The organism is Pedobacter sp. N36a (assembly GCF_014472395.1).
Classification (GTDB): domain Bacteria; phylum Bacteroidota; class Bacteroidia; order Sphingobacteriales; family Sphingobacteriaceae; genus Pedobacter.
Genome location: NZ_JACSZW010000003.1, coordinates 57,672 through 173,014, shown reverse-complemented (window position 1 = coordinate 173,014; position 115,343 = coordinate 57,672). Strand labels below are relative to the sequence as shown.

Below are 115,343 nucleotides of genomic sequence, written 5' to 3'. Positions count from 1 at the left end.
AAAAAGCCAATAGCGATGTAGATCCTGATACAGGAAACGGCTCTGCCATCGGTGAAGTTTCCGGTACCTGGAAAAGAGGAAGCACGCAGGTCATTAAAGGAGACATCATCATTCCAGAAGGACAATCACTTACCATTGAAGAGGGCGTAACCGTTATTATGGATACAACGGCTAAACCAGAAATCATTGTTAAAGGGAATCTATATGCAGAAGGTACTGCAGCATTCCCGATTAAGTTCACCATCCCTGAAGATTCCAGGACTACAAAAAATAAATTCGGCCGGTTATGGGGAGGAATTTTAGCCGCACCAAGCTGTGCAGAATTACTGTTGAACCATACGATTATTGAATACGCAGGAGCAACAACTACCGCAGCTTCTACTTCTGTAAAAATGAGCCTTTACAAGGCGAAAAGCGGGGAGAATTTACCAGCCCTATGGTACTCGAATGTAAATGGAAAACTGGTAGTCACCAATAGTATTTTCAGAAATTTACAGGAAGACTGTACGTATATTGAAGGTGGAAAGATCATTTTTTCCAACAATGTATTTTATACTACAGGAGTGACCGGTGGAGAAGCCATCAACCTAAAATCGGGATGTCTGGCGGATGTTGCCTTTAACCTGATGTACAGCACCAATACGAATGCGCTGAAACTTTCAAACAGCGGCGACAGAAGCCCACAAACCTTTGTAGTTGCCTATAACAATACTTTCGTGAATACCGGCTGGCGCAGACCTAGTGCCAAAGGAGGTTCGATCTGGGTAGAAGCTACTGTAAGGGTTAACCTGTTTAACAACCTTTTCGCGAATACTCGTTTTGGGATTAAAAGAGACACTAGAAACCCAGAAGACGCCAGATCACTAATTGGCAACAACCTGTATTATGGCCAGAGTCAGACGACTACAAACCAGTTTCAACCTTCAGCAGACATTATTGCTGGCAGTAATGATGTGATTGGAAAAACTGCAGGATCTAATGATCCATTGTTCCTGAATTATCCGGTAACCAATCCAGTAGACAATCCTGATTTTAATACGGCTTGGAATTTCCACATCGCTGCGGGTTCTCCTGCAATTGGCAAAGGAAAAACTGACTTCTTCCGTCATCATGCGGCAGGATTAACCCTGAATGGCATCCTGTATACCTCTCCTGCGCCTACCAGCTATATTGGCGCTTACGGCATCAACTAACCTGATTTATAAGTATAAAACATCAATAAAAATGAACAAACCTCATCTTATCCTTTCTGTTTCCGCGCTGCTGCTGACGCTTCATGTATCCTGTTCCTCTGTACAGAAAGATCCCGCAGCCATAAAACCACTGTACACCTCAGATCCGGTACAATTTGATTCCGATGATCCTGCCATTTGGGTAAATCCGGCAGATTCCTCAAAATCCTTAGTTATTGGTACTGATAAAGACGAAAATGGCGGTCTGTATGTATACGATTTACAAGGTAAAGTGATCAAAGATAAAGTGGTGAGTGGTTTGAAAAGACCGAACAATGTGGATGTCGCTTATGGATTGAACCTGGGTGGCAAAAAGACCGACATCGCTGTGACCACGGAAAGAATGACACATAAACTTCGTATATTCTCCTTGCCAGACCTGAAACCGATCGACAATGGCGGTTTGGAGATGTTTGAGGGGGAGACTAAAGAAATGTACCGCGACCTGATGGGTATCGCCATGTATACTAATCCTAAAGGTCAGATTTATGCGATTGTTGGCCGTAAAAATGGCCCGAAGGATGGTTATTTATGGCAATACCTATTGGAAGATGACGGCACAGGGAAATTAAAAGCCAGCTTGAAGAGAAAATTTGGTAAATATAGCGGCAAGAAAGAAATCGAGTCTATTGCGGTAGACAATGAGCTGGGCTACATCTACTACTCTGATGAGCAGTTTGGCGTTAGAAAATACCATGCAGATCCTGCGAAAGGAAATGAAGAACTGGCGCTATTTGCCAAGACCGGATTTAAAGAAGATAATGAAGGCATCAGCATTTATAAAACATCAGATTCTACAGGATATATTCTGGTATCTGATCAGGCGGCAAACCATTTCCAGGTCTTCAACAGGGAAGGTAAATCGGGCCCGCACGACCATGTATTGATCACCAGCATTCCAGTATCGACGAATAATAGCGATGGCTCTGAGACCTACTCGAAGCCATTAAATAAAGACTTCCAGCATGGTTTATTTGTAGCCATGAGTGATGACAAGACTTTCCAATATTACCGTTGGGAAGACCTTGCCGGAAAACTATTAAAAGTTAACAAATAAGGTGGAATCAAATTTGGCGGCAGGCAATTCCCGGTCTGTCGTCAATTTTTGTGTTTTTTCGCTCTTTCTCTTTGTAATCTTCGCTTTTCCCTTCTGACCTGTCTGGCCTCGCGATCATGCTTGATCTGCTCAAATGTGGCAATCTGAGTTTTAATCTTTTGCTCCTTGGCTTCTGTAATGCCCACACTATGCTTGATGCCCTGCAATAAGGACTTCCAGATAAAGTGGAAAAAAGAGCCATTCTTTGCGCGTTCTTCATGGATTTTTGCAGTGACCAATATGCCTTCTTTACTCGGGTTATTAGGATTTAAAATGATCGCATTGGCTAGAAAAGACATCCAACCCTGTCTCACCAAACGATTCTCGCCTTCTTCTCTTTTCAGTAAATTGACGGAAAGGTTGTTGTATTCGAATTTCATAAATCCATTTGCAATACGGTCGTTGGCGTCCACCTGAAACTCCATTCTTTTCACATCCCCGCTTTTAATGGCAATCATTCCCAATGGTCTGGTGATCCGGTTTAAGGAACGACCATCCATATTTCCCAGTAAACCAGCATAAGAAAAGGCACCGTCTTTGGCCTCCAGGTTAAATTTAAAGCCTACGTCCAGTTTCCCCCGCCCCATGAGGTAAGTTGTCAGATTGGCCGTCATCCATGGATCCTTCGCTTTATATTTTGGCATATTGGTCACATTACTGAAACTCCCGGAAGTGTTTTCAAAAGTAATGGTTCCTTTCTGCTGACTGTCTTCATCATATTCCGAATAGCTGATGTCTACATTACTCAGGTTCAACTTTTCGATCGTCAATTTACCTTGTACCTTTTGCAGCAGCTGATGCGGATAGCGTCCGATCTTCTCTGTGATCAGCTTAGGCAGTGCTTTATTGTTGAATACCCTCACCGAACCATTGGCAACCGTCATTTCTTTAGCTAGCAATTCCTGTTTAAGGATATATAACGGAAGATTAATTCCCTCCAGGCTCAGGTCGCTCATCTGGATGGCATAGCGGTCTTTGGAGTAGCCCAATGATTTCGCAAATTCCATCTCGTTATATCTTGGCACCACCCCCAGACTTTGAATATTCAATTTTCCAGAAGCTGCAGAGAAATCCAGCTGATCTAAACGGATGTGGTACAGGCTATCCGGGGTCGCATAGGTATAATTGTTCAATTTAATAACCACATCTTTCAGCAGGTATAACCTTTTTTTATCCGTAGCAGAATGGGGATCTATTAAATAATCTTTCAGCGTGATGTTTAGATGTCTTACGGAATCCACCCTTGGTTTTTCCCCGTTATTATTGACATATTTAAAGCTGATGTTGTTCAGATCGATCGTGTGGATGGCCAACTCTTTGAGGTATTCGGAAATGTAATCAAAAGGGGAAATATTTGGTCTGCTGAGCTTATCCTCATTAAAATCAAACTGCTGGTTCACCATCACCACATCTGGACGGTCTAAGCGCAGCTGGGTAATGTCTAGCTTCCGGTGCCTGAGAAAAGTATAGAGGTGGAAATTCCGGATTTCCAATTTCTCCAGTTCCAGGTGATAAACGTTATTCGGGGCTTTTTTTAAGGCGATCAGCTTCTTGAAAACCCGCAGATCAGGGATCACCTTTACCCCTGTCAGGGAAGCATTTGCCGTGAGCAGATTCATCCGGATGCCAGAAAACTCGATATGGTATAGGCTATCAGTAGAGCGCAGCACCAATTCTTTGATGTGTGCTTTAACTAAGGGCTTAAACTTATGGGCAAGATATCTGGAAGTCAGGGCCATGATCAGCACAAGTGCCAGTACACCAAGGCCAATTCGGATCAATATTTTCTTCTGCTTGCGGATTTTTTCGATCATAGGCGATACACGGGATATTCTAATATACTTTTTTTATGTCTTGTTTTTCTTTCGTTCTGCTCTTTTCTGCTGGCGCTCCGCTCTTTTCTCTTTCCGCTCCTCTTTCTTATCCTTAATCGCTTCCATTGCTTTTTCAGGAGTTTTAACAGGCACGATACCCAGACCTGCGCTTTCTCTCATTCCAATAAACACCCCTTTCCAGAGTAGATTAAAGAACGAGGCTGCCGGAGAGCGCTCAAAGGTGACGTGTGCCGTTCTCGGGGCTTCTCCTTTTGTTGGATTCGCATCGATGATCAGCAGCTTATTGGCCAGAAAGGAAAGCAATCCTCTTTTCTCTGGTGCAGCACCATCCTCTCCTTCTTTGAGCAGCTTTACTTTCAGATCGGTATAATAAAAATGAACTTTTCCTTTTGAGCCCGTTCTATTCGCCTGAATATCAAAATCTACTTTTTGCATTTCGCCGGATTCAATTTCGATCAGGCCTAATGGTTTTGATACTACATTCAAATCTGGCAAATGCATAGGTGCCACTGCACCTGAATAATGAAAAGCACCATTTGGATCCGTCAAACTAAAATCAATCTTAATGTTGATCTTCGATTTCTTCATGACCAAGGCCGTTAAATTGGCAATGGCATGGTTGTTTTTTACCACACTAAGTGAATCATTGGTTACATTGAGGACATTCCCTGTTAAATTTTGAAAGTATATCGTTCCTCTTTTCTGGCTGATTGGATTGTATTCTGTATAGGCCACATCGATATTGTCGATCTTCAGCGTATCCACCAGTGTTGGAATGGCCAATCTTCTTAAGGCCAGGTGCGGGAAATTTTTCCCTTTATCCAGATTCGGTGGAGCAGGCAATTCACGATTTAAAAAGATCCCTGCTTTTGCCGGACCTAAAGTAATTTTGCCGGCATGAAAGGTCCTTTCGTCGTTCAATAAAAGGAAATCGACTCCAGTAAAGCTAATTTTGTCAAAATCCAGGTCGTAGCGATCTTTACCATATTTATGCATCCGGCTGAATGCCAGATCAGGATATAATGGCGTCATTTTAAAGCCCTTAATGAGGATATTTCTCTTCGCTGCAGACCCAGAAATCGTATCTATTTTCCTGAGGTACATTTTATCTTTAGACTGATAGCCGGTGATTTCAAAAGAGATGTCTTTTGTATAGTAAAATCTGGTGCTATCGAATTGCGAAAGCGAGTCGATCAATAGGTCCTTGACATTCAGGTTGAGTTTTTTAATGCGGTGCAAAGGTTTATTGCTGAGCCCATCGACATAATCAAAATCAGCATTTACAACCCTGATGGCATCAATATCAAGAGACTTTAAGCTTTTGGACAACAACTGATAAATGGTCTTGCTGCTGGTATCTTTTTTCTTTTTTTTCAGCTGGTAATGCAGCATATTGATGGAAGGCTGATCCAGGACGATGCTATTGATATGAATCTTTTTCTTAAAGTAAGCATTCATCAAGCCCAGATGGTTAACCTGAACCTTTTTTACTTTCAATTGGAAGATATGGATTGGTGCAGCGCCTTGTGCTTTTAACCGGTTAAATACTGCGGTATCAGGAACAAGGCTGACCTCATCTAAGGAAGCAGTACCCGTCAGCAAGTTGAGGTGAATGTCTTTAAAATCAAGGTGGTAAAGTCCTGCTGAGCCTTGCGCTATCCCTGTTTTAATTTTCTCAGAGAGGAGTGGTTTCCATCTGGCACTGAAGTATATTGCCAGTCCGCCAATGAGCAGTAAGATCAACCCTAAACTGCCCAACAGCCATTTCCACCACATTTTTTTTACTGATTTTTCCTTTTCCATATTACGTTGCTTACAGCATTACTGCAATATCAAGGCCATAATTAAAGTTCAGATGCTTTATACCTTCCAGCATCCACATCTATTGCATAGAAATACCCCTGTGCATTTCCAGTCAGATTTCCAGTGGCATTAACCGGTACCGCAGAAAACAATCCATTCCAATCCGTCTCCATGAACACATCATACAGGTATTTGGCATAACGCTCGGAAAGGGAGATTTTATAGATGTATAGGTAATCGTCTTTACCCAATACAAAATCTCTTTTGAGATTATTGAGTGGATACAGTGAGTTTGGGGAGCCCAGAAAATGGGTATAACTGTAATATTTAGACTGGTCGAATTTCCCGGGATTCCATTGTGGGATATCCTTATAGGAAATCAGCCATTTATTAGGATTAAGATAGCCGAAAGTATGTTTTGGTATCGTGCCTGCATACATTCCGTCTGGAAGTAACTGGGTAGAAAGCGGCAGGAAGTCATCCACGATATTGACTACTTGCCTTAAAGTATCCACTGCAGTATAGGTTTGTCCGTTATAGACCACCTTTAGTTTATAAGCTCCGTTATAATTCGGTTCATTTTTGTTGACTGCGGTATAAACTCCGGCCGTACTGGATTCTTTAAAGGTCATTTCCGATTTACCGTCATTAACGCTGACAACCGCTTTTGAAACAGGCGTAGGCTGTCCATCTACGGTTAAAGCAGGTTTAGTTAAACGGATAGATTGGGTAGAGACACGGGTATTGAAGCCCCCTTCTACCGCAAGATCGTATTGGCGCTTGGGAGATAGAAACCGCTCGTCCAGTGCCTTCTTACAACTGGAAAGGCCCACTAAGAGCAATAGCACTAAAGTTAATCGATGTCTTTTCATCCTAAATTTTAAAACTGTAGGCTATCCATGGATAAATCCCTAAACCATACTCAATATTACTCTTTTTTGCTTCAACTACAGAAGGATTCAAGTGGTAATACAATGGGTTTTTGCGGTTGTAAAGATTGTAAACACCAACAGACAGCACGCTCGACAAGAATCGTTCGCCAGCTATTCTGCTCTTAAACTGGTACTGTGCGGAAAGGTCCAGTCTGCTGAACACTGGAAATCTCGCCGTATTTCTTTCTTCAAAGATAGGCACATTCAAGCCATCATGCTGGTAATAGCCAACGGGAAGGGTCAATGGCCTGCCTGTTGAGCAGATAAAGAAGCTTTGTAACGACAGTTTTTTAGTCATATCGTATTTGGCCGTGATCTTCAACTCATGAGGGATGTCATAATTGGCTACAAACTCCTTTCCGAAGTTGAGTGACTCTATTTTTCGAAATACTCTGGAATAACTGTAGGCAAGGGTACCGGAAAACTGCCCTTCCGATTTGGTCAGCTCCAATTCCATCCCATAAGCCCTTGCCATTCCTGATTTCAATTGCTGCCTAACCTCAGGATTTTTGATGATCTGTGCATGGTCTGTCAGTTCCAGTTGATTTTCCATCCGCTTGTAATAGGCATTTGCCGACCAGACATATCGGCTAGGCCTATATTGGTATCCCAGAGAAAAATAGTCTGAGCGCTGTGGCTTGATACTTTTTGACGCTGGGATCCAGGGCTCCAGAGAAGAAAATGCTAGTGTACTGTTTTGAATCAGCTGCAGGTATTGAAAATTCCGGTTATACGTAAAGAAATAACGCTGGTCTTTAGTTGGCAGATAACTCAGATTGAGACGAGGTTCTGGCTTTACAAATAGTTTAACCTCATGCGTTTCTATCCGATTCCCCTGGTCGTCAAACACGTTATTACGCATTTCATTGTTTTTAAATAAACTCAGACGAAGGCCGTAATCCAATTCAAAATGCGAACTTAAAGTGAGGCGCTGAGCATAGTACAGCGCTGCTTCCAGACTCTGATCTCCAGGAATATTGAACTCATCATTTGGAGATTGTTTCGCCTCACCAGGATTAAACTGATGATAGATGGCCGAGCCGCCAAACTTAATCTGATTCAGAGGATTCAGGTAATAGGTATAATCAGCTTTCAGGGTGACATCCCTTACCCGGGTTTGCCATTGTATTTTTTGAGACAGTGTATCTGCGTTTAAATCCAGCAGGTTATTGTAATTACTATAGATCAGGGATACGTTTTGAAAAATCGTGGAATTAAAAATATGGTTCCAGCGGAAGGTGGAAGTCAGGTTTCCCCAGTTGTTGGTGTATGCGTCTTCAGAAAGTAGTTTATCTTTTCCGGCATAGACAGAATAGAAAATGGTGTTGTTCTGGTTGAGCTTATAATTCGCCTTTGCATTGATGTCGTAATACACAGAAAAAGGATTGAACAGCTTAAACTTACTTTGGAAAACATCCAATAAACTCCTTCTAAAAGCGACGATAAAAGAACCCTTATCTTTTACAATCGGTCCTTCTGCGGCAATGCGCGCCGAAAGGAAATTGAGTCCTCCGCTCAGCTGAAACTGTTTATTATTCCCTTCGGTCATGCGGTTAATAACTACAGCGGAGAGGCGGCCACCAAAATTAGCAGGGATATAATCCCGAAACACCTGGATATTATTGACCACATCCGGATTAAAAACAGAAACCAGTCCATATAAATGAGAAGGATTATACACGATGGCCTCATCGAGTAGGATCAGGTTCTGATCGGAGTTCCCTCCTCTTACAAACAAGCCGGAACTACCTTCCGACAATGATTTTATGCCGTTCTGCATCTGCAGTCTTTTCACTACATCTACTTCACCCGCATAATAAGCAGCATTATTCAACTGGGCAGGCCCTAAATTCTGCTCATTTAAAAGAATGGGGTTTGGCCTAAGGTTACTGGATTTTATCTCTACCTCTGCTAAGCGGCTGGTCTTTAAGGCTAGTTCGATATTGAGCTGTACATCCTGATCTAAACGAATCGGTTCTTCCCTCGTTTGAAAACCGGTATTGGAGATCATTAACTGATGAACGCCTTCAGGAATAAACAAAGAAAAGAAACCGTATGGATTGGTGTTGATCCCGAGACCAAGCTTGGGCAGGTAAACAGTGGCTCCAATCAGGACTTCTCCACTCGCCTGGTCACGCACATGACCGCTAATGATCCAGTTCTTCTCTTTGAGGGGGCTAATGACAATGTCATTTCCTACCCGCTTAAATCCTAAATTCGAGCCAAATAACAGCTGACTTAAAATCTCTGACAATGGTCTTTGAACAGCATTCAGCGCTGCTGATTTTTTATTTCGCAATAAGTCTGGATCAAAGGCAAAATTACATTTTGCTTTTTCTTCCAGCAGCTGCAACACGCGGATGAGACCATCTGCAGGCACCTGAATACTGACCGGCTGATCAAGTACACTTTCATGCTGGGCACAGACAACCGTTGTTCCCGCAGCAAGTAATAGTAAAAGGCATATCAGCGTCCGAAAATAGAAAGTCATTATTTACCAGCTAAAACAAACGTACCATTGCGCTGGATCAATTTACAATCTAAAGAGGCCGCAATTACTGCTAAGGCACTATCCAGCTGCTGATATTTTAATTTGGCAGTCAGCTTTCTATCTTTCAGCACCTGCCCTTCCATCTCTATCTTAATCTGATAAACGGAGCCTAGTTTTTCCAGTACTTCCTGCAGTGGAGCAGCATTAAAGACGAAACTCTTATCCAGCCATGCCTTAAAGTTAGGGTCAGGATTATCGATGGCCATCAATGTTTTATTCCTGACATCGTAAATACCCAGTTTACCTGCGGTCAGATTTACTTTTCTTTCGGTTCCATATTCCCATAATTCTACTTGCCCTTCTTCGACGGTTACTGTAGATTGATTTTCATTTCTACTGATGTTAAAGCGGGTACCAATATCTTTCGCTTGTACATCTCCCAGCTCCACTCTGAAACGCGATGCCGTATTGGCGGCCACCTGAACAAAGGCCTCACCTTTGATCAGCACCAGTTTACGGTCCGCCAGAAAGTTGTTTTTACTGTAGCTAATGCTCGTTCCGGCATTAAGTTTCAAGTCTGTACCATCAGGAAGCACCACATTGGTGAGTACTGCCGTTCCGGTATTGATCACCACATCCTTATTTTTCCAAAAGAAGTAACCGTAGCCCAGCGTTGATAAAATCAAAAACATGGCTGCTATTTTGATCCAGAAATAAGGCAGTGTCTTATTTTTCAAGGGTGGTACAGGCTCGTTATGCTGCGAAAAGAATGATGCAGACTGGTTGAGTTTCTCCTCCAGCACTGTCCAGGAATGATGCGCATCCAGCTCATGCCGTTCCATCAATTTATCCAGATTGATCTGTACCCCTAAAAATTCCTGATACAGTTTTTCATTTTCCGGGTCTGCATTCCTCCATTGGAGGAGAATTATTTTATTTTCCGCGCTAATCTTTTCTTCGAGATCTTCAATGATCAGGGAAAAAATAAACGATTCATTTGTTTCAAAATTTTTCATAACAGGCGGTTTAACGTAACAGCGTTTTTAGGAACATAACTATCGCCAGCAAGAGCGCTGCAGACTTTCCGAGGTGTTCCCTTAACTTCTGAAAGCCATATGTCAAATGGTTTTTAACTGTTTTTAACGAGATATTCATCTGGTCGGCAATTTCCTGTTGTTTCAATTTACCAAAGCGACTCAGGTACATCACCTCTTTACATTTCGGCGGTAAAAGAGCCAGCGCTTCTTCCAGGTTTTTCAACAACAATTCTTCTTTGTTTAGGTTTTCTTCCTCTGGATTTTCAGGCAGCTGATCGGCCAGGTATGTCAGTTGTTTTGCGGCATCCTGCTTTTCTTTTTTCAGGAAGTTCAGGGATGCATTAACAATTGACCGAAACAAATAGCTTTTCATGGCATACTGAATATTTAACTGACCGGCTTTATTCCATATATTAATGAACAAATCATGTACAATTTCTTCTGCGGCTTCCGTTCTCCCTACGTATCTAAACGCGAGGATAAACAGTTGTCGGTAATACTTTTTATAAAAGGCTTCAAACACCTTTCTATCTTTATGCCTGATGGCATCCATCAGCAATAAATCATCATCAGGCCCAGTATTCATCTCTGCTTTACCCATGCGACGCTTAACTTTGTTTCAAGGTAAGTACTCCTGAAATTTCGGGAGCGCGCTGTAAAGTATTGATCGCTACAAACCAGTATCCTTTCAGCAGGTTTCGTTCCTGCAGGGGTGTCAATACAATGGAACCTGACAATTGAGCTCCTAGTAGGGTACTTCCCGGCTTATACAATTCCCGGATTAAAGTTCCTTTTGAGCCCTTTACTCCATTTCGCAAACTGATTTGTTCGGGCACTATTTTTTCATATTCCAGTGTATACCTCAATAATTTTGTTCCCTGATCATAATCTCCCTTGAATACTGCAGTACCTTCCGAGTCTGTATTTGTTCCTTTTTTATCTATCCTTGCAGTGACTACATAAGACCTGACCGGGGGTTTAATCTTCTGACTTTGCGCCGCTTCTTTTTTACAGCCACCTAGTACAATCATCATCCACAACACCCCTATCTTGAACAATGTAAATCCCTGACCTTTAACATCCCACATATTAGTATTTTAGTCGGCGACTAAAATACTAATTTATTGAAGATCCTTACCGTTACATTTTATTAATATATAAAGCCATACTGAAAAGATCTTTTGGTGTATAAGTTTTTATAATATCCCAGGAGCGTAAAAATCAGGAAACGCCCTAAAACCCTGGTGATCAACTCCATTTCATTATTAATCTCATGTGGAATCAGATTGCGGTCTGCGCTTTTGATACTTCGCTCGGCGATAGAAAGTGCCGATACATAAGGTCTGTAAATCTGTTTGATTTGATTTCTGCTAAGCTGGTACGCTGCATGTGTCAGCATATAGCTGTTTTTCACAGAATAGCTGAAGCCATGGTAGTGGTAAAACACCAGGTCAAACTCCCGACCGCTGGCTATTTCCACACCGCGTGGTTTTCCTGATTTTGTCTTAAAAGTATACTGCTGAATATTCCAGGGCGCAACGCCTGCACCGAGATGCTGGCATACCTGTACACAGGAAAACTTCTCCGTCCAGTTGTCCAGGTATTTCTGGTCTCCAAACCTCCCCTCTTCTAACCTATTGAAACACCATTCTAAACAAGAATCTACCCAGTAATTCAGCACCTCCAAGCCCTCTGGTGTATTCTTAAAGGTCATGTACTGTACGCAATAAATGCCGCTGTTAGCAGACTGGTCGTAACAAGGTGTGTAGCGATGTTCAGTGATGAGCACAGATTTTTCACCCATCCCCTCCATTAAAACCTGTGGATTGCTGAAAAACAACAGATCAGCATCTACATAAGTGCAATGGTCCAGGTTAAAACTTTCTATACAATACTTAATTGTAGAGGAAGCGGAAGTCCAGCAGTATTCCTGTGCAGTCCGCCCTGGTTTTACTGCCAGCAGTGCTTCATTTTCAAATTCTTGCAGGGAGATCACGCTGATCTTTGGGAGCGCCATGCTCGACAGCAGCTCATAGCAATGCGCATCAAATGCAAAAACATACAAATGAAAGTCCGGGCAATTCTGCTCCAGAGAATGGTACATGGCTAAGCCACGGGAAAGATAGGTGGTATTAAAAAGCGTACAGAATTTAAGCATAACCTGATGAATGAATAAAGTAAAAACCTTTGTCGTAACCCAGTTCTTTTCCATTGATCAGCATGGCTTCTTCTCCTTTTACATAAGAAGGAAATTCTGCGATCTGCTGGTAATGATTCTGGAAGTGGCTCAAAAATCCCTGCTGGTTAAAGAACCAGGATGGATAAGAAGCTGAATATATTTGTGGTGATACAATTTGTAGGCAGAGTAGATCCTGATCTCCATGATGGAAAGCGGTGCGGTCGAACAATAAAAACGGGAACTGATAGGCCACCAGTTCTTTCAAAAACTCATGCGGTTTTTCCAGGTATTGTACCACTGATGAAAGGATCACCAGGTCGATTTCTTTGGCTTTTAATGTTTCAGCAATGCTGGGATAAAATTTCAGCTGATCATCTTCAAAATGTGCTTTACCGCAGGCCACATAATGCTCCTGCTCTACTACATTCCAGCTGGCACAAACACCCTCCGTTAAAAATTCCCTAATCTGGAAATAAGTACTGCCCAATGAGCCACCAAAATCAAGTACATTCAGCGGTTTCCTTTTTGAGGCTGCACTATGCATTAAAAAGGAGATTAGGGGGAATGGATATTCCTTTTTGGGCAGATTTACGGAATCTCTTTCATAGACTGCTTCGCCATTTTTCACTTTCAGGATCGCATTTTTTGTTTTTTCAAGGATCACTTCTGCGCCATATCCACTGCTTTCTGCGGCCAGTTCCGTCCAGGAAGAATAATCTCCAAACCAGCCATACAGGTCCTTAGGGGTTTTCGCGAACAGGCATTTGAACATATTTAGATGGATTTTAGCTGTTATTTTAGCTTAAAGACAATAGATCATGAAAAAGGTCCTATATGTTTTTAGATATCTTCCATAAAAATTTCTTTCCGTTTAAGATTCTGCCACTTTGTCATTTCTAAATTTAATTGTGTATTTTTGAAACCCAGAAAAATGTTAACCATTTATGATTGATTTACAGCTTACAGATAAGACACACGATGAAGAGCGCCAGGGCGAGGCTTTAGTTATTGATGCACCAGAGGTACGTAATGGCCGAAAGTTATACATTGAAAGCTATGGTTGTCAGATGAATTTCGCAGATAGTGAGATCGTTGCCTCGATTTTAAAAGATCAGGGTTTTGAAACCACAGGTGATTATCATGAAGCAGATGTAGTCTTCATCAATACCTGCTCTATCCGCGAAAATGCGGAGCAAAGAGTCCGCAACCGACTGTCGCAGTTTGGTGCAGAGAAACGTAGAAACCCCAAATTGGTGGTTGGCGTTTTAGGATGTATGGCAGAGCGTTTAAAATCAAAATTCCTGGAAGAAGAGAAATTAGTGGACATGGTGGTTGGCCCGGATGCTTACCGTGACCTTCCTCAATTGATCAGTCAGGTAGAAGATGGTCATAAAGCCATAAATGTGTTGTTATCCCGCGAGGAGACTTATGCAGACATTAGCCCGGTTCGTCTGAATGGAAATGGCATCACCGCATTCATTTCGATCATGCGCGGCTGTGATAACATGTGTTCTTTCTGTGTAGTTCCATTTACCAGAGGACGTGAACGCAGCAGAGACCCTTATTCTATCCTTGCAGAAGCACAGGATTTGTTCGATAAAGGCTACAAAGAAGTCACTTTGCTAGGACAGAATGTAGATTCTTACAAATGGAAAGGCGCTGATGCGGAAGAGCATGCAGAAATTGAAGTAAACTTTGCACAATTACTGGAAAAAGTAGCTTTAATCAGTCCTGACTTGAGGATCAGATTTTCTACTTCACACCCTAAAGACATTACTGACGAGGTATTATATGCCATCGCCAAATACGATAACATCTGTAATTACATCCACCTGCCGGTTCAATCTGGAAGCAGCAGGGTATTGGAACTGATGAACAGAACGTATACCAGAGAATGGTATATCAATAGAATTGATGCCATCAGACGCATCATTCCAGGATGTGCAATTTCTTCGGACATCATCGCTGGTTTCTGTACAGAAACAGAAGAAGAACACCAGGAAACTTTAAGCATCATGGATTATGTAGGTTATGATTTCGCATTCACCTTCAGTTATTCTGAAAGACCAGGTACGCTGGCGGCCAGAAAACTGGCAGATGATATTCCTGAACCAGTGAAAAAACGTAGGCTAGCAGAAATATTACTCAAAGCACAGGAAACTTCATTAATGCGCCTACAACAATTTGTTGGAAAAACTGTTAGAATTTTAGTGGAGGGTACTTCCAAAAAATCTGACCTTGACCTTTGTGGAAGAAATGATCAGAATGCGATGGTGGTTTTCCCTGCAGCGCCTGGTGTTAAAGCCGGAACTTATGTAAATGTTTACATTGACCGCTGTACATCTGCTACCTTATTAGGAACTATTGCCGTTGAAGTACCTGAAATTGTTTAATCAATAAAGACAAATTACTTTGGACATACAAGACATTAAAAACCGCTTCGGTATCATTGGTGGCTCTCCGCTATTGAACCGGGCAATAGATATTGCCAGACAAGTTGCGCCAACGGACATGTCTGTATTAATTACCGGAGAAAGTGGAAGTGGTAAAGAGGTTTTCTCTCACATCATTCACCAGATGAGTACCCGGAAACACGGTGCATTTATTGCCGTCAACTGCGGTGCCATTCCTGAAGGAACGATAGATTCAGAACTTTTCGGACATGAGAAGGGATCTTTTACCGGAGCTCATGAAGCCCGTAAAGGTTATTTTGAAGTAGCCAATGGCGGAACGATATTCTTAGATGAGGTGGCCGAATTACCATTGGGTACACAAGCACGCTTACTTAGAATTCTGGAAAGTGGAGAATACCTGCGTGTAGGCTCTTCTAAGGTACAGAAAACGGATGTCAGGATCATCGCAGCGACTAACGTAGACGTGTATAACCGCGTTAAATCGGGTAAATTCCGTGAGGATTTATACTACAGGCTGAACACCGTGCCCTTGCGCATTCCAGCTTTGCATGAGCGTAAAGAAGACATCTACCTTTTATTCAGAAAATTCTCTGCTGATTTCAGCGATAAATATAGAAGCCCAGGAATTCAGCTGGAACCGGATGCCATACAAATGCTGAGCAATTACAGTTGGCCAGGTAACGTCAGACAGCTGAAAAACATTGCGGAGCAGATCTGTGTATTGGAAAAAGACCGTAATGTGACGGCTGCCGCCTTGCTGAATTATATTCCAAATGAAAGTGCGACCAATTTGCCCATGGCGATCAATGGCAGCTCTAAGGAAGACTATACTGAACGCGACATCCTTTACAAAGTGCTTTTTGACATGAAAAAAGACATGATGGAGTTAAAGAAACTGGTTGCAGAGATCATTCAAAGCGGCGGAAACACTTCTCACATCATTGCCGACAATACGCATTACATCAATCAGCTGTACCAGGAAGTAGACCAAACGGTGAATGAGCCTACTTTTACCATTAAAAAGCCTGCTCAGAATGCACCTTTAGACTATAATTATACTCAAGAAGCCGAAGAAGTGGAAGAATCATTGTCGCTCATCGATAAAGAATCCGACCTGATCAAAAAAGCCTTGAAGAAACATAAGGGAAAACGCAAGTTTGCTGCACAGGAGCTTGGGATTTCGGAGCGTACGCTTTATAGAAAAATTAAAGAACTCAACCTAAACTAGTCTGGGCTCCATTGTCAAAGAATTAAAAATATACGAATGAAGAAGTTATTATTGCTCCTGGTTGTAGTCCTTTTCAGCTCTTGTTCCATTAAATTTAGCGGGGCATCTATCCCAGCGGAGATGAAAACAGCAAATGTGCTCTTTTTTGAAAACAATGCAACTTTAGTCGTCCCAAACATGTCGACCAACTTCACGGAAACATTAAAAAACATGATTCGTAATCAGACCCGTCTGAACATTACGACAAATGATCCGGATGCAGTTTTTTCTGGCAGTATCACCAATTTCGACATTCGTCCGGCAACGATTGTAGATGCGAATAACTCTGGCGTTGGAAACACCTCTCCGCTAAACAGACTAACCATTCGCGTCACTGTAAAATACACCAACAACCTGAATCCTAAAATGAGCTTTGAAGAGCCTATTGAACGTTATGTTGATTATGCAACCGCGGGTGGCAATGCCACTCAACTGGAAGCGGATAATATTAAAAAAGTAATGGATTTAATTACAACAGATATTTTTAACCGTGCATTTGCAAATTGGTAGAAATTGAAAATTCAATTGTTAACTTAGCAACGTGGAGCAGGAATTAGACATGAGACAAGAACTGGAAGTATTATTAGCGGAACCTGAAACGGTAAGACCCGATCATGCGCCTATGCTCAAAGATCTGGTGTCGAAGTATCCGTTTTTTCAACCACTGCACCTGCTACTGGCGAAAGCCAATCTGGAATCGGTTGAAAAGAACAGCTTCCTTGCTACTGCTGCGTTACATACAAATGGGCAATTGCTCCATAACTTCATTTACGAACCGGAATATTTAGTAAATACTAAGTTCAATGTTGTTTTATCTCCTGCTTTTGACCTGCTGACTAATCAGCCAGAAACATTAGATGAGATTGTCCTAGATGAAGTTCCTGCGGAATCGGAAGAAACAAATCCAGTGATGGAAGAGATGATACCGGAAACCGATGATTTCGTTTTGGAAAACATTGTATCTACCGACTTTTTTGCCTTCCAGGATAACTTTAGTCCGGAACCTGTTCCTGAATCCGTTTTACGCGAAGAAGAACGCCTGGCTGCCTTAGAAAAGGAAATCGCAAAACAGGAAGACCCGGTGATCGTCAGTAAATATGATGACGACCAGCTGCCTTTCACCTTTTTGTGGTGGTTACATAAAACCAGGAAAGAATACCAGCAGATTTTTCAGCCTTATACCAGGCCAAAGGCAGCGCCTGAAGCACAGGAGGCTAAATCTAATGCGCCGGGCAAGGCTAATGAACTGCAGCAGCAATATGTGGAACACATCTTCCATTTACAAAGTCCATTAACCGACGAACCTGCAGCAGAATATATTCCAGGAAACCTGAATCCTAAAGGGACTGCTATCATTGACAGCTTCCTCAAAAATGATCCGCAGATCAGTCCGCCGAAAGCCGAACACATCAATACCGAAAACAAGGCCAAAAAGAGCGCAGAGGACCATAATGACCTTGTATCAGAAACGCTGGCAAAGATCTATATCGAACAAATGCTTTACGACAAGGCCATAGAGACTTATGAAAAATTAAGTTTGAAGTTTCCAGAAAAAAGCCGTTACTTTGCCGACCTTATTCAATCCATAGAAAAGAAAATTTAACCATATAACCGATTATGCTATTTTTAATTATTTTACTAATCATTGTCTGCATTGCCTTAGCGCTATTTGTTTTGATACAAAATCCTAAAGGTGGTGGCCTTGCAACAGGTGGATCAGGCAGCAATATGTTTGGCGTTCAACGTACAGGTGATGTTCTTGAAAAAGGTACCTGGGTATTATTAGCATTAATCGTAGTGCTTACATTATCTATTACGACCATTGCAAAAACAGGTGGAACAGCTGCCGCTGTAGACTCTAAAATCCAGGAACATTTGGACAAAATGCCTACCCCATCTCCAATTGGATCATCAGCTCCAGCGACAACCGCTCCAGCAACTGCTCCTGCAGATACTGCAAAGAAATAAGAGATTTTAAAAAAATATCTAAAGTCCGGTATGCTTATGCCGGACTTTTTTTATGCCTTTATTTTTTCTTTCCTTGGCTCACAATTCTGCCACTCTGACACGAAAATAGTTTCGTCTAATCTATTAGCTGACAATGCCGTGTAAATTTGGCAAGCAAAACCTGCTTGGCATAGAAACTGATATATAGCGGACACGTAATCCTTACATTAATTTTAAAATTAAAAACAAGAATAAGTTATGGCTTTAAACATTAAACCCATTGCAGATAGAGTAGTAATTGAAGCTGCTCCTGCCGAAGAAAAAACAGCTTCGGGTCTATATATCCCTGATACAGCTAAAGAAAAACCTCAGCAAGGAACAGTAGTTGCAGTAGGCCCAGGCAAATACGCCGAAGCTACAGGTAGCCTAATTCCATTGAGCGTTAAAGCTGGAGACGTGGTATTATATGGTAAATACGGTGGTACTGAAATTACTTTTGAAGGTAAAGAGTATCTTATTATGCGTGAGTCTGATCTTTACGCAATTCTTTAGTTGTTGAATTAACCTATTCAACCTTATTACAATCAATCATTAATAACAATATTTTAAAATGGCAAAGCAAGTAAGATATAATGTAGAAGCCCGTGACGCCCTGAAAAGAGGAGTTGACATTTTGGCTAATGCGGTAAAAGTAACTCTAGGTCCAAAAGGACGTAACGTAATTATTGACAAGAAATTCGGTTCACCAGCGATTACTAAAGATGGTGTGACTGTAGCGAAAGAGATCGAATTAAAAGATCCTATCGAAAATATGGGTGCTCAAATGGTAAAAGAAGTTGCTTCTAAAACTGCAGATATCGCAGGTGATGGAACAACAACTGCAACTGTATTGGCACAGGCAATCGTAACTGCTGGTATTAAAAACGTTGCTGCTGGTGCAAATCCAATGGATTTGAAACGTGGTATCGACAAAGCGGTTACTGCAATCGTTGCTAACTTAAAAGCACAATCTCAAACAGTAGGTGAAGACAATAACAAAATCAAACAAGTTGCTTCTATTTCAGCAAACAATGATGAAGTGATTGGTTCACTAATTGCTGAGGCAATGGGCAAAGTAGGTAAAGATGGTGTAATTACTGTAGAAGAAGCAAAAGGTACTGAAACTGAAGTAAAAACAGTAGAAGGTATGCAATTCGACCGTGGTTATTTGTCTCCATACTTCGTCACTAACGCAGATAAAATGGAAGCGGAATTAGAAAACCCTTACATCTTGATCTACGACAAAAAAATCAGCAACATGAAAGAATTGTTGCCAATTTTAGAGAAACAAGTACAAACAGGTAAACCATTATTGATCATTGCTGAAGACTTAGATGGCGAAGCTTTGGCTACATTGGTCGTAAACAAGATCCGTGGATCTCTGAAAGTTGTGGCTGTTAAAGCTCCAGGTTTCGGTGACCGTAGAAAAGCAATGTTAGAAGACATCGCGATCTTAACTGGTGGTACTGTAATCTCTGAAGAAAGAGGTTATAAATTAGAAAATGCTGACCTTACTTACCTAGGTACTGCTGAGAAAGTTCTTGTTGATAAAGACAATACTACGATTATCAATGGTGCTGGTAGTTCTGACGATATCAAAGCTCGCGTTAACCAGATCAAATCTCAAATCGAGACCACTACATCTGATTATGACAAAGAGAAATTACAAGAGCGTTTGGCTAAATTAGCTGGCGGTGTTGCAGTTCTTTATGTTGGTGCAGCTTCTGAAGTTGAAATGAAAGAGAAAAAAGACCGTGTTGATGATGCTTTACATGCAACTCGTGCAGCTGTAGAAGAAGGTATCGTTGCAGGTGGTGGTGTAGCTTTCATCCGCGCTATCGAAGCCTTAGAAGGCATGAAAGGTGTAAATGATGACGAGACTACTGGTATCGCAATCGTTAAACGCGCAATCGAAGAGCCATTACGTCAAATCTGTCAGAATGCAGGTATTGAAGGTTCTATCGTAGTACAAAAAGTGAAAGAAGGTAAAGCTGACTTCGGTTACAATGCCCGTACTGATGTATATGAAAACTTAATCGCTGCCGGTGTAATCGATCCAACTAAAGTAGGTCGTGTAGCACTAGAAAACGCAGCTTCTATCGCAGCAATGTTGTTAACAACAGAATGCGTATTAGCTGACGATCCAGAAGATGCTCCTGCTGGTGCAGGTATGCCTCCAATGGGTGGTGGTGGTATGGGTGGAATGATGTAATTCATCAACCCAATACAATTACAAAAGCCTCAGAATTTCGATTCTGGGGCTTTTTTTTTTGTGAAACGTTAGTTATTAATTTAAATTGTTAACATTAGAATAAAAAAGTTTAAATTTATATAAACTTTGTTTAGATGACAAAACGCTGTCTAGTAATGACGATCTTAATATTATTTGCTACGTTCTTGAATTCTTATTCCCAAATAACAATTGGAACGGTAGATCCAGGCCCATATACGCCGGGATCAAGCATCGCTGTAACTTTTAAAATAGCTGATGGAACCTGCCTTAAGCCAGGAAATGTTTTCGAATTATATTTATCCGATGGTGCGGGTAGTTTTAGCGGAAATAATCGAATTGGAACTTATACGGGATTTTATTCTACGTTTGTGAATGGCACAATACCGCCGACTGGGATTCTTCCCGGGCTAGGCTATCGGTTACAAATACGGTCCTCCCAACCGGCCTTTACAACTACCTCCGATCCTTTTGAAATTAAGGCTGGTACACCTGTTAAAGCTGCAGTCACCTCATCTCCTATCCGAGGAACAACTGATGAAGTCTTTGGCTACTGTCCTGGAAGAGCAAATGTATCATTTGATTTCAGCAATGCCTCAAGTCCTAACACAAGTACGGTATCCGGCACTATTAAAAATGAAATCTCGGGGACGAGTGAGCCCAATTTAGTCTTCAATACTGCTTCCCCAGATCCAAGTTTAACAGCAGGCTTAGCGCATTACACAGTCCTGATAAAAGCGGTAGCCAATGGAACAATTGGAACAAGAGCCTATATGATTGTGAATAATACGATCAATAATAGCTTTGGTACAACCGGGGACAATACAGTATGTCTACCTGGAGGATACCTTGAATTTCCAGTAGATTTAAGCGATCGGGGTATCAAAAACAACTATCCCGGAACCATTTATCAAATAAACTGGGGAGATTCAAATGGAATTCCTGTTAATTACACCATTTGTGACCTTAGCTCCGGTTATGTCAGACACGAATACACCACCTCTTCCTGTGGCGCCCCTATTTATAATCCAGGAACTGGCCCAAAATATAATGTTTTCGCTATAAACATCGCAGCTATCGGTCCTTTTTGCACCGTAACAGGCGGAGAATTATCTACCTATGTCAGGGTCCTCACCAAACCCATAAATAGTTTCGACGGCCCCCCGGTTGGTTGTGTAGGAAAAACCGTGACCTTTATAAACACATCAACGCCAGGACAAAATGAAGCCAATACCCCTTCTTGTACTGATAACTCAGTTACTTATAACTGGTATATAGATGGTGTAAAAATAAAGACGAATTATACTAAGGAAATGCCTTTCAGTCATATTTTTCCTACTGCAAAAAATTACATCATAAAATTAGAATCAGTTTCTGACGGACGATGCGTCGCAGAAGTCGCAACACAGGAAATTTGTATCCAAAACCCTCCTAAACCAGATTTTGATTTCAATGGTGTATTAGTTCCACATTGTGCTCCTTATGTCATTCAGGCAAATGATAAATCTATTCTTGATCCTAGTTGCAATACCAATCATGTATACAATTGGATCGTAAAAAAACAAGGCCGTAATGCGCTCAACACAGAGGTCACCTATATGAATGGGCTTACTGAGCCAGTTTTTACCTTCTTAAAAAAAGGCGAATATGAAATTACGCTTGAGATAAGTACCCCAGCATGTGGAGCCGTCAGCAGCCCAGCACCACAAACCGTTGTGATCATAGATAGTACGCCAAAGATTACTTTGGCCCAAACAGTTGACGTATGCGCTATACGGTCTTTTAAATATAATGATGTAATTGCTGGCCCAACAAACGTTAAATTTGAGGGCACAGAAAGAGATGAAGCCGACACCTATACCTGGACAGTAACTGGTTTAAATGATGAACCGCTTACCAGCGACGACTATGTATTCGTAAATGGAACAGGGATCACAAAATACCCTGAAATTGACTTTAAAAAATATAGAGGATACAAAGTATCCGTTGCTCATAAAAATAGTTGCGGAACAGTAACCAGTGTTCAAAATATTACATTTCATCCTTCTCCGGTTATACAATTAACTGCCAATAAAAATTCAATTTGTGCTATTGAATCGGTAGACTTAACTGCTGAAATCACTGGCGGAACACATACTACAACCACATGGACAGGAGCTGGAAATATCTCCAGCCCTACCAACAGCTTAACGACCAACTATATTCCTACACCACAGGAAAGAACCTTAGGTAAGGCTACAATAACATTTTTAGTAAATACAGGTCTTGATGGTCTATGTGCCCAGGTTAAAGAAGACATCATCATAGATATTTTTAAGCAAAACTCAGGGACAAATGCAACGCAAACCATCTGTTCAGGAAACAATGCAAATTATGATCCTGGAACAGGAACCAGTCTTCCGGGAAGTACGTTCAAATGGACAGCCATTAATCCAGATGGCAATGCCGTTAATTACACCGTTTCAGGTTCAGGCCCCATCAATGACCAATTGTCCAATAACCATGCGACAGCTAATGCAACTGTCATTTATGAAATTACGCCTGTAAGAGATGGTTGTGATGGCTTTCCTTTTACCTACACCGTAACCATCTACCCAAAACCTGCCGGGAGTGCTAATGCAGTTGCAACAACCATCTGTAGTGCTCAAGAAACTCAAATCACCCTCCTCCCAACCATCCCCAATACACAATACACCTGGAGCAGCACCGCTACGAATGGCGTAACAGGGAAGAGTGAACAGGTGACTGCAACCGGTAACACTTTCATCAACGATATACTTATCAATGATGGAACTTCGCAGGGGTCGGTTACCTATAACATTACCCCACTCTATAACAATTGCCCAGGTGACATATTCTCTATTACCATTAACGTAGATCCTGCCATTACAAAAGCAGAGGCTGGTGTTGATGAAAGCATATGTGCGACTAACACGTATATATTGTCTGGGAATCCAACAACTAAACCAGGCGAAATAGGTACATGGACCCTTAGTTCAGGACCTAATGCAATTAGCTTTGATGGTGAAGAACATACTCCAACTGCTACTGCGAAAGGATTAGTTGCAGGGGGACCTTACATATTCAAATGGACCATCACAGGACCGGGCGCCTGTGTTGAATCTTCAGACTTGGTAACTATCCATGTGAATGAGCCAACTGTTGCAGGAATGATAAATGGAGGGACCACAGTTTGTTCAGGAACCAATACCGGTCGAATTAACTTGACTGGAAATACCGGTTCAATTCTCGAGTGGAAAAGCTCTATTGACAATGGCTCAACCTGGCAGACTGCTACTGGAAACAATACCACTGCCAATTTAACTTATAATAACCTGACCACAACGACCCAATATTATGCAGTCGTTAAAAACGGAAGTTGCGCAGAATTAAACACCAACATCATCACCATTTATGTTGCTCCGCCAACCACTTTAGCTAACGCTGGTCCGGATCAGGAATTGTGCGAAGCAACCAGCGCTAGCCTGAAAGCAAATCAACCTGTTAATGGAGATTCTGGCCGTTGGGAATACGTTACTGGTCCGGCAGCACCAGTCTTTGCAAATGCTACAGATCCAGAAACCATTGTAACTGAACTTCAAATAGGAGGAACCTATGTATTTAAATGGACGATCACCGGTAATGCGCCTTGTGATCCAACAGAGGATCTCGTCATCATCAAAAGTCTGAAACCAATTGACCAATACATCAGTAATCCAAGACCAGTCATTTGTTATGATCAGACGGTGAATATCGAAGGAAGTCTTCCTACTGACGGAAATGGCATTTACACCTATATCTGGGAAAGTAAAACGCCTACTGGCTCCTGGACAACTATCCCTAACCAAACGGGTCAAAACCTTCAGTTAGTACTTCAGGCAAGCATCAGCTTCAGAAGAATTGTGAACAGCGGTTCCTGTACGAAAACCAGTAACGAGACTGAAATTATTGTTCAAGATCGAATCAGCAACAATGAGATTTCTCCAGACCAGAGCATTTGCAATAATACTGCTCCTACTTTAATCACGGGAACAACGCCAGAAGGTGCTGATGGCAATTTCTTTTACATTTGGCAGTCTAGTACAGACGGAGGAACCACCTGGACAGATGTCAATTCTTTTGGCATAAATTACCAGCCTCCTGTATTAACTGCCACCACTGCCTATCGCCGTATCGTCTATACAACGATCTGCGATGGCGCTCAAAGAAGCATCAGCGCTCTGGTTACGATTACCGTTAAACCAGATGCAACCGCCTTATTTACCTTTACCAATCAGACTGGTTGCGCTCCTTTCTTAATTAATTCAGACAATATAAAGGCAATCGAACACCCACTTGTCAATGATACCTATACCTGGTTTATCAATGATGTACCCTACCATACCGGCCCCATTTTCAAAGATTACACCATTAATGGAAACGACCAATCTATCACCATAAAATTAGTTGTTACGTCAAAAGTAGGCTGTAATTCCGCTGAATTCATCCGTGTTTTCAATACCAGGCCAGCGGTTCCGGCCTCCTTTACCCAAAGTGATACCGAAATTTGTGGCCCAATGACGGTAAGGTTTGTCAACGCTTCGGTTCAAAGTGCTGGCGCCACCTTTTTATGGGACTTTGGAAATGGACAAACCTCTACCGAGGCAAATCCTGCTCCCGTAAATTTCAATCCAGACCCGACTGGAAAAGACATCACCTATACCATTACCCTCACTTCTACTACACCATGTGGTAGTAATACTTATACCTCAACCCTATTGGTTAAAGCCACACCTATTGCTGTATTCTCTCCAAGTAAAACAGTAGGATGTTCGCCAATGCTGGTTAATTTTACAAATACCTCTCCGGGAGGAACAAACACCTATACCTATGATTTTGGCGACGGAAGCGATCCAATTACAAGATCGGACAAACTCCCGGTAAGCCATACTTATAACACCACCATCACCAAAGTTTTCACGGTCACGATGACAGCAGTAAACGGTTGTGGAACACATACAAAAACTTATAACATTCAGGTTTCTCCACAAAACATCACCCCTGAACTGGTGGTAGATGCCAATGAGAAAAAAGGATGTGCACCATTAACGGTAAACTTCGACAATAACTCTATCGGGGCAACGCATTTTACGTTCGACTTTGGAGATGGTGGCACCATGAACACCACTGAACCTGGAAGGGTGCAACACATATTTACCAAACCAGGTAAGTATACCATCACCATGACAGCCTTTAACAATTGCTCTGAAATTACCGAAATAGAGGAAGTTGAAGTATTGGAACAACCACTTGCTGCTTTCAATGCAGATCAAACCCTGGGTTGTGCCGGACTTGCCGTTCAATTTAGAAACACCACCCAAAATGGCTTTAGCTATGTATGGGACTTTGGTGATGGAACCACTTCCAACGAATTTGAGCCAAACCATATTTACAATGGAGACCAGGAATATTATACAGTAACACTAACCGCAACCAACACGCTGGGCTGTAGCATATCGGTGATTAGAAATCAATACATCCATATTGTTCCACCTCCAAAAGCGGCCTTTAACGTCAATCCTTCTACCCTAATCAGTATTCCCAACTACACCTTCAGTTTTGAAGATGAGAGTACGAACAGCCCTACCATCTGGGCCTGGGACTTTGGAGATGGAACAACATCTGCGAAACAACATCCAATCCATACCTATCCAGACACAGGGACCTATAAAGTAACCTTAACTACCTTCAATCAGCAAGGTTGCTCTACCAGCACCTTTAAACACGTCACTATAAAAGGTGTTCCAGGGTACCTTTTTGTACCGAATTCCTTTATTCCTGGCAGTGAATATCCAGAATTGAGAACCTTTATTGCTAAAGGATCGGGCATTGCCACCTGGAAATTCAGTGTTTTCAACAAATGGGGCGAGCTATTGTGGGAAACCACCAAATTAGACGAAGGCAGACCGGCAGAAGGTTGGGATGGCAATTACAAAGGCAATCCGGCGCCTCAAGGAGTATACTTTTGGAAAATAGATGTGAAGATGGTCAACGGGACAGAATGGAAAGGGATGACTTACGATAAGTCTGTGCCAAAACGCACAGGAGCAATACATTTAATCAGATAACCATGAGGATAAGAAAGCAATTTACAATGGCCTTCCTGATAATGGGAACAAGTTTACACCTCCAGGCACAAGACCATATTTACTCCCAGTTTTTCAATGCTCCGGTTTACCTGAATCCCGCCTTAACGGGACAATTTGAAGGAGATATCCGCTTGAACCTGATTTATAGAAATCAATGGTCAGGACTCAGTGGCGATTTATCTTATATATCGGCCTCGGCAGACCTTAACATTCCAAGTTTTGCAGGAGGAGTGGGCCTGCTATTTAACCGCAGCAGCGAAGGCACCGCCTATCTGGTTAAAAACAATGCGGCCCTGACCTACTCTTACAGTGTGGGGAGTGATGATTTTGTGGTTTCCTTTGGCATACAGGCAGGTTTCACCAACCGCCAAATCGACTGGAATAAACTGGTATTCTCCGATCAGATAGACCGGAGATTGGGCTATATTCCTGGAAGTGTTTCTTCAGCTCAACCACCAGACATCGACAATAAGATCTTCTTTGATGCCGCAGCAGGTACAAATATTGTTGTTCATAATTTCATGATTGGACTAGGCATTCATCACTTGAATAAACCCGATGAATCCTTTACCGGAACTGTCGCAAAATTACCCATGCGCTTCACTGCTAATGCCAATTATCGAATTTCCCTCCATCCATATAGTGGCTATGGCGATGATGACGGCCCCTTTCTGATCCCTTCAGTTGTTTATTACAAACAGGAGAAATCCAGCTCCATGAGTGCTGGCGCACAGTTTAAATACAAAAGTCTCAGTACCGGACTCTGGTACCGCAGTAGCTCACAGAGCGGCCCGGATGCAATTGTACTTTCGCTCCTATTTGATCTTTTTAAAGGCAATAAAAATGGGGAAAAATTGAGGTTCGGGATCAGTCATGATGCCACCACCTCCCGCATCAATTACACCAATACCAATGGAACAACTGAAGCAAGCATTGGTTATGAGAAGTATTTCCCCAACAGTTCGAGCTACAATAAATTTAATGGATTACGTTGTTACGACTTCTACTAATCACTTCTACTTTCAGGAAATTCTTTGTTATCTTTAGCTAACGAATAAGCTATGAATAACATTTTAGAAAACAGTCATTTTCTGACGCAAACGGAAGTAAACAAGTTCTTACTGGCTACACTTTTGTGTGGTCTGATTGGAGCAGAACGAGAGCTCCGAAGTAAGCAAGCCGGATTAAAAACGATGATCATGATCGGATTAGGTTCTACCCTATTCACCATTTTATCGATAAAAATCGGAATCAGCAGTCATGACCGCATTGCTTCTAACATTGTAACCGGAATTGGTTTTCTAGGCGCTGGCGTCATCTTTAAAGAAGAGAACCAGGTAAAAGGCCTGACTACCGCCTGTGTGATCTGGATTGTTGCCGCGATTGGCATGGCCACTGGTGCCGGCTATTATGAGCAAGCGACCGGAGTGACGGTGATTGTACTTACCGCCCTGCTCGTCTTCCCCTATCTGGAGGAAATGGTAGAACAGCGCTTTACCAAACGGGTGTACCGCATCGTCAAAAAATATGAAGATGAAAGTCTGGAAAAATACGAAGAAGACCTTAGAGGTTCAGGTCTAAGACTAACCAGAGGGAAACAGGAAATGGCTAATGGTACCATCAGTGGCACCTGGGTGGCTATCGGAAGTCCCAAAAACCACAAACATTTTGTAGACCGGATGCTAAAGGACAAAAAGATCATTGCCTTTGATTTTTAAGCCCCTTAGCCTGCACATAAAATCGGCTTGCAGTCCATTAATAGCTGAAAATGTCCCGGAACTATCTTAGCTTTGTAATATGCAAAGGGAACAGATCTCAGTTTTTGATATTTTTAAGATAGGTGTTGGGCCATCCAGCTCACATACCTTAGGTCCATGGCGGGCGGCTCAGCAATTTACTGCATTATTAAAACAGCAAGACCTGCTGGAACAAGTAGAGCAGGTGAAGATTCTATTATATGGCTCCCTGGCCAAAACAGGAAAGGGACACGGAACAGATGTGGCCATCCTATTGGGATTAATTGGTGCAGATCCGGTCACCTTTGATGTGAATTCCATTGATTCTACCATAGAAGAGATCAAAACTTACAAAGTATTGAACTTAAACGGAGAAAAAGATATCACTTTCAATTACGAGGAAGACCTGGTTTTTCTTTTCTTTGAAAGCCTTCCCTTCCATCCCAATGCAGTTACTTTTCAAGCTTTCTTAAATACTGGAAAAGCCATTTCTGAAACCTATTATTCTGTAGGTGGAGGTTTTGTGGTGAAAGAAGGAGAAAGTGGCAGTGATAAAGAACAGGTAGACCTGCCATTTCCGGTAGAGAAAGCGGCAGATCTTTTACACTGGTGCCTGACTACAGGATTGAAAGTATCAGAAGTGGTGATGGAAAATGAACTAGCCTGGCGTTCCGAAGTGGAAACCAGAAAAGGCATCATGCAGCACTTCAATGTCATGAAAGACTGTACCTACAGAGGCTGTCATACTGCAGGTTTCTTACCCGGCGGACTGAATGTTGCCAGAAGGGCTTGTGCCTTGAACAAGCGATTGGTAGGAAATCATACTTATACCAATTATGAAAGCTGGATAGCAGCCATTAAAGATGGCGGCAATGGATTCAATTACATTCTGGATTGGGTGAGCTGCTTTGCGCTGGCAGTAAATGAAGAAAATGCTTCTTTTGGCCGCGTAGTTACCGCACCAACCAATGGTGCAGCAGGTGTCATCCCAGCAGTTTTACAATATTATATTGCTTTCTGCGATGGCTATACGGATGAAAAAATCACGCAGTTTATTGCCTGTGCTTCGGAAATAGGCAGTATTTTCAAAAAGGGAGCGACTATTTCAGCCGCAATGGGTGGCTGTCAGGCAGAAATCGGCGTTTCTTCTGCAATGGCCGCAGCAGCATTGACAGAGTGTTTAGGTGGTTCTCAGCGCCAGGTTTTAATGGCCGCAGAGATCGCGATGGAACACCATTTAGGCTTAACCTGCGATCCTATTGGAGGCCTGGTACAAATTCCATGTATTGAAAGAAATACGATGGGTGCAATTAAAGCCATTACTGCAAGTCAACTGGCCCTACAGAGTAATCCTGATAAAGCAAAAGTAAGTTTAGATGCCGTAGTGAATACCATGTGGGAAACTGCATTGGATATGAACTCCAAATATAAAGAAACCTCAGACGGTGGACTGGCCACCAACATCCCGATCAGTTTACCGGAATGTTAATCAGCGGTATTAAAGGGTTTAATTTATTTTAAGCCCTTTAATACTTTTGGTTCCAGCAGAACCGCCCAATCTAAGTACATTTTCTCTGAAGGATGCAATCCATCCGAGGCGACTAAGGCTCCATCTGATGCAGCCAAACGTGAAGCCGCTGTAATATCTGTATAACTGATGCCATGAGCCAGTGTTTCTTCCTTATTGATCGCATTAAAAGCATCAATATCTGTAGCAATAGCTGAAATATCTCTTCCGCTTTGCTGCCCGTAAGGCGTCGCTCCCCAGTCTGGAATAGAGACGACAAATACATGGGCTTTCTGCCCTCCCGAAAATGCGATGGCAGTTTCCAGCAACTCCTTAAACTCTTTACGGTAGACTGCTTTCGACTCCCCCCGGTATTGGTTATTTACCCCTATCAGGAGGGTAACGAGGCCAAATTTTTGTTGTACTGCCGCCGTTTTAATACCTTGCTGCAGTTCGGAACTGGTCCAGCCTGTTTTGGCAATGATCTTTGGCATCCCCACATCAAGCCCTTTGACTTTTAACAATTTGGTCAGCTGATGGGGGAAACTGCCTGACAGCGGAACAGCTTCTCCAATGGTATAAGAATCGCCAATGGCTAAATAAGTCAGGGTATCTGCAGGAATCATGGTTTTCGCATTATTTTTTTCGCAAGCCAATAATACCAATAATGATAGAGATAACAGAAAGGATTTCATAAATAGATATACGGAAAGCCTAGGTATGAAGATGTCCCTTAAACATTTTATAACCGTAGTTCAACAGAATGATCGTGCCGGTGATCAGATAAAGCACTTCAATTCGTTATTCAATATTTAACGTAAAAAAACCAAGAAATCATTATAATTAACGATAAGAAGATTAGAATAACTCCATTTGAAAAAGATTGGCAATATGTCCTTTTAGCTTTGCTTTAACTTCTTCAATATCCAGTTTACGTCCTAATTCACGTTCCATGGAGGTGACATCTTTATCGTCTATGCCACAAGGAACAATATTTTTAAAGTAATTGAGGTCTGCATTGACATTGAAAGCGAAACCATGCATGGTGACCCATCTGCTGCACCTCACGCCCATGGCACATATTTTACGCGCCTGATCCGTATCTGCATCCAGCCAGACACCGGTAAAGCCGGGCGATCTGCCTGACTCAATCCCATAATCTTTTAGCGTCAGCATGATGGCGTCCTCCAGTGTGCGCAGGTAAAGGTGGATGTCTGTGAAAAAATTATCAAGGTCTAGAATTGGATAACCTACAATCTGACCGGGTCCGTGGTAGGTAATGTCGCCGCCACGATTGATCTTATAATAAGTAGCTTCTTTTTCTATCAGTCCCTGCTCGTCCAGCAATAGATTTTCCGGATGTCCGCTTTTCCCAAGTGTGTACACATGGGGATGCTCTACAAAAACGAGATAATTGGGTGTTTCCAGCTCCGTACCATTGTTCCGATTTTCGGTTTTCAGCGCAATCGTATCCTTAAAAATCTGTTCTTGCTTTTCCCAGGCTTCCTGATAATCGGTCAGTCCCCAATCTATGAATGCTACTTTCTTATTCATCTTTTGAAAATTAAGCGACTACATAACCCAGCATATAGCCGTCGGCAGTTTTAAAGTAATTCACGGTGAGTTCTTTCATCCCTTCAGGAAGTGTCACCAGGGCATTCAAACTGCCTTCATTTTTTAATTTGAAAGGTTTGATGTAAATGTCCTGCTTAAACTCGAGGCCTTTTCTGCCATTCCATTTATAGATGGCTTCTTTGGCACACCAGCAGACATACAGGCCATTGATATTATCACCAATTTGCTTTTGAGCCAGCTCAATATCAGAAAGAAACTTATGCCTGATACTTTTAATTTTATGTTTGATCAACTCGATATCTACACCAACTTTCCTATTTTTACCGATAATCACTGCTGCATAATCATAAGAATGACTCAGCGAGATATGGTAATCAAGGTTGGGTAGAAAGGGCTTCCCATGCTCATCCATCTGACAATCAATGTATTCAGAAGTATTTAGCATGGTTCTCAACAGCACACGGGTACTTAACCAGTGCAGCAGGCGTTTCCCGTTGCTTAAAGAGGAAATAAAATCCAGCTCATGCTGTTTCAATTGTAGGCCGGAAAGCAGCTGCTCTTCGGTCTCTTCGATTTTCCATACCGCAAGTATGGTATTCTCGTCAATATTTTTATTAAAAACTACGGGCATCTCTATTTTAGAAAACTATGCAAAAGTATCTTAAATTAATCATAATTTAGCCCAATACTTGATAAAATGATACTTTCCGACAAACGAATTCTCGAAGAAATTGAGAAGGGTACCATCATAATTGAACCTTTTAAGCCCGAATGTCTGGGTACAAACTCATATGACGTACATTTGGGCAAATACCTGGCTACTTATACTGATAGAGTCCTTGATGCAAAGGCACATAATAAAATTGAAAACTTTGAGATTCCAAAGGATGGATTTGTACTGCAGCCGGGTACACTTTACCTGGGCGTAACCCTGGAATATACAGAAACTCATGCACATGTTCCATTTTTGGAAGGTAAATCAAGCACTGGCCGTTTGGGGATCGACATCCATGCGACAGCCGGAAAGGGAGATGTAGGTTTCTGCAATACCTGGACGCTGGAGATTTCCTGCGCACAGCCCGTAAGAATTTATGCAGGCATGCCAATTGGCCAGCTGATCTACTTTGCCGTAGATGGAGAAATTGAAACCATGTACAACAATAAAGGAGATGCAAAATATAACAATAAGACCACGAAACCGGTGGAAAGCATGATGTGGAAAAACGAGTTCTAACCGCCTAATTCCCTTTCTTTTAAATTTACTTTAAGCCTCAATATTTGTATATTGAGGCTTAATTATTTGTTAATGGTCATAACATATGAAACGTAAATTGCTGTATCCTCTTTTATTATTCTCCGGTGTCTTCCTCGCTTTTGCGTCGGGAGCCCTGAATGATAGCTTTGATGTCCTCCTAGAAAGAATGAAGGAGTTCAATCTGAAGAATCCTCAGGAAAAGGTTCACCTTCAACTGGACAAGCCTTATTATGCCATAGGCGATAATATTTGGTTTAAGGCCTACCTGCTCAACAGCAGTGCTCAGGAACCATCAGATATTAGTAAATTACTATATGTGGAGCTCATCAATGAAAAGGATTCTGTACAGCAGCAATTGAAACTTCCTGTATTAGGCGGTATCACCTGGGGAAATTTTAGTCTGCCGGATACCTTAATGGAAGGAAATTACAGAATCCGTGCCTATACCCAATGGATGAGAAATGCAGGTCCGGAATTCTTCTTCGACAAGACCATCAAAATAGGTTATTCCTGGACCAATAAAGTCTTTACCAATACGATTTATAGCTACAGTAAAGCAGATAAAGGGGAAAAGATGGCGGCAAACATCAGTTTCAAAGATAAAGAAGGAAGCCCCTATACCGGTAAAGAAGTCAAGTACGAGGTCATCCTGGATTCCAAAAGCTTCCTCAGAGGCAAGGCCACTACCAATGATCAGGGAGAGATATCGCTGAGTATCCTCAACAACAGACCAGACCTCAATAAAAGAGGAAAAATTCTAGCTACCATCACCTTGGGAGAAGATCAAAAAGTAACCCGAGAAATTCCCATTAAGGCCACATCGAAATCAATTGACCTGCAGTTTTTCCCGGAAAGTGGAAACCTGATCGAGGGATTACCTACTAAGATCGCAGTAAAAGCGGTCAATTCCTCAGGCCTGGGCGAAAACATCAGCGGGGTTGTTGTAGACCAAACTGGCCTAGAAATCAATCGCTTTGAAACCAAACACCTGGGCATGGGTAACTTCGTCATCAATCCTCAAAGCGGAGTCAGATACGTAGCAAAGGTGAAATTTGCGGATGGTTCAGAAAAAGATTTCAATCTTCCAATTGTACAAACTACAGGCTATACCCTGGCTGTAACAGGTACAGACAAAGATAAACTGACCATCAAGATTATGAGAAGTGCCGACCTGACCGGGCCCGTAAAACTCAGGCTCGTTGGCCAGCATGATGGCAACGTGGTTTTCAGCCCTATTGTGTCTATGTCCGATCAGCTCGCCACCGTCACTATTCCTAAAAAGGAATTGACAGAGGGTATCTTACAGCTCAGCTTGTTTTCTGAAGAAAACAAACCTATTGCCGAGCGACTTGCATTTATTTATAATCCTGCAGACCGGATAGCGGTACAGTTGAGTACCGAAAAACAAGTGTATGCAAAAAGAGAAAAGGTAGATATTCAACTCCACAGCGCCTTTAACGGCACACCTGTACAAGGTATGTTTTCCGTTGCGGTCACCAATAACAATGCGGTGAAACCAGAGCCGGAAACCGAAAGCAACATACTCAGCAACTTATTACTCACTTCAGACCTGATTGGTTACATTGAAAAACCCAATTATTACTTTATTGAAGAAGGACCAGAAGTGATTAAAAACATGGATAACCTGATGCTGACGCAAGGCTGGAGCAGAATCCTATGGAAAAATGTCATCAGCAACACCCCGCCAAATGTCAGATTTCAACCGGAAAAATCTCTGGGCTTTAGTGGAACGATTGTCAATTATGGAGGCAAACCTGTACCAAATACCAAAGTTACGCTCCTTTCTACAGCAAGTGGATTTTTCACACTCGATACCTTAACGGACGCGCAAGGAAAATTCAACTTCGATCGCCTGCTTTTCCTTGATGATCCCAAATTTATCATCCAGGCAAGAACAGCTAAGGGCAAAACCCGACTGGATGTTAAAATGGATGTGGTTCCGGGACAAATCGTCACCAAGAATAAAAATACTGGAGACATAGAAATTAACGTTAATGAAGCGTTGTCTGCTTATTTAAAACAAAGCAATAACTATTTTGACGACCAGAGTAAACGTGGACTATTGCAAAAAGTATTACAATTAAAAGAAGTGAAAATCACACAGGAAAAGCCGAAGGTTAAGAATTCGCAAAACTTAAATGGCAACGGAAGAGCGGATGCGGTGATTACTGCCGAACAACTCTCTACCTGCCCTCAACTTTCCATGTGTTTACAAGGCCGTATTGCCGGATTGATCATTACCAATGGGAAGGCCTACCTGACCAGAAATGGGGGAAGAATACCAATGTCCATCGTTCTGGATGGAATGCCTTTACAGGATGCAGACCTTGATTTCATCAACGTCCCTGATATTGAAACGATTGAGGTTCTTAAATCTATCGGAAATACCGCCATTTATGGGACCAATGGAGCAGGAGGTGTATTGGTGATCACGACCAAGCGTGGCGTTGGCAATTTCTCCGCGGTACCTACACCGGGGCTCATCGTTTTCAACCCTAAAGGTTATTCGGTTCCAAAAGATTTCTATTCGCCTAAATATGATGTTCCTCAGCCTAATAATGCACCAGATTTCAGATCTACTGTATATTGGGGGCCACAACTGCTGAGCGATGCCGCAGGAAAAACTAATTTCACATTCTTTAATACCGACGAACCTGGTACTTATAGAGTCGTTCTGGAAGGAATGGACTTAATGGGCCACCTGGGGAGAACGGTTTACACTTATGAAGTAAAATAACAAAACTATGAATACGATAAAAGTCACCATAAAAGACCATTTAGCACTGATTACCTTAGACCGTGGAAGGTCCAACGCTTTAAACCGAGAGATGATCACCGAACTGAATGACATGCTGAACAGCATCTCTTCAGACCCAAATATTGCCGGGGTGGTCATCACTGGAAAAGAGAATTTCTTCTCTGCAGGGCTGGATTTAATTGAGCTGTACGGTTATTCGGAGGAAGAAGCAGAATCTTTCTGGCACCTTTTTCTTGACTTTACCGCCAACATCACGGCTTTCCGTAAACCATTGGTGGCGGCCATCAATGGCCATAGTCCAGCTGGGGGCTGCGTGATAGCCCTGGCCTGTGATTATAGAATCATGGCAGAAGGAAAGGCGATTATAGGCCTCAATGAGGTTCCGGTGGGCATCATTGTCCCAGGAAGTATTTTTAGCCTCTATGCTTTCTGGATTGGAACTGCTCATGCCACCAGAAGTCTGCTGGAAGGAAAACTATTCAGTCCGGAGGAAGCCCTTAAAATCGGCCTGGTAGATGAATTGATCAATCCGGAAAGTATCCTGACCGCAGCGGAACGCAAGATCAGAAAATATATGGCCATGGAAAGAAATACCTGGGAGCAGAGCAAGCTGAACATTAGGAAGGACCTGATTGCCGCCACTCGTGCCAACCAAACAGAAGCACTGGCCATTATGCTGAAACAATGGTGGGCACCAACCACCAGAAACATATTGAAAACCATCATTGATAACCTGCAAAAAAAATAGCTCATGTATAATCAACCTATGTTAAGAGATGACGCTTTAAAAGGAAAAACGATCGTCATCACCGGTGGCGGAACCGGTCTGGGCAAAGCCATGGGCACTTATTTCCTAAAACTTGGTGCCAATCTGGTGATCACCAGCAGAAAAACGGATGTCCTGGAAAAGACCGCTGCTGAAATGGAAAAAGAAACCGGTGGTAAAGTATTGGCCGTTGCCTGCGATGTTCGTGAATATGAACAGGTAGAAAACGTGCTTGCTGAAACCCTGAAAGCTTTTGGCCGTGTGGATGTCTTGCTGAATAATGCGGCAGGCAATTTCATCTCCCCTACCGAACGTCTTTCCGCTAACGCATTTTCCACAGTAATTGACATTGTTTTGAAAGGTTCTGTAAACTGTACACTGGCCTTTGGCAAACACTGGATCAAGGAAAAACAAAGCGCCAACGTATTAAATATCGTCACCACTTATGCCTTCACCGGCTCTGCCTATGTCGTTCCTTCTGCCTGTGCTAAGGGTGGCGTATTGGCTATGACGCGCTCTTTGGCAGTAGAATGGGGTAAATACGGCATTCGTACCAATGCCATTGCTCCTGGGCCATTTCCTACTAAGGGAGCCTGGGAACGCCTGTTGCCGGGAGACTTGGCAGAGAAGTTCGACTTTAAAAACAGAGTACCTTTGAAGCGTGTTGGAGAACATCAGGAGCTGGCCAATCTGGCTGCCTTCCTGATTAGTGATTTCGCAGGATACATCAATGGAGAAGTCATCAGTATTGATGGAGGAGAATGGCTGCAGGGTGCCGGTCAGTTTAACGGCCTGGAAGCCATCCCAGACGACATGTGGGATAGGTTTGCACAAATGACAAAATCGGCTAAAGGCAGTTAAACCCTTCTATAAAATAACTAAAATTACCATCTGATTAAAGCACTGGCCCAGGTAAAACCTGATCCAAAGGCGGCCAGGCATACCAGGTCGCCTTCTTTAATTTTCCCCGCTTCCCATGCTTCACATAAAGCAATCGGCACAGAAGCCGCGGTAGTATTCCCATATTTTTGAATATTATTGAAAACTTTGTCGTCGCTCAGTCCCAGCAATTGCTGAACATACTGACTGATTCTTAAATTTGCCTGATGCGGGATCAGCATATCCAGATCCGCAGGTGTCAGGTTATTGGCCTCCAGCGCTTCCTTAATCACTTCCGGAAACTTCACTACGGCTTTCTTAAAAACGGCTGGACCATCCATATGGGCCAATGCGGCACCGCTTTCTAGCTGTTCCGTCGTCATAAATAAACCACCTAATTCCTGATCCGGATATCCTGGCTTGTCTTTCAGCCATTTATTGGCACTTGCTCCGGGGTAATACATGGCCAGAATTTCTGCATCTGCACCATCACTATGTAAATGCGTACTCATAATCCCTTGCCCCTCCTTTGTGGAAGGCTGCAGCACCACTGCTCCTGCGCCGTCACCAAAGATCACGGACACATTCCTGCTGCGGGTTTCAAAATCCATCGCAAAAGAATGTTTCTCGCTGCCTACCACCAAAATATTCTTATACATTCCGGTTTTAATGAACTGATCGGCAATGGAAAGGGCGTACACAAATCCTGAACATTGGTTTCTCACATCTAAGGCACCAATCTCTTTCATTTTCATTTCCCGCTGCAGCAAAACGCCGCATCCTGGAAAATAATAATCCGGACTTAAGGTAGCAAAGATGACAAAATCAATGTCTTGTGCAGTTGTTCCTGCACGTTCGATCGCGATTTTCGCAGCTTCTACACCCATTGTGGTCGTCGTTTCTTCCAGGCGATCTGCAAATCTGCGTTCTTTTATTCCTGTGCGCTCCTGTATCCAAGCATCATTCGTATCCATGAAACGGGACAAATCATCATTGGTATAAACATTCTTAGGCACATAATAACCTATTCCGGCGATTTTTGAACGATGCATCATATTTGGATTTAATACAAATTTTAAGCAAAATAAACTTTAACTACAACATTATTTTGAAATTAGCTTATTTTTGTAGGATGTCAACAGAAACAAAAGAAGAAACCTTTACATTAGAAGAGATCTTAACCTCATTAAAAACCGTCCATCGGCTGATCCTTTGGAATGATGATGTAAACACATTCGACCATGTCATTTACTGTATGATGAAATACCTGGATTATTCAGAAAGCCAGGCTGAGAAGATTGCTATGGAAGTCCATAACAAAGGAAAATGTGCGGTATTAGAAGGGTCTTTCACGGAAATGGAAGTTTACCGTAAAATCTTACAGCAAGAAGGTTTAACCGTTACTGTCGACTAAACCTTCCTTATACTTCTTTTAACCGAACAACAGACCTGTTTAACGGCCCTTTTAGGCATCGATTACGCCAACTGTTGAATCACGCCGCGAAGTTCCTCTTGTGTGCTTTGCGTTTTATCTTTAGCATACCAGCCATGGAGCTGTTCAGCGATCAGCATCATATCCGAACTGGCATTCTTCCAGTCCTTTAATAAAGATTGCAGTACTTTCGGTCGAGGACCCCATTGGCAAACGACTTGTCCGGCTTCATCTAAAATTAGCAGTACCGGAATGGCCCTGCCTCCATTCGTCAGATGTGCATCTATCAATGGTAAATGCTGATCTCTCAAAACAAATTTTAAATTTATTTTTTCCGGGAAAGCGGTCGCAATTTTATTAAAAACAGGAACAATCTGTGCAGCATCACCACACCATCCTTCAGAAATCACCAGGAAACGATATTGTTTTTTAAGGTTTTCTAAGGCTTCCAGCAGATCTGCAGTTAACACCACAGTTTTATCTACCCGGCTCATTCTCTGCACATTCATCTTCGTATAATGCAGCATAGCTTCCGAGTCATCTTCGCCTGTTGTCTTCTTTTCCAGCAGCAGCTGATCTATCAATTCGCGATAGGCTGCATAGCTGATCCCATCGCTATCAAAAATATTACTGTAATTTATCATATTTAAGCTGTAATAAAATAGTTACGACTCCCTTTTTAAACTTCGGGCCCCTTTCTTTGTCCATCCTAAACAAAACCAAAACTAAGAGAGAAAGTCCCGATGAAGAATCCGTTACACAAAGTACTATTTTTAACCCTTGCGATTTGTATTACAACTGTAAAACTTAATGCCCAGACTACCGGCGACGGTAAGATTAGCGCAAAAGTAGTAGATGCAAAAACCAATGAAACTATTCCATTTGCAACAGCCGTTATCCTCAACAGGAAAACCAAGGCTTTGGTAAAAGGTGTCCAAACTGATGTCAACGGAAACTTATCCATGGTAGGCTTGCCAAAAGGAGTTTTTACCTTTAAACTGAGCTATGTAGGTTACCAGACTATGGTTCGCGACTCTATCACGATCAATGGCACCGTAAATAACATCAACCTGGGCACCATTAAAATGAACACTGCCAAAGGAACAGCCCTGAATGAGGTAACGATTACCGCAGCCAAAAGCACGATACAATTGGGCGTGGATAAGAAAATATTCTCTGTAGACCAAAGTTTAGTGAGCGAGGGTGGTTCTGCCTCCGATCTTTTACAAAACGTGCCTTCTGTCACCACAGACATCGATGGCAATGTAAGCTTAAGGGGTTCCACAGGAGTGAAAGTACTCATTGATGGAAAACCTTCGCTGATTGCTGGCGGAAATGTGGCACAGATCCTGCAGTCTATTCCGGCAAGTTCTATTGAAAGTGTGGAACTGATCACCAACCCATCTGCGAAATACGATGCAGAAGGCCAATCAGGGATCATCAACATTGTATTAAAGAAAAACAAGAAATTAGGATTAAACGGAAACCTGGCTTTAACTGCCGGAAACCGCGACAACTATAATGCAAGCACCAGCTTAAGCTTCCAAAACAGCAAAGTAAATCTCTATGGAAATTACAGCTACCGTTATGGCAACAGAAATGGTGGTGGTTATAACAACATCAGCTATTTAAATTCTACATCCCCTATTGCCTTTGCCAATCAGAATACCATTTCGGAATCTTTAGATAAAGGACACAATGCGAAAGCAGGCCTGGATTATTACCTGACAGATAAAGATGTACTAAGCTTTGCTGCAGGTTTTAACCTGAGAGACAATGATAGAACTGAGTTTCTAAACATCAATAAGTTAAACGCATTGAATCAGCCTATAGAGCTGAGCAACAGAACAAACACCAACTTAGGATCTGGGGGCAGTTACGACCTGAACCTGGATTACAGTCATAAATTTAAAAAACCAAGGGAGGAAATCACCTTTAACCTGAGCTTTTCTGAAGGAAACAACGACAACCTACAACTTTACAACACGAATATTTACAACCTAGACGGTGTTCCGGTCAGCCAGCGTCCAGAATTGATCCGTAACGATGGAAGCGGCCTCAACAGAAATTACAACGCACAAACTGATTATACCCTGCCTGTAGGTAAAACTGGAAAACTGGAAGCTGGTTACCGCAGCCAGATTCGCATTGCGGAAAACAGCACATTCTCTGAAATCTACCACAATAACGTGGAAGGATACAGACCAAATCTGGATTTAACCAATGATTTTAACAGTAAAGATCAGGTACATGCCATTTATGCCAATTACCAGAACTCTGTTAAAAATTTCGGTTATCAGGTAGGATTGAGAGCGGAAGATGCCACATTAGACACCAAATTAGGTGTGTATAACACTGCAGGTCAGCTCAGTTATATCCCTGGAAAAGTAGCCTACACCAGGTTGTATCCAAGTATCTTCTTAACACAGAAACTAGAAAAAGAACAGCAGGTACAGCTGAGTTACAGCAGAAGAGTAAACAGACCGCGAGGCTGGGATACCAATCCTTTCCTGGATGTTTCAGACCCATTAAACTACCGCCAGGGGAATCCGAACCTTAAACCGGAGGATGTACATGCCTTTGAATTGAGCTACAGTAAATTCTGGCCAAAGGTAACTTTCATTTCTACCGCCTACATGCGTCAAACAAATGATGTGATTCAAAGGATCAGAACAGAACCTGATGATAATGGCATTACCATTACGACTCCTGAAAACTTAACTAAAGAGTTGTCCAGCGGATTAGAGTTAATCGGTAGATTTGACCTGGTTAAAGCCTGGAATTTTACGGCTAATGCCAATTTATATCAAAGTAAAATCAACGGTGTTCCTGCATTTGGAATCATAGAAAACTCGGGTTTTACCTGGAATGCCAACTTAACAAATAATTTCGTATTGCCTTATGGCATTACATTACAGGTAAAAGGAGATTACCGTGCACGCCAGGTCATGGCACAGGGAACCAGAAACGCCATGTATGGTGTGGATGCTGGTGCTAAATATGACTTCAAAAACAAGAAATCGTCTTTAAGTCTGAATATAAGGGATATTTTCAATACCCGTGCCTGGAGCATGACCACCAGCACCAACAATTCTATCACTGATTTCAGACGTTATATGCAGGGAACGATGGGTAACATCACCTACTCTTACCGCTTTGGAAAAACTGATTTCAAATCTAAGAAAGCCAAAAGGCCTGACCAGTCGGAAATGCGTTCCGATGAAGAGTCATTTTAAGTATATTTGCGTCCATGGAAGAAAACAATCCCTGGACTACTCTGGAAAGCCACAAGGTCTATGAAAATAACTGGATCGGATTAACAGAACACCAGGTGCTCAATCCATCAGGAGGTAAAGGAATATATGGCGAAGTTCATTTTAAAAACTACGCCATAGGCATCCTTCCTTTAGATGATCAATTGAACACCTGGCTTGTTGGACAATACCGCTTTCCTATGAAAGCCTATAGCTGGGAAATCCCTGAAGGCGGAGGCCCGCTAGATGCCGATCCTCTGGACAGCGCAAAGCGCGAACTGGCAGAAGAAACCGGCATTATCGCCACACAATGGGAAGAAATCCAGCGCATGCACTTATCCAATTCTGTGAGTGATGAACTGGCCATCATCTATATTGCTCGCGGCCTCACCATGGGTGAATCTGAACCCGAAGAAACAGAACAGCTTCAAATCAAAAAACTTCCTTTCGAAGCTGCCTATCAAATGGTGTTGAACGGTGAAATTACCGACAGCATGAGCGTTGCCGCCATTCTTAAAACCAAAATACTTTTACAGGAAACTCATATTTAACGATACCACACCTTTTATGAATAAGTTTTTAGGATATATTTTCAGCCCTATATTTTATATATTATTCCTACTCATCCTGCTTGTTTTTCAGCCGGTTCAATGGATTTGTTTCCATGTTTTTGGCTATAAAGCCCATAAAGCTTCCGTAGATGCGCTGAACTTCTGCCTCACCTATTGCGACCTTTTTATGGGTGCTTCCATTCATTTCATGAATACTCAGGACCTGCCAACAGACCGCCCGATCATCTTTATTGCCAACCACCAAAGCATGTATGACATTCCGGGACTGATCTGGTTTTTAAGAAAACACCATGTCAAGTTCATCTCCAAAATTGAACTGACCAAGGGCATTCCGTCCATCTCTTTCAATCTGAAACACGGTGGCGGTGCCAATATCAACCGTAAAGACAGCAAGCAAGCGGTTGGAGAAATCATCAAATTGGGAGCACGCATGAAAGCAAACAACTGGTCGGCAATGATCTTTCCAGAAGGTACCCGTTCCAAAGACGGAATCCTGAAACCTTTTCATGTAGGTGGTATTGCCACTTTACTTAAAAAGGTGCCGAATGCACTGATTGTGCCAATTGCTATTGAGAATTCATGGAAAATGGTACAATATGGAAGTTATCCATTAAGTTTTGGGGAAAAGATGCGATGGACTGTATTGAAACCGATCGAGCCTGCGGGTAAAGGTCCTGAAGAGGTGACTCAGGAAGCAGAAAAGGCCATTCGCCACAAATTGGGCCAATAACCTTTTCTTAAAATATTCAGTCAATCTAAATGTTCTTATTGTCGATACGCTTGAAGAACTCATCGCGATAAGTATCCCCTATTGGGATCACTTTACCGAAAATAGTGATTCTGCTGCGTTCAATGCTTTCGATTTTATCCAGAGAAATAATGTAAGATTTATGCACCCTGATAAACTGACTGCTCGGCAGGGTTTCTTCCATCTTCTTCATATTCTGCAGAGTGATTACTCTTTCTGCCTTGGTATAAATTGAGATATAATCTTTTAAACCTTCGATATAAAGAATGTCATCCAGTTGAATCTTCTGGATTTTATGTTCAGTTTTCACAAAGATAAAATCCTGTACCGGATGTGCGCTAGGTGCTGGCCCTGCTACTGGAGCAGCGACTACCGGAACTGGTGGAGGGCTTTGATCCATCGCCTTCTGCTGTTGGTTGTGGACCTTTTCTACCGCTTTATAGAACCTGTCGAACGCAATTGGTTTCAGCAGGTAATCGGAAACATTCAAATCGTAACTTTCTAAAGCATATTGAGAGTAAGCAGTAGTCAGGATATAATTAGATTTACCATTCGCAATCTTCAGAAACTGTATTCCGGTAAGTTCAGGCATCTGAATGTCCAGGAATACCAGATCAATTCCACCTGCCTGTACCAATTGTAAGGCCTCAATTGCATTTTCGGTTCTTTTGACCAATTCTAAGAAAGGTACTTTAGATACGTAATCTTCTATAATATCCAGCGCCAATGGTTCATCATCGACCGCTATACATCTTAACTTTGTCATAAATCTAGCATTAATTCACTCGTGTAATGGGTAGCCGAATTTACAATATTTAATTTATATCTGTCAGGATATAACAATTGTAACCTACGTTCTACATTGTTCAGGCCTACACCCCCTACCTCATCTTTATTGTGTTGGTTTTTCTTATTGGTGATGCTGAAATGCAGGATCTTTTGATTGGCAATGATGTTGATCTTAATCGGATCCTTAGGATCATTGGCCACTCCATGTTTGAAAGCATTCTCCACAAAAGAGATTAAGATGAGGGGCACAATCTGCTGGTCGTCAATCTCCCCATTCAACTGAAACTCTACTGCAGCACCATCCCTAAACCTCAGTTTCTGCAGCTCAATATAACTGTGCAGGTATTCAATTTCTTTGCTGAGGGATACCCAGCTATCATTGCTCTCATAAATCATGTACCTCATGATCTCCGAAAGTTTCATAATGGCATCAGCCGTTTTATCCGACTTCTGATAAGCCAGGGAATAAATATTATTTAGAGAATTGAATAAAAAATGAGGATTCAGCTGAGATTTCAAAAACTGAAGTTCCATCTCTTTCTTTTCAGATTCCAGGTCCCTTTGAATGCGTTCATTCCCAAACCAGTCGATCCCAAATTTAAGCAGGGAACTAACTACGACAAAAAATCCGGAAGTAAAAACAGCGGCTAATGCATATTTGCCCAACGTTACAAATTCCCTTCTACTACCATCACTCACCAACAAGACAATGTCTGCATTTAAACTTGCCAGTACGGTTTTAATCGCACTCATCACCACAATCAGTAATAAGATCGCGCCCATGTAAAGGCCGTACTTCTTCTGCTCCTTCACCAGTAAGGGAATCAATAAGGTATAGTTGATATAAAAGATGGAGATATTGATCAGCCCGGAATACCCAAAATTAACAGCGATCGTATATACCGTCTGAGGTTCTTTAGAAAAGAGCACACTCAATACCAGGAGAAATATAATGAACGACCAAAAAATCAGATGTACAATAAGAGGGCCTTTGTTTTTCATTCAGAAATTTTAGTTACTTAATACGTCTAAAGTATATTTTTTCCGGTGTTTTAGGTAATTCCTTTCGACGAACGGGCATTATTTTTCTACCAAATCGGCAAATCAGGTAATCAATCGCAAAACTTGTTTAAACAGGCGTTTATCTAGGATAATATGTGCTTGGTCTAAAAGATTTTAGCAGTATTTTTTATTTTATTCTATTTGTTTCATCAAAACGAAACAATTATGAAAACTGCATCTATAAATACAAACATCATGAAAAGATTAGCAAATGTATCACCATTCTTATTGTTATTGGTACCTGTATTCATGATGATGGTGCTGACCATTGCAACTAGCATTAGCCATGCACAAGATGAAGAAATCGCCGCAAAAGCCAACACTTCCGTAAAAGGAATTGCACAGGTAAGCAGCATTTCTTTCAAATAAAAGAAATTCCAAACCTCCTGTTGGGATCGGCCATAAACATCGCCATCTAAAAGGGAAAAATATAGTTTTTAGTTTAGTTAATGTCAGAAAATGGTGGTCTTGTACCGCCCTTTTCTTTTTACAAGCCTCCTGCTTGCTGTAATAATTTGGCTAAAAAAATACAAGCCATTGTCTTTTCCTGTAAATTCAGGTATTCAAACAGACCAAACGTACCTTATTATATGAGAAAACTTACCCTTACTGCGCTGGCCATTAGCCTCAGCATCTCCTTGTTTGCACAGGAAAAGCTAGACTTGCCAGCGATCCAAAAAATTCGCCAGGAAGGCCTGGAAAATTCAAAAGTCATGGACATTGCCTTCCAGATCACTGATGTGGCAGGGCCGAGATTGTCCAACTCGCCAGGCCTTAAGCGTGCGCAGGACTGGGCTGTACAGCAATTTACTTCCTGGGGATTAAAAAACGTTCAGCTGGAAGCCTGGGGCCAATTTGGAAAAGGCTGGCAGATCGATAGATACTATGCTGCGACTACCCTGCCATATTACCATGCGATTATTGGCGCACCTAAAGCCTGGACTCCAGGTACCAAAGGCCCGATAAAATCTGAAGTGATCCTGCTCAAAGCGGATACCCTGACCGACCTCGCTCCCTACAAAGGAAAGCTAGCCGGAAAAATCGTGCTCTTTGACCAGATGACCCTGCAGCCTTTAGCGCCTTCTTACCAGCCGGATGTAGTTCGCCATTCAGATTCGACTTTAAACAAAATGGCATCCGCCGACCCACAAGGTCAAGGGCAGCGTTCTCCGCGTGCGGGAGCTGCAAACAACATGATGGCCCAGATGATGAAGATGAGGGCCACACGCGCTGCTATGGCTAGTTTCCTGAAGGATGAACAGGTAGGGATGATCCTTACTTATGCCAGAGGCAGCTATGGCACCTTCTTTACCAGTAATGGCGCTTCTTATGCACTGGATGCACCGGCAGTTTCGCCGGAACTGGAAATCTCTTCAGAAGATTACCTGCACATCCTGCGCTTACTGCGTGCCGGACAAAAAGTGGAGATCGAAGCCGATATTAAAACCTCTTTCTACGATCAGGATCCAAATGGCTATAACGTCATTGCAGAGATTCCGGGTACCGATAGAAAACTAAAAGAGGAAGTCGTGATGATTGGCGGACACTATGATTCCTGGCATTCTGCTACTGGTGCGACAGACAATGCCGCCGGTGCTTCCGTCATGATGGAAGCCATGCGCATCCTGAAAGCCATCAATTTCAAACCTAAACGTACCATCAGAATTGCATTATGGAGTTCAGAAGAACAAGGCCTCCATGGTTCAAGAGGTTATGTGGCCAAACATTTTGGTGATCCAAAAACCATGACCCTGACCAAAGACCAAAAAAAAATCAGTGCTTATTATAACCTCGACAACGGAACAGGTGCCATCAGAGGAATCTACGCACAGGGAAATACTGCTGCTGCCCCTATTTTTCAGGAATGGCTGAATCCCTTCCAGGACCTCGGTGCAAAAACAGTGACCCTAAACAATACCGGCGGTACAGATCACCTCGCTTTTGATGCCTTGGGCATCCCAGGATTCCAGTTCATCCAGGATCCGATGGATTACAATACCCGCACACACCACAGCAACCAGGATACCTTTGACCGCCTGGCAGAAGAAGACTTAAAAAGAGCAGCCACCATTGTCGCCTCCTTCGTCTACCACACTGCACAGCGAGATACGCAAATTCCAAGAAAGGAATTGCCTAAAGCTCCTGAAGCCGCAAAAAACTAAATCCTGTTTATCTCATTAGAAACCTCCTTTATGGAGGTTTCTTTGTTTTAGGCAAAAAATAACTACCCAAATATTATGAAAACTAAGATATTAGTTTTAAGTTTATACTAAGGTTTTAGTTGTTTGTTTACTGACGAGTAAACATGATGCTGAAACCCATTAAAAAACCGGTAAAAATAAAACACGATGGAGATTAAAGATTTAACAAAAGCAGAAGAACAGATTATGCAGATTCTGTGGCAAATGGAAAAGGGTTTCGTGAAAGAAGTAATGGACTTTTTACCAGAGCCAAAGCCAGCTTACAACACCGTATCTACGATCATCAGGATTATGGAAGTAAAAGGATTTGTAGGCCATGAGGCCTTCGGGAAATCGCACCAGTACTTTCCCCTCATCAGCAGGGAGGATTACAAACGCCATGCAACAGAAAAGCTATTGGGAAACTACTTTGAAAACTCGGTGGAAAGCATGTTCTCTTTCTTTGTAAAAGAAGAGAAACTTGACCTGGGTGATGTGGATGAAATTCTTAAAATGATTAACAAATTTAAAAACAGACCGCGATGAGTTGGGCACATTACATCCTGCAGGCCAATATCTATTTAGTGATATTCTATGGCTTTTATAAATTGTTTTTAGCAAATGAAACTTACTTTACCATGAACAGGATTTACCTGGTCATGGCAGGGATACTGTCTTTGGCCATTCCTTTTTTACGCATCGAATGGTTCACAAAGCAACCGGTTGCACAGCCCATTTATTCGGGTGTAGACCAGCTGCAGGACTTTGTCACACAAGTGAGCATCTATCCGGACGTACCAGAAAGGTTCAGTACGGGAAATTTGCTGGTTTTGATTTATCTGGCAGGTGTAATGATTTTCAGCCTATTTTTCATGTATAAACTGGCAGCGGTGTACCGCCTCTTAAAGCAAAACACCACAGGCAACGCCTTTTCTTTCTTTAGCAAAAAGAGAATAGATCCAAGCTTGCCGCAGCTAGGAATCATCAACAAGCATGAAGAGATTCACATGACTCAGTTGCACAGTCTGGATATCCTCTTTTTTGAATTATTGAGCATTTTTACCTGGTTTAATCCCATCATTTATGGTTACAAATACACCATAAAAAACATCCATGAGTACCTGGCAGATGAGGAAGCTGCCAAATTCCAGGGAGACAAGGAACAATACGCTTTACTTTTATTGAGCAAGGCATTCGGTATTGCACCAAACAGTCTCACAAATACTTTCTTTAATAAATCACTGATAAAAAAGAGAATATTTATGCTACACAAAAAACGATCAACCAGAACCGCCATATTGAAATACGGACTGTTCCTCCCTCTTTTTGCCATCACGCTGGTGCTTTCTTCTGCCACAATCCGCAGTAATGAAACCATCATTGCAGTAACAGAAGAGATCCCCTTAAACGAACCACTAACTGCCATTAATGAAGTCATTGTCGCACCCGTTAAAGCCAGTCTAAGCTCCAAAAAAGCAAAGATGATTAAAACCACAGTCCTAGACTTAAAATCTCCTGTATGGGACAAATTCTATGATTTTTCCAGAAAAAGAATTCGTTATCCTGCCGCAGCACAAGAAAGTGGCTTACAAGGCCATAGCCAGATTAAATTCAGCCTTAAAGCTGGAGAAGTCAGCAACATTAGCATCCTGAAAAAATTAGGGGCAGGTTGTGATGCCGAAGTCATTAGAGTCCTGACTGCTTACGAAGGATTTACTGCTGCCCAGGATGGGAATTACACCCTTCCTGTATTATTTAAAAATGATGAATCAGCCAGCCCAATAAAAAACCCTGTATTAACCAAACTCAAAGGGTATACGAATTTAAACCTTATAACAATAATTGGTTTTGGCAAAATCACAGCAACTGCAGCTGAAGGTAAAACCGGCAGCCTTAATGAAGCAGCGGTCAGTGTGGAAGACGTAAAAGTTTATGATTTTGTAAATGTCGACAGGCACCCTAGCTTTCCTGGCGGAATGGCCAACTTCTATAGCTATATAAAGAACAGTATTAAATACCCTAAAGAAGCTTATGCCAATAAGATAGAAGGAAAAACTTTCTTGTCCTTCATCGTAGAAAAAGATGGAAAACTAAGCGATATTAAAGTGGAAAGAACATTGGGATACGGCACCGATGAAGAAGCCATCAGAGTGCTGAAAGAATCTCCAAAATGGGATCCTGCAATCATGAATCGTACCCCTGTCCGTGTGAAATACAATATCCCCATCAGCTTCAGCTTATCCAACTCCCTTCAGAAAACAGGCCAGATCAATTCGATTAAGATCAGAGGAATCAGCACCGAACAAGATCCACTGATCTATGTTAATGGAAAGAAAAGCACTGAAAGCTTTTTAAGTATTCAGGAAGACAGGATCGAATCGGTGGAGCTCCTAAAAGGGAAAGCCGCAACTACCTTGTATGGTTCAGGCGCAGCCAATGGCGCCGTTAACATCACGCTAAAAAAAGAGACTAAAGAATAAATCAACCGCAAAAACAAAATCACTTAAAACACGAAAGCCCAGCTAGTACAGCCGGGCTTTCGTGTTAAATATCCTTGTCTCGTTACTTAAAGCTATTAAATAGATTCCTCAGATACAAATTTTGCTGATAAAAAGTCTCTATTCATACGCGCAATATTCTCTAAAGAAATTCCTTTAGGGCATTCTGCTTCACAAGCACCAGTATTGGTACAATTTCCGAATCCTTCGACATCCATTTGAGCTACCATACTCTGTACCCTGCGGTAACGTTCTGGCTGTCCCTGAGGCAATTGCGCCAGCTGAGAAATCTTTGCAGAAACGAATAACATCGCCGAAGCATTTTTACAGGTCGCTACACAAGCACCGCATCCGATACAAGCCGCAGCTTCGAAGGCTGAATCCGCCTGAACTTTTGGAATTGGCAGGTTGTTTGCATCCTGTGCATTCCCTGTATTCACTGAAATAAATCCACCAGCTGCAATTACACGGTCAAATGCAGTACGATCTACTGTTAAATCTTTGATGACTGGGAAAGCCTTGGCTCTCCATGGCTCTACAACGATCGTATCTCCATCTTTAAATGAACGCATGTGCAACTGACAAGTAGTTACTCCTTCTTTTGGTCCGTGAGGACGGCCGTTGATGTACATAGAGCAGGCACCGCAGATACCTTCTCTACAATCGTGATCAAAAACAACCGGCTCATCACCTTTTGAAATCAACTCCTCATTCAACACGTCAAACATTTCTAAGAATGACATATCAGGAGAAATCTCTGACAACTTATAATCCACCAATTTACCATTGGTTTTGCTATTCTTCTGACGCCAGATTTTCAGCGTTAAATTCATATTTCCTGTACTCATGATATTGAGATTTTAGTACTTGCTATTTATAACTTCTTTGTGCAACCTTGATGTTTCCGAACTTCAACTCCTCTTTATGCAGGTTGAAAGTCACATCTCCTTTGTATTCCCATGCGGATACATAAGCATAGTTTTCATCATCACGAAGTGCTTCACCTTCTTCTGTCTGGAACTCTTCTCTAAAGTGACCGCCACAAGATTCATTTCTGTTCAAGGCATCGATACACATCAACTCACCCAACTCGATAAAGTCGGCCACACGACCTGCTTTTTCTAATTCAGGATTGAATTCATTCGCCTCACCTGGAACACGTACATCCGACCAGAAGTCTTTGCGTAGCTGCTGAATTTCCGCAATTGCTTCCGTTAATCCTTTAGCATTACGGGCCATACCGCATTTATCCCACATGATCTTTCCTAATTTCTTATGGAAATGATCCACAGATTTAGTGCCTTTAATTGCGAATAACTTATCGACAATGCCTTTCACACTCGCCTCAGCTTCCACAAATGCAGGGTGATCCAATGGAATTGCTTTTGTCGCAATCTCTTTAGATAAGTAAGCACCGATAGTCAGTGGAATCACGAAGTAACCATCTGCAAGGCCTTGCATCAATGCAGAGGCACCCAAACGGTTTGCACCATGATCTGAGAAGTTAGCTTCACCTAAAGCGTACAATCCTGGAACTGTAGTCATCAAGTTGTAATCTACCCATAGTCCACCCATTGTATAGTGAACAGCAGGATAAATACGCATTGGCAGTTCATAAGGATCCTCTCCGGTGATTTGCTTGTACATATCAAACAGGTTACCATATTTTTCCTTAATCACCTCACGGCCTAAGCGCATGCAGGTTTCTTTATCAGGATTATGGATATTATGTTTATTCGCTTCAATACGGCCGTAACGTTCTGTATTTGCTTTGAAATCCAGGTATACTGCCAATTTAGATTTACCTACGCCATAACCTGCATCACAACGTTCTTTTGCCGCACGAGAGGCCACATCACGAGGAACAAGGTTACCGAAAGCAGGGTATCTGCGCTCTAAGTAATAATCTCTTTCCTCTTCAGGAATGTCGATTGGAGAACGGTCATCACCTTTTTTCTTAGGCACCCAAATTCTTCCATCATTACGTAATGACTCAGACATCAGGGTTAATTTACTTTGGTGATCTCCTGAAACAGGGATACAAGTAGGGTGAATCTGCGTGTAGCAAGGGTTACCGAAGAACGCACCTTTTTTGTGTGCTTTCCAGGCTGCAGTTACGTTACTGCCCATTGCGTTTGTAGAAAGGTAGAAAACGTTACCGTAACCACCAGTTCCTAACAATACTGCATGACCGAAATGGCGTTCCAGTTCACCAGTGATTAAGTTACGGGCAATGATACCACGTGCTTTACCATCAATGACTACAACTTCCATCATTTCATGGCGGGTAAACATTTCCACTTTACCCATTCCAATCTGACGCTCTAATGCGCTATATGCTCCTAAAAGCAATTGCTGACCCGTTTGACCGGCAGCATAAAATGTTCTTTGAACCTGTGTACCACCAAAAGAACGGTTGTCTAAAAGACCACCATACTCTCTAGCTAAAGGCACACCTTGTGCCACACACTGGTCTATGATGTTTGCACTTACTTCCGCTAAACGATAAACGTTAGCTTCGCGAGCACGGTAATCACCACCTTTAATGGTATCGTAGAATAAACGGTAAGTACTGTCACCGTCATTCTGATAGTTTTTTGCGGCATTGATACCACCCTGAGCAGCGATAGAGTGCGCTCTTCTTGGTGAATCCTGGAAGCAGAAACACTTCACTTTATAACCCATTTCAGCTAGAGTTGCTGCTGCAGAAGCACCTGCCAACCCAGAACCTACTACAATAACTTCTATGCTTCTTTTATTTGCCGGGTTAACTAATGGCATCGACGACTTTAATTTCGTCCATTTTTCCATTAAATCACCTTCCGGTATATTTGCATTTAATTCAGCCATTTTATTTAAGCTTTATATAAGTTCAAAAATTATTTAATATAACCTGCGTAAATTGCGACAGGCATAATAGCAAATAGAATTGCGATGATAATTGAATACCATACACCAAATGCTTTTATCAGCGGCGTGTATTTTTTATGATTCCATCCTAAAGTCTGGAATGCAGAAGCAAAACCGTGTAATAAGTGGTAACATAGGGAAGCCATTGCAATTGCATATAAGATCACTACCCAAAGGGTTTGGAATCTTGCTACCATTACTGCAAAAAGGTTTTCATGTCCATTCGCGTCCACTGTAGGAATTCCTGTAAAACGAGAAACTATCCAGAAGTCAGATAAATGCACGATCAGGAAAATTAAAAGGATCGTTCCTAATAAACCCATTGATCTGGAATACCATTTACTGTTTGCTGCGCCATCTACGACCGCATACTTTACCGGACGAGCAGCCTGGTTCTGAAAAACCAAACGTAAACCCTGGATAATGTGTGCCAGTAATCCAGCCATCAACACGACTTCCATCGCTCTGATCAGCCAGTTAGTAGCCATAAAATGTGCCCCTACATTGAAGGTTAAGCCACCGTCATTTACAAATATCAATAAATTGATAAAGCAGTGAACTGCGAGAAATGAAATAAGAAACAGGCCGGTGATACCCATTATTAGTTTTTTTCCTATAGACGAGGAAAAAGCGTTTCCGAAACTAGCCATTTGATTGTATTTTAGTTCTATTCATGCAAAAGTATTTAATAAAAGAATTAATTGGTTAAGGATTGTCATAAAAAACCGACAATTGGTTTATTTAGAAACGTTCTAGACTTCCTGAGTTGAAAACCCAGCCCATTCTTAAGAAAGGCATCTTGCCAGACAAAAAAAACGGGAAGCAGTAAAACTGCTTCCCGTTTAAATCATTTATAAAAATGGGATTCCTTAGAAAGTGAAAGAATAATTCTGACCATCGGCACCTACACCAGTGATCGTTGTCATTCCATTTTTCGAAGTTGGCAATGCCGCTTCTACATCTTTCGCAGAGTTTACTGGTTTACCATTCACCCCTGTAATCAACAGTCCTTTTGGAATATCCAGAGAGTCGAACAGTTTTCCAGGCTCAACAGTGGTCACCACTACCCCTGATCTTGCACCTAATTTTGCTTTCAGCGCAGCTGGAGCTGGGGCAAAACCCGCACCCAATTTACTGATAGTCGCACCGGTTGCTTTACCTGAAGCTGCAGTTTTAGGTGCAGTAACACTGCTTTCACCTTTCAAAGTTACATTGATATCTTTCAGAGAACCATCTCTCAAAATGGTCAGATTGATTTTATCACCAGGGCTCATACGACCAATTTTTTCCTGTAAATCAGGAGAGTCATAAATTGGCTGACCTTCTACTTTCTTGATGATATCACCTTTCTTGATGCCCGCAGCGGCACCGCCACCATTTTCTACCACATCCATTACGTACAGACCATTGATATCTTTAACTTTCAATTCTTCCGCAGCATCTGCATCCAACGGACGGAAAGAAACGCCAATATATCCACGTTTTACCGTACCATATTTCCTGAAATCTTCCAGGATCTTTTTAGCAAGGTTCACTGGAATAGCGAAACCGTAACCTTCATTCGTACCTGTTTGAGAAGCAATAGCGGCATTGATACCGATCAGCTCTCCATTTGCATTCACTAAAGCACCGCCACTGTTTCCAGGGTTAATCGCCGCATCAGTTTGAATGAAAGACTCAATACTGGTATTTGTACGCTGAGGTGCTTTACCTGTTCTGCGGTATTCTTCATACTCCTGTTCCGTCAACTGGTTTTGCTGTCTGGCTAGGATACCAATACTTCTGGCTTTTGCACTCACAATACCTGCAGTAACGGTAGTTTGAAGATCCAATGGGAAACCTACTGCCAATACCCATTCACCAATCTGAACGTGATCAGAGTTACCCATTTTTACCACTGGTAATCCAGTTTCTTCTACCTTAATTAAGGCAAGGTCAGTATTTGGGTCTGTACCAATTACTTTAGCCACTACCTTACGGCGATCAGAAAGAATCACCTCAATTTTATCCGCATTCTCCACCACGTGGTTATTGGTTACAATATACCCGTCTGGTGTTAAAATTACACCTGAACCTGAAGCGGCTCTTGGTGCACGTGGCATACTACGGCCACCTCGACCAAAAAACTCTTCGAACATATCTGCTGGAGAACCTCCACCTGATTGCTCGCTGCTTTTACCACCATAAGTAGTCTTAATATGCACTACGCCTGGCGATACTGCTGCTGCGGCCTGTACAAAATCTACCGCTCCTGTAGAGGAAATCTTCGCTGGGTTATTAGCGAAAAGTACATTTTGCTGCTCAGTTAGTGTTCTACTATCCTGATTACGTTCTAATAATTTATAGCCACCTAATGCAGCCGCTCCACCCATTAATGCGGCTAATGCTATCAATCCTATTTTTTTCATTTGTCTCCTATTTTTTGTATGTTTTTAATGATGTCCAATTCCTTCTGGTTCGACCGATCTGCCCGATTGGTGAAAAGCCAGAAGCTATTTATTAATTTTACCTGTTAAGAACTTTTCTTTTCAATGATATAGTCAAATTTAATACCATATCAACGATATTTGCATTAGCAACAGCCCTTTAAAACTGTTAAAAAATGTTAAAATAAAAACCCCATACCGTTTATGAAAACTAAGTTCTTCAAGTACCAGGGCGCAGGAAATGACTTCATTTTAATTGACAACCGCGATTTATCTTTCCAATATAAGGATAATAATACGGTTTTAGACCTGTGTAACAGGCGTTTTGGAATTGGAGCAGACGGATTAATGCTGCTTCAGAACCATGAAGATTATGATTTCGAGATGTTATACTTCAATGCAGATGGGAAGTTGGGCAGCATGTGCGGGAACGGTGGAAGGTGTATTGTTGCATTTGCCAAGTACCTGGACATCATCGACATAGAGACTGAATTTTTGGCAGTCGACGGCCCTCATTATGCCAAAATTTCAGCTGAAGGCGACTGGGTAAACCTCCAAATGATCAACATAGATACCATCGAAAGAGACGGAGATGCTTATGTTTTAAATACTGGCTCACCACATTATGTGTTGCAGGTGACTGGCTTAAAGGACAAGGATGTATTCACAGAAGGAAAAGCGATCCGCAATAACGACACTTATCAAGCGGAAGGAATCAATGTAAACTTTGTAGAAAATCAAGGTGATCATTTCTTTGTACGCACCTTCGAAAGAGGCGTAGAAGATGAAACTTATGCCTGCGGAACTGGTGTCACTGCCGTAGCCTTATCTATGGCGCAGCACTTAAAACAAGCAGGTCATATCGAAACCCCAATCAAAGTACTGGGCGGTGATTTAACCATCCAGTTTGATTATGATGGTTCAAAATTCAGCAATATATACCTTTGCGGCCCGGCAGTGCAGGTATTCACAGGAGAAGTAAACAGCTAATTACTCTCCTTCTGCAAGGTGTGCGGCCACACCGATTTTAATTTCGCCAAACGTATAGTCCCTACCCAGGTGTTCCCTAATCGGATTCATCTGGAGGGTCTTTAAATCCTGAATGGCCTTCAAAATATTATCAAGCTTCCTTTTGCCAAGAATATCCTTTGCAGAAACCTCATGTTTCGCGACGTAATAAGCCAAATGACCTTCAATAGTACCAATCACCATTTTACGTTCTGAAGCGATCTCCGATAGTGTTTTTCCCGATTTCAGCATTTCCAGAGAAACCTCTTTCGTATCTACCTTTGGTTCCTTTTCTACCTTCGGAGCAGCCGTTTTTCCTTTTGTAGGTTTACCTTTCTTAGCTGTAAAGTCAAGTTTACCCGGAACAGCGAATACTTTTGCCATAGTAGCTGCTCTTTCGGCCTGGCTCATCAATGCGGTCACGTCCTTTTTGGTAAATTCTGTTCCATTAATGGTGGAATTCAACATCGCGGTTGCTTTCCTGATTTTCTTATACTGATCATAAAACAAAGCTTCCATTTCCAGCAGTTCAGTTAAATAGGCGGTGACTTGCTGATCTAGTTTCACCAGTTCCATACGCTCAAAAATCCGCTTGGAGAAGCCAACTACAATCGGGTTAAAATAATTCTCCGCAGCAATCGTACGTTCCAGCAAGGCGGTTCTTCCTTCGGGCGTATCCACAGCGTACATGCGTTGAATCTGCGCAAGGAACTTATTGGCATTGGCCTTCACTTCACTCAGGTCTTTCAACAGCTGCCCAGCCCATTTCACATGCTTCTGCTTCGCAGATTTATTAATGTCTTTGGTATAAGAATGCACATGTTCGTACACATAATTATCCAGCGGAGTCAAATCAAAACATTGCAGCAGGTAGTTTCTCAAAAAGGCATCACTTTCGGTAACGATCTGCGTATCCAGGCTCATCTGACTTTCTTTAGTTTTCGAAAAGAAAGATACATTTTGATCCTGTCGGATACCGGAACCGGAAATCTTAGAAGTCAGGATCAGTCCATCCAAGGAGCGAAGACGGGATAATGCCACATAAATTTGTCCGGGGGCAAAAGCATTCCCGATGTCAATGATGGCCTTATCGAAGGTTAAACCCTGACTCTTATGCACGGTAATTGCCCAGGCCAATTTCAAAGGATATTGGGTAAATGTTCCTGCCAGCTCCTCTTCAATCTCACCGGTCACCTTATCCGTTGTATATTTAATATTCTTCCAGGTATATTTTTCCAGGATAATCTTCTCATTAGTCCCTTCCGCCTGCACCTCAATCAAGTCTGTTCTAAGTTCGGTCACCACGGCAATCTTTCCATTAAAAAAACGCTGTTCGCCGGTAGGGTCATTCTTAATGAACATCACCTGGGCACCTTTTTTAAGCTCCAGAATATGTTCAGCAGGATAAGCATACTCAGAAAAATCGTTCTCCACTTTAGCCGTATACAGATAAGAAGAGGCTTTTAATTCCTCCAGTCTTTCCTTGTTTAAAGCATCCGCTTTGTTATTATGGGTAGTGAGGGTAATGTATTTGTCGCTTACAGTCGGCTTAAAATCGGCCTTATAATATTTGTCCAATAGCGCCACATCCTGAGCCGTCACCTCATTATTGCGGAGGTTATTCAGCAGGTTGATGAACACCTGATCTGCCTGTCGGTAGATTTTCTCCAGCTCAATATAAATCGGAGGGTTGTTCTGCAGCGCCAGCGCATCGAAAAAATAAGCACTGTTGTAAAATTGTCCCATGAGGTTCCATTCCGAAGATTTCACGACTGGCGGAAGCTGGTGCAAATCACCAATAAACAACACCTGTACACCTCCAAAACTAGCCGTATTGTTCCTTCTGATATAGCGCAGGACCATATCGATGGCATCCAGTAAATCTGCACGAAGCATACTCACTTCATCGATGATCAGCAATTCCATATCAATCAGTACTTTCCTTTTTGAGGAAGTCATGTTTAGATGGCGGACAATAGATTTCGGGGTATTGTATTGCTGGTTATAATGATCACCATCTGCAGCCGGAGCTTTGGGCAGATAGGTCCCAAAAGGAAGCTGAAATAAAGAATGAATGGTTACGCCCGCAGCATTGATCGCTGCAATCCCTGTTGGTGCCGCAATCACTGCCTTTTTATGGGTCAGTTCTATCAGGTTACGCAAAAAGGTAGTTTTACCGGTGCCGGCCTTTCCTGTCAGAAAGATGTGTTTAGCAGTATAGTTTACAAATTTAGCGGCAAGCTCGGCGGGGTTTTGTTCAGACATATTATTGGCATCAATTAAAAATAAACCATCTTTAAATTGTTGTGCTCAAAGATAAGAAGAATGCTGTTAATTATTAATGATTAAAAATCAATCGTTTTACGATATAAAATGCCGATTTATACCCAAGGCAAAACGCCTAAAATAAAAACAGCCCGATATTGGATCCGGGCTCTTTTTTAATACTATTTATTTCTTAGATTTAATCTCTTCCAGCAAAGCAGCCATCTCTTTTACCCTTTCCGGATATTTTAAAGCCAGGTTGTTCTTTTCTGCAAGATCTTCTGTTAAATGATACAATTGTGCAGTTGGCAAATTACCCGTTTCAATCCCTACATCCTGCATAAAAGCACCGCCATTACTCGGACTAATATATTTCCAGCCATCTTTCAATAGTGAAAGCGGACCGCCTTGTTCCACAAATACGGACCTGCCTTTTGAAGATTTTCCAAGTAGCGCCTCTAATACATCCTCACTGTCTAGCGCGTCACCAACAGGAATCGGCTGTTGGATCAGCTTAGAAAAAGAAGCCAATAAGTCCATCTGGCTCAGCAATGCGGATGAAACCTGAGGCTTCAGTTGACCTGGCCAGCTCACAATAAACGGAACTCTTGTACCACCTTCTAACGCACTGTATTTTCCACCCCGCAGTACACCTGCAGGCTGATGTCCATTTTGTTTCGTTACTGCTTCATCCTGATAGCCATCGTCCAGTACCGGGCCGTTATCACTGGTAAATACGATCATGGTATTTTTATCAATACCCAGCAATTTCAGCTGTTTCATGATCTCTCCAATCGTCCAATCTAACTGTAAAATTGCGTCCCCACGCAATCCTAGCCCACTCTTCCCTTTAAATCGGGTAGCCGGCATACGCGGCACATGAGGTTCTGTTAAAGCATAGTACAAAAAGAAAGGCTGGTGTTGATTTTTCTCAATAAAGCCCTGAGCAGTACTTAAGAAAGTGGTCGAAACTTCTTCATCTACCCATCTTGCCATTTTACCACCGCTCATGTAACCGATACGGCCAATGCCATTGACGATGGTTTGGTTGTGTCCTTGTCCGGGCGAACTCTGCATTTTCAACAATTCAGGGTGGTCTTTTCCAGTTGGATCATTTCCCACTTTTTGTTTATAATCAACTTCAATAGGGTCATTAGCTTCTAAGGCCAGTACTTTATGGTTTTCCAGGAATACCGTCGGTACGCGGTCTGCAGTAGCAGGAAAGATAAACGAATAGTCGAAACCGACCTCATTAGGCCCTGGTTTCAGTTCCCCGTTCCAATCTTTCTCAACAGCTTCACCGATCCCCAGATGCCATTTTCCGACGATCCCTGTTTGGTACCCTGCTTTCTTAAAAAGATTCGGCAGTGTGGTCTTATCAGTAGGAATGATCAATGCCGCATCACCAGGCAAAATACCGGTTCCTTTTTTACGCCAGGGATATTCACCAGTCATGAAAGCATAACGCGAAGGTGTACAGGTCGCAGAGGTGGCATGGCCATCGGTAAAACGAATGCCTTCCGCCGCCAGACGGTCTAAGTTTGGTGTATTGATCTTTGTGGCGCCATAACAGCCCAGATCACCATAACCGAGGTCATCTGCACAGATATAAATGACATTGGGTACGTTTTTCTTGGGCTTTTTAGCGGTCTGGCCCATGGCCGTACAGGCCAGTGCCATAAAAAAAAGGGTCAATAGGTTCTTATTCATTATGTGTATGATTTAAGCTGGCCCTAAGATAAAAACAAATAGGGGTGGCCAGATAAATTACTTCAGATTTGGATTAATACTCACCTCCGACTGTGGGATAGGCCATAGCTCATCCTCAACGAAACCGGAGAAAAAAGGAGTAAACAAACTTAATCTACTAAAATAGTATATTATAATTCCTAAACATTTATTCCTCTTTAACATAATTTAACATAAAATTATAATCCAATAAAGGTTGTTACTAAAGTTTTAGTTATATATTAGGTTAACCAAATAACCTGAAATGAAACTGAAACTTTATCTACTGTATTTTCTCTGTTCCTGCTCTTTTCTAGCACGTGCTCAAAGCAATTATGAAGTGAAAGGTATAGTCACTGACACCGCGGCGACTTACAAAATGGTAAACACCACAATTACCATCTTAAACGCTAAAGATTCTACCCTCGTTAAGTATACGAGAGCAGATGCGGAAGGCGCCTTTAGACTACATCCGCTAAAAGCTGGAAAATTTATTGTCCTGGTCAGCTACCCCGGCTATGCCGACTACGTGGAAGACTTTCACCTGGACTCGCTCAAAAAAACACATGACTTCGGCCGATTGAACCTGATGTTAAAATCAACCTTACTGAACGATGTGATCATCAAAGGAAAAATCAACGCCATAAAAATGAAGGGCGACACCACCGAATTTGATGCCGCAGCTTATGTGATTCAACCCAATTCGAAAGTAGAAGACCTGCTCAAGCAACTTCCAGGGATCACCATAGATCAAGATGGAAAAATCACCGCCCAGGGTAAAGCCGTGAATAAAGTATTGGTAGATGGAGAAGAATTTTTTGGAGACGACCCTACCCTAGTCACTAAAAACCTCCGCGGCGATATGGTAGATAAAGTGCAGCTCTTCGATAAAACCAGCGATCAGGCGGCATTTACCGGCATCGATGATGGAGAAAAAGCAAAAACCATTAACATCAAACTGAAAGAAGACAAAAAGAATGGTTATTTCGGAAAAATTGATGGGGGAATGGCTACAGAGGACCTCTATCAGGGCCAGGCCATGATTAACATTTTCAAAGGAAGAAAGAAAATGGCAGCCTACAGCACCCTTGGAAATACAGGAAAGACAGGTTTATCCTGGGGCGACCGCGATAAATTTGGTTCCAGCAATCTACAGGTGGGCGACGATGGCCGGCTTTTTTTCAATGCAGACCGAAATGACGACGGCCTGGATACCTACGATGGGCAATACGGTGGTGAAGGACTGCCATCTACCAAAAATGGCGGTGCACATTTTTCCAATAAATGGAACAAAGACAAGGAAAGCATCAATACCAATTATAAAGCAGGAATGATTGATGTATCAGGGGATAAAAACACCTTGACACAAAAAAACCTCCCTCCAGGCTCAGATGTAGAAACCCCCACCATCTACAGTGTTTCTAATGAAACTTCCGAAAAACATCTCTTCCGTCAAAAATTAGATGGGATGTACACGATCAATATGGATTCCAGCTCCACCATTAAGGTCAGCCTGAATGGGACCATTAAGAACAGTCGGTCGGAAAGTGAATATTTTGAAAGCAGTACCCGTGCAGACGGAACCGCCCTGAACAACAACAAACGGTCTTTGAGTAATAAAGGAGATCAGAGAGAACTGAATGCTAGTCTTTTCTATTCCAAAAAACTTCGTAAAAAAGGAAGAACATTCTCGATCAGCATCGCGCAGAGTGCCAATGAAAACAACAATACCGGCTTCATCAATTCCCTGGTACGGAATTTTGACCTGAATGGTGATTTCAAAGATGAAACACCCATAGATCAATATAAGACCAATTACATCAGAAGTTCCGTACACAATACGAATGCAACGTATTCAGAACCGCTGTCCAAGGCATGGTCGGTGGTATTCAACTATGGTCTATACCTGAGCAAGGACCATTCTGACCGGAAATCATTCAATAAAAATACCGTTGGCGATTATCACCTGCTGGACGAAGAATTCAGCAATAAACTGGACCTGGATCAGGTAAACAATCAGGTAGGTGCGTTTTTCAATTTAAACAAAAACAAATCTGTGCTAAACTTCGGAACCAAGGTCAACGATGTACACCTGAAACAGCTGGATGGCTATACGAATGAGCGCCTGAAAAGAGATTTTTTCAACTGGAGCCCTTCGGCTACTTACCGCTATAACTTTAGTCAGCAACGGTCATTTCGCTTCAACTACAACGGATATACCAGTCAGCCGAGCATCAGTCAGCTGCAAGCGGTAAAAGTGAATACTGACCCGCTTAACATTTACATTGGAAATGCAGACTTAGACCCATCATTTAACCACTCTTTCAGTACCAATTACAGCAGCTATAAAGTCATGACTTCTGAGGCTATCTATGCTAGTTTTTACTATAACTTCAGTACAAATGCGATTGTGAACAGCACCATAACCGACGAAAACGGCAAAAGCACCTATCAGCCAATCAATCTAGATGGAAAAACACCTAGTAATTATAACCTATACCTGGATTACAACAGAAAAATTAACCTGTTTGGTTTAAATGTGGGCGCAAATGCAAGCTTCAATGGATCTAACAATTACAGCATGATCAACCAGGCTTTCAATACCACAAAAAACAGGACTTACAGAACGGGGCTCTCAATCTCCAAACGGGATGTAAAATCGTATAACATTTACCTTTCAGGCGGACCAACGTATACCTTCAGCAAGGCGTCTTTAGACACCAGGTCCGACAATAGCGGCTGGGGTGCCAATGGAAATATGAGCATCAATGTGTACCTGCCAGGAAAAGTAGAGATCAACACCGGTGGGAACTACGAATACAGGGGAAAAACGCCGGCCTTGCAGCAAGAGTTTGAGCGATTGATATGGAATGCGGCCATCAGCAAGAAGTTTTTCAAAAAGGAAGACCTGCAGCTTAGACTTTCCGGCAATGACTTGCTGAATCAGAATACGGGTTTTGAAAGAAGTGCCAATGCCAACCTCATTACCGAAAGACGCTACAATACCATAAAAAGATATTTCATGCTGTCCCTGATTTGGGATTTCAATAAAATGGGCGGATCAGCAGCTAAACCATAATCAAATGAAAAACACTTTAATTACCCTCCTATTACTGCTCGGTTATACGGGCTACCTATCTGCACAGAATGTGCGGTTTGCGACTAGCGGCATGATTGATTTTGAAAAGAAAATCAACATGTATGCCATTATCAAAAAAACCATCAACAAAGACAATGAAGGTTATATGCAGACTGCTTTTGACCAGTATAAGAAGAACCAGCCTCAGTTCAAAATCCTGAAAAGCACCCTGGCATTTTCTAATGACCAGACCCTGTTCAGCCCATTGGAGGACACGCAAAAAGACGCAAACGGCTTTTGGGGCAGCGACCCTAATGTGCTTCAGAACAACATTATATTTTCTAATTTATTCAGCCATACCTTCATCACTCAGAAAAAGGTATATGAAGAAACCTTCCTGGTCAAAGACAGTTTACGAAAAATCAATTGGAAGCTCACTTCTGAAACCCGAGAAATTGCAGGATATGAATGCAGAAGAGCCAATGCCATCATCATGGATTCTATTTATGTGGTGGCCTTTTACACGGACAAGATCCCTGTCTCCGGTGGTCCGGAGTCTTTCAATGGTTTACCAGGCATGATTCTGGGCGTCGCATTGCCGCATGAAAACATCAGCTGGTTTGCGACCAGTGTCAAGGACAGACCCCTTAACGCAGCCGAACTAAAAGCACCGGTAAAAGGCAAATCTATGAATACGAAGGGACTGAATGACACGTTGAATGGCGTCATGAAAAGGTGGGGCAATTACGCCCAAACCATTCTGAAAGCCCTTACCCTTTAATTGACGAGTAATTTATAGCCCTTTCCATGCACATTTAGGATCTCTACCTTAGGGTCTTCCCTAAGGTACTTCCTTAATTTGCTCAGGAACACGTCCATACTCCGGCCGTTAAAATAATTGTCGTCATGCCAGATGCTGAGTAAAGCCTCTTCCCTGGTCAGTACCGCATTTTTCTTTAAGCAGAGCAATTGCAGCAATTCAGCTTCTTTAGTGCTGAGTTTCTGCTGCTGCCCTTTATAGTGAATTAGCTGAGTAGTGTAATCAAAGGTATAATCCCCAATTTGAAATTGCGTTTCTACGGGCGCTGCTTCTACCACTTCTTTGGTCGTTACACGCTTTAATAAGGCATTGATGCGCAACAGCAGCTCTTCAATACGAAAAGGTTTAGTGATGTAATCATCGCCGCCTAGGTCGTAAGCAGAAGCTTTGTCTTCCATCATGGCTTTTGCCGTGGCAAAGATAATCGGGACCTGCTGATTGATCTTTCTGATCTCTTTCCCCAGTGTGAAACCATCTTTCTTAGGCATCATGACATCCAAAATGCAAAGGTCAAATTCCTGCTTTGAAAAAGCTTTCAGCCCCTCCTCTCCGTCTATACATAGGACCACCTCAAATTTCCCTTTCAATTGCAGGTAATCTTGCAAAAGCAAACCCAGGTTCGGATCATCTTCTACCAACAGAATTTTTTTCATCAGCTTTTATTGTTTTTATGGGTTATGAAGCCATCATAGGAGGATGGTTTCATTAGTTCCGGTTTAAGGGTAAAATAATTTCAAAGACGGTACCTTTGTCTTTTTCACTGTGCACTTTAATTTTCCCATCCATCTGTTCGATGATGTCCTGGACATAGTTCAGACCCAGCCCAAATCCTTTCACATCATGTAAATTTCCAGTGGGCACTCTATAGAACTGATCAAAAATACGTTTTGTCTCGTCGTTGCTCATGCCAATTCCCTCATCAGCTACTTCAATAATAAGATTTTTATGGTTAATCCTAGTACTGATTGTAATTTTAGGGACGCCCATACTGTATTTATTGGCATTGTCTATCAGGTTATAAATCACATTGGAAAGGTGCAATTCATCCGCATAAATAAAGGGAGGCATGGCATCCAGTTTCAGCTCCAGTTGTGTGCCTTTCTTTTGTAATTGCAGGTCCATACTGTCGACCACCACCAGAATGAGCTCATTGATATTTAAAACGGTTTCTTCTAGTTTCAGTTCTTTCTTCTCCAGTCTGGCGATACTCAATACCCTTTCAATGTGATTTCCCAATCGTACATTTTCATCATATATGATGCCTGCCAATCTTTTCACCCTGGTTTTATCCTCAGTGATCTCCGGATCTTTCAGCGCCTCACTGGCAATCATAATGGTAGCCACAGGGGTTTTAAACTCATGCGTCATATTGTTGATGAAATCAGTTTTCATCTCCGAAATTTTCTTTTGCTTTAAAATCGTGTAAATGGTATAGGCAAAAATGAACACCAGCACCAGTAATAGCGCTGCTGAGGTGGCCATCGTTACGCTCAGATTGCTAAAGATCAAAGAATCTTCTTTGGGAAACGTGATGTATAACATTCCTGGATCTCTAAAAATATCATTGCTGAACAACGTGACCTTATGGACGTTTGAAGGAACAGGTACGATGCTTTCATTAGACACTTTGCGGTAGAGCACAGAATCTTTATTAGCCAGCTTCACCCAAAAATCATAATCAAGTTTAATGTTCCTGTTGAGAAGCTCGGTTTTGATCAGCGTATCGAGTACATCTCTGGGCACCCGCTCATCAATCGGTACATTTTCCTGGCGCATTTCCATCGCTACATCTTCCAGATAATTGAGGCTATTAGTTTTGATGATGACCGTATCCGTTAAAAGGTCTTTAAAAGCCCTTTGGAATTTTTCATTTTCAATCTCATCCTGACTTCTGAATTTGGCAGCCATTTCTGGCGAAACACGTGGCAGTGTAATCAGGAGTGGTTTTTTACTAAAAGGATTAAAGGCGAGGTAGCGGATACTATCGGGCAGTTTATCAGTAGAAACCTTAAAGGTTTGTGCTTTTTCCGGAATATAGGTTTGATTGACATTTGCCGTGATCACATTTCCTGCTTTATCCACCCCAAAATTCATGTCTACCTGCAAAGGGGATTTCTTATCGTCGTCCAAGGTAGACATCGACAGGTATTCTTTTTCAGTGATGATCATCGGGCGCAGGTAATTGTTGCGGATCACACTGTCCTGCATATTCAAGTCGGCAATGATTTTTTTCTGCTGCTCCAGCTTGCGGCGTTCTTCTTTCAGCTTGTGCTGCTCTTTGAAGTCCACCAGGATCTGTGCTTTATCCCGCAGCTCTGCTTCCCGCTCTTCCTTAAGCTGATCTTCTTTTTTATTCAGATGGGTGGCGGCATATCTTTTCTGCACCTTGCTTACTACTGCATTCAAGGCCTGACTGACATCCTGTTCGAAAAGCTGAGATTTTAGGGCATAAGCCTCCCTGATGTAATACAGCTGCATTACAAATACGCCAAGCAAAGCTATGGTCATTAGAGCGGTGATCAACCAAAGGCTTCTTTTTTTCATTGTGAGATTTCAAAAATAAATAAGGCGGAAGGATAAACCGGCTTATTTAACACTTTTTAACATGCTGAATTTCCTAAAATTACAGCGATTAACCTGAGATGATTACTTTTAATTTATAAAATGAAAAAAAAGGAGGAAATAGCCAAGTAGTGATCGGGAAGAGAAGGGCATTAACCAGCTTGCTGCACAGCAGCCAAAAACAGGACAAAAATAAAGCCTGTCCGAAGGATCGGACAGGCTCGTTTGGTCAATTTGTTTATTTAAAAAAGATCTTTAGAAAGGAAGATCATCTTCCTCACCTGGAGCATTGTTCAAATCTGCTGGTGGAGCATAAGCTGGCGTTGCTGCAGCAGCTCCTGGAGTTAAGGCATTGATACGCCATACGACCAGACTATTGAAATATGATGTTTTTCCTGTTTTATCAGTCCATGGACGACCGCGTAAGTTAAAAGAAACTTCTACATCATCACCAGTTTTTAAGCTGTCGAATAAAGCCGTTTTATCTTGTAAAGCTTCAAATCTGATGTACTCTGGATAAGTAGGATTTTCTGCGTATTCTATAATCAGGTCACGTTTCTTAAAAGTCTCACTCACCTGTTGTAATGCACCAATTTCATGCACTTTTCCTTTTATTTCCATAACAATTACTGTTTTATTCTTTGACAAAGTTCAAATCTCTATATTTTTATTGATAACTTCGCACAATATATTATGCAAGTTTTCCACACAAAAAGCAAGGTTATCTTAACCTGCAACAAGCGATTATCGCCATATCTACAGGAAGAGGTTAAAGCCCTGGGCTACACTATTGTTAGGGATTTCCCTACCGGCGTGGAGTTAAATATAACCCTAACGGAATGCATCAAGCTGAATTTAAACCTGAGGTGCGCCAGTCAGATTTTATATTGCTTAAAAAGCTTCAAAGCCAATAACCCGGAAGAACTGTACCGAGAGCTGGTAGATATGGAATGGGAATCGCTGATTGATTTCTCCGGATACTTCTCGGTGACTTCAAATGTGGATAACCCAACCATCACCACGCCGCTTTTTGCCAATCTAAAAGTAAAAGACGCAATAGTTGACCGCATTAAAGACAAAAAAGGAATTCGTCCAAATTCAGGATCAGATGCCAACAAAGCAGTGGTTCATTTATACTGGAAAGATAGCGAAGCGGACATCTTTCTGGACACTTCCGGAGAAACTTTAGCCAAACATGGTTACCGTAAAATCCCTGGAAAAGCACCGATGTTAGAAGCATTGGCCGCTGGTGTGATCATGAGTACGCAATGGGATCAAAAATCACCATTCGTGAATCCGATGTGCGGTTCAGGAACATTGGCGATTGAGGCCGCTTTATTGGCGACTAACCGTAGACCTGGATTGTTCCGCATGAACTATGGTTTCATGCACATCCTGGGTTATGATGAAGAAGTGTTCTTTGCGGAACGCCGTATTCTAAAAGAACAGGTGATTAAAAACATTGACCTGACGATTATTGCGACAGATCTTTCCGAAGATGCCGTTGAAGTGAGCCGTAAAAACGCGCAAACTGCCGGTGTCGATACCCTGATTACTTTTGAAGTCTGCGATTTCGCAGAAACCAAAGTTCCTGAAGGTGGAAAAGGCGTAGTTGTTTTCAATCCGGAATACGGAGAGCGTCTGGGCGTACATTCGGTACTGGAAGCTACTTATAAAAGAGTGGGTGATTTTATGAAACAGGAATGCAAAGGTTATTTCGGATATATCTTTACCGGTAATCCAGACCTTGCGAAAAAAATAGGCCTTAAAGCCACCAAAAAGATCGAATTTTACAATGGTAAACTGGATTGCCGCATGCTGGAATATGAGTTGTATGATGGTACCAGAAGAGCTGATCCAAAGGAAATAATAGCGTAAACTAGAGAAATTCGTTTTTTTTCTTTTTTTACATCTATTCTTGTTTAGTTTACGTTTATACAGTAGAATAAACGTAAACTAAACTTCCCAAGACTATGAATGAGCAACTCGAAATTAACGTTAGAGAGATTCCAACCACGATCAAAAAGATCAGGAAAATCAAATCCTTAACTCAGGAGTACCTAGCAGCAAAGCTCCACATCTCTCAAAATGCCTACAGTAAAATTGAACTAGGCCACAGTAAACTTACCGTAGAACGATTGTGTCAAATCGCCGGCATCCTGGATGTCAAACCCAACCAACTTCTTTATTTTAAGCCCGCAGAATTCGTTGAAGCACTTAGAGCTTCGGGTTAATTCTACAAATCATTTTTTCCTGTGGGTGATTTCAGATACTTTTGCAGCAAAGCAAAATGATATGAATGAGATCCTGGAACAGACCATCGCCTTTGTTAAAAAAATTTTAGCAGGAGCAGAAGCCGGGCATGATTGGTTTCACATTGAACGTGTGTACAAGAATGCCCAGCTTATCAACCAAGCAGAAAAAGGCGACGCACTTATTGTGGCACTTGCTGCACTGTTACACGACATCGCCGACCCAAAATTTAACAATGGGGATGAAGAAATCGGTCCGAAAATGGCTGGGGATTTTCTGACTGAACTGGGGCTTGACGCTGTGCAAATTCATCATGTGCAGCAAATCATCAGAAACCTCAGCTACAAAGCAAGTCTTGGTACCATCACTTTCCAATCCAGAGAACTGGATATTGTACAGGATGCCGACCGTCTGGATGCCATTGGTGCCATTGGCATCGCCCGAGCATTTACCTATGGCGGTTATAAAAACAGGGTATTATACAATCCTGAGATCGCGCCAGACCTGAACATGAGCAAGGAAGTTTACAAAAACTCTACCGCTCCTACCATCAATCATTTTTATGAGAAGCTATTGAGATTGAAAGACCTCATGAAGACCGATACCGGAAAAGAAATTGCCGCAGAGCGTCATGATTTTATGCTGGTTTATCTGGACCATTTCTATAAAGAGTGGGAAGGAAAGATTTAACGTTTAATTTAAATCTAAGTTGTAAATTGCCTGCATGAAGTTGAGCGTCCTCGTTTTAATTGCTGCGTTTGCAGTGGGTCTTTCTATAGGCCTGGTGAATTTCTATTTCCAACAGAGCTGGTATTTTATGGCCATATCTTTTGGGGTGGCTTTTATGACCAGTTTCATCGTATTTTACTACCTGCTGGAGAAATACATTTACTCTAAAATCGTACTGATCTATAAGATGATCCACAATTTAAAATTGGGGAAAGACTTAAAAGATGCACTTGGAGAGTATGTGAGCAGCGATCCCATCAATGACGTGGAACAGGAAGTAAAAGAATGGGCAGGTGCTAAAAAACGTGAGATTGAGATCCTGAAAAAACAGGAACAGTTCAGAAGAGAGTTTTTATCGAATGTTTCTCATGAGTTTAAAACGCCTCTATTTGCCGTACAAGGCTATATAGAGACGTTGCAGGACTGCCTGCTGGATGATCCGGAAATGGCGCAGAGGTTCCTGAAAAAGGCTGAAAACAATGTAGAACGTTTAAGCTACCTGATCAGCGATCTGGATTCCATCTCTAAATTAGAATCCGGAGAGATTCCGATCAACTATACCAAGTTTGACTTTGTACTCCTGGCTAAAGAAGTAATGGAAGGCCTGGAAGACAAGGCAAAAAAAAAGAACATCACCATCTCCTTCAAGGATAAATATACCCACCCCGCTTATGTAAATGCGGATAGGGAAAAAATTCGCCAGGTGATGATCAACCTGATTCAGAATTCCATCAAATACGGGAAGGAAAATGGCTCTACGGCTATAAAAATCTTCGAACTTCATGACCAGTATCTGATCGAAGTGACGGATGACGGGATTGGAATTGAAGAGAAACACCTCCCTCGATTGTTCGAACGTTTCTACCGGATTGATTCTCACAGGTCTAGACAAGAAGGCGGTACCGGACTTGGCCTTGCCATCGTAAAACACATTCTAGAGGCACATCAACAGATTATTTCCGTAAGAAGTACTTTACAAATCGGGACCACTTTTGCCTTTACCCTGCAAAAGATTGGTTAACAATGATAAAGCTTTTTCAAAATAACTTAACACTTAACATTAACTTAACATTACACTCATACTTTTGTATCATATTTTATAAGTAGGATGATCAGGGCATTATGCAGTGTTTCATCTGACAATTAAAACAAAATATAATATAACAGATGAATAGCATTTTTAAGTTCTTCACGCCAAAAGACAAAAAATTCCAGCCATTATTCGAACAGGCAGGCAGCAATGTATTAAAAATTTCTGAAGCCCTATTGCTTGCCCTTAGTGCAACAGATATGGAAAGAAGAAAGGAATACATCAAAGAAGTAGAACGTTTAGAGCATGTTGGTGACGACATTACGCACTCGATCTTCTTAGAACTCAGCAAGAATTTCATTACCCCATTCGACAGGGAAGATATCCATGCATTAGCGAGTGCCGTTGATGATATTGCAGATTATATTCATGCTTCGGCAAGTAACATTGAACTTTACAATATTGTAAATATTGGTGATGCGATGATCAAACTAGCAGAATTGTTAGTGGAAATGTGTACTGATTTGGACAAAGCGATTAAAGAATTAAGAAGTTTCAAAAACATCCGAGTGATTGCTGATGCTTGTGTAAGAATCAATAGCGGTGAAAATCAAGCTGACTATGTGACGAACCTTGCGATTGCTCGTTTATTCGAATTTGAGACTAATGCAATTGAACTGATCAAACAAAAAGAAGTACTGCAGACCTTAGAAATGGCTACAGATAAATGTGAAGATGCAGCAAATGTGTTGGAATCTATTTTGGTAAAGAACGCTTAAACCTTCAATAAAATGGTAACTACCTTATTAGTCGTTGTAATTGTCCTGGCAATTGCCTTCGATTATATCAATGGCTTTCATGATGCAGCAAATTCTATTGCTACCATTGTATCTACGAAAGTATTATCACCTTTTCAGGCAGTATTATGGGCCGCGCTCTTCAATTTCGCTGCCTATTTTTATTTCACTGACCATAAAGTAGCCAACACCATTGCAAAAACGGTAGTGGAAAACTTTATTACCCTGGAAGTGATCCTTGCCGGCCTACTGGCAGCCATCACCTGGAATCTTTTTACCTGGTGGTTTGGTATTCCTTCCAGTTCTTCACATACCCTGATTGGTGGTTTTGCGGGTGCTGGTATGGCTAAAGCATTCACCTTAGGTGTTGGCGTAATGGAGGCCATTAACCTTGCTCCAATACTGAAAGTAGTGGCCTTTATTGTGCTCGCTCCGGTAATTGGTATGGTGATCTCCGTGATTATATCTATTATTATCCTTCATATTTCCAAAAATGCACGCCCCTCTGTGGCGGAGAAATGGTTCAAAAGATTACAGCTAATCTCTTCTGCTGCCCTCAGTTTTACACACGGTGGTAATGATGCTCAAAAAGTAATGGGGATCATTTATGTAGCGATGGTGGCTGCAAATGTCCTTAAAACTGGCGATACTATGCCAGAATGGATTCCAATCTCCTGTTATGCGGCAATCGCATTAGGCACCATGAGTGGTGGCTGGAAAATTGTGAAAACAATGGGTTCTAAAATTACTAAAGTGAATGCTTTTGAAGGGGTAGCCGCAGAAACTGCAGGTGCCGTGACTTTAGGAATCACCGAACATTTTGGTATACCAGTATCTACTACACACACAATCACAGGCTCGATTGTTGGGGTAGGTTTACTGAAAAGAGTATCCGCAGTGCGCTGGGGAGTAACCGTGAGCTTATTATGGGCATGGGTATTGACCATTCCAGTATCTGCTACGCTTGCTGCAATTGTATACAGTGTGATCCACCTTTTCTTTTAATCGTTAAAGAACAAAACATGATAAAAATAATATCGGGAGTACATCCCATAAAAAAACCGGAACGCTTAAAGTGTTCCGGTTTTTTTTTATAAAGGTAATTTATCTTTTCATTTGCTATTGGCCCAACTGGCTAGAACTTTATGCCTAACTTCAGCCTTGCTTTAGGATCCGCAGGCAGTTCCCATTTAGGCCCTTCTGAGATTAACCTGATCGCTTCTTTTTCATATTTCGCACCAAAGGTCCGGAGTATTTTAAAGTCGTAAGGCCGACCATCTTTTCCGATTGCGAAGCTGAGTTCTAAAGTTGCACCAAGCGTGCTTTCTTTAGTCAGCTGATTGTTGTCCTGAAGATATTGCTCGTATTTAGCCCAGCCCAACACCGGCTTTGCAGCAGGAGCAGGATTCAATTCTTTTTTCAAGGTAATATCCAGCGGTTCATTCAACCGTACCACAAGCTGTTCAGGTACATAACCCTGGTGAGTCAAGGCAAGCGTATACACTTTCCCAATACTATCGGCAGGAATCTTGAATTCCCCGTTAATACCTGTGATTGCGACACCTCCTACCGCAGCCTGCAAGGCTTGTACTGCTACACCAGACAGGGGTTTTCCATCCACATCTGAGACCACTTTTCCTTGTATCATAGGCGCGGGAACGGCCCTTATGCGCATAGATTTTGCCATCGGACTGGACATCACATCGCTTGCCATCGCGTTATTGGAAATGGCATCCGATGCTTGCGCAGTGGATAGCATTTCCTTGTTCCTGGCTACATTTGCTTTTTTCTGCGTATTTGCCGCATAGCTGTTCGTCTTTGCGGCCTGAACAGCTGCTTCGATCACTGCTTCTTTAGCGGCCACATCCACAGATGCACCTGCAGTCGCTGCTGCTGCTTCAGTACTTTCTGCGATTTTATTTTTTGCCAATGCGCCCTGGTCTGGAGGGACTACCGTTCCAGCAGCAGGATTTAAGTTGACTTCTACTTCTTTTCCTTGTTTAGCCAGCTGATTTTGCTGTGCCACTTCTTTCATCCAGAAGACTACGCTCACCGCGATAAACAATACTGCAGCCGTTGCCGCAATACTCAGTCGCTGCCAGGTGATCACTTTTGTTTTCTTCTCTGCCTGATGATCAGCAATGCGATCCTGCAATTGTTTCTGCAGTAAAGAAATCGACGCTAAAGAGCGTTTAGGCGAAGCACTCAGTCCGGCCAAAGCTTCTGCCACGAAAGGATCTTCGAGCGCTTCCCGCTCCACCCTATTCATGGTTTTGGCATCAAGCTTACCGTCCAGGTAATCTTCTAAAACTGCTATATCTAACCAATCGTTATTCACCACTATTTTTTTCTATACAAATTTTCAAGTTCCGCTTTCCATTCTGGATATAACTCTTCACCTTCAACATTTCATATCCGGTAAGGTCTGCAACTTCTTTATAACATTTCTCTTCCAGGTAGAACAATTGCACACTAATGCGCTGCTCTTCCGGCAGTTTCTCCATACACCTTTCCATCACAGTCAGTTTCTCTTCCTTTGTATCATCGATATCAAGATGCACAAATTCCGTGTTTTCCACAAAAGTATCCTCCATGGAAACGGTGGTATGCTTGGAATTTTTACGGATGGCCATCAAACAATAGTTTCTGGATAGCACATGAAGCCAGCTTTTGAAGTTCTGCACTTCATGGATTTTCAGTTTGACCACCAGTTCTTCAAAGATCTGCATGACCGCATCCTTACTCTGCTCTTCATCTTTCAGGTAATTGAGGCAAACCCCAAATACCAGGTGCATGTATTTATTGTAAAGCTGGCCCAATGATTCCAGGTCGCCGCTGACTTTATATCGGGCAATTAAAGCAGCATCGTTCTGCTCCTGAATTCTGGTATTGTTTTTAATAAATTTCAATTGCGGTATGGAACATAATTCGATCAAGTATAAAAATATTTTCTGATAAAGGTGTGGAAATTCTTCAAAGCTTACATCATTCTGGAAATCAATGAAATTATGAGAAACCTATTCTTCCCCCTTTTCCTGGTACTCGTGCTGCTGGGATTTAATGCTTCCGCAATCAAGAAAATACAAGGTAAAGTGATTGGAAATGGCGCTGGGATTGCCAACGCGACGGTCAGCAATCTTTCCGGCAGCAGATCAGCCGCTACAAATCGAGCTGGTGAATATACCATCATCGTTGAAGATGGCGATCAGGAATTACGGTTTCAAGCTCCGGGATACTATAGCCAAAGACTCAGCATCGGAACAAAAAGCATCCTGAATGTGAAGTTGACCATTGATCCCCCTGCGGCAAAAAAACTGGCCGCAGAAGAAATAGCAAGAAATAAAGCAAAGCTGATCCGGATACAGGGAAATGCGATTAAAGATCCAGGAAGGAGAACTCTGGAAGGAGATCCATCGGCAGACATCGCAGCGTATCGCATCACCACTACCGGAAGCCCTGGAGTGATGGCCAGCGAAGCAGGAACAATCCTATCGAAACCTGCTGTGAGCCGGATGCAGATCAGGAGCATTGAGCGCAATGAATTCCGTTCAAAAAGTAATACCGAAAGCTATAAACCTATTCAGGAAAATGGCTTCATCGCTCCCAACAAAACACCGCTTTCTACCTTTTCCATAGATGTAGATGCGGCAGCCTATAGTAATGTACGCCGTTACCTGAACAATGGTGCATTGCCGCCTAAAGATGCAGTGAGAACGGAGGAGATGATCAACTATTTTAATTATGATTATCCGCAGCCTGAGGGAAATGATCCGGTAAACATCGGCACAGAAATCGCAGCTACGCCCTGGAATCCCCAACACAAACTGGTAAAAATCTCCCTGCAGGCCAAGCGCATCAATACCGCTGCTTTGCCGGCTGCCAACCTGGTGTTCCTGATCGACGTATCTGGTTCTATGGCCCAATCGAATAAACTACCGCTGTTGATTTCTTCTTTCAAATTGTTAACTGATCAATTGCGTCCGAACGACCGCGTTGCGATTGTCGTGTATGCCGGCAGAACAGAACTGGTCTTGCCTTCTACCCCGGGTTCAGCAAAGACCACCATTAAAGATGCTTTGAATAAGTTGATGGCAAGTGGTTCTACCGCTGGTGGACAGGGTTTACAAATGGCTTATAAAGTTGCCGCAGAAAATTTCATCAAAAAGGGGAATAACAGGATCATTCTTGCCACAGATGGGGATTTCAATGTGGGTGCTTCCAGTGATCAGGAAATGGAAAGTCTGATTGAAGAAAAAAGAAAAAGTGGCATCTTCCTGACCGTACTGGGTTATGGAATGGGCAATATCAAAGACAGTAAAATGGAAATACTGGCTGATAAAGGCAATGGCAATTATGCGTACATCGACAATATCTCAGAAGCTAGAAAAGTACTGATTAATGAATTTGGCGGCACTCTATTTACGGTGGCAAAGGATGTGAAATTACAGGTAGAATTCAATCCTTCAAAAGTGCAGGCCTATCGTCTAATTGGTTATGAAAACCGCTTATTAGCAGATGAAGATTTTAATAACGACCTGAAAGATGCTGGCGATATGGGTGCGGGACACACGGTAACGGCCTTCTATGAAGTGATTCCTTTTGGCGTAAAAAGTGGTTTTACGCCTTTCATTGACCCTTTGAAATACCAGAAATTTGAACCCATGTCCAGCAATAATGGCAGTCCGGAAATACTGACCGTTAAGCTCCGCTACAAACAACCGGATGGCCATCAGAGTAAGTTACTACAAAAAGCAGTGCTGAATACCAATTCGCCATTTGAGAATGCCTCAGAAAGCTTCCGCTTTGCGGCGGCTGTAGCAGAATTTGGTTTGTTATTACGACAATCGGAATATAAACGCGATGCCAATTATGAGCAGGTCATCCGCATGGCACAGGCTGCAAAGGGGAAAGATACAGAAGGGTACCGCGCTGAGTTTATAAATTTAGTAAAGTCAGCTGCTTTATTGGCCAAAGATTTGCTTAGTATTGAAAACACAAACAAATTCAATGAAAAGAACTAGCATTTATTTGCTCGCCACCTGCCTGATCAGTCTCAGCAGTATCGAAGCGCAAAGTCAGACAAAACTTGGCAATATTTTAAAAAAAGTAACTGCAGCCTCAAAACCTGCGACAACCAATAAAGCCAATAGTGTAACTGGAACAACGGGCACTCCAAGTACTTCAGAAATCGGCTTTGGAATTAAAGAAGCACTGGAATTAGGGATCGGCAGAGGCGCAGATTTATTATCAGCAAAAGACGGATTTATGGGCAATGCTGCCGTAAAAATCCTTTTTCCACCAGAAGCGGAAAAAGTAGAAAAGACCTTACGCAGCGTTGGTTTAGGTTCTCTTGCCGATAATGTGGTACTGAGCTTAAACAGGGCTGCTGAAGATGCGGCGAAAGAAGCAAAGCCAATTTTTGTTTCGGCCATCAAACAGATGACCATTGCTGATGCGACTAATATTTTATTGGGTCAGCAGGATGCGGCGACCAATTATTTTAAAAGAGTGACCACGGCACAGCTGATGGAGAAATTTGAACCGGTAATTACGAATAGCCTGAGTAAAGTTGGTGCCGCAAAATATTGGGGCGATGCGACTAAGCAATACAATAAACTGCCAATGGTGAAGCCGGTAACTACCGACTTGTCCAGCTATGTAGCACAAAAAGCCATTGATGGTATGTTTATACAGGTGGCTCAGGAAGAGCTTAAAATCAGAGACAATCTGGGTGCCAGGTCTACCCCGCTTTTGCAAAAAGTGTTCGGCTATGCCGATCAGAAAAAATAAACCGCATGGGCTTATAAATTAATAATCAAGCCCATGCAACTACTGAGCCTTCGAAAAAACATTAGACAACTAATGAATAAAAGGTTACTTTTATAGGATAATAATAACAACATAGAAGTATATTGGATTTCAAAGATTTTAATTTTAACCCTGATTTATTAGAGGGTTTATTAGCCATGGGTTTTCGCAATGCGACACCCATTCAAACAGCAGCTATTCCGCTAATTCTAGATAAAAAAGATTTAATCGCCTGCGCACAAACAGGTACCGGGAAAACTGGTGCTTATCTGCTGCCGATCATGAACATGATCAGCATGACGGAAAATCGCCATAACAATACCTTGATATTGGCGCCTACACGTGAGCTGGCACAGCAAATAGATTTACAGGTAGAAGCACTTTCTTATTTCACCAACATCAGTTCCTTAACCGTTTATGGTGGTGGAGATGGGATCGCTTATGAGCAGCAAAAACGCTCTATGCGCGAAGGTGTAGACATCATTATTGCCACTCCGGGACGTTTAATCTCCCACCTTTCCTCAGGACTCCTGAAACTGGATCAGTTGCAGCACCTGGTACTGGATGAGGCAGACAGAATGCTGGACATGGGTTTTTATGATGACATCATGCGCATCGTCAGTTTCCTTCCAAAGAAAAGACAAACGGTATTGTTCTCCGCAACCATGCCGCCTAAAATAAGAACGCTTGCCGGTAGATTGCTCCACAATCCGGAACAAATCAGCATTGCTATTTCTAAACCCGCAGCTGGAATTAACCAGCAGGCCTATATGGTTCATGACTCCCAGAAAGTAAAATTACTGACGGAGCTGATGAAAAATGTAGAGTTCCCAAGCATCCTGATTTTTGCTTCTACGAAGGAAAAAGTAAAGAATCTGGGTAAGGTTTTCCGTGGATTAGGATTCAAAGCAGAAGCCTTCCATTCGGACCTCGGTCAGAAAGAACGTGAAGCCATTTTATCAGAGTTCAAGAATAAACGTGTTCCGGTGCTGATTGGAACAGATGTTTTATCCAGAGGTATTGATGTGGAAGGAATTAGCCTGGTGATCAATTTTGATGTGCCTCATGATCCGGAAGATTATATCCACAGGATCGGAAGAACAGCAAGAGCAGCCACTACAGGTACCGCAATCACCCTGGTGAATGAAAAAGACAAGCGCAAATTTGCGAATATTGAAAAACTGATTGACAAGACGATCGACAGAATGCCACTTCCTGAACATTTTGGAGAAGTTCCGGCAGATGCACCAGAAAGTCCATCAGAGAAAAAGTATAACCGCAAGAAACCGCAGCGTAAAGTTTGGGGCAAAAAACCTAAAGGAAAAAGCTCAGCTGCTCCGAAGACTGCTGATACTGCTGTTGCAAACCAAACGGCTGCGCAAACTGTTGATGTAAATCCAGGTCAGGCTCCTGCTGATACCAATAGAACAACAAGTACGGTCGGTACTGCAAATCCTATTTCGGGTGATGCAAGTCCGACGAAAGAATAGGAATAAAAACTTACTGACTATGCAAAACCTACCTCCTTTAGCAGAGCGTATGCGCCCTCAAAATCTGGATGAATATGCGGGTCAGCAACATTTAGTAGGTCCTGATGCTGTATTGCGTAAAGCCATTCAAAGCGGGCAGCTCCCATCAATGATTTTTTGGGGGCCGCCGGGTGTTGGGAAAACTACACTTGCTTACATTATATCTCAAACTTTAGACCGTCCCTTTTTTAATCTCAGCGCCATCAATTCCGGTGTAAAAGACATCAGGGACGTAATCGACCGGGCGGCAGCGCTCAAGAATAGCTTCATGGGTCTTCCGATTCTCTTTATTGATGAGATCCACCGCTTCAGCAAATCACAGCAAGACAGTTTACTGGGTGCCGTAGAAAGAGGATTGGTGACGCTGATTGGCGCAACCACAGAAAACCCTTCTTTTGAGGTGATCTCGGCTTTACTGTCCCGCTCGCAGGTTTATATCTTACAATCGCTGAACGAAGAAGAACTTTCCGGCTTATTACAAACCGCAATTCAGCAGGATACCGTGCTGAAAGAAAAGAAAATTACGATTAAAGAACATGAGGCGCTGATTCGCTTATCTGGTGGTGACGCCAGAAAGCTCTTGAATGTACTCGAGATCGCCATCAATGGTATTGGTGGGGAGAAGATTGTGCTGACTAATGAAAATGTGCTAAAGCATGCCCAGCAGAACCTGGCTTTATATGATAAGGCCGGTGAGCAGCATTATGACATCATTTCTGCTTTTATAAAAAGTATCCGGGGCAGTGATCCCAATGCCGCTGTGTACTGGCTCGCTAGGATGATTGAAGGTGGTGAAGATCCTTCTTTTATCGCCAGAAGGTTATTGATCCTCGCTTCTGAGGATATCGGCAATGCCAATCCCAATGCACTTTTACTGGCTAATAACTGTTTTCAGGCAGTCAATGTAATTGGTTATCCGGAATCCAGAATCATTCTTTCACAAGCGGTTACCTATTTGGCTTCTTCGGCAAAAAGTAATGCTGCCTATGAAGCGATAAATAAAGCACAGGCTTTGGTGAAACAAACCGGCAATCTGCCAGTCCCATTACATATACGGAATGCCCCTACTAAGCTGATGAAAAATATCGGATACGGTAAAGACTACCAATACGCTCACGGCTTTGAAGGCAACTTCTCGGAGCAGGAATACTTTCCTGATACCTTGAGCGGCACCAAGCTATATGACCCGGGAAAGAATCCTGCAGAAGAAAAATTACGGGAGAAACTACGACAAAACTGGAAAAACAAATATAATTATTAATTATGCGCTCGACTTTTCTAGACCATCAATGGAAAGCCTTCTGGCGATCAAAAAATAAAGGTGGAACAATTGCGACGCAGCTGTTCATCGGATTTATAGTAATCTATCTGCTGGGAGTCGCTATTTTCCTGGGTATAGGTTTAGAAATATTTATTGCGAAAGCCTTCCCTGATAAGGATGTATTTGTAGTTTTCAACGGATTGATCCTTTATTATTTCGCCATTGATTTCCTCATGAGGATGCAATTGCAGGAATTGCCTACGCTGAGTATTGTCCCCTATCTCCATTTGAGGATTCCAAAAAGAAAGATTGTTAATTTCTTAAATATAAGGGCACTATTTTCTGCTTTTAATATCTTACCGCTATTCTTATTCCTGCCATTCTGCTTTACCGCGATTGCTAGTGTATACAGTCCGCTCATAGCCTTGATGTATTTCATAGCCATTATTTCGTTGGTGGTCTTTAACAATTATGCCGCGTTATATATCAAAAGACTGAGTATACAGCACCTGAAATTGGTACCGATCATGTTGGTGCTGATTGTTGGACTGGGTTTATTGGAATACTTCAAAGTGTTCTCTATTTCGGCAATTTCAAATGCGGTTTTCAATTATATTGCAGATCATCCCTTCGCCGCATTGGGCTTTACCTTTTTGGCGGTAGCGATGTTTATAGTCAATGCCAGGTACCTGCGCAACAACCTGTACGCAGAAGAATTGAGCAGTACGGAGTCAGTAAAAACCAGCACAGATTATCCTTTTCTGGATCGTTTTGGAAAGGTTGGCGCCTATACAGCCCTGGAGATCAAACTTATTCTGAGAAATAAAAGAAGCCGATCGGCAGTGACTATGAGTCTGCTGTTTTTGCTCTATGGCTTCCTTTTTTATAAAAAGGAGCTGCTGGATAAAGACAACCTGAACCTCATGCTTTTTGCCGCCATATTCATGACAGGCAATACCATTAGTATATACGGGCAGTTCATGTTTGGCTGGCAGTCTGCACATTTTGATGGCTTAATGGCTAATAAAATTGATATCAAAGACTTTATCCGGGCAAAATTCCTATTATTCACCTTATTCTCCACATTCACCACATTGGTGGCCTGTTTATATGGCCTCATGAACTGGAAGATTCTGGTCATTCAATTTGCAGCCTATTTTTATAATATAGGGATAGGAACCATTGTGGTCTTGTACTTCGCTACCCGAAATTATCGGGCGATGGACTTAACTAAGGGTTCCAGTTTTAATTTCCAAGGCGTAGGTGCTTCCCAGTGGGTATTGGGATTGCCTTATTTTTTAATGCCCTACCTGATTGTCCTTCCCTTTTCGCTGAACGGCCATCCTTACTGGGGACTACTGGCATTGGGATTATGTGGCCTTTCCGCCGCCCTGACCCGTGAGTTCTGGGTAAATTTTTTAGCGAAAGAGTTTAATAAGAGAAAATACAAAATTACAGCAGGCTTTAGAGAAAAATCATGATCCTAGAAATTTCAAACTTAAAAAAGACCTACGGTAACCGTACTGTAGTTAATATTGAATTCCTACAGCTCCATGCTGGGGAAACAGTGGGGATTGTAGGTAACAATGGTGCCGGAAAAACCACAATGTTTAGAATGGTATTAGACCTGATTCGTCCTACGGAAGGAGCAGTTCGCTCTAAAGGAGAGCTGATCGGTCAAAATGATCAGTGGAAAGATTATACTGCTTCCTACCTCGATGAGGGTTTTTTAATTGATTACTTGACCTCAGAAGAATATTTCATGTTTATCGGCGGCCTTCATCAGATGACTGCAGCCCATGTAACGGATTACCTCCTTCAATTTCAAGATTTCTTTAATGGCGAAATTCTAAATAAAGGCAAGTATATCAGAGACTTCTCTAAAGGGAATCAAAATAAAATAGGGATTGCTGCTTCGCTAATGCAAAATCCGGAGCTCTTGATTTTGGATGAGCCTTTCGCCAATCTGGATCCAACCACACAGATCCGATTGAAAACATTGATCAAGTCGCTGAAGGCGGAACGTCAGATGGCGACCCTAATTTCCAGTCATGATTTGAACCATGTAACTGACGTATGTGACAGGATCATCCTAATGGAAAAAGGGCTGATTATCAAGGACCTGCAGACTACAACCAACACTTTGACGGAGCTAGAAGCCTACTTTGCAGAATAGCAAAAAGTATTGTACAGAATTATAGTCAGTCTTCTAATCAGTTTTTACCCCATTTACAGCGTCTGGCCCTTCTTTTACCAGTAAATTAAGCTGTTAAATTATTCCTATGACACAATAATTTTACAAAACGAGAATTTGGCATCAGGTTTGATTAACGCACTGGGTAAAATAAAATATAAAACTATGGTTACTTCAAAATTTAAAATAGCAGCATTTAGTATCGCATTAGCTATGGGTGCAATGACATTCCAAGGCTGTGATAGTTTAACTAAAACACAAAAAGGTGCAGGTATCGGTGCTACTGCAGGTGGTGTTCTAGGTGCTATTATCGGAAAAAAAGCGGGTAACACTGCTGTTGGGGCTATCATTGGTGCTGCTGTTGGTGGTACTGCAGGTGGATTCATTGGAAAAAGAATGGACAAACAAGCAGCAGAGATTCAAACTGCAATTCCTAATGCTGAAGTGATCCGTGAAGGTGAAGGTATTATCGTGAAGTTTGATAGTGGTATTCTTTTTGGATTCGATAAATCTGACTTAACTGCAGCGGCAAAAACAAACGTACAATCATTAGCTGCTTCACTTACTAAATATCCAGGAACGGATATTAAAGTAATTGGTCATACTGATAACATCGGAAAAGAAGCTTATAACATGTCACTTTCTGAAAGAAGAGCTGCAGCTGTTAAAGCTTATGCAGTATCTCAAGGTGTGCCTGCATCACGTCTAATCACCGTTGGAAAAGGAATGTCTGAACCAATTGCTGACAACAGTACTGAAGCTGGAAGAGCTGCCAACCGTAGAGTTGAGGTGGTAATTGTTGCGAATGATCAATTGAAACAACAAGCTACACAACAAGGCAAATAAACCGCACATTTACATCTACCTATAAAAGTAAAAACCCGTCGTACTTTCGTACTTCGGGTTTTTTATGTGATCAGATTTTTTTATTCAATTTCTGGTTGCTCTGTACCGTAGATATCTTCAAAATAATGTATCGTTAACGATTTTAGCAGTAATTCCTGCTCCATCATTGCAAATGAAGGCACGGGTTTAATCAGCTTCCAATGCGGCCATCCATCCTGGTCTAATCCTTCCAGTTCATAAAAGCCCATTTCACTCAGTAAACGGCAGGTAGCAATGTGCATTAACTCTTCCTTTTGACGTTTACTGTACTTGCCAGGTCCTTTGCCTAACTCCTGCACACCGATTAAAAACAACATCACCTTTAAATCGGGCACATCAGAATCAAACTCCTTAGCGATCTTTTGTTGCAAAATTTTCCATTTCGCATGTGTTTCTGCAGGTTTCATGAAGCAAAGATACAAATAAGCCCTGCGACTTATGACAATAATATTAAGGGTTTAGTCGGGCGTTTTACTATTTTAGCCTAATCACCCATTCAAATAAAAAAGAGAATTTTAAACCTAATGGAGCCCATCATCGATACTCCATAAACCTTGAAAAAAAATATATACCTCATGGAAAAAACAATTATAACGGGTCTGATGGCCTACGGAATGTCTGGTAAAGTATTCCATGCGCCTTTTGTACATGCCCATTCCGGTTTTACATGGTATGCCGTAACCGAAAGAAATCAGAAGAATGCCGCAGCAGATTATCCCGGAATTATCAGCTACGACACCATTGAGGACTTACTGGCAGATGAAAAGATTGAACTGGTCATCATCAATACGCCAAACAACACCCATTACGATTATGCGAAAAGAGCCTTAAAGGCTGGGAAACATATTCTGGTAGAAAAGCCGTTTACTGCCACTGCTGAGCAAGCAAAAGAAGTACTTGCCCTGGCAAAAGAGCTGGATAAGAAAGTATTGTTTTACCAAAACAGAAGGTGGGACAGTGACTTCAGGGCGGTTCGTCAGGTGATAGAAAGTGGAAAGCTGGGTAAACTGAGTGAAGTACATTTCCGTTACGACAGGTATCGTTCTACGATTGGCGTAAAAAGTTTTAAAGAAGAGCCCGTTGCTGCCAGTGGATTGATGTACGACCTGGGTCCGCATTTACTGGATCAGGCTTTGAGTATTTTCGGTAAACCGGAATCTTTCCATAAGATCCTGGGTAAAAATCGCGTAAATACACAGGTGGATGATTATTTCTCTATTCATTTAAGCTATGCAGATAGTGTCAATGTGTTTGTTCATTCGAACATGATGGTGGTAGAAGCTTTACCTGCTTTCGTAATCAACGGAACCAATGGTTCATTGCATAAAGTAAGAGCGGATGCACAGGAAAGCCAGTTGCTGGCAGGAATGAAGCTTGACGACCCTGCTTATGGAATTGAAGCACCAGGAACCGAAGGTAAAATGTATTTACTGGATCCTGATGGCCATAAAACAACGCACACTATTCCTGCTTTACCCGGAAGTTACCTGCCATTGTTTGAAGCAGTTTATCAGACGATCGTAAATGGGCAGCCTTATCCGGTAACTGAAGAGCAGGTGATCACACAGTTGGAAATATTGGAGGCTTAACCCATGCAGGCATTTTTAATACTGATCCCTATTTTATTGCTGGTTTTCTATTTTATATTTAGGAAAGATAGTCGGCACAACTACGTCAATTTAAGCGAAGAAGATAAACAGATGCTATTTCAGCATGTCGTTTATTACCAGCACCTAACTGTAAAAGACCGCCTGCGCTTCGAGCAAAAAATCTCTGCTTTTCTGGCTGAGGTAAAAATTGAGGGTGTAGGTACTCCGATTACTGTGCTTGATAAGTTATTGATTGCTTCCAGCGCGGTAATTCCTGTGTTTGGTTTCGAGGATTGGCATTACCGCAACCTGACTAATGTATTGCTGTATCCGGATACTTTCAATGCGGACTTTCAGTATGAAGGCGGCCAGCGAAATATACTGGGTATGGTGGGCTCCGGTTATATGAACGGTCAGATGATCTTATCCAGAGCAGCATTGATCAAGGGTTTTTCCAATGCTGCTGATAAGGAAAACACAGCCATTCATGAGTTTGTGCACTTACTAGACAAATCGGATGGCGCAACTGATGGGATTCCCGAAAACCTGATGAAACACGAATATGTGGTGCCATGGGTTCGGATGATCCACGAGGAAATGAAAAGAATTGAGAAAGGAAAATCAGACATCAACCCTTATGCCATCACGAATGAGGCAGAGTTCTTTGCGGTAGTGTCTGAATATTTCTTTGAGAAACCAGACCAGTTTAAATCTAAACACCCGGAGCTATATGATAGCTTAGCCGGGATATTTTCTCAGGATCTGGCAGCAGACAAGCATTCTTAGTCTGCTGAAGGGCATTCTTTATAGGCTGCCCAATAATGCCACATTGAACTCTGTGGGTACTTCTATATGCGGAATGTGCCCACAGCCTTCAAACTCCACAATCTTCGCTCCTGGAATTTTAGCCGCGGTCTGTTTACCAAGCAAACGATATTGGCCGTGTATGGCCTGCTGATCCGGGCTTAACAAGCCTTTTCCAACAATAGTTTTATCTTCTTTTCCAATAAACAGGATGGTAGGGACATGAACGTTGAAAAATTCATGGACAACGGGCTGTTCGTAAATCATGGTATAAGTCATCGCGTTCACTTTAGCCAGTCTCGGGAAATCTGCACTTTTCGTCATACCACCTGCTACACGAACCAATTCATCATATTCTGGCTTCCAGACAGTGAAATAGGACGTTTGATAATATTTTTTAACGCTTTCTGCGGTTGCTTTTAGTTCCGTTAGGTATTGCTGATCAGTGCTCACATAAGGTACAAAATTGCGGTAATCTTCTAAGCCTATCGGATTTTCTAACAAGAGTTTCTCGGTGCTTTCCGGATACATCAATGCGAAGCGCGTAGCCAACATGCCACCCATAGAATGCCCCAAGATGTTTGCCTTTTGGATGCCTAAAGTATCCAGCAATTGTTTATTCCAGCGGGCCAGCTGATGAAAGCTGTAATGAATAAAGGCTTTTGAAGACCTCCCGAAACCGATCTGATCCGGCACCACTACTCTAAATCCACGGTCGCTTAATGCTTTTATAGTACCTCCCCAATAGTATCCCCCAAAGTTTTTACCATGTAGCAGTACTACCGTTCTGCCATTGGCCTTCCCAAGCGGCGCCACATCCATATAGGCCATATTCAAATCCTGACCTTCGGTATGGATCCGGTAATACTTCACTGGATAAGGGTATTTGACGTTTTCTAAGGTAATAGAGAGGGTATCGGCTTGCTGTGCCAAAGTCGCTGTGGCACTGAAAAGTAAGCACAGGTAAAGGGCAACTTTCTTATAAAACATAATGCTGGTTTTAGGAAAAACAATAATAGGAACTGAAAGTTCTAAACTTAAGCATTATTTATATTTTTGGGGAAATATAAAATGTATGAGCAGTTACCAAATAGGTTTGGAGCGGTTAACTTTGGATCAGATTTCCAGGATCATCGCTGAAAAACAATTGCTGCAATTATCCGCTGCAGCCCTTCAAAAAGTAGAAAAATGTAGAAGTTATCTGGACGATAAATTAAAGCGTCATGACGGGCCTATTTATGGGATAAATACGGGATTTGGTTATTTACAGCATGTAGAAATTGAATCGGAAAAGCTATCTCAGCTACAGCATAACCTGCTTTTGTCTCATGCCTGCGGCACGGGCGAAGAAGTCGCTCCGGAAATCGTTCGCCTGATGCTGCTGTTAAAAATTCAATCCTTGAGTTATGGGCATTCGGCCGTTGCCCTGCCTACAGTTTTACGCCTGGTTGATTTTTACAACCATGATATCTTACCCGTAATTTATACACAGGGATCACTGGGCGCCTCTGGTGACCTGGCTCCCCTTGCCCACCTAGCCTTACCGCTGATCGGTAAAGGAATAGTTTGGTATGAAGGAAAGAAAATACAAGCTGCAAGCCTCTATGAAAAATCTGCTGCGCTATATCAGAAATTACAATGGGAACCGTTAAAACTACAGTCTAAAGAAGGCCTTGCCTTGATCAATGGAACGCAGTTTATGAGTGCTTATGGGATATTCTGCCTGCTAAAATCGCAAAATTTAATGAATTGGGCAGATGCGATTGCCGCAATGTCTATAGATGGTTTTGATTGCAGGATCGACCCTTTTGAAACGCTCAGCCACGTCATTCGTCCGCATGCCGGACAAGTACATACAGCCGCACAAATCAGCAAATGGCTTTCCGGAAGTGAACTGATTCGTCGCCCCGGCAAGCAAACGCAAGATCCTTACTCTTTCCGCTGTGTACCTCAGGTGCATGGAGCGAGTAAGGACAGCATCCATTATATACAGTCGGTATTTGAGACGGAGATCAATTCCGTGACCGATAATCCGAATGTTTTTCCCGAAGAAGACCGGATTATTTCTGCAGGGAATTTCCATGGGCAACCATTGGCTTTAACCCTGGATTTTCTGTGTATTGCATTGGCAGAATTAGGCTCCATCTCTGAAAGAAGGACATTTCAATTGATTTCCGGACAAAGGGGTTTACCACCTTTCCTGGTGAAAAATGCAGGGCTTAATTCCGGCTTAATGATTACTCAATATACCGCAGCCTCCATCGCCAGTGAAAACAAACAATTGTGTACGCCTGCATCGGTAGACAGTATTGTATCCAGTAATGGGCAGGAAGACCATGTCAGTATGGGTGCAAACGCCGCTACGAAGTGTTTAAGGGTGGTGAATAACCTGGAAAGGATTTTAGCGATAGAACTGCTGACCGCAGCGCAGGCTTTGGATTTAAGGAAACCCCTGCGCTCTTCTGAGGCCATAGCTCAGCTGCTTTCTGAGTACAGGAAGGTCGTTTCTTTTAATGAAGCAGATCGTTTGCTGGCAGTAGATATTGCCGCTTCTGTGAACTTTCTGAGGAAAGAGCCAGGTTTATTGTAAGCGGTAGATTGCCTCATACTGATTGTTTTCCTACAAAAATCCCCCAATAGTCTTTGCTATTGGGGGATTTAACTGGATGTTTATCCTTTAGCTTTACATTTTAAGCTTCGCTGATCATTACATGAAAGGTACGCTGATACCGAAAGTCACATTTCTTCCGGTATTGTAAATTCCTTCCACCTTGTACCTGCTCAGGTGGTTAAAATACTTTTTATCCAATAAATTTTGTCCGGTTACCCAAAGGTTCAATTTGCCTTTTTTGGTGTTGATCGCCGTTCCAATTCCTGCATCAAATAAAGTATATCCATCAGTTTGAGTTTCAAAACTATCAAAACGTGCTTGTTTCAACACATTGGTTAATCCAACTTTAAGATAAGTACCGGAAAGGCCTTTGACCGTTGGCTCGAAACGCAATTCGTTGTTGATAGACGCTGCCGGGATAAAAGGTAAAGGCTGATCGTCTGCGCGGTTCGTTGCTTTCACATAAGCGAAAGAGTTTTCAAAGTGCAGAGATTTGATCAGGTGGAAATCCATCGAGGCTTCTCCCCCAATCAGGTCTGCATTGGTTTGCACAAAGCGGTAAACCGGTAAAGTTTCAGTCATACCGTTTCCATCGCTTACCCCAGTAGTTTCATTGTTGAAATTTCCTGCGTAGATGTAATTATAGATGCGGTTGGCATAAGCATTTAGCCCGAAGGTAACCGAATTAGCGGTGTACTCCAGTCCAAGGTCAAACTGCAGACTGGTCTCTTGTTTTAGATTTGAATTCCCGATCTCATACCTGAATGTTCCTTCATGGCGACCATTAGCGGCCAATTCGGCAATATTTGGAGCGCGAAATCCTGATCCTGCATTTCCTTTCAACACTAAGCTTTTAGCCACTTCATAAGCGAAACCCAAAGATCCGGAAACGTTAGAAAATTGGTTGTGGAAAGCGGTGAATAAAGGTTCTCCATCCACTGCCAGGGCTTCTCCGTTTATTTTTTTATAATCGTAACGGGCACCAATATTAAAGGCCCCTTTTTCGAAATTACGTTTCAGGTACACAAAAGTACCGATGTTATTGCTGTTATAATTAGGGATCAAAAACTCATCGCCTTTGTTTACATTATTCTGGTACATACCTTGAACACCGATTGCTGGCTCCCATTTCCCGGCATTTGGGAAATAGTATTTCACATCATATGTATAAGAGTTCAGGTTTAAATTCAGCCCTGGTTCTGTCGCACTTTCTTCAAATTCCTTCCTGATATTGCGCTGAAAGGCAAAAGTTGTTTTCAACTGTCCAGATCCCAAGATAAAATTACTGTTTAATGCAGCACGGTAATGGTTGATGTTTTGAAAAGGAAGTCCTAGTCTACGCTCTTGTGCTTCAGCCTTAGGGATCACTTCCCCTTCGTCATTTACATATTCGCCATCCTCATGAGGTCCATGTTCTACTAAACCAATATTGGTTTGGAAGCGGGAGAAGGTCAGGTGAGAATATCCCCAGCTCTTATTTAAACCCACCATACCATTTAAATTGAATTCGTTAAAGCCAGAATTCGGCACTACTGCATCCTTATAAGCAAAACCATACGCGTTTTTATAAGAAGCGCGGCCTCGATATACGAAACCATTGTCGTTGCCCTGAAGCATCAATGAGGAAGCGCTTAATCCATTATTGGTGGCATAAGAAGTTCTGAAATTCCCGTTAAAAGTGCCTGGAGGAGGTACAAGGTCATCAATGATATTGATCACCCCACCCAAAGCATCAGAACCGTAAAGTAAACTTGCAGGGCCTTTTAAGATTTCTACCCTTGCTGCAGAGAACTGATCTACTTCAATACCATGTTCATCACCCCATTGCTGTGCTTCTTCTCTTGCACCATCGATCATGGTCAACACGCGGTTGTATCCTAAACCCCGAATGGTAGGTTTAGAAATCGCTCCACCAGTGCTGACCTGAGAAATTCCAGGAATCTTTGAAATGGCATCCACTAAGTTTGTTCCACCGGCCTGTGCCAATTTATCTTTTCCTACCGTCACTACGGATAAGCTATTGGTTTTGTTGCTGGCACTAAATGGAGAGCCGGTAATGACTACTTCCGCGCTTTCTATGGCAGAAGTCTCCATAGCGATGTCTAGCTTGTTCAGGTGGCCAAGATCCACGATTTGCGAAAAGGTTTTATAACCTACAAAGCGAACCTCTAACAAGAATCGTCCTTTTGTGGGGATATTTTTAAGCACAAATTCTCCGTTTGCATTTGTGCTGGTGACTGCTTTTAAGTCGCTGATGTATACTGTAGCCCCAACAAGCGGCTCTTTATTGTCGGCATCGGTCACTTTACCTTTAAATTCTGCCAATCCTCCGGCAGCAAATGAAGGAATGGAAAATAGGATATATATTAAGACCATTAATACCAGATGTATCTTTTTCATGTGTATGTGTTTGTATCGATAATTTGCTGTGCAAAATCATCGCGTTGGCCAAAGCCAATTTGCTATAAAGTGTTAAATTGAGTAATTGCGGCTGAAATCAGCACTCCCCCTGGATTTAAATATATGGTCTAATTTCTGGATCGAAATACAGTTTAAAAGACATCCATATAGAATGATCAATCGGACCTACAATCGCTTAAACTATCGCCAAAATCGACTTGAAAATAGCAAAAGTAATAGCTCTCTTGGTAAAGAGGTATACGATCCCGTATTCAGGGTAATGAAAAGATTAGGCTGTTGGAGGACCCCGAAGTGAGGTACTGATCAGCGCTGTATAAGCGCCGGATAGTAAAGCGTAATACTTAATAACAGGCATGGTTTCCAGGTAAACCTGAAATTGAGTTTGTTCCTGAAGGTAGTTTTTCTCGAAATGTGCCGCACAAACCAAACAGGTTTCTACATGACTGCCTACGTGTAGTTTATGGGTACATATTTTTTCATTTTGGCAAAGCACTTCTTCCTCATGATGGTGGAAGGCGCTAAACGGAGTCAAAGCAATCGCAAACACCCAAAGCAAGGCAATGGATATGATTTTATGGATATGTTGCTGACGCGTTTTCAATTTCGATTGCTAAAGTACGCAATCTCACATAATTACATACATTTGTTTTATAACATTGCCCTTACATGACCGCATAATGGATATAAGTTTAGATTTAAGTAAAAGACAAACCCCAACCGGAAATACATTGACTTGTAAAGGTTGGGTGCAGGAAGCTGCACTACGAATGTTGTTAAACAACCTGGATCCCGATGTAGCCGAGCGACCGGAAGAGCTGATCGTGTATGGTGGTCGTGGAAAAGCTGCTAGAAATAAGGAAGCTCTAGCACTGATCATTAAAGCACTTCAGAATTTAGAAGACACGGAAACATTATTGATCCAGTCAGGGAAACCTGTTGGAGTTTTACCAACGCATAAAGATGCGCCAAGAGTATTGATTTCTAACTCTCAACTGGTTCCAAAATGGGCTACACAGCAGCATTTTGACGAGTTAGAGGATAAAGGCCTGATGATGTATGGCCAGATGACCGCAGGATCCTGGATTTATATCGGCTCACAGGGCATCGTTCAAGGAACTTATGAAACTTACGCTGCGTTGGCACGCAAGCATTTCAACAGTAACCTGAAGGGTACACTCAACGTGACCGCCGGACTAGGTGGCATGGGTGGCGCACAGCCCTTAGCGATTACCATGAATCAAGGCGTATGCCTGGCGGCAGATGTAGAGGAATGGCGCATCCAAAAACGCCTGGAAACACGTTACATCGACGAAATTGAACATGATATCGATACGGCTATCGACAAAGCCTTACAGTATAAAGAAAAAGGAAGAGCAATCTCTATTGGTGTCGTTTGTAATGCAGTAGAGTTATTACAACGACTGATTGACCGCAATATTACGCCTGATACACTCACGGATCAGACTTCTGCACATGATCCCTTGATTGGTTATTTTCCTGAAGGACTAAGGGTGGAAGCAGCCAATGAACTGCGCAAAACAGATCCCGAGGATTACGTGAAAAGAAGTTATGAAACGATGGCTAAGCATGTCCGTCAGATGCTGGAACTGCAAAATCGTGGCGCCATCACCTTTGACTATGGCAATAACCTACGTGGAAGGGCATTGGAAGCAGGAGTACAAAATGCTTTTGACTTTCCAGGATTTGTGCCTGCCTATATCCGTCCACTATTTTGTGAAGGAAAAGGACCATTCCGATGGGCTGCATTGAGTGGCGATCCACAAGACATCTATGAAACTGATCAATTAATCCTGGAGCTTTTCCCTGAAAATGAAAGTCTGAAACAATGGATTACCATGGCACAGGAACGAATTGCTTTTCAAGGATTGCCAGCAAGAATTTGCTGGCTAGGGCAAGGAGAAAGAGAAAAAGCTGGATTGGCATTTAATAAATTAGTAGCCGATGGCAAGGTAAAAGCGCCATTGGTGATTGGAAGAGATCATTTAGACACTGGATCTGTAGCTTCTCCAAACCGGGAAACTGAGGCGATGCTCGATGGTTCAGATGCGGTAGCCGACTGGCCAATTTTGAATGCACTGATCAACACGGCTGGTGGTGCGAGCTGGGTTTCTTTACACCATGGAGGTGGTGTGGGTATCGGGTATTCCATCCATGCTGGTATGGTAATCGTTGCCGATGGCACCGAAGACGCCGCCATCAGGATCAAACGAGTGCTTCATAATGATCCGGCTATGGGTGTCATCAGACATGCCGATGCAGGTTATGACATTGCAAAAGATACTTTAAGAAAACATCGACTGGGTTTATAAGATCCCTTGCCTTTTCTGTCCTCAATCGTCTTGTGTTTTTATTACAAAACCATGATCGAATAAACAAGTAAATTAGGCGGTCTGCAAAACTATGCAGACCGCTTTAACGTTTATTAAATAAAAAGAAATGGCAACTGCTCAGCAAATCAAAAACGGATATCTGGATTACGTACTTCTCAATGGTGAAAAACCAGCATCAGTATATAGTTTCGTTAAGAAATTAAAGATTGCTGAAGCCGATTTTTATGACTTCTATCCTTCTTTTGAAAGTATTGAAAAGAACTTATGGGTAGAGTTGACCCTTGAAACCATCCAAGCTATTGAAGCACAGGAAGTATGGAGTCAGTACTCTTCAAGAGAGAAAATCCTTTCCTTCTTTTACAGCTATGTAGAAGTTTTAAAAAAACACCGAAGTTTCATCATTTACAGCTTAAGGAATCACAAGAATAAGTTTGGCACTCCAGAAGTTTTATCTGGTGTAAGGCCAATTTTTGAGAATTTTGCAGAAGGCATCATCAATGAAGGATTAGAGAGCGGAGAATTGGCCAACCGTAAATTTTTAAGTAAACGCTATAAAGATGCCGTATGGGTACAATTTGGCTTTATTGTTAACTTCTGGACAACAGACGACAGTGCTGGATTTGAAAAAACTGATGAAGTGATTGAAAAAGGGGTCAATGTAACGTTCGACCTTTTCGAGCGCTCTCCAATAGACAATCTCCTGGAATACGGGAAATTTCTTTCCAGAAATGGAAATTTTAAAGATAAGATGGGACTATAAAATTCATGAAAGAACAAGAGCGTATTCCAGTAACGAAAGGACAGAGATCGGCGAAGTTTGTAAAAACAGGAATCCAGATTGGCGGCAATTATATCAAGCATTATTCTAAAAAATTGTTTAACCCAGAGCTGAGCAGGGATGAACTGAATGAGGACAATGCCACGGATATTTATAAGTCGCTGAGTGAACTGAAAGGCAGTGCTTTAAAAGTAGCGCAGATGCTGAGTATGGATAAGAATATCCTGCCAAAATCTTACGTCGACAAGTTTACACAGTCGCAGTACAATGCACCCCCCCTTTCCGGGCCACTCATTGTCAGAACGTTCAGCAAATCCTTCGGAAAAACACCGGAACAGATTTATGATAAATTCAACCTACATTCCAGCAATGCCGCCTCCATTGGGCAAGTGCATCAGGCAGAACTGAAGGGTAAAACTTTAGCCGTTAAAATTCAATATCCCGGTGTTGGCGACAGTATCTCATCGGATCTGAAATTGGTAAAGCCCTTTGCTTTTCGCCTGCTCGGAATGAATGAAAAGGAACTCAATATTTACATCAAAGAAGTAGAAGAGCGACTGCTGGAAGAAACCGATTATGAGCTGGAAGTACGCCGCTCTATTGAATTTTCTGAAGCTTGCAGTCATTTAGAAAATATCGTATTCCCAAAATATTACCCCGAGCTTTCCAAAAAAAGGATCATTACGATGGACTGGATTGAGGGCTTACACCTGAAAGAATTTTTAAACACCAACCCTTCACAGGAGCTGAGAAACAAGATTGGGCAAGCTTTATGGGATTTCTATAATTTCCAGCAGCATGAACTGAGGGCAGTGCATGCGGATCCACACCCAGGTAATTTCCTGATTACACCGGATGAAAAATTAGGTGTTATAGATTTCGGCTGTATCAAGGAAATGCCGGATGATTTCTACTATCCCTTCTTTTCCCTGATCTCCACAGATGTGATCAAAGATAAAGCGAAAACCATTGCAGCCTTCCGTCAGCTGGAAATGATCCACCCGGAGGACACGGATAGCCAGGTAGAGTTTTACTATAAAGCTTACCGGGAAATGATTGAATTATTTGCCAGACCTTACACCAGTAAAACCTTCGATTTCAGTAAACCTGAATTCTTTGAACAACTGTATAAATTTGGGGAGAAAGTGGCTACCATGCCAGAATTTAAGCAGGCCAGAGGTGTTAAACACTTCATTTATGTGAACCGGACTAATTTTGGCTTGTACACCATTTTGCAGGAACTAAAAGCGGTGGTAAACACCGATACTTTTCAACCACATACCTTAACATGAAAATCCTGCTGACCGGTGCGAATGGTTATATAGGCACTCGATTGCTGCCTGTTCTTTTAGCAGCCGGACATGAAGTCGTCTGTATGGTCCGCGACAAAAGGCGTTTTTCGGAGGCTTCAGACTTTGGTGATCAGGTACAAATCATCACCGGAGACCTATTAAAGCCTGAAACACTAGTTGAAATCCCCAGCAATATTGACGCTGCTTATTACCTGGTCCATTCTATGTCGGCCAGCGAACATGGCTTCTCAGAATTGGAAACGGCCTCTGCACAGAATTTTATAGCAGCGCTGAAGCACAGCCAATGCCAGCAGCTAATTTACCTCACCGGCATCGTGAATGACCTTGGCTTATCGGAACATTTAAGCTCCAGACTGGCCGTCGAAGACGTCTTAAAGCAATCTGGCATTCCTTTTACCATTTTAAGAGCAGCCATCATTATTGGTTCCGGAAGTGCCTCATTTGAAATCATCAGAGACCTGACGGAGAAATTACCTGTGATGGTCGCGCCAAAATGGATCAAAACTAAGTGTCAGCCAATTGGAATACGTGATGTACTGCGTTATTTAAGCGGCGTATTGTTAAATGAGAAAGCCATGCAGCAGACTTTCGACATCGGAGGTCCAGACATTCTCAGCTATAGAGAAATGATGCTGCAATATGCGGAAGTCAGGCATTTAAGACGTTTCATCCTCACGCTGCCACTGCTTACCCCCCGCTTATCTTCCTTATGGTTAAACATGGTGACCTCTGTACCCTATGCTTTAGCCAGAAGTCTGGTGGACAGCATGAAAAATGAGGTTGTTTGTAAAGAAAACTGCATCAGCAGCGTTGTTCCCGGAGCTTGTCTGCCCTATCGTAAAAATCTAGCGCTTGCTTTTGAGAAAATTGAACAAAATTCTATTGTCTCCAGTTGGAAAGATGCGCTGAACCGAGGTTACCTGGACACCAGTTTCATGGATCAGGTAAAAGTTCCACAAAATGGAACACTGGAATATAAGGTCAAAATGCCTTTTGAGAGAGATCCCCAGGAGGTGTTTGAGAATATATGGAGCATCGGTGGAAACAGAGGCTGGTATTACGCGGACTGGTTATGGAATTTAAGGGGTTTTTTAGATAAACTGATGGGTGGTGTAGGCACACGCAGGGGCAGAACGAGCAATATTTCGATTCATGCAGGTGATGTCGTCGATTTCTGGCGAGTGCTGTTAGCGGATCAGCAAAACAAGCGATTGTTATTATTTGCGGAAATGAAAGTCCCTGGAGAAGCCTGGCTGGAATTTAAAGTCATCGAATTTCATGGTCAGTACTTCCTCTCTCAGATTGCCACATTCAGACCTTCAGGCTTATGGGGAAGGGCCTATTGGTATGCCATGTTTCCATTTCATATTTTCCTGTTCAATGGTATGGCCAGACGAATCACCCAATTTAAAGCGCAATAAAAAAGGTACAATCGCCACAATCGTACCTCTTTTAAAAACCTAAAACTTAATACTAAGACAGTAAAAAACTAAAAAGGTTTCATCGTCTAATATATATTTTTTCCCGAAGGTCTTTCTTCCCATTTACCCCCTTAAATCTGATCTATGCCTGTAGCCCCTAAAATTTCACACTTATAAAAAAAAATATTTGAATTTGTGATTTAAACCAATTAATGTGTGGACAAATCAAACCTGATTAAATATATTTGTATTACATCCAACCCCATTGATTTTGGCAAAAAGCTCTAAAATTTACAAAAACATACTCGTCGTTGAGGACAATCATGCCATACTTGATGTCATCACGCTGATCTTACAAAGTGAAGCGTATAAAGTAGCCGGTCTCCATAAAAGCATCAACATGATGACGCATATCGAAAAATCCAGGCCGGATCTGGTCATCATGGACATTATGCTGCCTGACGGCGACGGCAGAGAGTTATTAACTCAGCTCAGGTCTAATGCCAGCACGGCCGAGATCCCCGTATTAATGATCTCCGCGAGGTATACTGAAGCCAATATCCAACATGGTGCTTTTAAACCAAATGGATTCCTGGCCAAACCATTTGATATTGACGATTTACTAGATAGAATTGAGGGTATACTCGCAGGAAAAGTATATTAATCAGATGATGCACGCCAATCAGGAACTCATCACCAAATTCTATACGGCCTTTAAAAACAAGGATGTTGCCGGAATGCAGGAATGTTACAGTGACCAGGCCACTTTCAGCGACCCCGTATTTACTGATTTGAATGCAGTACAAGTCCGCGCCATGTGGGCAATGCTCATCAAAAGCGGAAAAGATATGCGTGTAGAGTTTAGCGCGGTTAAGGCGACTGAAAACGGCGCTACAGCACATTGGGATGCACATTATACCTTTTCGGCAACGGGGAGAAAGGTATGGAATCAGATTGATGCGCAGTTCATCATTGAAAACGGTAAAATCATCCAACATCGGGATCAGTTCGACTTTTATACCTGGTCGAAGCAATCGCTGGGACTTATCGGAAGGTTACTGGGCTGGACTTCCTTTTTAAGGAATAAGGTAAAAAAGCAGGCCAGCGATAAACTGACCGCTTATATATCAAAAAACGATTAGTCTTTAATTTTCTCCATAATATCATTCAGGGATAATTTTTCCTGAACGCCGCTGTGCATGTCTTTTAAGGTTAAAAGGCCACTTTCCAGCTCATCACTACCAATCAAAATCACGAAAGGGATCTTTTTATCATCAGCATAGCTCATTTGTTTTTTCAGCTTTGCAGCAGTAGGATATAGTTCCGCAGCGATATTGGCATTTCTCAGCTGCTGTACGATAGGCAGTGCGTATAATTCTGCCGCCTCATCAAAATTACTGATCAGGACTTTCGTTCCCGAAGCAGCAGATTCAGGGAATAAGTTCAGTTCCAGCAGCACATCGTAGATGCGGTCTGCACCAAAAGAAATCCCAACCCCGGTTAGGCCTTTTAAACCAAACATACCGGTCAGGTCGTCATAACGACCACCACCACCAATACTGCCCATGGCCGCTTCATTTGTTTTCACTTCAAAGATACAGCCAGTATAATAATTTAAGCCACGTGCTAAAGTAATGTCCAGCTCTACATCCGGAGAAAGATCCGGCGTGGTCTGCAGCAATCCTTTTAGGTATTTGAATACCGTTTCGATCTCTGCAATTCCGCTCATACCCGTTGGCGAATCTGCCAATACGGTACGCAAACTTACCAGTTTCTCTTCATTGCTGCCTTGTAATAAAATTACAGGTTTTAATTTCTCCAGGTCTCCTTCTGTAAATCCGCGTTCTAACAGCTCTTTACTGACACCATCCAGGCCGATTTTATCTAGCTTATCAATGGCTACGGTCATGTCGATGATCAACTCCGGTTTACCAATGATTTCTGCAATTCCAGAAAGGATTTTGCGGTTATTTAATTTAATTGTGAAGTCTTTAAGACCAAGGTTACTCAATGCTTCCTGATAGATCAATATGAATTCTGCTTCATTTAACAGGCTATCCGAACCTACCACGTCTACATCACACTGATAGAACTCTCTGTAGCGACCTTTCTGCGGTCGATCAGCTCTCCATACCGGCTGCACCTGAAAGCGCTTAAAAGGCAGGGAAATATCATTCTGGTGCATTACTACGTAACGAGCAAAAGGAACCGTTAAATCATACCTCAATGCTTTTTCAGAAATCGAGGAAGTCAGTGCATTTGAGTTGGCTGCTGCCAGCAGTTCTGGTTTCGCTTTAGAAAGGAAATCACCACTGTTTAAGATCTTAAAGATCAGTTTATCGCCCTCATCTCCATATTTACCTGTTAAAGTACTCAGGTTTTCCATCGTTGGGGTTTGTATTTCGGCATAGCCATACTTTTTAAATACCGTCTTTATGGTATCAAAAATATGATTGCGTTTGACCATTTCCTGGGGTGAAAAATCACGGGTTCCTTTAACTAGAGAAGGTTTAATATTCGACATAGCGACAAAAGTACAAAAAGTAACAGGCATAAAAAAAGCTGCCGAAGCAGCTTTTTAGATTATTTAGGATATTAATTAAACCAATAGTCTTACTGGCTCTTCTAATAATGCTTTTAGTGTTTGTAAGAAAGCAGATCCAGTTGCGCCATCCACTACGCGGTGATCGCAGCTTAAAGTAACTTTCATTACGTTTCCTGGAACTACAGCACCATTTTTCACCACAGGAACCTGAGAGATTCCGCCGATCGCAAGAATACATGCGTCAGGCGGGTTAATGATGGCAGTGAATTCGTCTATTCCGAACATTCCTAAGTTAGAAATGGTGAAAGTAGAACCTTCCCAATCTGATGGCTGTAATTTTTTAGCTTTAGCACGCTGTGCGAAGTCTTTCACTTCCGCAGAGATGTGCGACAATGATTTACCATCAGCAAAACGAACTACAGGAACCAATAAACCATCTTCAACAGCTACAGCTACACCAATGTTTACATGCTCATTGTAACGAATTTTATCGCCTAACCAAGAAGAGTTCACATTAGGGTGTTGTTTTAAAGCGATTGCTACTGCTTTTAACACCATGTCATTGAAAGAGATTTTTACCGGTGCATATTCATTGATTTTGGTACGTGCAGCAATTGCGCCATCCATATCAATAGACATGGTTAGGTAGAAATGAGGTGCAGTAAACAAGCTCTCAGATAATCGCTTAGCGATTACTTTACGCATTTGAGTTACTGGTTTCTCTGTATATTTCTCTTCACCAATAAACTGAGGAATGCTTACCGAAGCTGATTTCTCAGCTGGGGATGCACTAGCTGCTGCCTGAGGGGCTGCTGCTGCCGCAGGTTTAAAGTTTTCGATGTCTTTTTTGATGATACGTCCGCCATCAGCACTGCCTGCCACTTTAGCAAGGTCAATACCTTTGTCTTTCGCAATTCTCTTTGCTAATGGAGATGCTTTTACGCGATCAGCACCTTCAGCAGGAGCTGGTGTAATTTCTGCTGCTGCTGGAGCAGCTTCCGCTACCGGAGCGTCAGCTTTTTTATCAGCGGCAGGCTGAGCAGGAGCATCACCTTGTTTAAGGAATTCGCTGATGTCAGTTCCTTCCGGGCCAACAATCGCCATGATGCCATTCACTTTCGCGGCAGCACCTTTTTCCACACCGATATGCAATAAAGTTCCATCCGCATAACCCATTACTTCCATAGTTGCCTTATCGGTTTCTACATCAGCAAGGATGTCATCATTCTTTACTTTATCACCAACTTTTTTATGCCATTCAGCGATCACGCCTTCAGTCATTGTATCACTTAGCAAAGGCATTCTGATTACGGTAACACCGATCTTTTCTAGATCAGCATCAGTAATTCCTGCTGTTGCTTCTTTTTTATCTTCAACCGGAGCAGCTGTTTCAGCAGGCGCCGCTTCAGCTTTAGGAGCCGCAGCACCTTCTTCTGCCGCTAATGCCGCTTTGTAGTCTTCTCCTTCTTTACCTATTACAGCGATAACTGCATCTACTGGAACGGATTGACCTTCTTCTACACCAATGTATAAAACGGTACCATCCCAATAAGATTCAAGATCCATGGTTGCCTTATCGGTTTCCACTTCGGCCATTACATCGCCACTTTTAACTTTATCGCCAACTTTCTTATGCCACTTAGCCATCACACCTTCGGTCATGGTATCGCTCATCTTGGGCATTTTAACTACTTCAGCCATTCTATATTATTAAATGAAATGCGTTCTAAATTAATCTTGTACGTATGGATAATCAGTTTGTACGTAAACATCAGTATACAATTCTGATGCTTCCGGCCATGGAGACTCTTCCGCAAATTTAACAGAATCATCAACGATTTGTTTCACTTTTGCTTCGATCTCTTCGATCCATGCTTGATCAGCATATTTTTCCTGAAGGATAGTTTCTCTTACCTGCTCAATTGGGTCTTTACTTTTGTAAGCTTCCAATTCGTCTTTAGAACGATATTTAGCCGGGTCAGACATAGAGTGACCGCGGTAGCGATAAGTTCTGATTTCAAGGAAGGTTGGTCCGTCACCATTTCTGGCACGCTGAGCCGCTTCATCCATTGCAGTATGAACTGCTACAGGATCCATTCCGTCAACAGGAGCACATGGCATGTCAAAACCTAAACCTATTTTATATATATCAGTCATGTTCGTAGTACGTTCTACAGAAGTACCCATGGCATAACCATTATTCTCACAAACAAAGATAACTGGCAATTTCCACAGCATTGCCATATTAAAAGCTTCGTGTAAAGCGCCCTGACGAACCGCTCCATCACCCATGTAACAAACGTTTACATTTTTTGTGCCTTTATATTTCTCTGCAAAAGCGATACCTGCGCCCAATGGAACCTGCCCACCAACGATACCGTGTCCACCGTAAAAGTGATGCTCTTTGCTAAACATGTGCATAGAACCACCTTTACCTTTTGAACATCCTGTTGCCTTACCGTACATCTCAGCCATAATGCTGTTTGCACTTACACCTTTTGCAAGGGCATGTGCGTGATCGCGGTATGCGGTGATCATAGAATCTTCTGGTCTTAACGCTGAAATAGCTCCGGCTACAACAGCTTCCTGACCAATGTATAGATGACAAAAACCACGGATTTTTTGTTGTCCGTATAGTTGACCTGTTTTTTCTTCGAACTTGCGCATCAGCAACATCGACTCAAACCACTTCAGATAGGTATCTTTATTAATTTCTACTGCACTCATTTTTGGGTATTGGTTTTTATTTACAAGAGCAAATCTACTTTTTTATTGCAACATATAGAAGAAATACCTGTAAAATGAACACTAAGGTTACACAAAATGTGGATAACTTTTATTTTTAAACCGTTTACATTTGGATAACATTTGTAAAATACATAGTTTTGGCACCGGACAATAAGCCCCAGTGGTGTACGTTTAAGTGTAAGTGTCTATTACCCAAACTTAAGAGTATGATAAAAAAATTTTTGTTTTCTACCCTAATTGTCGCGTGCAGCCTCTCAGCCGTCCATGCACAGACAAAATCAAAAGAAACCAACAAATTAGAAGACCCTGATAATTTAGCTTCCCAATATTTTTCTCAGGTAATGGGTGTTGCAGTAGATGCAACTTCTAACATCAAACTTTACAAATTCATTTACGAATGGATAGGTACTCCTTACCGATTCGGTGGAAATACCAAAAGAGGGATTGATTGTTCCGCTTTTACAAAAGCGATTTACGATAAAGTTTTCAACACTACAATACTCCGCAATTCACGTGACATCTTTAGCATGGTAGATCCATTGCCAAAAGACGAGCTAAAAGAAGGAGATCTGGTATTCTTCAAGATTAAAAGCCGAAGCATTACGCATATCGGGATTTATCTTGGTGATAACCGTTTCGCTCATGCCTCTTCCAGCCGTGGGGTGGTGATCAGCAATTTAAACGAACCATATTATTCAAGGTATTTTTACAAGGGTGGCAGAATTCTCGATCCAGTGAAAAATGACCTGATGGAGGAATAACCCTTCACAAACAAAAGACATTGAGTCCTCCTATTTTACTGGGAGGACTTTTTTTATGAAAAAATACCAGCTACCCATGAAATCATTAAAAGCGCTCACCTTATTCTTTTTATCTGCCTTATTGCTGTTCAGCTGTGAAGGAAATCGTGCGAGTGTACCTACTGCCCAACTTGTCCAAACAGACACCATCCCCAAAAAACCAATAAAAGATACCATCCATATTACCGCAGTTGGCGATATCATGTTAGGCTCTGCTTATCCGACTAAAGCAAACCTTCCTGCAGATGATGCGGTAAATAGCTTCCAGGCAGTGGCCCCCTATTTAAAAGGAGACCTGGTTTTTGGAAATCTGGAAGGCTGTTTTCTGAACGATGGGAAATCTACAAAGTGTAAGGACACCTTAGGCAACAGCTGTTTTGCCTTCAGAATGCCAGAGCGATATGCTGGAATTATCAAAGATGCCGGATTTAAGGTGATGAGTATTGCCAATAACCATGTGGGTGATTTTGGCAGCAGGGGAAGGAAACGAACGATGTCGATACTGGATTCTTTGCAGATTAACTATGCAGGATTACAGTCGAAGCCTTTCCAGATTTTTGAAATAGATAGTGTAAAATATGCAATCTGTGCCTTTGCACCTAATGAAAATACCGTTTCCATCAACAACCTCCCTGCTGCAAAAGAATTGGTATCCCGCTTAAAAAAACAAGTAGATATCGTGGTTGTTTCTTTCCATGGCGGAGGGGAAGGTGCCAGGTTCGAGCATGTTCCGAAAAAAAATGAAATCTTTTACCAGGAAAACCGAGGCAATGTCTATCAGTTTGCGCACGGTGTAATTGATGCCGGTGCAGATATCGTGCTTGGCCATGGCCCACATGTGACCAGAGCTGTAGAATTGTATAAAGATAAATTTATTGCTTATAGCCTGGGCAACTTCTGTACGTACGGAATGTTCAGTTTGAAGGGTCCGAATGGCATTGCACCACTCCTGCAGATAAAATTAAATGGCAAAGGTGATTTTCTTTCTGCGGAAGTCATCTCCGTAAAACAAGATAAGATCAACCGCCTTCGGTTAGACGATCAGGGTGCCGCTTTTCAAAAAATAAAAAACCTAACTGATACTGATTTCCCAGGGCACCAGTTAGACTTTTCTGAAAACGGTAAGATCAGCCGTAAAAACTTTTAGGATTCGTCCTTTGTATTTTTTATTAAGCCAATACCGGATACAAAGAAGATCAGCCCGATGATTCCAGCTACGATCAGTTCTCTGCTTTGCAGGCTATGCTTTACAAATCCATAACCGGCATAAATTAGGCCTACAATGCCTAATACGGTCAATATTGTCCCAAAAGTGCGTTTTACATTCATAAGGTTGGTATAATTTATTTTGATTAGGCAAAATCTATGCCTCAACTGAAAAAAAGAATTTTCGTACCTTGAAGCCAACAAATTCACCAAATACGCTTCAATATGATTTATACGTACGTTATAGTGGTTCTTGCACTAATTATTCTGATGAGTTCTTTTGTGACCGTAAAGCAAGGAACCATTGCTGTAGTCACGATTTTCGGAAAATACAGAAGGTTATTGAGACCGGGTTTAAGTTTAAAGATCCCATTATTTGAAAATATCCATTCTAGAATCTCGATACAGAACCGTTCTGTGGAACTCTCTTTCCAGGCCGTTACACAAGATCAGGCCAATGTATACTTTAAGGCCATGCTGCTGTATTCTGTCCTAAACCACGATGAGGAAACCATCAAAAATGTAGCCTTTAAGTTTGTGGATGCCACCAATCTGATGCAGGCACTGATCAGAACGATTGAAGGATCGATCAGAGCTTACGTGGCTACCCAGCGACAAGCCAATGTATTGGCGCAGCGAAATGAGATCGTAGACCATGTAAAGCACCAGATTGACCAAGTATTGGAAACCTGGGGTTACCATTTACAGGATCTTCAGCTGAATGACATTACTTTCGATGAAGAAATTATGCGTTCAATGAGTAGAGTTGTGGCTTCAAACAACTTAAAAGCAGCAGCAGAAAATGAAGGTCAGGCTTTATTGATTACCAAAACTAAAGGTGCAGAAGCAGATGGTAATGCCATCAAAATTGCCGCCGCAGCGGAAAGAGAAGCTGCCCAGCTGCGTGGGCAAGGGATCGCTTTATTCCGTGCGGAAGTAGCACACGGGATGACCAAAGCGGCACAGGAAATGGAAGAAGCTAACCTGGATATTTCTGTCATCTTATTCACCATGTGGACAGAATCCATTAAGCATTTTGCAGAAAACAGTGAAGGCAATGTGGTCTTTCTGGATGGTTCTACAGAAGGGATGAACAAGACCATGAAGGAAATGATGGCTATGCAAATCCAGAAAAGAGTAGAGGACAAAAAGGATAATCTTTAAAAAACCCCTGGCATAAAAAAAGGAGGATGTCTTGCGGCATCCTCCTTTTTTTATGATTTATCTGTTGATTTCTAGTTGAAACCATTACCTCTATTGACCAGCTCTGATTTCTTAGGATCAGTTAACTTGATGAGGTCGGTCATGATCTGTAAACTTTCATCTTCGATAAAGTCAACGTTCTCTTCTTTCTTCACCTTATCTCCTTTTTTAACTGGAGGTAGGCCTTTTGAAGCTCTCAATTTGTTGATTCTATCCAGAGACTTTGCTTCCAGACTATCACGTTCTGCTTTAAGTTTGACTTCATTTAAAGTGATAGAGATCTCTCCGTCACGTTTTTTCATGTCTGCAATGTCTTGCTCCAGTGTTTTATAATCCAGAGATTTCGCCATTCTTGCTTCATGCAGTTTTACCAGTTCCGGTTTCAACGGACTTAGGTCAGCTACTGCTTTAAAGTTAGATTTAGGCACTTCATCCCAAGGTAAAGCTGATGGTTCAGTATCTTCTCCTATTTTATTCAAAGGATAAAGAGAAGGGAATTGAATATCCGGCATTACACCTTTATGCTGTGTACTACTGCCATTCACACGGTAAAACTTAGCCATAGTTAAGTTAATCTGTCCCAATTGAATTGGGGCACCGTCTTTAGTTGAGGTCGCGGTTACTTTCGCATCTTTATTTACTAATGCAGCAATTCTTTGCAGTAATGAAGGATTCACCAACCTGTTTAAGTCGATCGAAGATTGCACAGTACCTTTACCATAAGTTTGTGTACCCATGATCACACCTCTTCCATAATCCTGGATTGCACCAGCAAAAATTTCCGAAGCCGATGCACTCAAACGATCTACCATCACTCCTAGCGGACCATCCCAGGCTACACCTGGATTGGTATCTTCATTTACTTCAATTTCATTTTTCGTGTTTCTCACTTGTACTACCGGGCCTTTATCAATAAAAAGACCGGTCAAGTCGATCGCTTCCACCAATGAACCACCACCGTTGGCACGCAGGTCCATCACAATGGCATCCACTTTATCTTTATTTTTCAGCGTATCAATCAATAGTCTCACATCACGTGTCGTACTTTTGTAGTTCGGATCACCAGCATTAGCGGCTTTGAAATCTGCATAGAAAGCTGGAACTCTAATGATTCCGATTTTATACGGTTTACCGTCCGACTGAATAGTTTTCACTGTTTTCTTAGCCGACTGGTCTTCCATCACAATACGTTCCCTCATTAATTCAATAATGACAGGCTTAGAGGAAAGCTCACGTCCGGCAGGAATGATTTTCAGTCTTACTTTAGTGCCTTTAGGACCTTTAATTTTAGACACGGAATTGTCGATTCTCCATCCGATGATGTCTTCAAACTCTCCATTACCTTGCGCTACGCCAACAATACGATCGCCGGCACTCAGCAATTTACTTTTGAAAGCAGGACCTCCAGGGATCACTTCATCAATTTTAAGGATGTCATTTTCCAGTTTTAGTCTGGCACCAATCCCTTCGAAAGAGCGGGCCATATCTTCATTGAACTGCTGTGCATTTGCCGGATTAAAATAATTAGTGTGCGGATCGATGGTTTCAGTAAAAGCATCCATGATCAGTTGAAACACATCCTGATTGTTCACCTTATTCGTCTGGGACTTCAGGTTTTCATATCTTTTAGTCAGGGTCTCTACGTTCTTCGCTGGCGGCGTACCTGCAATTTTAAGGTTCACCAGGTCGTATTTCACCTTTTTCTTCCAGATGTCCTGTAAAGCTGTCTGCGTAGATTCCCAAGGCATTTTTTCGCGATCAAATACATAAGTATCATTTTCGTCGAAATCATATTTGCCTTTTACCTGAGTAAGTGTATAATTCAGCCACTCATTGTATCTTTTCAAATAAACGTTAAAAATGTAAAAAGGTGCACTTAAGTCACCATTTCTGAAATCGTCATCCAAAGCATACCTGAATTGCTCGAAATCCTTAATATCGGATGCTAAGAAATAATATCTATATGGATCCAGGTCCTTGATATATTTATCAAGAATCAAAGAAGAAATAGAATCATTCAGCTTTATTTTTTTGTAATTATAGTTTTCTATCAGGCCCACAACCTCTCTAACTACTAATGCCTGGCGTTCGTCCGGCACAATATTACTTACACCCTTCACTAATTGTTGTGGTTTAGGGGAAGCTTGGCATGCCAATACAGCAGCAGTAAAGATGACCAGTAATGTTCTTTTTAACATTTCTTTGAATAATTTAAAATCCATTTTATAATCCACAACTAATATGATACCAATATCACGAATAAACAGAAAAGAGACCGTATTATTACCGTCTCTTTTCTGTAAACTTATCAAAAGTAACTAAAATACTTATACAAAAACTTATAATTTTTAGGTTCAGAAACTTACTTCTTAGCGGCTAATTTAGAGGGAATTAGCACTCTTGTTTCCTTAATCCTGGTTTTTAGCTGCGCATTATTTGCCGTTTTCAATAGCAGCTCAGCCCTATTCAGATCCTTTAAAGCAAGGTTATATTCTTTTTTCTTTATTTTCACCTGAGCGATCCCGATCACAGACTCGACATAGGCACTATTGTTATTGAGCTGTTTGGCGATGATTCCTTGCTGGGTATAAAACCAGAGTGCTTGTGTCAGTTTATTGGCTGCAAAATAAATCCTGCCCAGTTGATAATAAGATTCCATCTGACCGGATTTACTGCCAATTCTGGAATAATTTTTCAGCGCCACATTCAAGATCACCTGTTCAGCTTCGGTATAATGGTTCATCAGCAGATGCACATTTCCAAGTTTCAGCAATGCTTCACCGTAGCGAACAAACAACTTAGAGGTATTGAACTCGAATGCTGCTTTAGCGTATAAATTCAGGGCATCATTCAGGTCACCTCTTCTTTCATTCTTCATCGCCTCCGCAAAATAGGTGTTGCCATCCACCTCTTCCATGCTGGAGGTGACAATATTGATGGCTCCGCTCGTGACTGGTGGTTCTTGAGGAATAAAAGTATTGGTTTGTGTCATTGCCTTTCCTGAATAGAATAGGAAAAGAAAGACTAAACAAAGTTTGTTCATCTTGTAAAGATATAACAAATTTAGTTAAACACCTGTAAACTACCGTCGAATGCCGCCCATACCATATAGGCATGAGAGTCCGTATGGTATACTTCCCCAGCGGCAGTAATACCGATTACCCCGGCAAAACCATCAAAAGTTTTCAGTTCTTCAAAAGATTTATCACAAGCATTTTTTAAGGTAAAGCCATCAGTTACACGGGTCACGATTTTTGCCGCCAGTGCTGCACTCACAATATCTTCTCCCACACCAGTACAAGAAATACCCGCATGTTCATTGGCGAAATTTCCCGCTACAGTAGCGGAATCACTAACCCGGCAAGGGATTTCAAATCCTTTTCCTCCTGTGGAAGTCGCCGCTGCCAGATGGCCATCGGCATCTAAAGCTACGCAGCCAACTGTTCCTAACCTGGAAGATTGTGCCAGTTTCTGCTCATATTCCTGCTGCCTTTGTGGGATAATTGGATTAAAAAAACCAAATCCCTGCGCGGTCGCGAAGTTCAATGCACCAGCTCCACTCAATACCCTATCGTCGTAAGCCAATAGTTTTTCCGAAACCTGTATTGGATTTTTAACATTTTGAATGTTGATTACCCCGCTGAATTTCTGGCTTTTGCCATCCATTAGGGAAGCACTCAACCTCAGCTGCCCGTCGCTTTGAATCTGTGAGCCCAGGCCGGCATTAAAAAGCGGGTTGTCCTCTAATAAGCTCACGGCATAAACCACGGTCTCCAATGCGGTATGCGTGCTTAAATAGGCGTATGATTGACTAACAATGACAGAAAGGGCTTCCTGTTTTGCTGTTTTTGTTTCTTGATTGGTTCCAGACTCACTGAAAAAGCCGCCATGAATAATAATTTTCATCTTAATAATTTAGGGTATGAGCGCCAATTAATCTATCGGGACCACTTTAGGGTGATGAATGGTCAGTTTATGTTCGTGAAGGTCATAAGTATCACCATCACACATCACATGAACCGTCATATTGCTGATAGAAACCGGTTGTCCCATTTCTACATCAGTCAGATTGGTATCGGTCATATTTCTACCATCTACCAAAATCACCATGCCAGACCCAATGGCCTCCATTGTATTTCCGCCGGAAATAAACAGTCCGGTATCTTCACCTAAGCCGATTCCCAGAATACCAGGGCTACTTGCGGTGGCATATAATAACCTGCCAATCCTTCCTCTCTGCACAAAATGAGTATCTACAATCACGCCATCGATAAAACCAAGTCCGCCGGTAATTTTAACCTCTCCTTTCAGCAAAGCATCTTTACTGCTGCCCTGGTAAATCATGTTTTTTGAACTCGCGGCAGCACCTGCAGAAGTTCCTGCAATCACCACTGCTTCGTTCTGATACTTGTCCAGCAAGATCTGATGGATGGCCGTACCGCCGAAAATAGAAGACAAACGCAATTGATCACCACCGGTGAAAACCATCACATCAGCCGCCCTGATTCTTGCACAATTCTCTTCTGAATTCGCCTGCTCTCTGCTGGTGATATTTAAAACACCAACATCCTGAACATCCAATTGTGCGAAAGCTTTGATATATTCCTCTCCTACCCGCTCTGGGATTAAAGAGGCCGTTGTCATGATTTCAAAACGAGAGGCAGTACCTTTTATAGATTCCGTAGTGATTTTCTTCAGAATTCCTCTTTCAAAGAAATTCATATTCTGGGGCAATCCAAAAGTTGTTTCTGTGAAACTTCCGGTGTTGATTGCACCACCTATTATTATTAGTTTACCCTTCGGAGTCATTATAAATCTTTTCGTTCCTAAATTTCAAATATATAGGGTAATGCTCAATATCAATGAATTATTTATTAATATTAATACCTTATCAACATTTCGATTTAGCACAATAATCCGTCCGTTATTAAACGCAAAATATCTTAGCAAGATTTAACTGGGTTCATCGCAATATTTTCGGAAAAAAACCTAACTTTATTCTCTTCGTTCGACCTTATCCAAGAAACTGATAACTTCCCCGTAATATGGTCACTACCAACACAAAATAACAAATCTAGAATGAAAATATTAGGCATACAGGTGCTCCGCGGACCAAATATATGGTCTATCAAAAGAAAAAAATTAATTCAAATGCGACTGGACCTGGAGGAAATGGAACAGTATCCTACCAATTTGATTGAGGGATTTGGAGAACGAATCGAAAAATTAATTCCTACCCTATATACACATCGCTGTTCCAAAGGCGAACCCGGAGGCTTACTCATGAGGATCGAAGAAGGCACTTGGATGGGTCATGTGATTGAGCATATCGCTTTAGAAATCCAGACACTTGCTGGTATGGATACTGGATTTGGCAGAACACGCCAAACCAAAACTGAAGGTATTTATAACGTTGTTTTCAGCTATTTAGAAGAAAAAGCAGGTCTTTATGCCGCAGAATCGGCCGTAAGAATCGCAGAAGCATTAATTGCCGGTACAGATTACGACCTGGAACACGACATTCAAAAGATGCGCGAACTCAGGGAGCTGGAACGTTTAGGTCCAAGTACAGGCTCTATCGTTGATGAAGCCATTTCAAGAGACATCCCATGGATCAGGTTAAATAAAAGCTCATTGGTGCAATTGGGTTACGGCAAAAATCAAGTTCGTTTCCGCGCTACCATGACCGAAAGAACAAACTCCATCGCCGTAGATATCGCCTGCAATAAAGATGAAACCAAACGTTTACTTCAGGATTCGGCAATTCCCGTGGCAAAAGGGGTAACGATATGGAATCCGGAAGAGCTGGATCAAGCCATCAAAACTGTAGGCTATCCGATGGTCTTTAAACCATTGGATGGGAACCATGGAAAGGGCGCCACCATTAATGTAAAGACCGATGAGGCTGCGAAAGCCGCTTTTGAATATGCACAGCAGTATTCTAAGAAAGTCATTATTGAGAAGTTCATTACCGGTTACGATTTCAGAATCCTGGTGATCGACCATCAAATGGTGGCTGCAGCATTACGCGTTCCTGCACATGTGACTGGAAATGGTCAGCTGAGCATTCAGGAACTCATCGACAAAGAAAACCTTGATCCAAGAAGAGGTTACGGACATGAAAATGTACTGACTGAAATCAGTGTAGACAGGGATACCCTAGACTTATTGGCTAAAAAAGAATATACACTGGAGACCGTTCCGCCACAAGGAGAAATTGTATACCTGAAATCTACGGCTAACCTAAGTACAGGCGGCACTTCAATTGACGTAACAGACTTGGTTCACCCTCAAAATGTATTCATCTCTGAACGCATTTCCAGAGTAATCGGGCTGGACATCTGCGGTATTGATATCATGGCAGAAAACTTAACACAGCCGCTGACAGAAAATGGTGGTGTAGTACTGGAAGTCAATGCAGCTCCAGGATTCAGGATGCACCTTGCGCCAAGTGAAGGCTTGCCAAGGAACGTTGCTGCTCCTGTGATTGATATGTTATACCCTCCTGGAAAATCGACCAGAATTCCGATTATTGCAGTCACCGGTACTAATGGTAAAACTACCACCACCCGATTGATCGCACATATTGTAAAAAGTAACGGTACCAGAGTAGGTTTTACGACTTCTGACGGAATTTATGTGCAGAACACGATGCTGATGAAAGGTGATACCACCGGACCTGTCAGCGCCGAGTTTATCCTTAGAGACCCTACCGTAGAATTTGCGGTGCTGGAAACTGCAAGAGGAGGTATCCTTAGAGCGGGTCTGGGCTTCAACCACTGCGATATCGGGGTCATTACCAATATTCAGGAAGACCACCTTGGCATTTCCGACATTCATACGCTGGACGACCTGGCAAGAGTGAAATCGGTGATCATCGGATCGGTGAAGAGAAGTGGCTGGGGCGTATTAAATGCAGACAATAAGTATTGTATTAAGATTGCCAATGCTGCCGATTGTAACATCGCCTATTTCAGTATGGACGAGAAAAATCCAGTCATAGTAGAGCATTGTAAAGGCGGCGGTATTGCGGCTATTTATGAAAACGGATACATCACGGTTAAAAAAGGAGACTGGAAAATCAGGGTAGAAAAAGTAACCCATGTGCCTTTAACCTTTGGCGGCAGTGTCGAATTTATGATCCAGAATGTACTTGCGGCAACGCTTGCGACCTTCCTTTGCGGTTATAAAATTGAAGACATCAGGATGTCTCTGGAAACGTTCATTCCTTCTGCTGCACAGACACCAGGCAGGATGAATACTTTCAAATTCAAGGAGTTTAAGATCATGGTTGATTTTGCACACAATCCGGATGGTTTTAATGGCATCAAGTCTTACCTGAAAACGGTAGATGCAACGGAGCATATTGGCGTAATTTCTGCCACAGGCGATAGAAGAGATTCAGACAATTTAGAGATTGCCAGGATCTCGGCGCAGATGTTTGATAAGATCATTATTTGTCAGGAGAAATACCTTCGTGGCAGACCTCCGCAGGAGCTGATCGACTTGTTGATTACTGGGATCCGTGAGCTGAAACCAGATATGGACATCATCATCAATAACAATGGCGATGACTGTTTGAAATACATTATGGCCACTGCACGTCCTGGTTCGTTCTTCACGATTTTAAGCGATACGATTGACGATGCGATTGTGAAAGTAACAGATTACCTCGATAAAGAATTTGGGGTTTAAATAAAGGTTCTGCGCATTTGAGATCGTGCGGAATAACAAAACGGGAGTTCTCTTTTCAGCCTCGAATCTTTGCGGAAATGCAAATATTCACAGGTCTTCAAAGAAAAACTCCCGTTTTTTATGGAACTCCATTTAGTGCTGAATACTAGGTTTTTTTTTAGTTCCTCAGATATTTTTTACTTTATTGCTTGCTTAAATTTTATACTTTCCTCCATCCCTCAGATTTTTCTGATTTTTAAAGCCTGCTCAGCTTAAAATAGCCTAAATGGATTTCATCCTCTGGCAATCCTTCTTTTAAAGTGATTTTCAGTTCGTAATTGCTTTTAATGGATTCAGGCAATACATCGACTACCTCAAAAGCATCATCCACATCTACACCGTACTTATCATCAATATGAGAAGTGGCACCTTCAAAACCGGCATGTTTGTAGAATGCGGTTTGTTTGGCTTGCTGTATCGCGCTTGCCATATTAGGAGCAACGATGAGCAGTTTATAGTGCGGCTCATCAAACTCATTACGTTTATACCCGCCGAGGTTCATGAAAAACAGTTTGTGCTCCTGTGCTTCTTTTAAAGTACCTACAGGCACTATTTCTATCTGGTAGCCATCAACAGCTCTTACTTCACGCCAGGCATCTATGTGGATCTTTTCTCCTGCTTCGGGCCAGCAATCAAGAATTTCCTGTTTCAAATCTTTCAGGGCTGGCGCGATAGAGAAAAGCATGTCATGTTGTTCAATCCGACGTGGTGGCGGTGTACAGCCTAGCATCAGCATAAACAGTTTTGGTGATTCCATAAAGGGTAATGGGCTTAAGATTGAGTCTTTATTTCTTCCAGAATTTGTTTGCAGCGGGCTTCGATTTGAAGAAACACGGGTTCAAACAATTTATCATCAAAATAAGGATCTGTAACTTCCAGATTTTCCGGTAAGAAGCGCATTACTTTTTCACGGTGATGCGCTTCATCTGCCAACCTCAAGACATCTTTTTCGTTCTGCTGATCCATGACCAGAATCTTGTCGAATGCTTCAAAGTGATCCACATTAAAGTGTCGGGCTCTTTGTTTGGAGATGTCATAACCATGCTTTTTTGCGATGGCGATACTTCTTTTATCGGCAGGCTCGTTGATATGCCAGTCGCCGGTACCAGCAGAAGCAATCTGCCAATCCAAACCTTCTGCTTCCACCAAATGACGCATCACCCCTTCCGCTAGCGGAGAACGGCAGATATTGCCCAGACAAACCATTAGAATTTTCATATCTCTTAGCTATAAATTTCGTTTAGAATATTGGCTAAGCAAATCCCACCTTTTAGCAATTGTGCATCCAGGAGACCTGCAAAGTCATAATTGTATTTGTAACTCAACTTCGCTTCTGGTTTTGTTTCTGCATAAATTCTATTGCAGGCTTCATAAGAACCATAAACGAAATCTTTTAAAGAATTGCTTTTCCATGCCCTCAACTGATCTTTAGTCGGGTGGTTAATGGCATCCGCATATTCTGTATAACTCAACTGCTGGTAACCGATTAGGGCTTCATCCCAAACCCTGTGCAGGTTAGATTTTTCACCAAACCAGGTTACATATACTTTGTTGCCGCCAAGATCTTCTTTACGTGCAGTGTGCATAGGTTGGTTTAAATCACCTACCATGTGAACCAGCATGCGCAATGCCAATACTTTTTGATCTGCGGTACTAGCTGGGTTTTTCAGGATGGCCACCATTTCCAGTGTTTTGTTGTAGACATTGGCATCATGATCTGTATCCAGGAAGTTAAATACCCCTTGTTTATCCAATCCACCAGGAAGGTTTACAAAATGCCAGTTGTACAAATAATTATAAGCGGTATCAGATTTAATGAAATCGCCCCAGTTACTCGCCATGGCCAGGCTTTCTGTGCCCAATACACCTCTTACGCCTTTCAGGGCTTTTTTTGTCAGGTGACTTTCTGCTACTTGTCCAACAATACGGTGGCCAAGCATTCCCCATGCATTTGCATTTAAAGGTAGATATGCCATAACTGCTACGGTTAGGGCAACTTTCAATGATCTTTTGATCGATTTTTTGTTCATTAGAATTAATATTTACTTATAACGATTTGGGTTCGCAAACGATCTTTTCTTTCAAGACCAGGTTACATTCCCTTTGATCACTGGCATTCACCAGCGACAATTTATTCGGTTCAAAAGACTTGACAAAAAAGCTCCTCACATACCTGCCGATTTGATAGCAACCGGTTACTTTTTGTTTATAATTGGCCTTTGTATAGGTGCCTTCCAAAATCAGACTGTCGTTGCGGACCTCATAAACTCCTTTGGCATACTCCTTCCAAACGCCATTATTAAAACAAGAATCAGCATAGTAGTTCACTTTAGAGTAAGTTGTCAAATCTACATAGAACGAGTCGCAGGTGAACTTGAACTTATGCTGGGTATAATTCAGCAATTGCTCTTTGTGAGGTATACTATCCTGATTCCAAACACCCTGCAAAAAAGCCTCACCTTTCCCCTGTACATTAGGCAGTCTGCTGCAAGAGGCAAACAGACCTGAAACCAGTAAAAGGGATAATATCAATCTCCACATATCGGGGTATTTTTATAAATTATTTTAAACTGCCAACCATATCTTCCGGACGTACCCACTCGTCGAATTGCTCGCCGGTCAGTAAATCCAATTCAATTGCTGCAGCGCGTAAAGTTTTATTTTCTTTATGTGCTTTTTTAGCGATTTTAGCTGCATTTTCATAACCTACATGAGGATTTAAAGCAGTAACCAGCATCAGAGAGTTCTCTAAATGTTTTTTAATTTCTGGCAAGTTCGGTAAAATACCTTCTGCACATTTGTCATTAAATGACACACAAGCATCACCAATTAAGCGTCCTGACTGTAATACGTTAGCTGCAATTACCGGTTTG

At 42.1% G+C, this 115,343-nt stretch carries 98 protein-coding genes (2 of these 98 cut by a window edge); 54 read left to right on the top strand and 44 right to left on the bottom strand.

Going from position 1 to position 115,343, the window contains the following annotated elements:
- Nucleotides 1–1,193: the 3' portion of a right-handed parallel beta-helix repeat-containing protein gene (locus H9X96_RS07165; RefSeq protein WP_187665646.1), read on the top strand. The gene continues 61 nt to the left of window position 1, outside the view; only the last 1,193 of its 1,254 coding nucleotides appear in the window; its start codon lies beyond the left edge, outside the window; its stop codon occupies nt 1,191–1,193.
- A 31-nt stretch (nt 1,194–1,224) separates the two neighbouring features.
- Nucleotides 1,225–2,289 carry a phytase gene (locus H9X96_RS07160; RefSeq protein ID WP_187665645.1) on the top strand — a complete coding sequence of 355 codons (1,065 nt, stop codon included), beginning with the start codon at nt 1,225–1,227 and terminating at the stop codon, nt 2,287–2,289.
- 41 nt (nt 2,290–2,330) lie between these two features.
- Here H9X96_RS07160 and H9X96_RS07155 read toward each other — a convergent pair whose 3' ends face one another.
- The 9 genes from H9X96_RS07155 to H9X96_RS07115 all read right to left on the bottom strand — a co-directional run bounded on the left by H9X96_RS07155 (nt 2,331) and on the right by H9X96_RS07115 (nt 13,377).
- Nucleotides 2,331–4,142 carry a hypothetical protein gene (locus tag H9X96_RS07155; protein WP_187665644.1) on the bottom strand — a complete coding sequence of 604 codons (1,812 nt, stop codon included), beginning with the start codon at nt 4,140–4,142 and terminating at the stop codon, nt 2,331–2,333.
- Nucleotides 4,143–4,175: 33 nt separating this feature from the next.
- Nucleotides 4,176–5,966: a hypothetical protein gene (locus tag H9X96_RS07150; protein WP_187665643.1), complete on the bottom strand. Its 1,791-nt coding sequence runs from the start codon at nt 5,964–5,966 to the stop codon at nt 4,176–4,178.
- 41 nt (nt 5,967–6,007) lie between these two features.
- Nucleotides 6,008–6,838: a hypothetical protein gene (locus tag H9X96_RS07145; RefSeq protein WP_187665642.1), complete on the bottom strand. Its 831-nt coding sequence runs from the start codon at nt 6,836–6,838 to the stop codon at nt 6,008–6,010.
- A gap of 1 nt (nt 6,839) precedes the next feature.
- Nucleotides 6,840–9,389, bottom strand: a complete 2,550-nt coding sequence (locus tag H9X96_RS07140; protein WP_187665641.1) for a TonB-dependent receptor — start codon at nt 9,387–9,389, stop codon at nt 6,840–6,842.
- Nucleotides 9,389–10,405 (bottom strand): FecR family protein, encoded by a 1,017-nt coding sequence (locus H9X96_RS07135; RefSeq protein WP_187665640.1) that lies wholly within the window; start codon nt 10,403–10,405, stop codon nt 9,389–9,391. The genes H9X96_RS07140 and H9X96_RS07135 overlap by 1 nt, the downstream gene beginning before the upstream one ends.
- 10 nt (nt 10,406–10,415) lie before the next feature.
- A complete protein-coding gene (locus H9X96_RS07130) occupies nt 10,416–11,027 on the bottom strand; it encodes an RNA polymerase sigma factor (RefSeq protein ID WP_255431032.1) in 612 nt (203 codons plus the stop codon).
- Nucleotides 11,028–11,034: 7 nt separating this feature from the next.
- A complete protein-coding gene (locus H9X96_RS07125; protein WP_187665639.1) occupies nt 11,035–11,514 on the bottom strand; it encodes a hypothetical protein in 480 nt (159 codons plus the stop codon).
- A 62-nt stretch (nt 11,515–11,576) separates the two neighbouring features.
- Nucleotides 11,577–12,584, bottom strand: coding sequence for a glycosyl transferase (locus H9X96_RS07120; protein WP_187665638.1), 1,008 nt, complete (start codon nt 12,582–12,584; stop codon nt 11,577–11,579).
- A complete protein-coding gene (locus H9X96_RS07115; protein ID WP_187665637.1) occupies nt 12,577–13,377 on the bottom strand; it encodes a TIGR04325 family methyltransferase in 801 nt (266 codons plus the stop codon). Before H9X96_RS07115 ends, H9X96_RS07120 begins: the two co-directional genes overlap by 8 nt.
- A gap of 172 nt (nt 13,378–13,549) precedes the next feature.
- On the opposite strand from H9X96_RS07115, the gene miaB reads away from it, so the two are divergent.
- The 11 genes from miaB (at nt 13,550) to H9X96_RS07060 (ending at nt 29,855) form a co-directional block, all read left to right on the top strand.
- The gene (miaB, locus tag H9X96_RS07110; RefSeq protein WP_187665636.1) at nt 13,550–14,998 is read left to right on the top strand and encodes a tRNA (N6-isopentenyl adenosine(37)-C2)-methylthiotransferase MiaB; all 1,449 of its coding nucleotides are present in this window, start codon (nt 13,550–13,552) and stop codon (nt 14,996–14,998) included.
- A gap of 19 nt (nt 14,999–15,017) precedes the next feature.
- Entirely contained in the window at nt 15,018–16,247 is a 1,230-nt protein-coding gene (locus H9X96_RS07105) for a sigma-54-dependent Fis family transcriptional regulator (protein ID WP_062550649.1), read from the top strand.
- 36 nt (nt 16,248–16,283) lie between these two features.
- A complete protein-coding gene (gene lptE, locus H9X96_RS07100) occupies nt 16,284–16,796 on the top strand; it encodes an LPS assembly lipoprotein LptE (RefSeq protein WP_187665635.1) in 513 nt (170 codons plus the stop codon).
- 31 nt (nt 16,797–16,827) lie between these two features.
- The gene (locus tag H9X96_RS07095) at nt 16,828–17,889 is read left to right on the top strand and encodes a hypothetical protein (RefSeq protein ID WP_187665634.1); all 1,062 of its coding nucleotides are present in this window, start codon (nt 16,828–16,830) and stop codon (nt 17,887–17,889) included.
- 14 nt (nt 17,890–17,903) lie between these two features.
- Nucleotides 17,904–18,254 carry a preprotein translocase subunit SecG gene (gene secG, locus H9X96_RS07090; protein ID WP_187665633.1) on the top strand — a complete coding sequence of 117 codons (351 nt, stop codon included), beginning with the start codon at nt 17,904–17,906 and terminating at the stop codon, nt 18,252–18,254.
- Nucleotides 18,255–18,491: 237 nt separating this feature from the next.
- Complete coding sequence (gene groES / locus H9X96_RS07085) at nt 18,492–18,785, top strand: co-chaperone GroES (protein ID WP_062550653.1); 294 nt, start codon at nt 18,492–18,494, stop codon at nt 18,783–18,785.
- Nucleotides 18,786–18,843: 58 nt separating this feature from the next.
- The gene (gene groL / locus H9X96_RS07080; protein ID WP_062550654.1) at nt 18,844–20,484 is read left to right on the top strand and encodes a chaperonin GroEL; all 1,641 of its coding nucleotides are present in this window, start codon (nt 18,844–18,846) and stop codon (nt 20,482–20,484) included.
- A 134-nt stretch (nt 20,485–20,618) separates the two neighbouring features.
- A complete protein-coding gene (locus tag H9X96_RS07075) occupies nt 20,619–26,609 on the top strand; it encodes a PKD domain-containing protein (RefSeq protein ID WP_187665632.1) in 5,991 nt (1,996 codons plus the stop codon).
- Nucleotides 26,610–26,611: 2 nt separating this feature from the next.
- Nucleotides 26,612–27,640, top strand: coding sequence for a PorP/SprF family type IX secretion system membrane protein (locus H9X96_RS07070; RefSeq protein ID WP_187665631.1), 1,029 nt, complete (start codon nt 26,612–26,614; stop codon nt 27,638–27,640).
- 51 nt (nt 27,641–27,691) lie between these two features.
- The gene (locus tag H9X96_RS07065) at nt 27,692–28,348 is read left to right on the top strand and encodes an MgtC/SapB family protein (RefSeq protein WP_187665630.1); all 657 of its coding nucleotides are present in this window, start codon (nt 27,692–27,694) and stop codon (nt 28,346–28,348) included.
- Between the two features lie 79 nt (nt 28,349–28,427).
- Entirely contained in the window at nt 28,428–29,855 is a 1,428-nt protein-coding gene (locus H9X96_RS07060; RefSeq protein ID WP_187665629.1) for an L-serine ammonia-lyase, read from the top strand.
- A gap of 23 nt (nt 29,856–29,878) precedes the next feature.
- On the opposite strand, the gene H9X96_RS07055 is transcribed toward H9X96_RS07060, so the two are convergent.
- The 3 genes from H9X96_RS07055 to H9X96_RS07045 all read right to left on the bottom strand — a co-directional run bounded on the left by H9X96_RS07055 (nt 29,879) and on the right by H9X96_RS07045 (nt 32,079).
- Nucleotides 29,879–30,568 (bottom strand): SGNH/GDSL hydrolase family protein, encoded by a 690-nt coding sequence (locus H9X96_RS07055; protein WP_187665628.1) that lies wholly within the window; start codon nt 30,566–30,568, stop codon nt 29,879–29,881.
- Between the two features lie 163 nt (nt 30,569–30,731).
- A complete protein-coding gene (gene lipB / locus H9X96_RS07050; protein WP_187665627.1) occupies nt 30,732–31,427 on the bottom strand; it encodes a lipoyl(octanoyl) transferase LipB in 696 nt (231 codons plus the stop codon).
- A 10-nt stretch (nt 31,428–31,437) separates the two neighbouring features.
- Nucleotides 31,438–32,079, bottom strand: a complete 642-nt coding sequence (locus H9X96_RS07045; protein WP_062550659.1) for a 4'-phosphopantetheinyl transferase superfamily protein — start codon at nt 32,077–32,079, stop codon at nt 31,438–31,440.
- A 66-nt stretch (nt 32,080–32,145) separates the two neighbouring features.
- Here H9X96_RS07045 and dcd point away from each other — a divergent pair, with 66 nt between their 5' ends.
- The 4 genes from dcd (at nt 32,146) to H9X96_RS07025 (ending at nt 37,109) form a co-directional block, all read left to right on the top strand.
- Nucleotides 32,146–32,682, top strand: a complete 537-nt coding sequence (gene dcd / locus H9X96_RS07040) for a dCTP deaminase (RefSeq protein ID WP_062550660.1) — start codon at nt 32,146–32,148, stop codon at nt 32,680–32,682.
- Between the two features lie 85 nt (nt 32,683–32,767).
- The gene (locus H9X96_RS07035; protein WP_187665626.1) at nt 32,768–35,461 is read left to right on the top strand and encodes a TonB-dependent receptor plug domain-containing protein; all 2,694 of its coding nucleotides are present in this window, start codon (nt 32,768–32,770) and stop codon (nt 35,459–35,461) included.
- 7 nt (nt 35,462–35,468) lie between these two features.
- Nucleotides 35,469–36,230, top strand: a complete 762-nt coding sequence (locus tag H9X96_RS07030; RefSeq protein WP_187665625.1) for an enoyl-CoA hydratase/isomerase family protein — start codon at nt 35,469–35,471, stop codon at nt 36,228–36,230.
- Nucleotides 36,231–36,233: 3 nt separating this feature from the next.
- Nucleotides 36,234–37,109, top strand: a complete 876-nt coding sequence (locus H9X96_RS07025; RefSeq protein WP_187665624.1) for an SDR family oxidoreductase — start codon at nt 36,234–36,236, stop codon at nt 37,107–37,109.
- A gap of 23 nt (nt 37,110–37,132) precedes the next feature.
- On the opposite strand, the gene H9X96_RS07020 is transcribed toward H9X96_RS07025, so the two are convergent.
- Nucleotides 37,133–38,182, bottom strand: coding sequence for a 3-oxoacyl-ACP synthase III family protein (locus H9X96_RS07020; RefSeq protein ID WP_255431031.1), 1,050 nt, complete (start codon nt 38,180–38,182; stop codon nt 37,133–37,135).
- 77 nt (nt 38,183–38,259) lie between these two features.
- On the opposite strand from H9X96_RS07020, the gene H9X96_RS07015 reads away from it, so the two are divergent.
- Nucleotides 38,260–38,541, top strand: a complete 282-nt coding sequence (locus H9X96_RS07015; protein WP_062550664.1) for an ATP-dependent Clp protease adaptor ClpS — start codon at nt 38,260–38,262, stop codon at nt 38,539–38,541.
- A 62-nt stretch (nt 38,542–38,603) separates the two neighbouring features.
- On the opposite strand, the gene H9X96_RS07010 is transcribed toward H9X96_RS07015, so the two are convergent.
- On the bottom strand, nt 38,604–39,203 hold the full coding sequence (locus H9X96_RS07010) for a thioredoxin family protein (RefSeq protein ID WP_187665623.1): 600 nt from the start codon (nt 39,201–39,203) through the stop codon (nt 38,604–38,606).
- Between the two features lie 99 nt (nt 39,204–39,302).
- On the opposite strand from H9X96_RS07010, the gene H9X96_RS07005 reads away from it, so the two are divergent.
- Genes H9X96_RS07005 through H9X96_RS06995 form a run of 3 tightly spaced genes read left to right on the top strand, consistent with a single transcriptional unit; the run spans nt 39,303 to nt 43,115 of the window.
- Nucleotides 39,303–41,795, top strand: coding sequence for an outer membrane beta-barrel family protein (locus H9X96_RS07005; protein WP_187665622.1), 2,493 nt, complete (start codon nt 39,303–39,305; stop codon nt 41,793–41,795).
- Nucleotides 41,796–41,809: 14 nt separating this feature from the next.
- Complete coding sequence (locus H9X96_RS07000) at nt 41,810–42,364, top strand: NUDIX hydrolase (protein WP_187665621.1); 555 nt, start codon at nt 41,810–41,812, stop codon at nt 42,362–42,364.
- A gap of 16 nt (nt 42,365–42,380) precedes the next feature.
- Nucleotides 42,381–43,115, top strand: coding sequence for a 1-acyl-sn-glycerol-3-phosphate acyltransferase (locus H9X96_RS06995; protein WP_187665620.1), 735 nt, complete (start codon nt 42,381–42,383; stop codon nt 43,113–43,115).
- Nucleotides 43,116–43,140: 25 nt separating this feature from the next.
- Here H9X96_RS06995 and H9X96_RS06990 read toward each other — a convergent pair whose 3' ends face one another.
- Both H9X96_RS06990 and H9X96_RS06985 read right to left on the bottom strand, forming a co-directional pair.
- A complete protein-coding gene (locus H9X96_RS06990) occupies nt 43,141–43,899 on the bottom strand; it encodes a LytTR family DNA-binding domain-containing protein (RefSeq protein WP_187665619.1) in 759 nt (252 codons plus the stop codon).
- Complete coding sequence (locus tag H9X96_RS06985; RefSeq protein ID WP_187665618.1) at nt 43,896–44,924, bottom strand: sensor histidine kinase; 1,029 nt, start codon at nt 44,922–44,924, stop codon at nt 43,896–43,898. Before H9X96_RS06985 ends, H9X96_RS06990 begins: the two co-directional genes overlap by 4 nt.
- A gap of 255 nt (nt 44,925–45,179) precedes the next feature.
- Between H9X96_RS06985 and H9X96_RS06980 the strand changes: the two genes are divergently transcribed.
- From H9X96_RS06980 to H9X96_RS06965, 4 genes are all read left to right on the top strand, one after another.
- Entirely contained in the window at nt 45,180–45,353 is a 174-nt protein-coding gene (locus H9X96_RS06980; RefSeq protein ID WP_157262555.1) for a hypothetical protein, read from the top strand.
- Between the two features lie 221 nt (nt 45,354–45,574).
- Nucleotides 45,575–47,146: a M20/M25/M40 family metallo-hydrolase gene (locus H9X96_RS06975; protein WP_187665617.1), complete on the top strand. Its 1,572-nt coding sequence runs from the start codon at nt 45,575–45,577 to the stop codon at nt 47,144–47,146.
- A 186-nt stretch (nt 47,147–47,332) separates the two neighbouring features.
- Nucleotides 47,333–47,710: a BlaI/MecI/CopY family transcriptional regulator gene (locus H9X96_RS06970; RefSeq protein WP_187665616.1), complete on the top strand. Its 378-nt coding sequence runs from the start codon at nt 47,333–47,335 to the stop codon at nt 47,708–47,710.
- Nucleotides 47,707–49,644 (top strand): TonB family protein, encoded by a 1,938-nt coding sequence (locus H9X96_RS06965; protein WP_187665615.1) that lies wholly within the window; start codon nt 47,707–47,709, stop codon nt 49,642–49,644. The genes H9X96_RS06970 and H9X96_RS06965 overlap by 4 nt, the downstream gene beginning before the upstream one ends.
- 95 nt (nt 49,645–49,739) lie before the next feature.
- Here H9X96_RS06965 and H9X96_RS06960 read toward each other — a convergent pair whose 3' ends face one another.
- The 4 genes from H9X96_RS06960 to H9X96_RS06945 form a co-directional block, all read right to left on the bottom strand.
- Nucleotides 49,740–50,510: a succinate dehydrogenase/fumarate reductase iron-sulfur subunit gene (locus tag H9X96_RS06960; protein ID WP_062550674.1), complete on the bottom strand. Its 771-nt coding sequence runs from the start codon at nt 50,508–50,510 to the stop codon at nt 49,740–49,742.
- Nucleotides 50,511–50,532: 22 nt separating this feature from the next.
- The gene (locus H9X96_RS06955) at nt 50,533–52,512 is read right to left on the bottom strand and encodes a fumarate reductase/succinate dehydrogenase flavoprotein subunit (RefSeq protein WP_187665614.1); all 1,980 of its coding nucleotides are present in this window, start codon (nt 52,510–52,512) and stop codon (nt 50,533–50,535) included.
- A gap of 29 nt (nt 52,513–52,541) precedes the next feature.
- On the bottom strand, nt 52,542–53,222 hold the full coding sequence (locus tag H9X96_RS06950; protein ID WP_187665613.1) for a succinate dehydrogenase cytochrome b subunit: 681 nt from the start codon (nt 53,220–53,222) through the stop codon (nt 52,542–52,544).
- Between the two features lie 219 nt (nt 53,223–53,441).
- Nucleotides 53,442–54,980, bottom strand: a complete 1,539-nt coding sequence (locus H9X96_RS06945; RefSeq protein ID WP_187665612.1) for a trypsin-like peptidase domain-containing protein — start codon at nt 54,978–54,980, stop codon at nt 53,442–53,444.
- Nucleotides 54,981–55,202: 222 nt separating this feature from the next.
- Between H9X96_RS06945 and dapF the strand changes: the two genes are divergently transcribed.
- Complete coding sequence (gene dapF / locus H9X96_RS06940) at nt 55,203–55,988, top strand: diaminopimelate epimerase (RefSeq protein WP_187665611.1); 786 nt, start codon at nt 55,203–55,205, stop codon at nt 55,986–55,988.
- Here dapF and H9X96_RS06935 read toward each other — a convergent pair whose 3' ends face one another.
- Both H9X96_RS06935 and H9X96_RS06930 read right to left on the bottom strand, forming a co-directional pair.
- Nucleotides 55,989–58,271, bottom strand: a complete 2,283-nt coding sequence (locus H9X96_RS06935; RefSeq protein WP_187665610.1) for a helix-turn-helix domain-containing protein — start codon at nt 58,269–58,271, stop codon at nt 55,989–55,991. It lies immediately after the preceding gene.
- Nucleotides 58,272–58,457: 186 nt separating this feature from the next.
- A complete protein-coding gene (locus H9X96_RS06930) occupies nt 58,458–59,981 on the bottom strand; it encodes an arylsulfatase (protein WP_187665609.1) in 1,524 nt (507 codons plus the stop codon).
- Nucleotides 59,982–60,264: 283 nt separating this feature from the next.
- Here H9X96_RS06930 and H9X96_RS06925 point away from each other — a divergent pair, with 283 nt between their 5' ends.
- Together H9X96_RS06925 and H9X96_RS06920 are read left to right on the top strand one after the other, a co-directional pair.
- The gene (locus H9X96_RS06925; RefSeq protein WP_187665608.1) at nt 60,265–63,078 is read left to right on the top strand and encodes an outer membrane beta-barrel family protein; all 2,814 of its coding nucleotides are present in this window, start codon (nt 60,265–60,267) and stop codon (nt 63,076–63,078) included.
- 4 nt (nt 63,079–63,082) lie between these two features.
- On the top strand, nt 63,083–63,859 hold the full coding sequence (locus H9X96_RS06920; RefSeq protein WP_187665607.1) for a GLPGLI family protein: 777 nt from the start codon (nt 63,083–63,085) through the stop codon (nt 63,857–63,859).
- Here the strand turns inward: H9X96_RS06920 and H9X96_RS06915 are convergent.
- The 3 genes from H9X96_RS06915 to H9X96_RS06905 all read right to left on the bottom strand — a co-directional run bounded on the left by H9X96_RS06915 (nt 63,856) and on the right by H9X96_RS06905 (nt 67,081).
- Entirely contained in the window at nt 63,856–64,551 is a 696-nt protein-coding gene (locus tag H9X96_RS06915) for a response regulator transcription factor (protein WP_187665606.1), read from the bottom strand. The genes H9X96_RS06920 and H9X96_RS06915 overlap by 4 nt on opposite strands.
- A gap of 52 nt (nt 64,552–64,603) precedes the next feature.
- Nucleotides 64,604–66,442, bottom strand: coding sequence for an ATP-binding protein (locus H9X96_RS06910; protein WP_187665605.1), 1,839 nt, complete (start codon nt 66,440–66,442; stop codon nt 64,604–64,606).
- A 273-nt stretch (nt 66,443–66,715) separates the two neighbouring features.
- Entirely contained in the window at nt 66,716–67,081 is a 366-nt protein-coding gene (locus H9X96_RS06905; RefSeq protein WP_062550689.1) for a DUF3127 domain-containing protein, read from the bottom strand.
- A 72-nt stretch (nt 67,082–67,153) separates the two neighbouring features.
- Here H9X96_RS06905 and H9X96_RS06900 point away from each other — a divergent pair, with 72 nt between their 5' ends.
- The 6 genes from H9X96_RS06900 to H9X96_RS06875 all read left to right on the top strand — a co-directional run bounded on the left by H9X96_RS06900 (nt 67,154) and on the right by H9X96_RS06875 (nt 72,274).
- The gene (locus tag H9X96_RS06900) at nt 67,154–68,338 is read left to right on the top strand and encodes a class I SAM-dependent RNA methyltransferase (protein WP_187665604.1); all 1,185 of its coding nucleotides are present in this window, start codon (nt 67,154–67,156) and stop codon (nt 68,336–68,338) included.
- A 95-nt stretch (nt 68,339–68,433) separates the two neighbouring features.
- Nucleotides 68,434–68,694 (top strand): helix-turn-helix domain-containing protein, encoded by a 261-nt coding sequence (locus tag H9X96_RS06895; RefSeq protein WP_062550691.1) that lies wholly within the window; start codon nt 68,434–68,436, stop codon nt 68,692–68,694.
- 61 nt (nt 68,695–68,755) lie between these two features.
- Complete coding sequence (locus tag H9X96_RS06890; RefSeq protein ID WP_187665603.1) at nt 68,756–69,403, top strand: HD domain-containing protein; 648 nt, start codon at nt 68,756–68,758, stop codon at nt 69,401–69,403.
- Nucleotides 69,404–69,437: 34 nt separating this feature from the next.
- A complete protein-coding gene (locus tag H9X96_RS06885) occupies nt 69,438–70,463 on the top strand; it encodes a cell wall metabolism sensor histidine kinase WalK (RefSeq protein WP_187665602.1) in 1,026 nt (341 codons plus the stop codon).
- A gap of 146 nt (nt 70,464–70,609) precedes the next feature.
- Nucleotides 70,610–71,251: a DUF47 domain-containing protein gene (locus H9X96_RS06880; protein WP_187665601.1), complete on the top strand. Its 642-nt coding sequence runs from the start codon at nt 70,610–70,612 to the stop codon at nt 71,249–71,251.
- Nucleotides 71,252–71,263: 12 nt separating this feature from the next.
- Nucleotides 71,264–72,274: an inorganic phosphate transporter gene (locus tag H9X96_RS06875; protein WP_062550695.1), complete on the top strand. Its 1,011-nt coding sequence runs from the start codon at nt 71,264–71,266 to the stop codon at nt 72,272–72,274.
- A gap of 130 nt (nt 72,275–72,404) precedes the next feature.
- On the opposite strand, the gene H9X96_RS06870 is transcribed toward H9X96_RS06875, so the two are convergent.
- Together H9X96_RS06870 and H9X96_RS06865 are read right to left on the bottom strand one after the other, a co-directional pair.
- A complete protein-coding gene (locus H9X96_RS06870; protein WP_187665600.1) occupies nt 72,405–73,610 on the bottom strand; it encodes a carboxypeptidase-like regulatory domain-containing protein in 1,206 nt (401 codons plus the stop codon).
- Nucleotides 73,600–74,178, bottom strand: coding sequence for an RNA polymerase sigma factor (locus tag H9X96_RS06865; protein WP_187665923.1), 579 nt, complete (start codon nt 74,176–74,178; stop codon nt 73,600–73,602). The genes H9X96_RS06870 and H9X96_RS06865 overlap by 11 nt, the downstream gene beginning before the upstream one ends.
- Nucleotides 74,179–74,277: 99 nt before the next feature.
- On the opposite strand from H9X96_RS06865, the gene H9X96_RS06860 reads away from it, so the two are divergent.
- The 7 genes from H9X96_RS06860 to H9X96_RS06830 all read left to right on the top strand — a co-directional run bounded on the left by H9X96_RS06860 (nt 74,278) and on the right by H9X96_RS06830 (nt 82,907).
- Entirely contained in the window at nt 74,278–76,290 is a 2,013-nt protein-coding gene (locus H9X96_RS06860; protein ID WP_187665599.1) for a von Willebrand factor type A domain-containing protein, read from the top strand.
- Complete coding sequence (locus H9X96_RS06855) at nt 76,277–77,059, top strand: DUF4197 domain-containing protein (RefSeq protein ID WP_187665598.1); 783 nt, start codon at nt 76,277–76,279, stop codon at nt 77,057–77,059. The genes H9X96_RS06860 and H9X96_RS06855 overlap by 14 nt, the downstream gene beginning before the upstream one ends.
- Nucleotides 77,060–77,181: 122 nt before the next feature.
- Nucleotides 77,182–78,567 carry a DEAD/DEAH box helicase gene (locus tag H9X96_RS06850; protein WP_187665597.1) on the top strand — a complete coding sequence of 462 codons (1,386 nt, stop codon included), beginning with the start codon at nt 77,182–77,184 and terminating at the stop codon, nt 78,565–78,567.
- A 19-nt stretch (nt 78,568–78,586) separates the two neighbouring features.
- A complete protein-coding gene (locus H9X96_RS06845; protein ID WP_187665596.1) occupies nt 78,587–79,867 on the top strand; it encodes a replication-associated recombination protein A in 1,281 nt (426 codons plus the stop codon).
- A gap of 2 nt (nt 79,868–79,869) precedes the next feature.
- The gene (locus H9X96_RS06840) at nt 79,870–81,348 is read left to right on the top strand and encodes a DUF5687 family protein (protein ID WP_187665595.1); all 1,479 of its coding nucleotides are present in this window, start codon (nt 79,870–79,872) and stop codon (nt 81,346–81,348) included.
- Nucleotides 81,345–82,043, top strand: a complete 699-nt coding sequence (locus H9X96_RS06835) for an ABC transporter ATP-binding protein (RefSeq protein ID WP_187665594.1) — start codon at nt 81,345–81,347, stop codon at nt 82,041–82,043. The genes H9X96_RS06840 and H9X96_RS06835 overlap by 4 nt, the downstream gene beginning before the upstream one ends.
- A 183-nt stretch (nt 82,044–82,226) precedes the next feature.
- A complete protein-coding gene (locus H9X96_RS06830) occupies nt 82,227–82,907 on the top strand; it encodes an OmpA family protein (protein ID WP_187665593.1) in 681 nt (226 codons plus the stop codon).
- Between the two features lie 80 nt (nt 82,908–82,987).
- On the opposite strand, the gene H9X96_RS06825 is transcribed toward H9X96_RS06830, so the two are convergent.
- The gene (locus H9X96_RS06825; protein WP_187665592.1) at nt 82,988–83,353 is read right to left on the bottom strand and encodes a hypothetical protein; all 366 of its coding nucleotides are present in this window, start codon (nt 83,351–83,353) and stop codon (nt 82,988–82,990) included.
- 168 nt (nt 83,354–83,521) lie between these two features.
- On the opposite strand from H9X96_RS06825, the gene H9X96_RS06820 reads away from it, so the two are divergent.
- A complete protein-coding gene (locus H9X96_RS06820) occupies nt 83,522–84,535 on the top strand; it encodes a Gfo/Idh/MocA family oxidoreductase (RefSeq protein ID WP_187665591.1) in 1,014 nt (337 codons plus the stop codon).
- A gap of 3 nt (nt 84,536–84,538) precedes the next feature.
- Nucleotides 84,539–85,321, top strand: a complete 783-nt coding sequence (locus tag H9X96_RS06815) for a zinc-dependent peptidase (RefSeq protein WP_187665590.1) — start codon at nt 84,539–84,541, stop codon at nt 85,319–85,321.
- Between the two features lie 18 nt (nt 85,322–85,339).
- On the opposite strand, the gene H9X96_RS06810 is transcribed toward H9X96_RS06815, so the two are convergent.
- Nucleotides 85,340–86,329 carry an alpha/beta fold hydrolase gene (locus H9X96_RS06810; RefSeq protein ID WP_187665589.1) on the bottom strand — a complete coding sequence of 330 codons (990 nt, stop codon included), beginning with the start codon at nt 86,327–86,329 and terminating at the stop codon, nt 85,340–85,342.
- An 85-nt stretch (nt 86,330–86,414) separates the two neighbouring features.
- On the opposite strand from H9X96_RS06810, the gene hutH reads away from it, so the two are divergent.
- On the top strand, nt 86,415–87,929 hold the full coding sequence (gene hutH / locus H9X96_RS06805) for a histidine ammonia-lyase (RefSeq protein WP_187665588.1): 1,515 nt from the start codon (nt 86,415–86,417) through the stop codon (nt 87,927–87,929).
- A 117-nt stretch (nt 87,930–88,046) separates the two neighbouring features.
- Here the strand turns inward: hutH and H9X96_RS06800 are convergent, their stop codons facing one another.
- Together H9X96_RS06800 and H9X96_RS06795 are read right to left on the bottom strand one after the other, a co-directional pair.
- Nucleotides 88,047–90,350: a TonB-dependent receptor gene (locus tag H9X96_RS06800; RefSeq protein ID WP_187665587.1), complete on the bottom strand. Its 2,304-nt coding sequence runs from the start codon at nt 90,348–90,350 to the stop codon at nt 88,047–88,049.
- A 289-nt stretch (nt 90,351–90,639) separates the two neighbouring features.
- Nucleotides 90,640–90,972: a hypothetical protein gene (locus tag H9X96_RS06795; protein WP_187665586.1), complete on the bottom strand. Its 333-nt coding sequence runs from the start codon at nt 90,970–90,972 to the stop codon at nt 90,640–90,642.
- 76 nt (nt 90,973–91,048) lie between these two features.
- On the opposite strand from H9X96_RS06795, the gene hutU reads away from it, so the two are divergent.
- The 6 genes from hutU to H9X96_RS06765 all read left to right on the top strand — a co-directional run bounded on the left by hutU (nt 91,049) and on the right by H9X96_RS06765 (nt 97,376).
- On the top strand, nt 91,049–92,701 hold the full coding sequence (gene hutU, locus H9X96_RS06790; RefSeq protein WP_187665585.1) for a urocanate hydratase: 1,653 nt from the start codon (nt 91,049–91,051) through the stop codon (nt 92,699–92,701).
- Nucleotides 92,702–92,828: 127 nt separating this feature from the next.
- Nucleotides 92,829–93,482, top strand: a complete 654-nt coding sequence (locus H9X96_RS06785) for a TetR family transcriptional regulator C-terminal domain-containing protein (protein ID WP_187665584.1) — start codon at nt 92,829–92,831, stop codon at nt 93,480–93,482.
- Between the two features lie 5 nt (nt 93,483–93,487).
- Nucleotides 93,488–94,792: an AarF/ABC1/UbiB kinase family protein gene (locus H9X96_RS06780; protein WP_187665583.1), complete on the top strand. Its 1,305-nt coding sequence runs from the start codon at nt 93,488–93,490 to the stop codon at nt 94,790–94,792.
- On the top strand, nt 94,789–96,234 hold the full coding sequence (locus H9X96_RS06775) for an SDR family oxidoreductase (protein WP_187665582.1): 1,446 nt from the start codon (nt 94,789–94,791) through the stop codon (nt 96,232–96,234). Before H9X96_RS06780 ends, H9X96_RS06775 begins: the two co-directional genes overlap by 4 nt.
- A 271-nt stretch (nt 96,235–96,505) precedes the next feature.
- Nucleotides 96,506–96,898, top strand: a complete 393-nt coding sequence (locus H9X96_RS06770; RefSeq protein ID WP_187665581.1) for a response regulator transcription factor — start codon at nt 96,506–96,508, stop codon at nt 96,896–96,898.
- 4 nt (nt 96,899–96,902) lie between these two features.
- Nucleotides 96,903–97,376 (top strand): nuclear transport factor 2 family protein, encoded by a 474-nt coding sequence (locus H9X96_RS06765; RefSeq protein WP_255431030.1) that lies wholly within the window; start codon nt 96,903–96,905, stop codon nt 97,374–97,376.
- On the opposite strand, the gene hisS is transcribed toward H9X96_RS06765, so the two are convergent.
- The 3 genes from hisS to pdhA all read right to left on the bottom strand — a co-directional run bounded on the left by hisS (nt 97,373) and on the right by pdhA (nt 101,506).
- Nucleotides 97,373–98,758, bottom strand: coding sequence for a histidine--tRNA ligase (gene hisS / locus H9X96_RS06760; protein ID WP_187665580.1), 1,386 nt, complete (start codon nt 98,756–98,758; stop codon nt 97,373–97,375). The genes H9X96_RS06765 and hisS overlap by 4 nt on opposite strands.
- 75 nt (nt 98,759–98,833) lie before the next feature.
- Nucleotides 98,834–100,480, bottom strand: a complete 1,647-nt coding sequence (locus tag H9X96_RS06755; protein ID WP_187665579.1) for a pyruvate dehydrogenase complex dihydrolipoamide acetyltransferase — start codon at nt 100,478–100,480, stop codon at nt 98,834–98,836.
- Between the two features lie 30 nt (nt 100,481–100,510).
- Nucleotides 100,511–101,506, bottom strand: coding sequence for a pyruvate dehydrogenase (acetyl-transferring) E1 component subunit alpha (gene pdhA, locus H9X96_RS06750; RefSeq protein WP_187665578.1), 996 nt, complete (start codon nt 101,504–101,506; stop codon nt 100,511–100,513).
- A gap of 227 nt (nt 101,507–101,733) precedes the next feature.
- Here pdhA and H9X96_RS06745 point away from each other — a divergent pair, with 227 nt between their 5' ends.
- The gene (locus H9X96_RS06745; protein ID WP_062550716.1) at nt 101,734–102,288 is read left to right on the top strand and encodes a C40 family peptidase; all 555 of its coding nucleotides are present in this window, start codon (nt 101,734–101,736) and stop codon (nt 102,286–102,288) included.
- Nucleotides 102,289–102,364: 76 nt separating this feature from the next.
- Nucleotides 102,365–103,474 carry a CapA family protein gene (locus H9X96_RS06740; protein WP_187665577.1) on the top strand — a complete coding sequence of 370 codons (1,110 nt, stop codon included), beginning with the start codon at nt 102,365–102,367 and terminating at the stop codon, nt 103,472–103,474.
- Here H9X96_RS06740 and H9X96_RS06735 read toward each other — a convergent pair.
- Nucleotides 103,471–103,656 carry a hypothetical protein gene (locus tag H9X96_RS06735; RefSeq protein WP_187665576.1) on the bottom strand — a complete coding sequence of 62 codons (186 nt, stop codon included), beginning with the start codon at nt 103,654–103,656 and terminating at the stop codon, nt 103,471–103,473. The genes H9X96_RS06740 and H9X96_RS06735 overlap by 4 nt on opposite strands.
- A 102-nt stretch (nt 103,657–103,758) precedes the next feature.
- Between H9X96_RS06735 and H9X96_RS06730 the strand changes: the two genes are divergently transcribed.
- On the top strand, nt 103,759–104,697 hold the full coding sequence (locus H9X96_RS06730) for an SPFH domain-containing protein (protein ID WP_187665575.1): 939 nt from the start codon (nt 103,759–103,761) through the stop codon (nt 104,695–104,697).
- A gap of 71 nt (nt 104,698–104,768) precedes the next feature.
- Here the strand turns inward: H9X96_RS06730 and H9X96_RS06725 are convergent, their stop codons facing one another.
- From H9X96_RS06725 to H9X96_RS06710, 4 genes are all read right to left on the bottom strand, one after another.
- Complete coding sequence (locus H9X96_RS06725; protein WP_370576721.1) at nt 104,769–106,934, bottom strand: carboxy terminal-processing peptidase; 2,166 nt, start codon at nt 106,932–106,934, stop codon at nt 104,769–104,771.
- A 164-nt stretch (nt 106,935–107,098) separates the two neighbouring features.
- Nucleotides 107,099–107,779: a hypothetical protein gene (locus tag H9X96_RS06720; RefSeq protein WP_187665573.1), complete on the bottom strand. Its 681-nt coding sequence runs from the start codon at nt 107,777–107,779 to the stop codon at nt 107,099–107,101.
- 20 nt (nt 107,780–107,799) lie between these two features.
- Nucleotides 107,800–108,642, bottom strand: a complete 843-nt coding sequence (locus tag H9X96_RS06715; protein ID WP_187665572.1) for an isoaspartyl peptidase/L-asparaginase — start codon at nt 108,640–108,642, stop codon at nt 107,800–107,802.
- A gap of 27 nt (nt 108,643–108,669) precedes the next feature.
- Entirely contained in the window at nt 108,670–109,545 is an 876-nt protein-coding gene (locus H9X96_RS06710) for a cyanophycinase (protein ID WP_187665571.1), read from the bottom strand.
- 270 nt (nt 109,546–109,815) lie between these two features.
- Here H9X96_RS06710 and cphA point away from each other — a divergent pair, with 270 nt between their 5' ends.
- Complete coding sequence (cphA, locus tag H9X96_RS06705) at nt 109,816–112,431, top strand: cyanophycin synthetase (protein ID WP_187665570.1); 2,616 nt, start codon at nt 109,816–109,818, stop codon at nt 112,429–112,431.
- A gap of 235 nt (nt 112,432–112,666) precedes the next feature.
- Here the strand turns inward: cphA and H9X96_RS06700 are convergent, their stop codons facing one another.
- The 5 genes in view from H9X96_RS06700 to fumC are tightly spaced (at most 19 nt apart) and all read right to left on the bottom strand, a layout consistent with a single transcriptional unit that may run on beyond the window.
- The gene (locus H9X96_RS06700; protein WP_187665569.1) at nt 112,667–113,227 is read right to left on the bottom strand and encodes a DUF1543 domain-containing protein; all 561 of its coding nucleotides are present in this window, start codon (nt 113,225–113,227) and stop codon (nt 112,667–112,669) included.
- A gap of 14 nt (nt 113,228–113,241) precedes the next feature.
- A complete protein-coding gene (locus H9X96_RS06695) occupies nt 113,242–113,688 on the bottom strand; it encodes a low molecular weight protein-tyrosine-phosphatase (RefSeq protein WP_187665568.1) in 447 nt (148 codons plus the stop codon).
- A 5-nt stretch (nt 113,689–113,693) separates the two neighbouring features.
- Entirely contained in the window at nt 113,694–114,500 is an 807-nt protein-coding gene (locus H9X96_RS06690) for a S1/P1 nuclease (protein WP_255431029.1), read from the bottom strand.
- Between the two features lie 16 nt (nt 114,501–114,516).
- Nucleotides 114,517–115,011, bottom strand: coding sequence for a fumarate hydratase (locus tag H9X96_RS06685; RefSeq protein WP_187665567.1), 495 nt, complete (start codon nt 115,009–115,011; stop codon nt 114,517–114,519).
- Between the two features lie 19 nt (nt 115,012–115,030).
- Nucleotides 115,031–115,343, bottom strand: partial view of a class II fumarate hydratase gene (gene fumC, locus H9X96_RS06680; protein WP_187665566.1) — the 3' end only. The gene runs 1,085 nt beyond the window's last position; the window shows 313 of its 1,398 coding nt (coding positions 1,086–1,398); its start codon lies beyond the right edge, outside the window; it ends in the stop codon at nt 115,031–115,033.

Excerpts from the sequence above, each read along its gene's own strand:
- H9X96_RS06880 (WP_187665601.1), top strand. The coding sequence starts at position 70,610 with ATGAATAGCATTTTTAAGTTCTTCACGCCAAAAGACAAAAAATTCCAG.
- H9X96_RS06695 (WP_187665568.1), bottom strand. The coding sequence starts at position 113,688 with ATGAAAATTCTAATGGTTTGTCTGGGCAATATCTGCCGTTCTCCGCTA.
- H9X96_RS07120 (WP_187665638.1), bottom strand. The coding sequence starts at position 12,584 with ATGCTTAAATTCTGTACGCTTTTTAATACCACCTATCTTTCCCGTGGC.
- H9X96_RS06735 (WP_187665576.1), bottom strand. The coding sequence starts at position 103,656 with ATGAATGTAAAACGCACTTTTGGGACAATATTGACCGTATTAGGCATT.
- H9X96_RS07070 (WP_187665631.1), top strand. The coding sequence starts at position 26,612 with ATGAGGATAAGAAAGCAATTTACAATGGCCTTCCTGATAATGGGAACA.
- H9X96_RS06920 (WP_187665607.1), top strand. The coding sequence starts at position 63,083 with ATGAAAAACACTTTAATTACCCTCCTATTACTGCTCGGTTATACGGGC.
- H9X96_RS07010 (WP_187665623.1), bottom strand. The coding sequence starts at position 39,203 with ATGATAAATTACAGTAATATTTTTGATAGCGATGGGATCAGCTATGCA.
- H9X96_RS06755 (WP_187665579.1), bottom strand. The coding sequence starts at position 100,480 with ATGGCTGAAGTAGTTAAAATGCCCAAGATGAGCGATACCATGACCGAA.
- H9X96_RS06875 (WP_062550695.1), top strand. The coding sequence starts at position 71,264 with ATGGTAACTACCTTATTAGTCGTTGTAATTGTCCTGGCAATTGCCTTC.
- H9X96_RS07005 (WP_187665622.1), top strand. The coding sequence starts at position 39,303 with ATGAAGAATCCGTTACACAAAGTACTATTTTTAACCCTTGCGATTTGT.
- H9X96_RS07155 (WP_187665644.1), bottom strand. The coding sequence starts at position 4,142 with ATGATCGAAAAAATCCGCAAGCAGAAGAAAATATTGATCCGAATTGGC.
- H9X96_RS06905 (WP_062550689.1), bottom strand. The coding sequence starts at position 67,081 with ATGGAAATAAAAGGAAAAGTGCATGAAATTGGTGCATTACAACAGGTG.
- H9X96_RS07025 (WP_187665624.1), top strand. The coding sequence starts at position 36,234 with ATGTATAATCAACCTATGTTAAGAGATGACGCTTTAAAAGGAAAAACG.
- H9X96_RS07130 (WP_255431032.1), bottom strand. The coding sequence starts at position 11,027 with ATGGGTAAAGCAGAGATGAATACTGGGCCTGATGATGATTTATTGCTG.
- hisS (WP_187665580.1), bottom strand. The coding sequence starts at position 98,758 with ATGTCGAATATTAAACCTTCTCTAGTTAAAGGAACCCGTGATTTTTCA.
- H9X96_RS06730 (WP_187665575.1), top strand. The coding sequence starts at position 103,759 with ATGATTTATACGTACGTTATAGTGGTTCTTGCACTAATTATTCTGATG.
- groES (WP_062550653.1), top strand. The coding sequence starts at position 18,492 with ATGGCTTTAAACATTAAACCCATTGCAGATAGAGTAGTAATTGAAGCT.
- hutH (WP_187665588.1), top strand. The coding sequence starts at position 86,415 with ATGAGCAGTTACCAAATAGGTTTGGAGCGGTTAACTTTGGATCAGATT.
- H9X96_RS06775 (WP_187665582.1), top strand. The coding sequence starts at position 94,789 with ATGAAAATCCTGCTGACCGGTGCGAATGGTTATATAGGCACTCGATTG.
- hutU (WP_187665585.1), top strand. The coding sequence starts at position 91,049 with ATGGATATAAGTTTAGATTTAAGTAAAAGACAAACCCCAACCGGAAAT.
- groL (WP_062550654.1), top strand. The coding sequence starts at position 18,844 with ATGGCAAAGCAAGTAAGATATAATGTAGAAGCCCGTGACGCCCTGAAA.
- lipB (WP_187665627.1), bottom strand. The coding sequence starts at position 31,427 with ATGAATAAGAAAGTAGCATTCATAGATTGGGGACTGACCGATTATCAG.
- H9X96_RS06700 (WP_187665569.1), bottom strand. The coding sequence starts at position 113,227 with ATGGAATCACCAAAACTGTTTATGCTGATGCTAGGCTGTACACCGCCA.
- H9X96_RS06860 (WP_187665599.1), top strand. The coding sequence starts at position 74,278 with ATGAGAAACCTATTCTTCCCCCTTTTCCTGGTACTCGTGCTGCTGGGA.
- H9X96_RS06990 (WP_187665619.1), bottom strand. The coding sequence starts at position 43,899 with ATGACAAAGTTAAGATGTATAGCGGTCGATGATGAACCATTGGCGCTG.
- H9X96_RS06710 (WP_187665571.1), bottom strand. The coding sequence starts at position 109,545 with ATGACTCCGAAGGGTAAACTAATAATAATAGGTGGTGCAATCAACACC.
- H9X96_RS06725 (WP_370576721.1), bottom strand. The coding sequence starts at position 106,934 with ATGTTAAAAAGAACATTACTGGTCATCTTTACTGCTGCTGTATTGGCA.
- secG (WP_187665633.1), top strand. The coding sequence starts at position 17,904 with ATGCTATTTTTAATTATTTTACTAATCATTGTCTGCATTGCCTTAGCG.
- H9X96_RS07065 (WP_187665630.1), top strand. The coding sequence starts at position 27,692 with ATGAATAACATTTTAGAAAACAGTCATTTTCTGACGCAAACGGAAGTA.
- lptE (WP_187665635.1), top strand. The coding sequence starts at position 16,284 with ATGAAGAAGTTATTATTGCTCCTGGTTGTAGTCCTTTTCAGCTCTTGT.
- H9X96_RS06845 (WP_187665596.1), top strand. The coding sequence starts at position 78,587 with ATGCAAAACCTACCTCCTTTAGCAGAGCGTATGCGCCCTCAAAATCTG.
- H9X96_RS06985 (WP_187665618.1), bottom strand. The coding sequence starts at position 44,924 with ATGAAAAACAAAGGCCCTCTTATTGTACATCTGATTTTTTGGTCGTTC.
- H9X96_RS06980 (WP_157262555.1), top strand. The coding sequence starts at position 45,180 with ATGAAAAGATTAGCAAATGTATCACCATTCTTATTGTTATTGGTACCT.
- H9X96_RS06885 (WP_187665602.1), top strand. The coding sequence starts at position 69,438 with ATGAAGTTGAGCGTCCTCGTTTTAATTGCTGCGTTTGCAGTGGGTCTT.
- H9X96_RS06950 (WP_187665613.1), bottom strand. The coding sequence starts at position 53,222 with ATGGCTAGTTTCGGAAACGCTTTTTCCTCGTCTATAGGAAAAAAACTA.
- H9X96_RS06765 (WP_255431030.1), top strand. The coding sequence starts at position 96,903 with ATGATGCACGCCAATCAGGAACTCATCACCAAATTCTATACGGCCTTT.
- H9X96_RS07015 (WP_062550664.1), top strand. The coding sequence starts at position 38,260 with ATGTCAACAGAAACAAAAGAAGAAACCTTTACATTAGAAGAGATCTTA.
- H9X96_RS06970 (WP_187665616.1), top strand. The coding sequence starts at position 47,333 with ATGGAGATTAAAGATTTAACAAAAGCAGAAGAACAGATTATGCAGATT.
- H9X96_RS06780 (WP_187665583.1), top strand. The coding sequence starts at position 93,488 with ATGAAAGAACAAGAGCGTATTCCAGTAACGAAAGGACAGAGATCGGCG.
- H9X96_RS06930 (WP_187665609.1), bottom strand. The coding sequence starts at position 59,981 with ATGAATAAGAACCTATTGACCCTTTTTTTTATGGCACTGGCCTGTACG.
- H9X96_RS06740 (WP_187665577.1), top strand. The coding sequence starts at position 102,365 with ATGAAATCATTAAAAGCGCTCACCTTATTCTTTTTATCTGCCTTATTG.
- H9X96_RS06810 (WP_187665589.1), bottom strand. The coding sequence starts at position 86,329 with ATGTTTTATAAGAAAGTTGCCCTTTACCTGTGCTTACTTTTCAGTGCC.
- H9X96_RS07045 (WP_062550659.1), bottom strand. The coding sequence starts at position 32,079 with ATGCCCGTAGTTTTTAATAAAAATATTGACGAGAATACCATACTTGCG.
- H9X96_RS06910 (WP_187665605.1), bottom strand. The coding sequence starts at position 66,442 with ATGAAAAAAAGAAGCCTTTGGTTGATCACCGCTCTAATGACCATAGCT.
- H9X96_RS07035 (WP_187665626.1), top strand. The coding sequence starts at position 32,768 with ATGAAACGTAAATTGCTGTATCCTCTTTTATTATTCTCCGGTGTCTTC.
- H9X96_RS07150 (WP_187665643.1), bottom strand. The coding sequence starts at position 5,966 with ATGGAAAAGGAAAAATCAGTAAAAAAAATGTGGTGGAAATGGCTGTTG.
- H9X96_RS07020 (WP_255431031.1), bottom strand. The coding sequence starts at position 38,182 with ATGATGCATCGTTCAAAAATCGCCGGAATAGGTTATTATGTGCCTAAG.
- H9X96_RS06855 (WP_187665598.1), top strand. The coding sequence starts at position 76,277 with ATGAAAAGAACTAGCATTTATTTGCTCGCCACCTGCCTGATCAGTCTC.
- H9X96_RS06745 (WP_062550716.1), top strand. The coding sequence starts at position 101,734 with ATGATAAAAAAATTTTTGTTTTCTACCCTAATTGTCGCGTGCAGCCTC.
- H9X96_RS06820 (WP_187665591.1), top strand. The coding sequence starts at position 83,522 with ATGGAAAAAACAATTATAACGGGTCTGATGGCCTACGGAATGTCTGGT.
- H9X96_RS06800 (WP_187665587.1), bottom strand. The coding sequence starts at position 90,350 with ATGAAAAAGATACATCTGGTATTAATGGTCTTAATATATATCCTATTT.
- H9X96_RS06995 (WP_187665620.1), top strand. The coding sequence starts at position 42,381 with ATGAATAAGTTTTTAGGATATATTTTCAGCCCTATATTTTATATATTA.
- H9X96_RS06685 (WP_187665567.1), bottom strand. The coding sequence starts at position 115,011 with ATGTGGAGATTGATATTATCCCTTTTACTGGTTTCAGGTCTGTTTGCC.
- H9X96_RS06915 (WP_187665606.1), bottom strand. The coding sequence starts at position 64,551 with ATGAAAAAAATTCTGTTGGTAGAAGATGATCCGAACCTGGGTTTGCTT.
- H9X96_RS07060 (WP_187665629.1), top strand. The coding sequence starts at position 28,428 with ATGCAAAGGGAACAGATCTCAGTTTTTGATATTTTTAAGATAGGTGTT.
- H9X96_RS06900 (WP_187665604.1), top strand. The coding sequence starts at position 67,154 with ATGCAAGTTTTCCACACAAAAAGCAAGGTTATCTTAACCTGCAACAAG.
- H9X96_RS06935 (WP_187665610.1), bottom strand. The coding sequence starts at position 58,271 with ATGTCTGAACAAAACCCCGCCGAGCTTGCCGCTAAATTTGTAAACTAT.
- H9X96_RS07075 (WP_187665632.1), top strand. The coding sequence starts at position 20,619 with ATGACAAAACGCTGTCTAGTAATGACGATCTTAATATTATTTGCTACG.
- cphA (WP_187665570.1), top strand. The coding sequence starts at position 109,816 with ATGAAAATATTAGGCATACAGGTGCTCCGCGGACCAAATATATGGTCT.
- H9X96_RS06815 (WP_187665590.1), top strand. The coding sequence starts at position 84,539 with ATGCAGGCATTTTTAATACTGATCCCTATTTTATTGCTGGTTTTCTAT.
- H9X96_RS06975 (WP_187665617.1), top strand. The coding sequence starts at position 45,575 with ATGAGAAAACTTACCCTTACTGCGCTGGCCATTAGCCTCAGCATCTCC.
- H9X96_RS07125 (WP_187665639.1), bottom strand. The coding sequence starts at position 11,514 with ATGTGGGATGTTAAAGGTCAGGGATTTACATTGTTCAAGATAGGGGTG.
- H9X96_RS06890 (WP_187665603.1), top strand. The coding sequence starts at position 68,756 with ATGAATGAGATCCTGGAACAGACCATCGCCTTTGTTAAAAAAATTTTA.
- H9X96_RS06835 (WP_187665594.1), top strand. The coding sequence starts at position 81,345 with ATGATCCTAGAAATTTCAAACTTAAAAAAGACCTACGGTAACCGTACT.
- H9X96_RS06785 (WP_187665584.1), top strand. The coding sequence starts at position 92,829 with ATGGCAACTGCTCAGCAAATCAAAAACGGATATCTGGATTACGTACTT.
- H9X96_RS07160 (WP_187665645.1), top strand. The coding sequence starts at position 1,225 with ATGAACAAACCTCATCTTATCCTTTCTGTTTCCGCGCTGCTGCTGACG.
- H9X96_RS06840 (WP_187665595.1), top strand. The coding sequence starts at position 79,870 with ATGCGCTCGACTTTTCTAGACCATCAATGGAAAGCCTTCTGGCGATCA.
- H9X96_RS06955 (WP_187665614.1), bottom strand. The coding sequence starts at position 52,512 with ATGGCTGAATTAAATGCAAATATACCGGAAGGTGATTTAATGGAAAAA.
- H9X96_RS06960 (WP_062550674.1), bottom strand. The coding sequence starts at position 50,510 with ATGAGTACAGGAAATATGAATTTAACGCTGAAAATCTGGCGTCAGAAG.
- H9X96_RS06825 (WP_187665592.1), bottom strand. The coding sequence starts at position 83,353 with ATGAAACCTGCAGAAACACATGCGAAATGGAAAATTTTGCAACAAAAG.
- H9X96_RS06830 (WP_187665593.1), top strand. The coding sequence starts at position 82,227 with ATGGTTACTTCAAAATTTAAAATAGCAGCATTTAGTATCGCATTAGCT.
- H9X96_RS07115 (WP_187665637.1), bottom strand. The coding sequence starts at position 13,377 with ATGTTCAAATGCCTGTTCGCGAAAACCCCTAAGGACCTGTATGGCTGG.
- H9X96_RS06690 (WP_255431029.1), bottom strand. The coding sequence starts at position 114,500 with ATGAACAAAAAATCGATCAAAAGATCATTGAAAGTTGCCCTAACCGTA.
- H9X96_RS07135 (WP_187665640.1), bottom strand. The coding sequence starts at position 10,405 with ATGAAAAATTTTGAAACAAATGAATCGTTTATTTTTTCCCTGATCATT.
- H9X96_RS06965 (WP_187665615.1), top strand. The coding sequence starts at position 47,707 with ATGAGTTGGGCACATTACATCCTGCAGGCCAATATCTATTTAGTGATA.
- H9X96_RS06715 (WP_187665572.1), bottom strand. The coding sequence starts at position 108,642 with ATGAAAATTATTATTCATGGCGGCTTTTTCAGTGAGTCTGGAACCAAT.
- pdhA (WP_187665578.1), bottom strand. The coding sequence starts at position 101,506 with ATGAGTGCAGTAGAAATTAATAAAGATACCTATCTGAAGTGGTTTGAG.
- H9X96_RS06895 (WP_062550691.1), top strand. The coding sequence starts at position 68,434 with ATGAATGAGCAACTCGAAATTAACGTTAGAGAGATTCCAACCACGATC.
- dcd (WP_062550660.1), top strand. The coding sequence starts at position 32,146 with ATGATACTTTCCGACAAACGAATTCTCGAAGAAATTGAGAAGGGTACC.
- miaB (WP_187665636.1), top strand. The coding sequence starts at position 13,550 with ATGATTGATTTACAGCTTACAGATAAGACACACGATGAAGAGCGCCAG.
- dapF (WP_187665611.1), top strand. The coding sequence starts at position 55,203 with ATGAAAACTAAGTTCTTCAAGTACCAGGGCGCAGGAAATGACTTCATT.
- H9X96_RS07140 (WP_187665641.1), bottom strand. The coding sequence starts at position 9,389 with ATGACTTTCTATTTTCGGACGCTGATATGCCTTTTACTATTACTTGCT.
- H9X96_RS06945 (WP_187665612.1), bottom strand. The coding sequence starts at position 54,980 with ATGAAAAAAATAGGATTGATAGCATTAGCCGCATTAATGGGTGGAGCG.
- H9X96_RS06925 (WP_187665608.1), top strand. The coding sequence starts at position 60,265 with ATGAAACTGAAACTTTATCTACTGTATTTTCTCTGTTCCTGCTCTTTT.
- H9X96_RS07030 (WP_187665625.1), top strand. The coding sequence starts at position 35,469 with ATGAATACGATAAAAGTCACCATAAAAGACCATTTAGCACTGATTACC.
- H9X96_RS06720 (WP_187665573.1), bottom strand. The coding sequence starts at position 107,779 with ATGAACAAACTTTGTTTAGTCTTTCTTTTCCTATTCTATTCAGGAAAG.
- H9X96_RS07000 (WP_187665621.1), top strand. The coding sequence starts at position 41,810 with ATGGAAGAAAACAATCCCTGGACTACTCTGGAAAGCCACAAGGTCTAT.
- H9X96_RS07055 (WP_187665628.1), bottom strand. The coding sequence starts at position 30,568 with ATGAAATCCTTTCTGTTATCTCTATCATTATTGGTATTATTGGCTTGC.
- H9X96_RS07145 (WP_187665642.1), bottom strand. The coding sequence starts at position 6,838 with ATGAAAAGACATCGATTAACTTTAGTGCTATTGCTCTTAGTGGGCCTT.